This window comes from Halorientalis litorea (assembly GCF_023028225.1).
GTDB lineage: Archaea > Halobacteriota > Halobacteria > Halobacteriales > Haloarculaceae > Halorientalis > Halorientalis litorea.
In genome coordinates this window covers 2,198,005-2,307,810 of the sequence record NZ_CP095482.1, presented here as the reverse complement: position 1 = coordinate 2,307,810, position 109,806 = coordinate 2,198,005, and the positions used below count along the sequence as shown (strand labels likewise).

Below are 109,806 nucleotides of genomic sequence, written 5' to 3'. Positions count from 1 at the left end.
CGACCCGGCCGAAGACCCCCTCTACGGGGAGTTTCGACGTGACCCCGACGTCATCTGCTTCGAGTACGAGGACCAGATACCCGAAGAGTTCGAGGTGGACTGGGACAAGATGCTCGAAAAGACACTGAAGGGGCCAATCGAGCGGATTCTGGAGGCACTGGACGTGTCGTGGGACGAGGTCAAAAGCGGGCAGGAGCAGACGGGGCTGGGCAACTTCATGTGACCGGCGGGGTCGCTATCCGCCGTCGCGTGGTGTCCCGCCGTCGCTGACAGTCTCTGCGGGGTCGGTTTCACCCGCGTCGTCGTCCTCGACCTGAGACGGGTCGGCCGCGACGCCGACGAACTCGAAGCGCGCACCGCCGTCCGTTCCCTCGGTGATGGTGACCTCCCAGTCGTGGGCCTCGGCGGCCGTTTGGATGATGGTCAGCCCCATGCCGGTCCCGTCGGCGTCCGTCGTGTAGCCCTTGTCGAGGACCTTGTCGCGTTCGTTCTCGGGGATACCGGGGCCGTCGTCTTCGACGTAGAACCCTTTGGGGAGGTCACCGACGGAGACGGTAACCGCGTCACCGCCGTGTTGGATTGCGTTGCGAAAGAGGTTCTCGAACAGTTGTGTCAACTGCGACTCGTCGGCGGCCACGTCATCGTCGGCTAGCACTTGCAGCGTCGCCTGTCTCGTGTCGACGTTCTCCCACGCCGTCTCGGCGACGGTTCCGAGGTCGAGGCGTTCGGGGTCGGTGACGGCCTGCCCTTGGCGCGCGAGTGCCAGAACGTCGTCGATGAGTTCGTCGATGCGGGCGTGGGCGTCGGCGACCTTTTCGAGGCGTTCGTCGTCCTCACGGTCGATACGGGCGAGTTCGAGTTGTCCGCGCGCGATGGAGAGTGGGTTCCGCAGGTCGTGAGAGAGCATGTGTGCGAAGTCTTCGAGGCGTTCGTTCTGCTCTTCGAGTTCCGCCGTCCGGTCCCGGAGCTTCGCGCGAGCGCGCGCGAGTCTGGTAACGTCTTGGAAGAGGACGATAGAGCCACGGCCCTCGCCGGCTTGGTCGGTGACTTGTGAGACATCGACCTGGTAGTGTCTCGTATCGTCGTCGCGTTCGACGGTGAACGTCCCGTGTTCTCCCCTGTCGTGGGCGTCGCCGATTACCGGGTACGCCATCGAGAGTTCGCGCAGACTCTTGCCGAGCAGTGTCTCGGTATCTACACCGAGGATGTCACAGACCCGGTCGTTCAGGTCGACGACGGTCCCGTTGTAGTCGAGGACGAGAAATCCGGTCTGCATCTGGTCGACGACGGCGGTTCGGGCGACGGGAACGATGTCGAGAATACGGTACCGGAATATCATCAGCGACGCGAGCGGCAGCGAGAGAGCGAACCCGGCACCGGTGTAGTTGACCTGTGTTAGTCCCAGCAAGTACGCGGCGTTGAGTCCCCACGGGACCGCCGCGGCACCGATAATCGAGGCGACCTGTCCGCGGTAGTGACGGTTCGTCCGCTCGTAGGAGAGGAACAGGAACGCGGCGACAGCGATAGCGACGTACGCGGCCAAGTGGGCGACGTAGAACATCGGCCCCCAGTCGACGACGAGGACGGACAGGCCGTTCACCGTCGCCGTTCGGAGGTTACGGAAGGTGAGGTTCCCGATGTCGAGGATAGCCAGCAGGCCGGCGATAGTAAACGGTGCGAGCAGTGGGACGAACCGACGTGGGTGCCGCCACTCCTTGCGGTCGCTGTAGTCGACGGCGAACGCGAACAGCGAGACGATGACGACGAACGCACTGAGGAAGTAGGCAGTGTAGAGCCACCGTTTCAGGACGGCGTCCGTGACTGCGAGGCGAACCGCGTCGGAGAGGCTCCAGAAGACCGCAGCGGTCGCCAACAGCATAACCGTCTCGACAGATAGTCGAGGATGGTCCCGATTCTGGTAGAGAACCCAGAGAATCGGCGGCAGAAGGACGATAGGTGCGACGAACGGAGCCAACACCCAACTAAATTGTAACACTGTCTGTCAGTGTGTCGTGAACATTTATGAATATTGCGGGCCTTTCGGGCAGGAGAGCAATGCTACGGCACGCCCGTACCGGCCCGGGGTTGATGTCGTCCCAAACGCCGGTTGTACCAGTCAGTGGAGACAGGGCGACCGCAGGTTTGCGCTGCGGGCGGTGGTTTTAGACTCTACAAAATCGAGTTTCACAGACCCAAACCAATACGGGAAAATCCGAAAGTATTATGCGTGCCACAGCCCGATGTGCAGATGACTTAGGTGACCCTAAATTATGGCAACACTCGAAATATCGAACCTTCATGCGGAAGTCGCCGAAGAGGGCGGCGAAACCATTCTGCGCGGCGTCGACCTCGAAGTACAGTCCGGTGAGATTCACGCGTTGATGGGGCCGAACGGAAGCGGGAAGTCGACGACTGCGAAGGTCATCGCCGGCCACCCGGCCTACGAGGTGACCGACGGCGAGGTTCTGCTCCACCTCGACGCCGACGAGTTCGGAGACATGGACGAGGAAATTCCCGAGGACCTGCAGACGTGGAATCTACTGGAACTGGAGCCGAACGAGCGCGCCGCGCTCGGCATCTTCCTCGGCTTCCAGTACCCCGCCGAAATCGAAGGCGTCACGATGGTCAACTTCCTCCGGACCGCGCTGAACGCCAAACTCGAAGAGCGCGAGGAACTGTTCGAAGACGAGGACGAAGTCGAGGCCGAGAGCGAAGAGGAGACGAACGAGGACGCCGCCGGCTACGACACGTCCCCGATGGAAGGCCCCGCCGACGAGGGTGACATCGGCGTCGCCGAGTTCCAGGAAATTCTCCAGGAGAAGATGGAACAGTTGGACATGGACGAGCGGTTCGCCCAGCGATACCTCAACGCCGGCTTCTCCGGCGGCGAGAAGAAGCAAAACGAGGTGCTGCAGGCCGCCATCCTCGAACCGTCCGTCGCCGTGCTCGACGAAATCGACTCGGGGCTCGACATCGACCGCCTGCAGGACGTCTCCAACGGCATCAACGCACTCCGTGACGAGGAGGGCGCGGGCATCCTCCAGATTACCCACTATCAGCGCATTCTCGACTACGTCGAACCGGACCACGTCCACGTCATGATAGACGGCGAAATCGCCAAGTCCGGCGACGCGTCGCTGGCAGAGAAACTGGAGGACAAGGGGTACGACTGGGTGCGCGAGGAAGTCTACGAGGCCGCGTAATCGTAAACGGCTAGCACAGACTAATACGTAAGCAGAAATAAACAATATACACCAACAATGAGTTCAGATCAAGACCATCTCAAGGATACGGACACCGAGAAGCGGTTCGAATTCAAGAAAGAAGAGAACTCCGCGTTCCAGGCCGAGAAAGGCCTCGACGAGGAGACGATCAGGGTCATCTCGGACGACAAGGACGAGCCAGAGTGGATGCTCGAGCGGCGTCTCCGCGCACTCCAGCAATTCAAGCAGATGCCGATGCCCGACGGCTGGCCGGGCGCACCCGACCTGAGCGAAGTCGATGTCGACGAAATCGTTCCCTACATTCGCCCGGACATCGAGACGCGCGGCGGAGCCGAGAACTGGGATGACCTCCCCGAGGAGATTCAGGACACGTTCGACAAACTGGGCATCCCGGAAGCCGAGAAGAACGCCCTCTCTGGCGTCGGTGCCCAGTACGAGTCCGAAATCGTCTACCAGAACATGCAGGAGCAGTGGGAGGAGCAAGGCGTCATCTTCTGTGACATGGACAAGGCGGTCCAGGAGCACGAAGACATCGTCAAGGAGTACTTCATGACCAAGGCCGTGCCGCCCAGCGACAACAAGTTCGCGGCACTGCACGGTGCCATCTGGTCGGGCGGTTCGTTCGTCTACGTCCCCGAGGACACGAGCGTCGACATGCCCGTCCAGGCGTACTTCCGAATGAACTCCGACGGGATGGGCCAGTTCGAGCACACGCTCATCGTCGCCGAGGAGAACTCCGAAGTTCACTACATCGAGGGCTGTTCCGCGCCGAAGTACTCGGCGTTCAACCTCCACAGCGGTGGCGTCGAGGTGTTCGTCAAGGAGAACGCTCACGTTCAGTACTCGACAGTGCAGAACTGGTCGAAGAACACCTACAACCTCAACACCAAACGCGCCATCGCCGAGGAGGACGCCACGATGGAGTGGGTGTCCGGGTCCATGGGCTCGAAGGCGACGATGCTGTACCCCTCGACCATCCTCAAGGGGCCCGGCGCGACGGACAACCACATCACCATCGCCATGGCTGGCGAAGGACAGAACATCGACACCGGTGCGAAGGTGTACCACAACGCGCCCGACACGAAGTCGACCATCGAGTCCAAGTCCATCTCCAAGGACGGCGGCCGCACGAACTACCGCGGCCTCGTCCACATCGCCGACGGCGCGGAGGACGCCTCCACGTCCGTCGAGTGTGACGCGCTGATGTTCGACAACGAGTCCACTTCCGACACCATGCCGTACATGGAGATTCAGGAGAATCAGGTGGACGTGGCCCACGAGGCTACCGTCGGCAAAATCGGCGACGAGGACGTGTTCTACCTCCAGAGCCGCGGCCTGGACGACGACGACGCAAAGCAGATGATCGTCGCTGGCTTCATCGAGCCGCTCACGGAGGAACTGCCCATCGAGTACGCGGTCGAGATGAACCGACTCATCGAACTCGAGATGGAGGGCTCGCTCGGGTAACCCCCGGAGGCTACCATGAGTACGCAGGTACACGCGAACCTCACGGAGGAGCAGGTAACCCAAATCAGCGAGGACCTCGGCGAACCCGAGTGGCTGTTGGAGACGCGACTCGACGCCCTCGACGCCCTCGATACGGCGGCGATGCCCGACGTCATCAGGACGCCGGGCCGCGAGTGGACGAACCTCGACGCACTCGAGTACGAGTCGTTCGTCGACCCGCTGGACCGCGCACAGGAGAAAGACCGAATCGAGGCCGAGGGCGTCGATGTCCTCGGCTGGGCCGACGCGCTCGACGAGCACGGCGACCTGATAGAGGACTACTTCGGGAGCGTCGTCGACCCACAGCGGGACTACCTCACCGCGCTCTCGACGGCCCTGTTCTCGGCCGGAACAGTCGTCTACGTCCCCGAGGGCGTCGACGCCGAGGACGTGAAGATTCGGACGCGGATGAACAGCCAGTCGCTGTTCAACTACACCCTCGTCGTCGCCGAGGAGTCGGCGTCGGTGACCATCCTCGAACGGCAGGGGACCGGCGAGGATATCGACGGGAAGCGATACTACAGCGGCGTCGTCGAGGCAGTCGCCGGGGAGAACGCACACATCCAGTACGGCGCGCTCCAGACACTCGACGAGGAGACGTACAACTTCTCGGTCAAGCGCGGCCACGCGAAGCAGTACGGCACCGTCAACTGGATAGAGGGGAACATCGGTTCCCGACTCACGAAGACGAGCGTCGAGACGCGACTGCTCGGTGACTCCTCGGAGTCGAAAATCGTCGGCGCGTTCTTCGGCCACGAGGACCAGCACTTCGACATCGCCTCCCGCGTCTGGCACGAGGCCGAACACACGACGGCCGACCTCGTGACCCGGGGCGTGCTGGACGACAGTGCCCGGTCGGTCTACGAGGGCGTCCAAGACGTGGGCCGCGAAGCGTGGGACACGAGTTCCTACCAGCGCGAGAACACGCTGATGTTGAGCGACGAGAGCGAGGCCGACGCCTCGCCGAAACTCATCATCAACAACCACGACACCGAGGCGAGCCACTCCGCAACCGTCGGACAGGTCGACGAGGAGGACATGTTCTACATGACCTCGCGGAGCATCCCCACGGAAACCGCTCGCAACATGCTGGTCGAGGGCTTCTTCGTGCCCGTCCTCGAAGAGGTCGAAGTCGCGGAACTCCGCGAGGACCTCCAAGAGCGTATCGCGGTTCGGTTGCGGAACTGACCCGCGCCGGTACTCCCGTTTTGCCCGTGACAGTCCGGAGGGCCACAGGACACGGGACTTAAGTTTCCGCCTCTCGGACTGTAGGTATGGTAGACGGACAGGAGTCGGGGTGGTCGCCGTGAGCATCCAGCAGTCGGTGTCGGGGGACCACCAACTCGCGCGCCTGCTCCAGATCGGCGTCGTCCTTGAAGAGGTGGTCGAAGCACGTGCCGGCGAACACGCCAAATCGCTGGAGACGACCGACCCGGACGTGGAGGCACTGTTGGACGAGGCCGCCGCGGAGTCGGCCGCCCACCGCGAGCGACTGGAAGGCGTCATCGACCAACTCGACGCCGACACGATTCCGTTCGAGGAAATAAAGGGGTTAGTCGCACAGCAGTACGAGGCCGAGGCGGACTTCGACGGCGTCCTCTACGACCAACTCTGTAACGAGGAGACCGCCTACAAGTTCTACGACGACCTCATCGGAGCCGTCGAGGACTCCGACGCCGAGTTCAGCATCGACCGCGGGGAACTACTCGACACGCTCGAAGCCATCCGCGAGGACGAGGCCGACGGCGTCGAACAGGTCACGGAACTCATGGAGACGGGAGCATGACACGAAACAAGCGAGACACCGCCGCGAACTGGTGTGACCGACGGGAGGGGAACCGATGAACACCGCCGACCAGTACCTCAAGGCCATCTACCTCGTACAGGAACAGGAGGACGGGCCAGCGTCGACGGGTCGCGTCGCGGACATGCTGGAGGTCAGTCCCGCGAGTGCCAACGAGATGATCGGCAAACTCGAAGAGCGCGAGCTGCTCGACCACGAGAAGTACAAGGGCGTCACGCTCACCGACGAGGGCATCGTCGCGGCCCGCGAGGCACTCCAGACGTACTGTATCATCGAGCGGTTTCTGCTCGAAGTGCTCGACGTCGAGGAGTTTCGTACCGAGGCCAAGCAACTCGAACCGGTCATCGACGAGACAGTGGCCGAACGCCTCGACACGATTATCGACCGCGCCCCGCAGTGCCCGGACTGCTTCGCCCCTGAAGAGGACGTATGCGGCCTGCTAGATGTCGAAGCCGACCCCGACCCGGCGGACTGACAGATATTATTTCACCCCGTCAGACGGAGATATTTGTCGGATGGAGGTGCAGTTCCAGCTATGGAGTGTCCCACCTGTGGAAAGAGACTCTCGACGGAGCGTGGAATGCGACAGCATCACACCAAAGTCCACGATGATCCGTTGCCGAACCGAGAGTGCTCAGGGTGCGGGACTGGTTTTTATGACCCAAAGGCGCGCCTCGAATATTGCGACGACTGTAACCCGAATGGGGGAGAGAACAACGGCAACTGGAAAGGCGCGAAAGAGGCGACAGAGTGCGGACGGTGCGGTGACGAGTTCGATTTTTATCCCTCAAATAAGAAAGGGGTATACTGTTCGGAATGTGTCGAAGAAGCCGACGAGTTTCTGGGGACACCGTACGCTGAAACCGTCGACGCCGACAGAGTAACTAGGAACTGTGACTACTGCAGTACGGAGATAACGGTTCTCGAGTGCAATCGTCGGTACGGTATGGGCCGTTTTTGTTCTCGTGAGTGTCTGTCCGAATGGATGTCCGAGAACCGGCGCGGTAAGAAGCATCAGCAGTGGCAAGGTGGAGACGAGGGGTACTACGGTCGTTGGTGCTCGATCCGCCGCAAGGTCCTCGCGCGTGACGGATACCGTTGCCAGGTTTGTGGAGTCGAAGCCGAAGAGCTCGGGCAGAATCCAGACGTACATCATATCACTCCGATGCGGGCGTTCGAGAACGCGCAGGATGCACACACGATGGAGAACCTCGTCGCACTCTGTCGGTCGTGTCACCACGAAGTGGAAGATGGGCGTATCGATATTTCAGTCACCCTGCCGGATGGCGTTCAAGAGTAACACTCTTACCCATTCAGCCAGTGCCACTAATTGCAGTCCCGTGGTGTAGTGGCCAATCATAGCGGCCTTTGGAGCAGTTCAATCCGAGCAACCGCTCGCTGGGTTGTGCTGTGAGGTCAGCCGTTGACGGCGGTTCGAATCCGCCCGGGACTACTTTTGCGACGAACGGACGTGAGGAGCAAATAGCCGACGGTGGATTCGAAGCAGACGGCGCGAGGATTCGTGCCGTCAAGGTTCGAATCCGCCCGGGAGTATATATCACTCCTACAGCCCAAGTTACCGCTCGGGATACTTTTCAGGTTCCCGCCCCGAACACGACTATGAGCGACGAGCGTAACGTCCTCGGAACGGCCCTCGAACGCTGTAGCGGGGACCCGGAGACGGGCTATCTCCGGGACGGGTACTGTCGACACCTGCAACGAGACCCCGGCCGACACGAGGTGTGTGCGGTGGTGACCGAGGAGTTCCTCCAGTTCAGCAGGGCACAGGGGAACGACCTCGTGACGCCCCGGCCGGATTTGGGGTTTCCGGGCCTCGAACCGGGCGACCGGTGGTGTCTCTGTGTGCCGCGGTGGGTCGAGGCCCACGAGGCGGGCGTCGCGCCGCCCGTCGTGCTGGAGGCGACGGCGGAGGCCGTCCTCGACGACGTGGCTGTCGAGACACTCAAAGAGTACGACGCCGCGACACAGTAACGAATCAGAGGGTGTCGGTCGGTATCGGCACGATTCAAGAGTGTGGCGACCCGATGGGGAATCGAGTAGCAACCGACTATGTTCGGCGTCGTCGCACACGCAGGTCCGACCGACCCGGGCCACGTCCTCGTGGACGCGGCAGTAGGCGTCGGTTTCGGGGTGGTCCTCGTGGGACTGTACCTGCTGGCGTTGCGGTACTACGTCGGTGGGGGGCGGCAGGGAGCCGACTGACTCAGGCCACGTCGTCCATCCGGTCCGAGAAGTCCCACGTCGAGACGCGGGTGGGGTCGATACGGATGACGACTTCCTCGCGGTCCTCGGCGAGGAGACGGGTCGCCAGCGAGTTGTCGGTCCCCCCGAGGTAGCGGTCGATGAGTGCTTCGAGCGTCACCTTGTCGTCGTCGGGTTCGACGGTCGCCGTTCCCTGTCCGCGGACGCCCATGTACGGCGGGTCGTTCACTGACACCTCGAACGCCAGTTCCGGGTCCGCACGGAGGAAGTCGACGACGTCGGCCTCGTTCGCGGTCGCACAGCACAACTGGTCGTCGCGGTAGAGGTACCACAGCGAGAGCATCCAGAGGCCACCGCTGGGCGTGTGACAGGCGAGGCGGATGGGGACGAGCGCGTCGGTGAGGAATTCGGTCGTGCGGTCGCCGTCCCACGGCCCGGTCGTGGGGAACGGGAGCGTCCCGGTCGCCGTGCGGTCGTCCCCGTCGGCCGCCACGCGGTCGGCGGCGTCGTCGGTCATACACCCGGTACGGGCGCGAGCAACAAAGTGGTTCGTGGTCGACCCGGACGCTACGCTTTTGTCCGCGGCCCGACAGGGGAAGAGCATGCGTCTCTGGTCGACACTGCGGAGCAGTTTCGTCGCGGGCGTCGCGCTCGTCGCACCGCTCGCGGTGACGCTGTTCGCGCTCCAGTTGCTCGTTGGATGGGTCACGTCGGCGATAAACCCCCTCGTCCAAGGGACGCGGCTGGCGCAGTACACGGCTAACTACGAGGTGGTGGCACAGCTACTCGCCATCGTCCTCATCGCAATCGCCGTCGCGCTCCTCGGCTACTTCGCACAGCGGAGTTCCGGCGAACGACTGTTCGCCCTCCTCGACCGTGGTATCGGTGTCGTCCCGCTGGTCAGGGTCATCTATTCGAGTGTCCGGCAGGTGTCGACCGCACTGCTGGAGCAGTCCGACCGGTTCGAGAGCGTCGTTCTCGTGGAGTACCCGCGCGACGGCGTGTACGCGCTCGGGTTCATCACCGGCGACAGCCCGGAGCCGGTGGGTGACATCACGGGCGAGCAGACGTACAACGTGTACATGCCCAACAGTCCGAACCCGACCGGCGGGCGACTCATCATGGTTCCCGAGAGCCGGGTTCACGACGTGGACATCAGCGTCCGCCGGGGCGTCCGCCTCATCGTGACGACGGGCATCGAGGAACGGCAGGAGGAGATAGCGACACTCGCGGCCGAGAGTGAGACATCCGCGGCGTGACTACATGTAGGCGGCGTCCCAGCGCGTCGGTTTTCGGCTGTTACCACACGTGTCACACTCGATGCGACCCATGGCGTCCATCGCGTTCGCCAGCGACTCACACTTCGCGCAGTAGTACCCGTACTGTTCCGTGCGGGCCTCGTCGTTGTAGACGACGTGGAACACGTCGATGGAGCCTTGATCCACGTCGTCGTGGTCGACGTACACCGTCTTTCCCTCCGGCGTCGTAATCGGCTGGAGGCCGGTCGGCTCGGCCTCGACGTACAGTGCCTCGGTGTAGGTCCGCCCGTCGATTTCGACTTCTCCCTCGCCGACCTTCTCGAAGCCGTGGTCGTCGTAGAAGGCGTTACCGATTTCGTTCATCGAGAGCACGCGACCCCGCAACTGTGGGATACCGCGGTCCTGTAGCCGAGAGCGAACCGCCTCGAACAGGTCCGATCCGATACCGCCGCCGCGGTGGTCCGGGTGGACGTGGAGCCAGAGCAAGTCCGCTCCGGCCTCGTCGTCGTGGATGACGACTTCGCTGAAGCCGACGGCGTCGCCGCCCTCTTCGGCGACGAGGATGAGCATGTCCTCGCGGTCCAGTTTCTCGGTGAATTTGTCGTTGTCGTACCACTGATGCACCGTCCCCTCGATAGTCTGCGGGCTGAGTGTGTAGGACGCCTGCAACGACCGTTCGGCTATCTCCTGTATCGCCGACTGATCGTCCAGAGTCGCTTCTCGGACTTCCATGTGGGACAGTATGGTAGTAACTGGCATAAATGTACGTCAATCGGTCGTCACCGAAACCGGATTCACCGCCGTCGGGCAGTCGTGTGTCCGGGGTGGATGGCACGGCACCGCTGGGACCGAACGCCACCGACGGGGCCGCCTCAGCGTGCCAAGCCGTGGTCGACGACGGGAGTGGACGATAGTTTTCCGGTTGTCGTAACGCTAAAGGCCTGTTGACGCTTTTATATCCGTAAGATGAACAACGAACGATTCGTTTGGGGGTGGTTCCGTGGGTGTTGAGATACGGGAATCACCCGTCTCGGACGCGGATTTCGAGGAGATGCAGACCTTCGTTCACGACTATCTCGCGGCGTCTGTCGAGGCAGAGGACGAGGGTGGACGGATGCGGTGGTACCCGTGGCACTCCGCGGAGTACCGGTTCAACCACATCATGAACGTGGTCGAACTGTCCGCCGACATCGCCCGCGAGGAGGGCGCGAACGCCGACGTGACTCGGGTCGCGGCCCTGTTCCACGACATCGCCAAACTCGAAGCCGACCAGGACGTCCACGCCGAGGAGGGTGCCCGCATCGCGCGCGAATACTTGACGACCCGGTGTGACTACCCGCAGTCGTTCGTCGACGAGGTGTGTGCGGCCGTCCGGGACCACTCGTACCAGGGTGACCTCTCGAACTTGCCGCTGGAGACGCAGTGTCTCATCGAGGCGGACCTCCTCGACAAGGTGGGTGCCAACGGCACGGCACTGATGCTGTTGCGGATGGGCTACGAGTCCCGGACGCACATGGACGCCTCGGAGATGGTCGGCCGCGTCCTCGAACGCGGCCACGACGCCGCAGAGCGCGTCGAGAGCGACACCGCCGAGAGCATCGTCCACCAGCGACTCAAGCGTGTTCGGTGGTTCCGCGAGTGGCTGGAGATGGAAGTCGCCGAGATGGGCGAAACGGAGGGCGACGTGGTCCCCGACGTGCCCGCCGAGATGGACGCCGACGACTAACGCAGCGTCGTCAGCCCGTCGGCGAGGAAGAAGAGTCCGAACCCAGCGAGTACCACCGCGCTCCCGAGCGCGACGGCCGGGCCGAGTCTGTCGACGCGTCGCCCGGCCGCCACCAGCACCGCCGGGAACCCCGTTATCCAGACGACGATACCGCCGAACAGCCCCGCGATGAGGAGCGGGCTGCCCGTCCTGACGACGAGGAGGTCGGCCAGCGACGCGCCCACGTACGGCGTCTGTGCGAGGACGTCCACGGTGCCCGGTTCGAGCAGGCCGACGCCGACGGTCAGCCAGAAGGCGACCTGATACGGGTTCGTGATGGCGAGCAGGAACGCCCGTCGGAAGCCACGGGCCGCGTCCCACGGCCCCGCCCCCGTGTCGGACTGCTGGGTGTCCGTCCCATCCGCCGCCGCCACGCCGAACGCTCGGCGGGCGTCGCCGACTGTGGCGTACGCGAAATACAACATGAGACAGCCACCGGCGAGAACCATCACACCCCGAACGGTCGGTTGCCGCTGGACGACGGCGACGACGCCGACCAGCGCGAGGAGGAGGAAGCACGCGTCGGCGACCATCGCACCGACACCGGCGACGAAGCCCGCGAGCCACCCTTGGACGACGCTCTCCTCGGCGATGACGGCGTTCATCGGCCCCGGCGGTGCGGCGAGTGCCAGTCCGAACACCGCCCCCGCCAGTGCCGTCGCGAGCGGGTCACCCGCTGTCATGCTCAGATGCCCTTGCTCATCAGGTGACTGCGGAGGAGGTCGGCCTCGACACCGCCGGCGAGCGTGTTCACGAGGACGACGGTGTCGTCGGCGTCGAACGCCCCCGACTCGCTCAGTTCCCACGCACCGCTGGCGGCGGGTCCGGCACTGGCCGCCATCTCGACGCCCTCGGCCTGTGCCACGGTGACGGCACTGTCGAGGATATCCGGGTCGTCGGTGGCGACGGCACCCCCGTCTGTCGCCCGGACCGCCTCCAGCACCGTGGCCCCACCGGCTGGGTCGGCTACCTCGACACCGCCACAGATGGTGTCCGGCCGCTCCCACGCCTCGGTGTCGTCCTCGCCCGCCTCGAACGCCTCGGCGACGGGGGCACAGTCCGCGGCCTGTGCGGCGTAGAGAGCGGGCACGTCTTCGACCAGGCCGAGTTCCCGCAGGTCGGCCATCCCACGGCGGACGCCGGTGAGGCCGACGCCCTCGCCGGTCGGGTAGACCACCGCGTCCGGGGGTGACCAGTCGAGTTGCTCGGCGAGTTCGTACGCGAGGGTCTTGGCACCCTCCCGCCGATACGGTTGGTCGAAGGCGGCGAGTGAGTGCCACGGTTCGTCGGCGACGGCGTCCGCGAACGCGTCGACGGCGTCGCCGTAGCGGCCGCCGACGACGTTCATCTCGCCGCCGTGAACGTTTATCATCGCCTTGTGGTCGAACGGCGTGCGCGACGGGACGAACGAGTGAGAGTCGAGGTCAGCGCGGGCGGCGTAGGCGGCGGCCGACTGGCCGGCCGGACCCGGCGTCGGGAGGGCGACGGCGTCGGCCCCTGCCTCGTGTGCGGCCGTCACGGCCAGCGCGAGGCCGCGGTCGGTGACGCTCCCCGTGGGGTTCGCCCCCTCGTCTTTGATGTACACTTCGGCCACGCCGAGTTCGTCGGCGAGTCGCGGCGACCCGACCAGCGGCGTCGCGCCCTCGTCCATCGTCACGAGGGCGTCCCGGTCGAACGGCAGGAGGTCGGCGTAGCGGGCGACGCCATCGAACCGCTCGTCGGCGAGCGTCTCGCGGGAGACGGACATCACGCCGTGGTCGTACTCGACGGCGAGCGAACCGCCACAGTCGGGACAGCGGCCCGTCGCCTCGGCGGGGTCGAACGTCGCATCGCAGTCGTCACAGGTCACGCCGCGGACTGCCGGAGACGTGTGCATGAGCGTCCCTCCGGGCGCGACGGACTAATCCCTGTCCGTTCGCGTCCTCACGGGTTGGCGTCGTCCCCACCCGTACCGTCGTCCTCGCGTTCGACCATCGTCGCCAGCGACGACGCGATGGATTCGAGCGCGTCCGTCCGTCGGCGGTACGTCGTCGCGAACCAGCGCAAGAACCGCACGCCGTAGTACACCACCAACACCATCGTCACGGCGAGGAGGCCGACGAGTATCTGCTGGACGATGAGCAGACTGTACAGGAGGACGAGGCCACAGAACAGGAACACGGCGGCGTCCGCGAATCTGGACGGGTGGAAAAAGCGAATCGGCTGGCTATCCGTCGGCGGAGCACCAGTTTCGGAGGGCATGGCGGCGAGTTCGGACGGGCGGCGGATAATCGTTGTGTGACAGGAGTTTTTTGACCGGCCGCGACCTCTGTCCGGGCATGACAGACGTGGTAGTCGTCGGTGGAGGCCTCGCCGGACTGGTCGCGGCCCGCCACCTCGCCGCCGACGGTGCCGACGTGACGCTGTACGAAGCCCGCGAGGCAGTCGGCGGGCGGGTCCGGTCGGTCCGTGAGGACGGGTTCGTCTTCGACCGCGGGTTTCAGGTCCTCTTCACCGCCTACCCCGCCGCCCGCCGGGAACTCGACTACGACGAACTCGACCTCCGCTCGTTCACCGGCGGCGCGACCATCGCCCACCCAAACCGCCGGACGGTCCTCGCCGACCCGCTCGACAGCCCCGGCGACATCACCGAGACGCTGTTCAACACCGACGTGACGCTGGGCGACAAGGTTCGACTCTTCCGCCTCCAGCGCGCGCTGTCGGGCGTCGACGACGAGGCACTGTTCGACCGTGGACCTCGGGAGTCCGTCGAGTCCTATCTCGTCGGTCGGGGTTTCTCGCGGGACTTTCTCGACAACTTCGCCGCGCCGTTCTACGGCGGTATCACGCTCGACCGCTCGCTCTCGACGGACGCCGGCGTCTTCCGGTACACGTTCAAGATGCTCGGCGAGGGACAGACAGCGGTGCCCGCCCGCGGGATGGGTGCGATATCGGACCAACTCGCGGACCGCGCCCGCCGAGCCGGTGCCGATATCCGACTCGGAACGGCGGTCACGGCCCTCGACACGGACGAGGACGGCGTGACCGTCGAGACGGCCGACGGAACGGTGGCCGCCGACGCCGCCGTGGTCGCCACGGACCCGCCGACGGCGGCGGACCTGACCGGCGTCGACGGGATTCCGACTGAGACGCGGGGCTGTGTCACCCAGTACTACGGCCTGCCCGGCCACGTCGAGTTGGACACCGGCAAGAAGATACTGCTCAACGCCGACGGGACCGACCCCAACCAGGTCGCGCCGCTGTCGGCCGTCGCGCCGTCCTACGCGCCCGACGACCGGACGCTCCTCTCCGCGACGTGGCTCGGGACCCCCGAAGCCGACGACGGGACGCTGTTCGAGCGTGGGCGGTCGACACTCGAAAGCTGGTACCCCGAGCGACGATTCGACGCGATGGAACTGCTGCGGACCGACCGCGTCGACGTGGCACAGTTCGACCAACTGCCGGGGTTCCGGGCCGACCTGCCGGCCCCCGACACGCCCGACGGCCCCGTGGTCCTCGCGGGCGATTACACCCGCTGGTCCTCGATTCAGGGAGCCCTGGAGAGCGGCCGCGTCGCCGCGGCCCTGTTAGAGTAGGTGCCGAAACTCGCCGAGGGCTGGGAACGTGCGGGTCTCGCCGGCAGTCTCGTCCCGGACGACCGGCCGGAACCGGTCGAGGTCGGAAACTAGCGGGGACATGAGCGAGGGGGGGCCGTACCGCCCGTCGACCGGGACGCCCTCGACGAGGTGGCTGAACGCCGGCAGGACGAGAACGTCCGCGCCGCGATAGACGCCGGGGCCGTAGAGGTAGCAGTGCCACTTCTGGCCCTCGATGGTAATCGTCGGGTGGTCGTGACCGACGACGTACAACTCGGCCTCGGTCGTCGGTTCGTGGTGTCCGTGACAGACCACGGCCGTTCCCGCGCCGTCGGCCCCGACGCCCGGGACGGCGTCGAGGACGTACTCGTCGTGGACCGTCCCGTTCCAGAGCGTCTCCAGCATCGTGTCGTGGTTCCCGCGGATGACGACGAGTTCGGCCCCGGCGTCACCGACCGTCCGTATCAGTGCCGTCAGCGTCCCCTCGGCGTCGGCGGGCACGCGGTCGAACGAGTGGAGTACGTCCCCGGCGAACACCACCCGCTCGATGTCGTGAGCCGCCAGAAGTGCCTCGAGACGGTCCACGATATTCTCGCGTTCGCCGAGCGGCAGGTCGACGTTCGCGGTCCGCCCTTTTCCGATGTGGAGGTCAGCACAGACGAGTGTCTCGTCGAGGACGAGGGCACGGTCACGGAAGGTGGCCTCCATCGGGCCTGAATCGGGACCCCGCGAGTAAATGCCTGCCGTCCGACCCGTCCGGCCCGGGCGAAACTCACCCCGCGTGCTGTTTCGCGGTGGTGTACGCTTCCCGGACGCGCTTGAACTCGTCTTCGTCGCCGCCGTGGTCGGGGTGGACCTCTTTGACTTTCCGGCGGTACGCGGTCTTTATTTCGTCCAGTCCGGCCCCGCTGGGGAGGCCGAGGACGGCGAAGGCGGCCCGGCGCGGGTCGAGGTCCGACTCCGTCTCGTCTTCGAGGTCGATGTCGGGCGTCTCGAACGGCAGTCGCGGCCCGAGCGCGACGCCGGGCAGTTCGTGTTCCACCAACACCGGACTCGTCGCCGACCGCTCGATGCGGTAGAACGCACGGGCGTCGAACGTGATGGCGACGTCACGCTTCGGGAGGTAGAACGCGACGTGCTGTCCCTCGACGAAGTGCCGTTCCGCGTACTGCTCGTCGATGGCGTCGAGGTAGTTGCGGATTTCGGCTCTGCGGCGCGTGTCGCCACTGTCCGTCTGCCGCTCCGGTTCCCGGCTCGGAAACCGACGGACGGCGACGTAGAACAGGCCCGCGACGAGGACGCTAGCGGCGACACCGAGCAGGAGGCCCTCCACGAACCACGCCGGAAACGACTGTAACACCGCGCCGTACACGCCCCACTGTATGGGTCAGATGCTAAAGAATGTCTCGGAGTCCGTCGCTCTCAGCCGATGTATCGCAGGTCCTCGTCGGACGGCGTCGGCGTGCCCTGTTCCATCTCCTGTATCTTGCGCACGACTTCCTCCATCTCCTCGGCGCGGTCCTCCAGCGACCCGAAGTCCACCTCGAAGCCGACGAGGTCCTCCAACACCGTGAGCACTGCCTGCGCGCTCTTGGGGTCGACGAGATAGCCGCTCGTCTCGCCCATCAGGCAGGCCGTCTCGATGTCTCGGCGTTCGCCCAGTCCGAGCATGAGACCGGAGACGCCGACGATGCCGCCCGCCGGTTCGTCGTCGCGGAACTCCACGCCGACATCTTCGAGGTCCGCGACCACGTCGTCGGTCGTCCCGGCACCGAGTACGTCGTACTCCTCGATGAGTTCGCCGGTGGGGACGCCGCCGAGGGCGAACGCCCGGTCGACGCCGAATTCCGCCGCCACGTCGAGGATGCGGTCGGTCAGCAGGTAGTGACCGCGGTTGCTCTGTGCCTGATGGTCACCGGTGAGAACCAGCAGGTCCTGTCCCTGCTCGGTCTGGACGGCGTGAAACTCGGCGTTTGCCAGTTCCGAGCGGCCGTCCTCGATGGCGACCTGTGGCGGGAAGTGCTGTGAGTAGATGCGGCGCACGGCGTCACCGTCTAACTCCTCGACGAGATGTTCGGCGGCGAGTTTCCCGACGTGCCCCACACCCGGCAGTCCCTCGACCAGTACCGGGTCCGACAGGTCGGGGTCGGCGAGTGTCTCGACTTCGAATTCGTCCATACCCCCTATTCGGACCTGCGTCGCTTAATAGCGCGTCGATATTTTCCGTAGGGGTCCTCAGGGTCGAACGGTGCCGGCGCGCTGTTGCCGGCGGCACCGCCACAGTCGGGACAGGTGTCAGACAGCGTGTAGACTGGCCGCTCGTGTTCGGTCTCCCACTGCAGACAGACGCGGATGTCGGATTTCATCGCCGAGCGTTACTCGTCGTCCTGTCGACGCTCGCGGTGGTACTCGCCGGAGCCACCGTGGTCGGCGACGACGGCACTCGCACGCTCTGCACTCTCTTCGAGGTGGGACTCGGCGGTGCTGTAGTCGGGTGCCCTGACTTCGATGCGGTACTCGGGCGACCCGACGTACGTCACGTCGAGTTCGACTTCGTCGGGAATCTCGCCGTTACCCTCCGCGGCCTGCAGTGCCTCCTTGATGACGTCCACGCCGTCGGGGCTCGGACAGGAGAGGTCCACGTAGCCGGTGACGTTGACGTAGGGAACGGAGACGTTCTCGCGGGCGGCCTCGACGATAGCCTCGATTTCGTCCTCGGAGAGGTCGGTGTCTTCGAGTGTTTCCGCCCCGTGGATGGCGGCCTGCTCGAAACCGTCGTACATCGACCCGAACTCGGCGAGGAGTTCGTTCGCGATGGCGGCGTACGTCTCGTCGGCGATGTCCTCGCCGAAGGCGATTTCCATCCAGTTGTCGGCCTTCTGCTCGTTTTTCCACTCCTGTATCTTGTCCTTGCGCTGGTGGTCGTTGACGTCCTTGATGGAGAGGTCTATCTGCTGGCTCTCCTTGTCCACGTCGAGTACCTTGGCGACGACGGTCTGGCCCTCGCTGACGTGGTCGCGGACGTTCTTTATCCACCCGGACGCGACTTCGCTGACGTGACAGAGGCCCCGTTTGTCCTGATACTCCTGCAGGTCGAGGAACACGCCGAAGTCCTCTATCTCGTCGATGCGGCCGACGACGAGTTCGCCGGGGTCCGGCCAGCCACTGTATTTCATTATCGTGCCTCGACGGTCTCGGTCACCTCGCCTTCGATGGCCGCGTTGCCGCCAGTCGGGCGGGCGAGCGTGTGCCCACAGACGGCACACGAGACTTCGGTCGCGACCTTCCCGAAGACGACCTGTTCGTTCTCACAATCCGGACACTGAACGCGGTAGAAGCTTCCTGCCATTGTTACTCCTGGAACTCCAGTCGACCGGCGCGCCATCCCTCGCGGAGGTGAGCCTTGCCGCAGTCGCTGCAACGGTACTTCAGGTCGGTCTTCTTCGTCGGCTTGTCGCCACCGGGGACCTTGGAGAACTTCCCCTTGTTCCCGATGCCGGAGCCGCGCCGGGCGGCCTGCCGGTCGTTGACCTTCTTCATTCCCGAGGACCGGCCCGTTCGGACCTTCTCGACCTCGTGTTCGTGATGTTCGTTACAGTGTGGACAGTACGTATTGAAGCGGCGTGGCATCTGCATAGATATCGACCTTGCGGACCGTAGGAGAGGGGCCACTAAAACCCGTTTGGTTTCCCGCGGACGAGCCTTCGAAGCGCTTAATGCCCGATTGTCCGAAGCGGGGTGCATGAAGAAACTCATCGTCCACGGGGACCCCGGCATCCGCAAGGAGTCGGTCATCGAACTCGACGGCGAGGAGTACGTCTGCTTCGGCGTCGCCCGGCAGGGCGACTGGCACGGCCCCGAAGAGGTCCAACTGTGGTGTACCATCGGCGACGAGGACGAACGCGAGACGTACCAACGCCGCGAGTACATCCCGAACCACCTCGACACCGTAGCCGTCGACGCCGAGGCCATCGAAGTCGTCGGAAAGGCGTCCGCCTGAACCGCTCGCCGTCCCGCTTTCTCTTACTCGCGCGGAAGCGCGTCCCGCTCGACGCCGTATATCACCACGTCACCCCGCGCCAGTTCGACGGTCACGCCCGGCACGTTCCTGACAGTGATGTCCGCGTACGTGGCACGCTCGGCCGGCCCGACGTAGATGTAACTCACGTTGTACGCCCGGAGCAGTTCGGCCTGCCGCTCGGGCGACCCGACGTAGATGCGGCGCACGTCCGCCGTGCGGTTGGTGTATGCGTCCTCGCCCCGGTACCCGATTTCGTGGTGCCAGCCGACCACCGTCGGAAGGCCGGTGAGACTGGCGGCCGCGCTCGCGCCGTCGCCCTCGGCCCCGTTCCAGTTGTACCCGCCGGGCGCGGAGACGATGGTCGGCCGTCCCGTTCGGTTGTCCAGCCAGCGAATCGCCGGTGCCTCGCCGGGGTGGGCCGTCGCCACGAACGCCGTCGCGTCGAGCGTCGGGTCGTCCGTCCGGGCGATGGCACCGTCGTCGTCGAAGTGGTTCGCCAGCGCGAAGGCACCGTACACCGACGCGGAGACGAGGAGCACCACCGCGAACGCGCGCATGGCTTGCCCCCATCGCTCGCCGGAGAGCGCGAGCGTCGGGCGGTGCCGGTAACAGAGGTGGGCGAGTGCCGCGCCCGCCGCGACGGCCCACAGCACCCATATCTGCATGTACGTCTTGAACACCGTGTTGAACCGACCCGGTGCGGCCTGTTCCTCGATGTAGACGAACTCCACGAGAAGGAGCAACCCCGCACCCGCGACGAGCAACACGAGTTCGAATCCCGGCCGGTCGAGGGGCGGGCCGCCGTCGTCTGCTGGCTCCGTTCCGCGTGCAGTCGACGCCTCGGCACCGCCGTCGGTGCTGGCGACGCCAGCGTCGGCCCCGGCGGCGACTGTCGCCCGCTCGGTCAGTCGGAGCAGGAGCCATCCCACGACGAGGAGCGGCGCGAACACTGCCACCGCCGCCGCGTCGACGGCGACGCCGACGGCCACGACGACTGCGACGGACGCGGCGGCGGCGAGTCGCCACCGGCCGGTCAGCCGCGGCACAGCGTGCCGGAGAACATAGGGGACGAACACGAGCAGGAACGTCCCGTGAACCAGCACGAGCGGGCCGAGCGGACTCCGGTCGGGGAGGACGGCGACCGACCGGGTGCTGGCCGTCCCCAGCCAGAAGGGGAGCGACCAGAGGACACCGACGGCGACGACGAGCGCGCCGCCACCGACCGCGACGAGCGTCCGGAGGCTCTCGTCGGCCCGCCAGTCGTCGGCGGTGAGACGGGTCCGGAGTGTGCCGGGTAGGAGCGTCCGCGGGTCGCTCGGCGCGAACAGGAGGGTCAGCGCGGTGAGGCCGCCGGCCGTCGGGAACGACCACGTGTTGACGACGGCGAGGAGGCCGGCGAGTGGCGGAAGGAGGCCGGCGACGAGCAGCCGCCGCCGTCGCAGTGCCGACTCGGGCGTCAGGTAGTAACTGAAACAGAGCGCGCCGACTAGCAACAGGAACGGTGTACTCATCATGTGGGCGTGGAGGTCACCGTTCAGGAAAGCGAACAACGGGAACTCGTTGATTGTCCCCTCGATGACGCGGCTGGCGTCCCAGTAGTTGAACTCCGCGGGCGGGTTCACCACCGTCGGGTCCACCGACAACAGCCCGGCGACAGCGGCAACCACGCCGTCTGGGAGCAGCCACGCGAGCAGTTCCACCGGCGTCGAGAGGTTGCTTGCGATGCCGACGAAGAGCGCGCCCAGAACCGCACCGGACCGGCGGGGCGTCCCGCGGTGGGCGGCGAGCGACCCGGCGAGGCCGTACGCGGCTGTCACGAGCATGGCGTAGAAGCCCGCGAGCGCGAGGTTGTAGGCGAACCGCGGGGCGGTGCCGGTCAGTCGCGTGAGGAGACTCGCGAGCAGGTGGCCCCCGTAGTAGTAACTGACCGGCTCACCGGCGAACCACATGTCCTCGGGCGGGAGCGTCTCGGCCCGCAGCAGCGACCGAAGCAGGCCGAAATCGAGGAACTTCTCCCCGCCGATGGGATGGACCGCCGGGTCGACGGCGCGGATAGCGACCAGAAACAGGAACGCGACGGCGAAGACGGCGGCCGTCTCGCCGACGACGGCGGTGTCGATGGCCGGGCGTCGGCGGTAGAACGCCGCCGCCGCGAGGGCGAGGAGGACGACGACGCCGGCGGGAACTGCGAGCGAGAGGGAAACGTGGCCGAGGAGGTAGCCGACGAACCAGAGGATGGTGGCGGCGAGTGGAATCGCGACGCCGACGCCACGGTCCGCGAGTCGCGGGAACAGCACCGCGGCGAGCGGCAGCCCTGCGAGCAAGAGCGCGAGGTACACGCCCATCCAGAGCGCGACGAGACCGTACTCCATTCACCCGACAGAGACGCGGCCGGAACTATACGTCTTCCGTCTCCGGGGGAGACGAATGGTTTTTACTCGCGCCCACGGTTCCACGAAACGATGAGGTCTCTGGGTGTCGTCGTTCCGGCGTACCGGCCGGACACCGACAGGTTGGTCGCCTACACCGCTGCCCTCCACGACACGCTCGCTCCCGAGACGATTCGCGTCGAACTCGACGCGCCGAGCGACGGGACCACCGCGGCGGTAGAGGCCGCACTGGCCGATACCCCGACCACGGTGAACGTGTCCCCGTACCGCCGCGGGAAGGGTGCGGCCGTCACGGCCGGGTTCGAGGCACTCGACACGGATATTCTCGCGTTCGTCGACGCCGATGGAAGTACGACCGCCGACTCCTTCACCGACGTGGTGGCACAGGTCCGGAACGGGGACGCTGACCTCGCCGTCGGGTCGCGTCGCCATCCCGATGCGACCGTCGCCGGCCACCAGACCGTCGCCCGTCGACTGCTGGGGGACGGGTTCGTCCGCGTCGCCCGCCGCTTGCTCAACACCGACCTGCACGACTACCAGTGCGGGGCGAAAGCCATCACGAGGGAGGGGTGGACGCAGGTCCGGGAACACCTCTACGAACCGGGGTTCGCGTGGGACATCGAACTCGTGGCGATGGCGGCGGCGTTCGACCTGCGAATCGCGGAGGTGCCGATTACGTGGGAGGACCGCCCGGGCTCCACCGTCGACCCGATACGGACGGCCCTGCGGATGGGGCGTGCCGTGCTGGCCGCCCGCCACCGTGCGAAGCAGGTCCGTGACAGTCGACTCCACAGCGCGATTGCCGCACAGCGCGACGACCCATCCGCACTCGTGGAACAAGAATGAGCGACCGGACACGACACCTCGACTCGTTGCTGTCGCGGGTCCGGTTCGGCAAGTTCGTCTCCGTCGGAGCCATCGGTGCTGTGTGTGACACCATCGTCCTGCTCGCCCTCGTCGAGCAGGCTGGTCTCGCGCCGGAGATAGCGAACGTCCTGAGCATCGAGACGGCGATTCTCGTGATGTTCGCCATCAACGAGAACTGGACGTTCGCGGCCGAGGACGACGGCCGCGGGTTGGGGAGTCGACTCCTGAAGTCCCACGCGGTCCGGGCCAGTGGGTCACTCGTGCAGTACGTCATCTTCGTCGCGCTCATCAACTTCGTGACGCTCTCGCTCGCCGTCCGCGGCGTCGACGTGTGGTTGGTCGGCGCGAAGTGGATCGGTATCGGCGTCGGGATGGTGGTGAACTACGTGTTCGAGAGCCTGTTCACGTGGAAAGTTCACACGGGTGAATCCGGGTAGAAATTCACAGACGGCCCGTGAATCACAACCCTTAATTGGCGGTCGGGATTACCCAGATGTAGCGGGATGGGATAGCCAGGAGATTCCGGCGGGCTCATAACCCGCAGATCGGTAGTTCAAATCTACCTCCCGCTACTTCTGACGCGAACAACACGCCGCGGAGTCCCGTCTCCGCGGCACCGTGAGCGAAGGGTTTTGAGGCGTGAACTCTTGCAGTCTACCCATGACAAGCGGGACGGTTGAGAACGCGGAGATTTCGAACCCGGTGACGGGAGTCCGCATCCGTGAACCGCCAGCGGATGCACCGGAAGGGGCGGCGGACGTGCATCTCGACCCGGGGGCATCCGGGCCGCCCGAACACGTCCATCCCGACACCGAGGAGCGGTTCGAGGTTCTCGACGGTCACGTGGCGTTCCGCGTGGGCGGGCGCGAGCGGACGCTCGAACCGGGGACAGCGATTCGGGTCGCGCCGGGGACGGCGCACACGTTCCGAAACGACGGGGACGGTGACGCGGCATTCCGGGTGCGGACGCTCCCGGCGAACGAGCGACTCGGGAAGGTGGTGGCCACCCTGTTCGGCCTCGCACAGGAGGGGGACACGGACGAACGAGGTCGGCCCGGAGTGTTACAGGGGGCGGTGATGGCCGCGGAGACGATCGACGACGTGTACTTCACCGACGTTCCGTATCCGGTCCAGCGAGCGGTCGGGACGGCACTCGGACCGGTCGGACGGGCGTTGGGCTACAGCGCGACGTACGAGCGGTTCCTCGACGAGGCGTACTGGCAGGACCGCTAGCCGTCGCCGTCCTCGTCCACGACGACCACCTCGCCGTCGACGACGTCGACGTTGACGAGCGTCTTGATGTCGTGGTCGGTGTCGTCGAGGGCGTCGCCGCCGCCGACTTTCTTGATGACGGCGACGGTATCCGTCACCTCGGCACCGATGTCCTCCAGCGCGCCGATGAGGGCCGAGAGGGTGCCGCCCGTCGAGAGTACGTCGTCGAGGAGGAGGACGCGGTCACCGGCGGACACGTCGTTGACGTACATCTCGCTCTCGGAGTAGCCGGTGACCTGCGAGAGGGAGACTTCGCCGTCGAGGCCGTACTGCCGTTTGCGGACGACGACGAGGGGGAGGTCGGTGGCGAGCGAGAGGGCGGTGCTGATGTGGATGCCCATCGCGGCGGGGGTGACGATTTTGTCCACGTCCGCCAGATTGGCCTTGCGGAGGATGCGGACGGTTATCTCCCGGAGGAGTCCCGGGTCGAGCGCGGGCACGCCGTCGCTGACGGGATGCACGAAGTAGTGGTACCCGTCCTTCTCGACGACGGGCGCGTCACGGAGCGAGCGTGGCAGTCGGTCCATACCGCGCGATTCAGCACCGACGGTCAAAAAGTACTCGTCACGCGCACGGGAGATGGGACACCGCCCCACGGAAAGCACAGGCCGAAAAACACTTACAGCATCTAATTATATCTCATTACACCATGGCAGACTTCCCAGAGTATCTCGACGTCGATTACGAGGACGGCAAAGGCGAAGACCCGGACGACTACCCGACCATCGAGGACAAGATAGAGAAGGCAATCGAGGTCACCCGCGAAGGCCTCGAACAGTACGAGAATCCCGTCGTGATGTGGACCGGTGGGAAGGACTCGACGCTGACGCTGTACTTCATCAAGGAAGTCGCCGAGAAGTACGACCTCGAAGTCCCCCCGGCGGTCTTCATCGACCACTACCAGCACTTCGACGAACTGTTCGACTTCGTCGAGAAGTGGGCCGACGAGTGGGACCTCGAACTCATCTACGCCCGCAACGAGGACGTGGGCGAGTACGTCGACGAGAACGACCTGACGCCGGGTGACGACATCCCCGTCGACGAACTCAGCGAACACAACCAGCACCACATCCGGAACATTCTGGAGTACGAGGAGGACACCTTCCCGTTCCTACTCGACACCTACGTCGGGAACCACCTGCTGAAGACGGTCGCGCTCAACGACACCATCGAGGAGTACGACGTCGACGGCATCCTCTCGGGTGTGCGCTGGGACGAACAGGAAGCGCGCGCCGACGAGACGTTCTTCTCGCCGCGTCACGACCCGGACATCTACCCGCCCCACGACCGGATTCAGACGATTCTGCAGTTCTCCGAACCCGACGTGTGGGACGCCTACTGGCACTTCGTCGTCCCGGACACTGTCGAGGAGTACCCCGACGACGGGTACGTCCCGCAGGGACAGGACGACATCCCCGGCGACCTCACCAAGGACGACCTCCCCGTCAGTCCGAAGTACTTCGCCGGGTTCCGCTCGCTCGGCAGTGAAGTCTCGACCGACAAGTCCGCCGAAGAGCCTGCCTGGCTGCAGGACATGGCCAACACGACCGAGCGCGCCGGCCGCGCCCAGGACAAGGAGGACCTGATGGAGCGTCTGCGCGACCTCGGTTACATGTAGGACTAAATTTTCACTTCGAGGGGTCGCCACTGGCGACCCCTACTCGCAAAAATTTAGTATAAAAACTGCTCGGCGCGACCGCTGGTCGTGCCGAGTGAACCGCCTCGCGCTTCGCGCTCGGCGGATGCTGGTGGTCAACCGCCCGCCCGTTCCGGTTCTTCGGGTGCCGTCTCGGTGTTGCGCGCTCGCACGTACGTCCCGACAGCGGCGGCGGTGCCGACGACGACGGCGACAGCCATCGCCGTCAAGATGCCACTCCCGACGAGGAACGCGATGGCGACCAGTGAGAGAGGAAACGCCACGCCGAACGCGGCGGCGGCGAGTGCGAACCGACGGCTGGCCGGCGACCGACCGAGTCCGACCGCGACGAGGGCAGTGGTGACCGCACCGGCGACGAGGCCGGCAGGGAGGCCGAGGAACAGTGAGAACTCGATGCGGGAAGACGCGAGTTCGGTCACGGCGACGGCGACGAGGACGAACGCGGAGACTCCCGCCGCGAGCGCGAGAGCGAGCGTGCGGAGGCGCATGCGAAGATGTCCCACGGCAGTCCGCATAAGTACCGTGGCGGTCGGCTACGGTTCGAGAATCTCCACGAGGTTGCCCTCGGGGTCGCGGAGAAAGAGGATGGTCGTGCCGCTCTCGGTAGTCTGTGGCTCGCTGACCGTCGACACGTCGTCCGAGAGGTCCCGGTGGAACGCGTCGATATCGGTGACCTCGAACCCGAGGTGTTTCGCGCCGGGGCGGTTCACGCCGCCGCCGGTCTGGTCGCTCCCCGCGGGGTCGTAGGAGACGAGTTCGAGACGGGTGCCGTCGGCGTCGAGGTGGGCGAACTCGGCGGCTGCACCCTCGATGCCGACGCCGGTGGCGAAGGCGTTGCCGCCGACGGAGAACCGGTCGAGTACGTCGAGTCCGAGCGTGTCGCGGTAGAACGCGACGGCCCGGTCGAGGTCCGAGACGGTCACGCCGTAGTGGTGGGCACTGAGGTCCATGAGATGAGGGAGCGCGGGACGTTCAAAACGACTTCGGCTCCCGTGTCACTCCCGCGCTCTGAGCGTCCCGCCGCTCAACCCCTCCCACTCGACGCGGTACCCGAGCCGGGCGAGCGTCGCGCTCGCGTCGTCGATACCGTGCGCGTCGAGGCGTTCCTCGGCGGCGTCGAGCGACAGTCCGGCGGTCAGGTCGTCGGCGAGTGCGTCGAGTACGGCAGGCCGAATCAACGTCCGCCCGACCAGTTCGTGCTCCGGAAATTCCTTTCCTTCGAGGGCATCTTCGCTGACGCCGTGGCGGTCGGCCAGTGCCGCGAGGGGAACCACGTCGTCGTCGGGCACGAGTTCGGCGGGGAGTGCCGTCGCGGCCTCGGCCACCAGTTCCGTCTCGTACTGCCGGAGGGCGTCCCGAACGTCCTTGATGCGGACCGTCCCGGCGTACGGAATCGCGCGGTGGTCGCGGGCTTCGATGTCCTCGCCAACCCCGAGGCTCTCGTCGACGGCGACCAGCATGTCGACGTCCTCCAACTCGGCCAACCGGGAGAGTTTCTTCTCGACGTACTCGGGCGTCCAAAAGCCCATTATCTCGAAGAACACGCGGAAGTCGGCGTGCCGATAGTCGAACGCGAAGTCGGGGATGACGACGTGCGCGCCCGCTTCGAGCGGTTCCGGTTCACGCACGAGCGTCCAGTCGAGGTCCAGCGACTGGAAGCGGGCGGCGAAGTCGGCCTCGACGCCGCTGTCGAACGTCATCTCGGTGACCGGGTCGGTGTCGGGCACGGTCAGGTCGTCGTCGGTGAGCGTCATCTCGCGGTCGGTACCTCTGTCGTCGATAGTGGCGGTGAGTCGCCAGTCCGCCGTCTTCGCCACCGTGCGGAGGAGGCGAGCGAACGCCGTCCCGTACCGCCGGGTCCGCCGGAACAGGGCGTCCGGCCCTGTCACGACCACCTCGCGGCCCGCGTCCGTCTTCCGAATCTCGTAGAGCAGGCGCAGACGCTTGACGGCCGAGACGACAGCTTTCGGGTCCGAGGCACGGACGCGGACCGCCGTGGCGTCGAACAGCGCGGTCTGTGCCAGCGAGAGGTTGTACTGGGCGAGGAGGGCCGCCGGGTCCCAGCGAACGGACACGTCCGCGAGGACCTGCCGCGTCTCGCGGTCGGCGTAGAGCGACTCCGCGACGGCGTCGGGCGTGCAGTCGAGGCGGTCGGCCGCCCGCACCAGTGCCCTCTCGCGTTCGCGCTCCGTGACGACACCGACCGTCTCGGCGGCGGTGTACGCGGCGCGCCGGGCGCGTTCGGGGTCGACCGGTGCCCGGGTCTCGAACGTCGCCTCGCGGTCCAAGAGCTTGGCGAACCCGCGCACGAGTTTGAAGTCGTCGGCCTCGCGTTCGAGAGCCGTCAGTGCCGCGTCGAGGTCGGCGCGGGGTTCGCCGACGTGGCCCTGCACGGTGCCGATGACGCGGGCCGCGAGGTCACGGTCACCCCCGTCCGCGAAGCGTGGCTGGTAGCCGCCACCGGCACGGGACACCCGGAGCAGGTCCTTCGTCAGCACGCCCGGACCGTGGTCCCCGAGGGTCAAAAGCCGCCCGAACACGGGAAGATTCATGCTGGCCCCGCGTCCACCGGGTGGTATGCGCCGCCGACAGGTCGTCGCCGCGCTGGGCCTCCTCGCTGCCGGCAGTGCTGGCTGTTCGAACACGCGGAGGCCGACGCCGTCGCCGCCAACCGGGACGCCGCCGCCGGAGACCGAAACCGTCGGCCTCACCGCGTTCCCGGAGCTAGAGGTCGCCGAGTTCTCGGCGCGCGCGGGAGACGAGGGGAATCTGGTCGTGGACGTGACCGTCTCGAACCCGGCGCGACGCGTTCGGGAGGGGTCGGTTCGCGTGACGGCAGCGGTCGGGGACGGTCAGCGGTCGGCGACACAGACGTTCGAACTCGGCCCGGGCGAAGAGCGCGAGGTCGCGGTGACGGTACCGCTGTCCTACACCGAGTGGGACGGGGGCGACGGGCAGTTGGATTTCACGTTCGAGTACGACTAGCACTCCGACGCTCACCGCCGCCGCTGTGCGACACGCTCCTCGGCCGTCTCCTCGCTGACGAGTTCGTAGAGGAGAGCGCGGCCACCGTCGGCCTTCGGGCGCAGGACCCGCCCGAGTCGCTGTGTGAACTCGCGTTCGCTCCCGCTCCCCGCGAGGACGACAGCCACGTTCGCGTCTGGCACGTCCACACCCTCGTCGAGGACGTTCGCCGTCACGACTCGGGAGTAGTCACCGCGGCGGAACCGTTCCAGTATCTCGCGGCGTTCGCTCGCGGCCGTCTCGTGCGTAATCGCCGGGAGCAGGAACCGCTCGGAGAGTCGGTACACCATGTCGGTGTGGGCGGTGAACACGATGAGACGGTCGTCGCGGTGTCTGTCGAGGATGGCCGCCAGTTCCTCGACCTTCCGGTCGGCGTTGAGCATCACGTCGCGGGCGCGCTGTTTCGCCAGCAGAGCCTCCCGGGCACGCGGGTCGGTGCCCGACCGCTTGACGAGTTCCTGATAGTCGCTCCCGCTTCGCATCTCGATGTTCGACGCCGCGAGGTAGTCGGTGAACACCGACTGGTGGCGCTCGTACTCCTCGCGCTCGGCGGGGGTGAGCGACACCTCGATTCGCTTGATGTCGTAGGCCGCCAGATGGTCACCGGCCAGTTCGTCGACGGTGACGCTGTGGACCAGCGGGCCGACGAGGTCCGCGACGACTTCGTGCGCGCCGTCGGGCCGCTCGAAGGTGGCCGTCAAGCCGAGGCGGGCGGGCGCGGCGAGCAGTCGCGCGATGTCGCGGTAACCCTCGCCGCCGAGGTGATGCACCTCGTCGAAGACGACGAAACCGAACTCGCCGCCCACGTCGTCGGCCTTCAGATACGCCGAGTCGTACGTCGAGACGGTTATCGCCTCCCGTCGCTGTTCCCCGCCGCCGAACTGGCCGACGGGCACGTCGAACTCGGTTTCGAGTTCGCGCCGCCACTGTTCGAGCAGGTCGATGGTCGGAACGACGACGAGTGTCGGCAGGCCCAGTGCCGCCACAGCCGCGATGCCGATGACGGTCTTGCCGCTCCCCGTCGGGAGTTCCAGCACGCCGCGCGGGGCGGCAGGGCTGTCGTCACCCGTGGTCCCGCCGCGGTCGTCGGTGTCGAACCACGCGTCGAGAGCCGTCCGCTGGTACTCGCGGAGTTCGTACGCGGAGGTGAGGGTCAGCGTCGCCCAGTCGCCCACGTCGTCGCTGTAGTCGACGCCACGCTCGGCGAGGGCACGGCACAACTCGCGGTAGCGGATGGCTGGCGCGCGAGCGGTCTTCGTACGGGCGTCGAACTCGACGCCCGGGAGGTCGGTGACGGGGTCGGGCACGCCGTCGCTGTCGACCCGAATCGTCCCGTCCTCGAAGGTGAGCGTGACGCCGGACACGTGCGCCACTCCGTCCGTCCGGGGTTTAACCGCTACGGGCCGGGTCAGTCGATATCCAGCGGCCCGGTCTGTGTCTCGTCGCCAGCATCGGGTGCGTCGCCGTTAATCGTCACTTTCGTGTTGTAGTTCCCACTGGACCCCGGGTTCTGTGCGTTGCTGTAAGCGACGACGATAGTGTCGCGTTCTTCGATGTCGTAGTTGCCCGTGAGCGTGATTGTAATCTTCGTGCCGCCGCCGCTGGACGAGACGCCACTAACGTCGTCCGTCGCGTTCACCTCGATAGTGGCATCGTCGTCTTTGTTTAGATATACTAGAACGTCCGAAGCACTGACACCGGACACGTCGGCCGACCCGCTGTAGATTACGTTGAGCTTGTTGAGTGAGTTGCCGATTTCGGCGGTCCCGTCGCCCGTTCCGACGTCCCAGTTGACTTCGTGCGTCGTCGTCGCCCCGGGCGTCTCGTCGTGTGCGAAGACGAGTTCGCCCCGAAGTCTCGCCCCCTCGGGGTCGACGACCCTGTCGTCGCCGGACAGTTCCTCCTCGACCTGTCCGACCGCTTCTTTCGCGTCCTGTCGTTCCCCGTCGGTGAGGCTGATGAAGTTCGTGGCGAACACGGAGGCGAGTAGGATGGTCACGACGACCATCAGCACGACCCCGATGACGGGACTGACGCCACGGTCGCCCATACTCAAAGGAGGGTCTACAGCCATTTCAACGGCAGTAACAGGTCGAGAACTGATTCGAAAGACAGCGGAACGGTAGTGGATTTCTGAACCCTTATACGCGTCCCGCGGTTCCGTATTGACATGAGCGAGCAGGACGCCTCTGAACCGGACGGCACGGAGACAGCCGACGAAGACGTCGAGAGAACCCCGGAGTCGTCCGCCGGGGCGGACGACTCGCTGGCGGACATCGCCGAGGGTGGTGAGGACGGAGAGATAGACGACGACCTCGTGGAACGAGTCGCCGACGCCGACCCCGAGCAGATGGCTCGGGAAGTCGCGTCGCTGCGAATGCGCGTCGACTCGCTGGAGTCACAACTCGAAACGCGGGAGGAGGAAGTCGAGGAACTGGAGTCACAGCTCGCACGGACGAAAGCGGACTTCCAGAACTACAAAAAGCGGATGGACAAACGCCGCGAGGAGGAGAAACAGCGGGCGACGGAGGACCTCGTGACACGACTGCTCGACGTGCGCGACAACCTCGTCCGGGCACTCGAACAGGACGAAGGTGCCGACATCCGCGACGGTATCGAGACGACGCTCCGGCAGTTCGACGAGGAACTCGACCACGAGAACGTCGAGACGGTCGACCCACAACCGGGCGATGAGGTCGACCCACAACGCCACGAAGTGTTGCTCCGAGTCGAGAGTGACCAACCGGACGGAACCGTCGCAGAGGTCCACCGTCCTGGCTACGAGATGGCTGGGAAGGTCATTCGGACGGCACAGGTGACCGTCAGCGAGGGTGGAGCGGGCGACGCGGACGGGTCGTGACACTCCGGCATCGTGTGGCGGGGTCTCGGCCGGCCGCGGTCTAGTTGCGGTCCGGATATAGTTCGTGTTGACGTGTCGGCGTGGTTCGCAGAAACCGACGTACGGCATCGGGGCGGCCGGAGGGCGTGTGTCCCGGTATCTAGCAACTTTTAACCGGCCGAGACGGGTAGAGTAGGGTAACATGACGAGCAACAAGATTCTCGGTATCGACCTCGGCACCACCAACAGTGCCTTCGCTGTGATGGAGGGGAGCGACCCCGAAATCATCGTCAACGGTGAGGGCGAGCGGACCACACCGTCGGTAGTCGCGTTCACCGAGGACGGCGAGCGTCTCGTCGGGAAACCGGCCAAAAACCAGGCCATCCAGAACCCCGAGAACACCGTCGAGTCCATCAAGCGGCACATGGGCGAGGACGGGTACACCGTCGAGATGGACGGCGAGGACTACACGCCGGAACAGGTCTCGGCGATGATTCTCCAGAAAATAAAGCGGGACGCCGAGGAGTACCTCGGCGACGACATCGAGAAGGCCGTCATCACGGTCCCCGCGTACTTCTCGGACCGCCAGCGACAGGCGACCAAGGACGCCGGCGAAATCGCCGGGTTCGAGGTCGAACGCATCATCAACGAACCGACCGCGGCGTCGATGGCCTACGGCCTCGACGACGAGTCGGACCAGACGGTGCTGGTCTACGACCTCGGTGGAGGGACGTTCGACGTGTCTATTCTGGATTTGGGCGGCGGCGTCTACGAAGTGGTCGCCACGAACGGGGACAACGACCTCGGGGGCGACGACTGGGACCACGCCATCATCGACTACCTCGCCGACGAGTTCGAGGCCGAACACGGCATCGACCTGCGCGACGACCGGCAGGCCCTCCAGCGGCTGAAAGACGCCGCCGAGGAAGCCAAGGTCGAACTCTCCTCGCGCAAGGAGACGACCGTCACGCTCCCGTTCATCGCGGCCGACGACAGCGGCCCCAAGGACCTCGAACAGAAGATTACGCGTGCCAAGTTCGAGTCCCTGACCGAGGACCTCGTCGAGCGGACCGTCGGTCCGACCGAGCAGGCACTCGCCGACGCGGGCTACGACGAGAGCGACATCGACGAAGTGCTGTTGGTCGGCGGGTCGACCCGGATGCCGATGATTCAGGAGCGCGTCGAGGACCTCGCCGGACAGGAACCGAAAAAGAACGTCAACCCCGACGAGGCAGTCGCGCTGGGTGCGGCCATTCAGGGCGGCGTCCTCTCCGGCGACGTGGACGACATCGTGCTGTTGGACGTGACGCCCCTCTCGCTCGGTATCGAGGTCAAGGGCGGCCTGTTCGAGCGGCTCATCGAGAAGAACACGACCATCCCGACCGAGGAGTCGAAAATCTTCACCACCGCCGCGGACAACCAGACCTCCGTGCAGGTCCGGGTGTTCCAAGGTGAACGCGAGATGGCCGAGGAGAACGAACTGCTCGGCGAGTTCCAGTTGACCGGTATCCCGCCCGCGCCGGCCGGAACGCCGCAAATCGAGGTCGGATTCAGCATCGACGAGGACGGCATCGTCAACGTCGAAGCCGAGGACAAGGGGTCGGGCAACGCCGAGTCCATCACCATCGAGGGCGGTGCCGGTCTCTCCGACGACCAGATAGACCAGATGCAGGAGGAGGCCGAGGAACACGCCGAGGAAGACCAGAAACGTCGCGCGTTCGTCGAGGCCCGCAACGACGCCGAGGCCGCGGTCCAGCGCGCCGAGAAACTGCTGGACGAGAACGAGGACGAGGTGGACGACGACCTGCGGAGCGACATCGAGGCCGAGATCGAACGCGTCGAGGAAGCCCTCGCCGAGTACGAGAGCGTCGACAGCGCGGACCTCGACACCGCCGCCGACGCCCTCGAATCGGCCACCGAGAGCCTCTCGACGGAACTGCAGGAAATCGGGAAGCAGATGTACCAGCAGGAGGCCCAACAGGCCGCAGGCGGTGCCGGACCCGGCGCGGGCGCGGCGGGCGCAGGTCCCGGCGGTGCCGGCCCCGGTGCTGGTCCCGAAGGTGACGGCGAGGAGTACGTGGACGCAGACTTCGAGGACGTTCAGGAGGACGACGAGGAGTCGTCCTCCTGAGCCCGCCAGACGTAGTCTGGCGACGTGGACGAAGACGAGGACTGAAAGGACGAGTAACGCGAGTCCGAGTCGTCCGCCCGATAGACGACCGGGCGAACGGACGGTGTGTCAGTAAAGCATGGCTTCAGTGGTGTTCGCTCGGATCGTAATCCTCACCGGGTTCGATGGGCGTCTCTGACTGAACCGTGTACTCTCGGGCCTTTTCGTGGCGTTTGTAGAAGTACACGAGTGGAAACGGGAGGAGAAGCACGGTGAGCAGGTACTGCTGTCTGGCGAACGTATAGCCGACGAGCGCGGTCGCAACCAAGATTGAAATGTGGCCGTACATCCAAAGACCGTGGGAGACAGACTCCCAGTCACCGTACATGTGCTTGTAAAAGAAGTCTTCAATCATTCTCCGCAGTTGGCACATGTCATCGTAATGAGACAGCGCGAAGTAAAGTGTGTTGACCGGTCGAACACAGTACGTTTGTCACGCCCCCGGACAGCCGAATTCGTGTTGGTCGGTCCGGGTGGAGTCTGGAATCGAGATGCTGGCCGGTTCGTTCCAGTCGCGGAACCGCGTCTCGATCTCGGCGACACCCGAGGCGTCCGACGACGAGACTTCGATGCGGAGTTCGGTCCGCACCGGGCGGTCAGTCTGTGGGTCGACCCACAACTCGAACGTCGCGTTGTCGACGTTCGCGTCCGAGAAGTCCACGGACGACCGACTACCGGTGTCGGGGAGTGACTGGAGGGTCTGCTGTGAGGGGTGGGCGACGACGAGGATGGTCCGGTTGCCGTCGAGCGTCCGGTTGCCGTCGAGCGTCCGGTTGCCCTGATAGTAGACGTTGGTCCGTTCGAGCAGGGACAGTTGCCGGCCGAGTGGACTCAACTCGGCCCACGCTATCTCTTCGGACGCGTTCTCGACGCCCCAGCCGTCCCACGGAGACGGACACTCGGTGTAGACGGTGTCGCCGTCGACGTACACCGACCGCGTCTCGCCGGCCGTGGTGGCGTTCGCGACAGCCTGTTCTGCTCGGTAGTCGACGACGCCGTGCCCGTCGATACCGACGGCCCGTGAGTCGGTGCCGTCGGTAGCAGAGACGTGCACGTCGATGGTGTAGCGGTACGTCGAGACGTTCTCGGCGGCGGTGAGAGTCCGGTTCTGTACGTCGAGGGCGCGCTGGTCGCTCGGTGGTTGGCTCTCCGAGAGCGCGCTACACCCGGCGGTGACGACGAGGAGGGCGAGGAGGGCAGCGGGGAGTCACATCGTGTGTCTACTCGGCGTGTGAACAGCCCATCACTTCAAACTGTGAGTTCGCGGCTACTCGTCGTGTCGCTCGGTTCCGTCGATGGACAGAATCAGGTCCGGGCCGTACGCGCCGGCGGGCGTCTGGAACCCCTCGGGGGCGTCGCCGTCGAGGACGCGCCCGGCGATTTCGAGGGCCGTCTCGACCGTCAGGGCGTACGTCTCAGGTGTCTCCAACCGCGAGACGGCGCGCTCGCCCTCGGCGGTACTCGCCTCACCCCAGACGAAACTGCGGCCCGTCTCGCGCTCGCGTTCGCTCGGCCCGGAGACGGTGGTGTCGACGAGGAGTTCGAGGCCGGATTTGAGCGGCGGGAGCGACAACAGCGGCGTGAACGGACGGCTGGCGCGCATCGCCCAGATGGCTGGCTCCGGGAGGGCGGTGTAGACTTCCACGTTCTCGATGCCGGTGGTGTGGTAGGCAGTCACGAGGTCGCCCCACGGGATGGTCGCGGCGGACTTCTCACCGCGACCGAAGTCGATGCGGCGGGTGTTGTGGGCGGCCGGGACGGATTCGAGTAGCCCGCCTTCGCGGACGTACCCCGGTTCGTCCAGCGAGTCGATGACCGTCTTGGCCGTCCCGGGGGAGATTCCGGCCATCGCGTCGAATCCCAGTGCGAGGTGGGTTGCCTCGGGTAGACGCTCGTGGAGGTGGGCGGCGAGACAGTCGGTCGGCACCACGTCGAAACCGACGCCCGGCATCAGCATCACGCCCGCCTCGCTGGCCGCGTCGTCGTACTCGGCGATGGCTTGGAACACCACTATCTCACCGGTGATGTCGAGGTAGTGCGTGCCCGTCTCGATGCAGGCTTCGACCAGCGGTTCGTACGTCTGGACGAACGGGCCAGCACAGTTCAGGACGGCGTCGTGGGCGTCGAGCGCGTCGTGGACGGCCCCGGTGTCGTCGAGGTCGAAGACGCGGTGGTCGAACCCCAGTTCGGCCGCTTGGTCGGCCACTTTCCGCTCGTTGCGACCGGCGAGGGTCGGGTCGTGGCCGCGGTCGGCGGCCGTGTCCGCGATGAGGTCCCCCGTGTAGCCGTACGACCCGTAGATGAGCAGGTCCATGCCTCGTCCACACGCGGCACCGTCCTTAACCTGACGCGTCAGAATAGGGGTTCGTAGCCAGACAGAGGGATAACCGAGAGCAGTGGACCGTGTGATTAAGGTCGGAGACGGCCCAGCGTCCGATATGGACGAGGGAAGTCGCGTCGTGTCGGTCAACGAGGTTCCCGAGGACTCGACGTTTCTGTTCCGGGTGCAGGAGAACGGAATCGACGAACAACAGGAGGCCATCCTCGTGTCACTCGCCGACGGCGTCGCCTGCTGGCTCAACTACTGCCAGCACTTCACGCACATCAAACTCGACAAGGGGTCCGGCGCGGAGATGCGGGACGGCGAACTCATCTGTACCAACCACGGTGCGTACTTCGAGGAGGAGAGCGGTCGCTGTACGTACGGCCCCTGTGAGGGGGCGTACCTCCAAGAGGTGGCCGTGACCGTCAGCGACGGCGCGGTGTATCTGACCGACGACGAGTACACGTTCGCCGGCGTGGGTCCTATCGAAACCGACGACGTGGACCTCGGTTCGAAGTCCAACTACGAGTTCTGAACAAGGAGGGGCGCGCCGCCAATCGGTCGTTGTGTCGGACATCGAACGACGCGGGTGGGCACTGAATCACGCCCGGGCCGAACCTCGGGCGAGTGCCGTGTCAGTACTCCGGGCGTTGTGCTTGAATCACCGACGCGAACTACTGCTGTTCGTCGGCGAGCAACTCCATCAGGTCGTCCGACGTGATGATACCCACGAGGGTCTCATTCTCACAGACCGGGAGTCGTCGGACGCCGTGTTCGGCCATCGAACTGGTCGCCGCGTAGAACCCGGCGTCGCGTTCGGCCGTACAGAGGTCGCTGGACATCACGTCGCTGGCGGTCTGTGCGGTCGGGTCGGCACCGTCGGCGAGCGTCCGAACGGTCAGGTCACGGTCGGTCACGATACCGACTGGTGTGTCCCCGTTCGTGATGACGACGCTCCCGACGTTTTCCTCGGCCATCGTTACTGCGAGGTCGGTGACTGGCGTCTCAGGGCTGGCGGTGACAACATCACTCCGGGCGAGGTCATCGATTGGCATTGGTTCGTTTCCCCCGTCGAGTCGTTCGCCTTATTTCACAATCAATTATGAGAGTTCCTGTCGTGTTTAGATATGCGTTCGAAGAAAGGGTCTGTCCGTCGCTACGGTGTTCCCCGGCAGGGTGTAACTGCGTTTCTCACCAGGGGCGACGACGACGGCGACGCACCGCTAGTCGATGCGGAACGCCGGTTCCTCGACGGATTCGCTCTTGCACTCGGGACAGCGACCCGGGCGGTTGAGCAAATCGTCGAAGTCGTCGAAGCCACAATCCCGGCACGTCGGCGGCGCGACCAGCAACTCCTCGTCGGTGTGTTCGAGCGACCGGGCGATGTGTTCGACGTGGCTGACGGCGGTGCTCGTTTCGACCTCGAACTCGCGGGCGATGGCTCCGGCGGCCATCGCCTCGGTTCGGAGGCGGTCGGCGACGCGCTGGCGGGTCGTCTGGCTCGACTTCGCCTCGCGCATACGACCGATTCGTGGTGGAGTGGCAAACCCTTTCTGGACAGGTCGAGCATCGAACCCGACCGAGGTGTGGTCCAAAAAGAACTTTAGGTCGTGCCGTGACCGAGGCATATGGACGCCGTGGTTCTTGCCGGGGGATACGCAACGCGGTTGTGGCCAGTGACGAAGCACCGGCCGAAGATGTTGCTCCCGGTAGGAGAGACGACGGTCATCGACAGGATTCTAACGGCCCTCGAAACCGACGAGCGCGTCGAGGACGTGTACGTCAGCACGAACGAGCGGTTCGGGCCGGACTTCGAGGCCCACGTCGCCGAACAGGGGTACGAGAAGCCACAACTCTCGGTCGAGGAGACGACCGAGGAAGACGAGAAGTTCGGCGTCGTCGGGGCACTCGCACAACTCGTCGAGCGCGAGGATATCACGGACGACCTGCTCGTCGTCGCCGGGGACAACCTGATGGGCTTTTCCATCGGCGAGTTCCTCGACGACTTCGAGGAACAGGGGGCACCGATGCTCGCCGCCTACGATGTCGGGTCGCTGGAGAAAGCGAGTTCGTACGGTCTCCTCGAACTGGACGGTGACCGGGTCGTGGACTTCCAAGAGAAACCCGACGACCCGAACAGCACCCTCGTCTCCATCGCCTGCTACGCGTTCCCCGCCGAGAGCATCCGGTTCTCCGAGTATCTGGAGGGCGGCAACAACCCCGACGAACCGGGGTGGTTCATCCAGTGGCTCCAAGAACGCGAGGCAGTCCACGCGTTCACCTTCGAGGACGCGTGGTACGACATCGGGACGCCGGAGAGCTACCTCGAAGCGGTCGCGTGGGAACTCGACGGCGGGCGACTCGTCGCCGAGAGCGCGACTGTCGAGGGGTCAGACATCGGCGAGAACGTCCACATCCTCCCCGGCGCGACGGTGGTCGACTCCACCGTCGAGCAGTCGGTCATCTTCTCGGACACGACCATCGAGGACTGTGAAATCCGCGAGTCGATTATCGACAACGACACCCACATCGAGAGTCTCGACCTCGCGGGCGCGCTCATCGGAGCCCACACCCAGATTACCAACGGGCAGTGACGGTTACGCCCCGGCCGATTCGACCCACGACGTGAGGTCCTCGGCACCGACGTACCCCTCGGCGCGCCGGGCGACCGGTTCGCCGTCGACGAAGACAACGAACAGCGGGACGCTCTGGACGCGAAAGCGGTCGACCAACGGCGGGTCGTCGCGCGGATTGACCGTCGCCACCGCGGCGTCGGTCTTTTTCGCGACCACGTCCAACACCGGTTCCATCTGGGCACAGATGCCACAGCCGTCGGTGTAGAACTCCACGAGCGCGACCGACGTCTCCGAGACGAAGGCGTCGAGGGTCGCCTCGTCTTCGAGGTCGGTGACGCGTCGGGTGTCGGGTCGGTCGGTATCAGTCACAGCGAGAATACGCCCTGCATGGCTAAAAGCACACGGCAGCACTGCTCGCGCGCCGACGGGCTAGTCGAGCCACGCGTCCGTGATGTCGAGGTGTCCGCGGTCGCCCTCCACCTTTTTGCGTCCGGGTTCGCGTAACGCGCGAACCGCTCCCGCAAAAACGTGGGCGAAAAGGCCGCACTCGCTTCGCTCGTGCGGTGAACCGACTCACTCCGTTCCTCGGATGCTACGCCAACCACGCGTCCGTGATGTCGAGATGGCCGCAGTTGCCCTCCACCTTTTTGCGTCCGGGTTCGCGTAACGCGCGAACCGCTCCCGCAAAAACGTGGGCGAAAAGGCCGCACTCGCTTCGCTCGTGCGGTGAACCGACTCACTCCGTTCCTCGGATGCTACGCCAACCACGCGTCCGTGATGTCGAGATGGCCGCGGTCGCCCTCCCACACCGGTTCGGCGTCCAGCCGAATCGGGCGGTCCATGTGCGGGGCGTCGGTCACCAGCGTCTCGAACTCGCCACCTTCTCCGAGGATGTGGACGCCGTACTCCTCGTGTACGGCTTCGAGGTCGGCCAGCGCGTCGGCGTCGAGCGTGCGTCCGAGCCAGGACTCGTCGAGACCGTAGGCCGCGACTTGGACGATGCGAATCTCGAACCCGGCGTCGAGCATCGCGTCGGCGAGTTCGCGGGGGTCTTCCTGCCAAAGCGGGGCGAACAACTCGGCGTCGAGACGGTCGGCCATCCCCTCGATGCGGGAAGTCTGGTACTCGCTCTCTACGGCCCCGGCGACGAGGCCCGCGATACCGCCATCGGCCCCGTTCGCCCCGTCGCCCAACTCCGTCGCGAGGTCACTGAGCGCGATTTCGAGCGGTTCGAGTTCGTCGTCGCCCTGCGCGCCGGCGTCGGCCACGTCGTCGGCTCCGAAGTCGTCGGGGTTGACATCCACGAGCGGAATGCCGATGCTCTCGGCGGCTAGCGACGCGAGGTCGGTCGCCGGGACGTGGTACATGTAGGAGTCACCCTCGGGGTGGACCGTCACCAGCCGCTCGACGGACAGTCCTGTTTCGAGTGCCCGGTAGAGTGCCCACGAGGAGTCTTTGCCGCCGGAGAAGAGACTGACCCACGCGCCCGTATCCATACCGCTCCGTAGCCGACCCGGGGCTAAATCCGCGTCGGTTACTGCTCGACGAGGTCCTCGGTGACGCCGTCCCCGTTGAAGTACGCGGCGAAGCGGACGCCGACGAGACTAACGAAGATACCGGCGAGGATGAACAGGGCGAGTCTGACGCGCGGTTCGAGCGAGAACGACTCGACGGTGACCAGTCCGAGGTCCATCCGGGACATGGTGAAGGGTGCGAACACGTCGGCGCGTTCGAGGAAGTACGCCGAGAACCCGCGGACGACGAGGCCGACGGCCACCGCACCGAACGGGAGGTTGACGTAGGCACTCCGAACGCCCTCGTCGCGAATGAGTTCGTCGATGAGGCGGCCAGTCGCGGCCGCGAGTGCCGCCACCGTCAGCCACGGGATGCTGTCGAAGGCGAAACGCATCGCCACGATGAGCGTCGCCTGGTCGTTCATCCCCGAGATGCCGATAGCTCCCACGAACACACCGATGAGCGTCAGTCCGATGGCGGCGACGTAGGTGACGAGCGACACCTGCCCGGAGTACAGACCGTCCCGAACCTGCGTCGAGAGCGTGGCGAGCGAGGAGTCGACGCCGAGCCCCTTGTAGAGGAAGAACGTCCCGATGACGGTGGCGATGGCACCGACGGCGGTTGCGAGACTGTCCGCGACGAACAGTAACACCGGGAAGGCGAGGAGAGCGATACCGACGGGGACCAGCACCGTCTTGCGCAGTTCCTCGTCGGCGAGGAACTGCTTGAGCAGGTAGTAGGTCGACTCGATGTCGCGGGCCTGCCGGACGACGACACGGTCCACCGCGTCCACGCGGACACGGCTCTCCACGATGGGGACCAGTCGCTCGTCCTCGGCACTGTCGACGACGACGACGGCCGAGTCGGGGTCGTACTCGGCCACCAAGTCCTCGGTCTGTCGGGCCACCGCCCGGTCCGCCGAGACGGAGTCGCCGGCCGCCGAGATGACTGCGACCACCACGTCCTCGTCGTCGTCGCGGAGCGACCGCGTGATGCGGAGGCCTTCGAGGACGCAGTTGACGCGACTGTCCTCCGGGTCGGCGACGCCCATCTCGGTGACGAGCGACCGGACTGCCTCCCAGCCGACGACCGGAGCCGTGACATCCACGTCGTCGCTCCGGTCGATACACGCCACCAGCGTTGTCACACCGAAAGATTCGCGCGCCGACAAATAAAAACCCGCCGCTCGTTACAGCCTGAAGTCGAACCCGTCCGCGTCGTCGAAGACGCTGGCGACACCGGCACCGAAGGCGTAGGCCACCCGTTCGGCACCGCCGCGAAGCCGCCCGCGCAACCCGACGGCGGGTTGGAACTCTCGGACGCTAACCGGTTCGTCCAGTCGCTGCGCGATGCGGTCCTCCACGTCGGCCCGCGTCCCGAGTTCGTCGACCAGTCCGAGGTCCGCCGCCGTCTCGCCGAGGTAGATGCGAGCCTCGGTGTCACGCACCGCCTCGGGGTCCATGTCCCGACCCTCGGCGACTGTCTCCACGAAGTCGTCGTAGTAGTCGTCAACGATGCCTTGCAAGTACTCGCGTTCGTCCTCGGAGATGTCCTTCAGCGGGACGCCGGCGTCCTTGAACTCTCCGGCGGTGAACTGCTCGTAACTGACGCCCACCTCGTCGGCGAGGTCGGCGACGTTCACCCGGGACCCGACGACGCCGATGGAGCCGACGATGCTCCCCGACCGCGCCCAGAGTTCGTCACAGCCGCTGGCGATGTCGTACCCGCCGCTGGCACACACGTCGGTCGTGTAGGCGACGGTCGGGCCGTCGAACCGCTCGGCCGCCAGCCGGATGTCCTCGCTCGGGACGATTTCACCGCCCGGCGTGTTCAGTTTCACGAGCAACGCGTCGGCGGCACTCTCGTCGGCTTGCTCTATCTGGTCGACGACATCGTCGGCGTCAGTCCCGACTGGGGGAGAGATGACGCCGCCGCCCGACGAGCGGGTTATCGGTCCTTCGACGGCCACTTCCGCGACGTTGTACGACGGGAACGCGCTCTCGGCGACGTTGGTTCCGAGTTTGACGGCGGCCGGAAGCAGGGCAACCACGAGGAGGACGCCGAACAGGTCCGTCAGGTCGCCGGGATACGCGACGAACAGCACCCACGCGAGGGCCGCGACGACCACGGCACTCACGAGGGCGACGATACTCCGACCGACCGACTGGGTGAGACTCTGCCCTGCTGGAGGCATGCCTGTGGCTGGGTGTGCGAGAACCGTAAAAGTATCAGCTACAGCAGTTTAGAGCAGCCCCGTCTTCTGGAGCTTCATCAGGTCCTCGGTGTCGAGGGTCTCGCCGTCCTTGAACTTCTGGTAGATTTCCTCGGCCTCCTCGCGGGCGGCCTCCTGCTCTTCCTCGCGCTTGTTGCGCTCCTGCTCTTCTTCCTTCTTGTCGAGTTCGCGCAGGCGCTTCTGGACGGTCACGAAGTCCTCGTGGTGCTGGTCGGCGGCCTCCTGAGCGTCCACGAACTGCTCGTGCATCTCGTCGGCCTCGTCGCGAATCTCGTCCGCCTCGCGGTAGGCCTCTATCATCTGGTTGTGGTGTTTCTGGGCCTCGTCCGCGAGTTCGGTGACCTTCTGGTGGTGCTTGGAGGCTTCGGAGCGAATCTCCTCGGCTTCCTCCTTGATGCCTTCCACGTCATCGGTCTGGTCGAGTTTCTCCTTGCGCTCCTGGTACTCCTCGCGCTTTGCCTCGATTTTCTCGATGAGTTCCCGCTCTTCCTCGGGGTTGAGAACCTCAGTCTGCTGTTTGAACTCCAAATCCTCGATTTCCTCTTCGAGGTTGTCGAGGCTCTTGCCCTCGTCGAGTTCGAGGTCCGATTTCATCTCCTCGACTTTGTCGAAGAGTTCGTTGGCCTCGGCGTTGAGTTCGTTGCGCTTCTCCTTGTGCTCCTGTACCTGGGAGTTCAGTTCGTCGCGCTTCTCGCGGTGTTCTTGGGCCTCGTCGACCTTCTCGCGAGTCTTGGCGTTCAGGTCGTCGCGGTCCGAGGCGCGCTCGGAGGCGAGTTGGTTCAGCTCGTTCCGTCGGTCACGGAGCTGTCCGGCGAGTTTGATGAGTTCGCCTTTGGATTTGTTTTCGATGTCGTCGTCTGTCACTTCGATGTTCTTTGATTCGTCTATTGATTCTGCCATGGGTTGTACCTCGATGCCATTACCGCTCCGGCGGACGGCAGGTGGGACTCTCGGGCTACAGCCAGCACCTGATAAGGAAAGTTCCCTGTCATTCTACGGGCGTCGCACGATACTGCCTGAACGCCGGAGGCGTTCTGGTACCAAACAATAGCGGGGATACGTGTTTAAATATTCCGGTCGCACTGACCCGTGGAAGGTACTACCAAACGCGGCACAGCAGTACGCTACAGCCTCACACGGGACCGGCAGTGTGTCGGAGGGTGTTATAAATAGTATCGGTTCTCGACGGTGCGGTCACCGACAGACAACGAGAGCGACGCTCGGTCCGCATCCGCCGGAACGGCGACGGATTCGACGGGTTCGGTCGAGTGTGGGGCCACCTCGGCCGTCGCGCCGCCGTTCGTCTCACCTGCCGTCCACTCGACGCGGCACGCGACGGCCTCGTCGGTGTCGTTCACCGCGACGATGGCCGAGTTCGCGCCAGCCTCGGGGGTGACGAGCGTCGCCTGCACCGGTTCGTAGGACTGCGCGAGCGCGTTCGCGCTCGTCTTCTCGGTGCCGTCGCGCTCGAAGACGCCGAACCCCGCGGCCCCGATGTCCCGGAGCGCGAACGCGACGGGCACGGCCACGTCACGGCGGCGGAGCGTCTCGGCCACGCGTTTGAGGACGCGGGCCTGATACCGCTGTGAGGCGTCGGTCCCGCCGTCGACGTGTGCGTCGTGTTTCGCCCGGTCGAAACCCGGCACCTCCCCGGGGTCGAGCGCGCCGAGCGCGCCCGCACCGAACTCCGCCACGACGGCGGGGTCGTAGCGGTCCAGCAACCCCCCGATGTCGGCCGCCTCGCCGTAGTCCCAGCCGGGATACAGGGTCGTGGCGTCGCCACCGACGCCGAGGGGGCCGACCACGGGGAACACGGGCCGGTCCGTCGGGAGCGCGTCGGCCACCGCTTCGGCGTCGGTCCGGTCGTACCCCGCACGCCACGCCCGCCAGCGCAGTCGTAGTCGGTCGATGACCCCGGTACCGAGGCCGTCTTCGAACGGCGTCGCCGGGTCGTCGTGGACGCTAAAGGCCGCGAGGCTCGGGTGGGCGTGGCGGGCACGGGCGAGGTTCCGGGCGACGGTCCGGCCCCGCTCCACGTCGAAGGTCCCCGGGCCGGTCAGCGGGAGGTCCTGCCAGACGAGGACGCCCGCCTCGTCACAGGCCTCGTTCACCTCCCGCGGGGGGACGTGGGCGTGCATCCGGGCGAGCGTCGCGTTCGCGTCGACTGCCCGGGACACGTCGTCGGGCGTCGCCGACAGGACGTTCACGCCGCGGACGGGCACGCGCTCGCCGTTGACCGAGAGGCCGTCGGCGTCGCAGGTGACCGAGCAGATGCCGGTGGTGACGCTCCGCGTCTCGTCGCCGAGTTTCGCACGAACGGTGTAGCGGTGCTGTGGACCCATTCCGCGGGGCCACCACAGTTCTGGGTCGTGGATGTCGATGGTGTGGTCGACGATGACCGTCTCCCCGGCCGCCGCCTCGACGCTCGCGCGGTCCATCATCCCGCGACTCTGGAACTCGCCCTCGGGACGGAGCGAGAAGGTGATACGGTCGTCGAGGTCCGTGCCGGCCTCGACCACGGCCTCGACGTCGATTTCGGCCCCGTCGTCGGTCCGCCGGGGGTGTGCACTGAGGGCGGAGAAGAACGTCTCCGGGTGCGTCTCCACGTCGGCCCCCCACCAGATGCCGGGGGCCGCGTCCGCCGACACGGGCGTGTCGTGGATGCCGCCGAACCGGTCCTCGGGTACACGGCACTCGACGACGAGTTCGTTCGTCGGGTCGGGTTCGAAGGCGTGGCGGAAGGGGACGAAGTAGGCGTCGTGTTCGCCGACCAGTTCGTCGTTCAGCCAGACGCGGGCGTGAGCGTACAGACCGCGGAGGACCAGTAGCGCGCGCTCGTCGCCGTCGTCGCGCGGGTCGTCGAACTCGACGCGGTAGGCGGCGGCGTCGGCCTCCGAGAGTGCCGACGACCGGCCCGGAACGGCCACCGGCGTCCACACGCCCGGGTCCGGCTTTCCCTCGCCGGGGTCGACGGACGCCCCGCTCCACTCACCCAACATACCTGTGAGGGCGGCCGCCGGGGTCATATCCTTTACGTGAGACACGACGCCCGAGGGCGACCACTTTCACTTTCACTCCGCGGATGGCTCGCCTTGATACCCCGTCCGGCCCGAGTGTGTGGTATGTTCGAGGACCTGACCGCGACCTGCCGGGGCTGTGAGCGTTCCCTCGCCGACCCACACCTCGTGTACCGCGACGAAGGCGGGGAACGCCGCGCGTACGAGTGTGCCTGCGGGACGGTGACGGTCACCGTGGCCGAGTGTGAAACGACCCCCTGAAGTACCGCCGTCGGCGACGCCACGCCATGGAGGAAGTCGTTCACGCCAGCGGCCACGAGAACGTCGCCGCCGAACACGCGAGCACCTTCGAGGTCACCACTGACGACTACCTGACGCCCGCGGGCGACTGCATCCTCGGTATCGACGCCGACCGTGCCCCGGCGGACTTCGACCCGGCGTTCGTCAGGGCCTGCCAGTCGGCCGACGCGACGATTACCGTCACGCTCGACGCCGACGGCCACACGGCGACGGTCACTGGCCGCGGCGATCCGGCGTTGACCTTCGAGAGCGACCGGAGTGCGGTCGGGCGGACCAGCGACTACGTGGACGACCGCACGGTACTGGTCGATGCGGACGCCGCGGCGGCCGACCTGAACCGCGAATTGGCCGCGGCACTCGCGGCCGGTGCCGACCTGACGGTGACGCTGCGAGTCGACCCGGCGTGAGGTCGAGGCACGCATCGTTTTGTCGTTCAGTCCCTAGGCACGGACATGGCAGAGGACCCCGAGCCAGCGGTGAACATCAGCGGTGGCGATTCGGGCGGCGGGTACGAAACGGCGTTCGACGGCGACGACCCTGAGAGTCGGGCCGAGGCCGTCGTGGACCGCCTCGGTGACCTGTACTGGACCAAGACCTACGGCGGCCGGGACGCCTTCGAGTGTCTCGTCCGCACCATCCTGAGCCAGAACACCAGCGACACGGCGAGCCAACCGGCCCACGAGGAACTGCTCGCTCGCTACGACTCGGCGGACGGTGACCTCGCTCGAACGCTCGCCGACGCCGACCAGCAGACGCTCGCCGAGACCATCAGTTCCGCGGGCCTGTACAACCAGAAGTCCGAGCGAATCATCGCCATCGCCGAGCGCGTCGTCGCGGAGTACGGGGGCGAGGCGGGGTTCGACGACTTCGTGAAGGACGAAGACCCGGCGACGGTCCGGGAGACGTTGCTGGACATGGGTGGCGTCGGGCCGAAAACCGCCGACTGCGTCCTGCTGTTCTCGGGCGGCCGCGGCGGCGTCTTCCCCGTCGACACGCACGTCCACCGCATCGCCCGCCGGATGGGGGTGGCCCCGGCCGACGCCGACCACGAGGGGGTGCGCGAGGCGTTGGAGGCGGCGGTTCCCGCCGAGAAATGTGGGTTCGGCCACACGGCGATGATTCAGTTCGGCCGCGAGTACTGCACCGCGCGCGAACCCGCGTGTCTCGACGACCCGGAGGCCTGTCCGCTCGCGGACGCCTGCGACAGAGTGGGGGTCGACACCGTAGCGGGCGACGTAGTTGACCCGGCAGAGGCGGGGCCTACCCATGACTGACCCGACGGCGGGCGGCGCGAGTCGGTACGTCGACACGGAGGGCGTCTACGCCCGCGTCGCCGAACAGCTCGGCCGGGCGGAGCAGTGGGCACTCAGTCCCCACGACGCCGGCCTCGGCAACGAGACGCTCTTTCTGCTGTGGGACGGGCGACGGTTCGTCCTCCGGCGGCCGCCGCTCTCGGCGGCGACCCGCGACAGCCACGACGTGCTCCGGGAGTACCGGGTTCTCTCGGCACTCGATTACACCGGCGTGCCGACGCCGCGTCCGGTGTTGGTCTGTCGGGACGAGTCGGTGGCCGGCGCGCCGTTCACCGTCCAGGAGCGCGTGGGCGGACACGTCCTCAGACACGGCGAGCCGGTCGAGTACGCGGCACCCGACCACCGGCGGCGGGTCGGTGCGGAGATGGTCGACGCGCTGGCGACACTACACGACGCCGACCACGACGAACTCGACGTCGAGGCGTCCCACGCCGGCCTCGGGGCACGCGTCGGGGCGTGGCGCGAGCGGTTCGACCGCTACCGCGAGGCCACCGACCGCGCGGTGGCGGGCGTCGACGACGTGGGCGACTGGCTGGCGGCGAACGCGCCGGACGGCGAGCGCACGCTCGTCCACGGGGACTTCCACCTCGGCAACGTCACCTTCTCCGAGAGCGCGCCGCCCTCCCTCGTGAGCGTGCTGGACTGGGAGCGGGCTGGCGTCGGTGACCCGCTGACCGACTTCGGGTCCCTGCTCGCGTTCTGGTTCGAGGACGACGCGGAGCGTGCCGGCCTCCCACCGTCGGTAGTGCCCGACTTCACGGTTCGGTCGGGGTACCACGACAGGGCGGCACTGGTCGACCGCTACGAGGACGCGACCGGCCGGGCGTTCGAACACGACCGGTTCTACCGCGCGCTGGCAGTGTTCGAGATGGCGGCAGTCTGTGAGGGGTACTACCTGCGCCACCTGCGCGGGGACGACCGCGAGGCGTTCGCGACGGTGGAGACGGCGGTGCCGGAACTGGTCGCGCGAGCGCGGCGGATTATCGACGGCGCGGAACCACTGTGAGGCACAGTCGCGCCGGCGTGTCGGCCGCTCGATAGAGAACAGTTCGAGAGACGGAAGGTCAGGCAGGTCCCGGTCAGTGACCGGCCATCACGACGGTGGCCGGGAGTGCGTGCCCGCGCAGTGCGCGGGCCGCACGACTCGGGGGAGGGCAGGCCTGCCGCACTGTCTCACCGACGCGCGGCGCGCTCGTGCGCCGCGCCACCGACCGCGTGTCGCGTGCCACGCGACGCGCGGAACCCCCTTGCGGGGTCACCTGGTTAGGAATACTAAGGGCGAGGCCCGCCTGCCAAGGCGGGCCGAGGGCTTAGTTTCAGAGGAAGCGGAACGTTTCGAGGTTCTTCGGCGCGAACGTCCGCATGTTGTACTCGTGGTACAGTGCCGACGAGAGGTCCTGTGTCGAGGACTCGTCGCCGTGGACACAGAGGACCTTCTCGGGCCGGGGGTTCATCGTCTTCACGAAGTTCTCCAACCCCTGCCGGTCGGCGTGGCCGGAGAAGCCGTCGACCGTCTCGACGTTGCAGTTCAGCGTGAGTGTGTCGCCACGGCCCCGGCCGCCGTTGCCGACGGGAATCTCGTCCCAGCCGTTCTGGATGCGGCGGCCGAGCGTCCCCTGTGCCTGGTAGCCGACGAACACCATCGACGTGTCCGGGTCCGTCCCGAGGTGTTCGAGCCACGACATGATGGGGCCGCCGGTGACCATCCCCGACGTCGAGAGGATGATTGCGGGACCACCGTCGGCGACCTCCTGCCGTTCCTCCTCGCCGCCGTCGATGTGGTTGAACTGGTCGGCGAGGAAGGGGTTCTCGTCCTCGTGGAAGATGCGGTCCCGGAGGTCGTCCCGGAGATACTCGGGGTAGGTCGTGTGGATGGCCGTCGCCTCCCATATCATCCCGTCGAGGTGGACCGGCATCTCCGGGATGTCGCCGCTCCGCATCGCCTCTTCGAGGACGAGCATGATTTCCTGTGACCGCCCGACTGCGAACGCGGGGATGAGGACCTTTCCGTCCCTGTCGTAGGCCTCGTTGATGACCCGCTTGAGGTCGCGCTCCGAGTCGGCCTGGTCGGTCTGGTAGTCGTTGCGGCCCCCGTAGGTCGATTCGAGGACCAGCGTCTCGACGCGCGGGAACTCGTTGACCGCACCGTTGAACAGGCGCGTGTCCGTGTAGTGGATGTCCCCGGAGAAGGCGACGTTGTAGAGGCCGTCGCCGATGTGGAAGTGTGCGATGGACGAGCCGAGGATGTGCCCCGCGTTGTGGAGGGTGAGTTTGATGTCCGGCGAGATGTCGGTCACGTCGCCGTACTCGATGGGGATGCAGTGTTTGATTGCTTCCCGGACCATCTCGGACTCGTACGGCGGCGCGCGTCCCTCTTTGGCGGCCACGTCGAGGTAGTCCAGCGTCAGCAAGCCCATCAGGTCACGCGTCGGCTCCGTGCAGTAGATAGGACCGTCGTAGCCGTACTTGAACAACAGGGGGATGAGTGCCGAGTGGTCGAGGTGGGCGTGTGTGAGGACGACAGCGTCGATGGAGTTCGCCCCGGAGCCGAGGGCCTCGGGCACCTGTAGATAGGGCACCTCGTCCTCCGCACCGGGCTTGTCGCCGCAGTCCACGAGGACGCGCGTCTCGGGCGTCGAGACGATGAAGGAAGCGCGACCGACTTCACGGCAACAGCCCAGCGTCGTGATGCGAACCCACTCGTCGTCGGACATCTCCTCGCGGTGGATTTGCCGCCCGATGCGTTCGAGAATGTCCCGACGCTCGTCGCGTTCCTGCTTGAGGAAGTTCCGAACGTTCGAAACCGTCGAGGACTCGATGGGCGGGGTCCGCACGACTTCGGGCGTCCAGCCGACCTGCTGGGTTATCTCCCGCAGCGTCGACCCGTGGCGACCGATGACCATCCCGGGCTTTTGGGCCTCGATGACCACCTCGCCGGTGTCGGCGTGGAAGTCGAGGTCAGTGATGCCGGCGTCCTCGGGCACGACGTCCATAATCTGCTCCCGGGCGCGGTCCGGCACCGAGAGGACGTCCGGGTCCGGCCGGACGGTGATTCGCTTGCGGAGTTTGCTCGCAAGCCGCCGGATGAGGTCGCCGTCCCCGGCGAACTTCTTCGGGTCGCGCGTGTAGACGACCAGTTCCGGCCCCTCGTAGGTGACGTCCGAGATGGAAATCTCGTTTGGAACTTCGCTAACTATCTCCGATTTCAACTCCTCTAATTGCGTGTCTACCGTACTCATAGGTCAAACGTGGCGAAAAAGTCGGTCCTCGCGGGGAACTCGTCGCTGACGGGTCGGCGAGTCCGCTCGACACGACCCACAGCAGTAGCACACAGGCTGTATTCTCTGGATGACATGATAGCCCCGGCGGGTCCGGTGTACTGACGAGCCGAACTCTCAATGACGAGTTCGGAAAACCGGCCTGTATTCGCGTCTTTTGCCTCTCCATTATAAAAGCCTTCGCAAAAGAGTAGGTCGTCGGCGTCCAGAGGGCTGTATGCACGTTACGCCCGCTACCGTCGCCGCCGAACACGAGTGGACCCGTGACCGGGCACCCGAAGTCGTCGCGCTCGTGAACACCGTCCGTGCGGAACTCGGGACGCACTTCGACACCCACGTCGACGAGGTGTCGGCCGCCCAGTACCGACAGGCCGTCGATACCGTGTTCGCCAACGGTGACCTCGCCGTCAACGTGGCCGCGCTCGTCGGCTTGCTCCGTGACGTGGACGTGGACGGCGACTACCCCGGGTTCGTCGTCGACGAACTACTCGGGCGTGAACTCGCGGGGATGCTCGCCGGGAACCAGCCCCTCCGCCTGCTCGGGGAGGCGACGTTCCACTTCGCGGACGTGCTGCACCACGGCGGCCCGGAGGACGCGGCCGGGGCCGACGACTTGGACGCCGCGCTGGCGGCGGGCCTCCAGACCCGGCTCCCGGGGTGGGAGTGGACCGAGACTGCGGGCCCCTTCGCCAGCGAGCGGTGAGATTCCACAACGCGTTTGCCCCGCCACCCCGTCGGTCCCGCCGATGGAACGGCCAGTCGTCCGCGTCGTGGTCGTCTGCCTCCTGTTAGCGTTCGTCGGGTGGACGCTCGCCGACTACGCGGCCGTCGAAGGCGAGCAGTCGCGCTATCCGACGAACGAGGCACTCGGCAGCGACTTTTCCGCCCACCACGGCGAGGCAGTCGAAGTGTGGGTGACCGTCGAGGCGACGACACCCGACGGCTTCCGAGCGACGAACGGGTGGGCCGTCACCGGCGACATCCCCGCGGCACTCGCGCCCGGCGACGCCGTGCAGGTGTACGGCGTCGCCCGTCCGGGACCACGAATCGCGGCCGAACAGACGGCCGTCAGTGCCCCCGCGAACCGCCGATACATGTTCGGCGTCTCGGCACTCGCCGTCGTGCTGACCGTCGCTCTCGGCCTCCGGCACTGGCGACCGACCCGTGCGGGTTACTTCGTCCCGCGGGAGGGCGACGGTGACTGACCTGCTGACCCACGTCCTCGCGGCCTACGTCCTCGCGACGCTCGCCGTCTGGCGTCTCGACGGAGTCCGCCCCCGACACGTCCCGCTAGCGATGGTCGGGGCGGGCGTCCCCGACGTAGCGAAGGTGTACTTCGTCCTCGGCGGTATCAGACACACCGTCGCCGGCGTCGAAATCTCACTGCTCGCACTCCAGACACTCGGCGTCGCGGTGGCGTTTGCCCTCGTGGGAGGCGTCCTCGTCACACCCGAAGAGCGGCGCGTCGCCCTCCCCGCACTGCTCGGTGGTGTCGGCCTGCACGTCGTCCTCGATTACTTCGTCGTCAGGACGGGTGGGTACGTGCCGCCGTACCTCTATCCGGTGACGTGGGCGGAGCTACCGGCCGTGAACGTCTATCTCAGTTCGGACGTGTGGCCGTCTGTCCTCGCTGGGACGGCCGCTGTCGCGGTGTGGGGGTACGGCCGGTGGCGGTCGAGTGTTCACTCGCCGTAGGTCTCGGTCAGGTAGTCGGTCAGGTCGCGGACCCACTCGGGGTCGTACGTCCAGTATCCGACGTAGGACCCCGGCTGGTGTTCCTCGGCCAGCAGGGCACACGCCTGTGAGGTGTCGTCGGGCCGGTCTCCGTCGTCGAAGGCGACGAACCAGTAGCGGCCCAGTTCGCCGTCGGTCGTCGTCGTGACCGAAGCTCCCTCGACTCCGGGGGCATCCCACGCCCCGTCGGCGTAGAGGTGAACGTCGAGGCCGCGGTCGGCGAGGCGGGCGTAGGCGTCGCACTGGGTGCGGAACGCCGCAGGTCGCTGGAATCCGGCGTGGAGGTGTCCGTCGCCGACACGCCACGCGCGGTCTTCGAACTCGCGGCTGACCGCAAGTAGGTGGTCGCGGTCGTCGGTGCGGAACGTCGTGCCGTCGAGCAGTCTGAGGAACGCGTCGGTCGGCGGTAGCGGTTCGTCGTCCCACGCCCGGTCCCCGCCCGGTTCGAGGAGCGGTGTCAGGACCTCGATGTCGACGCTCCCGAGGAACTCGCCGCCCGCACGAACCGTCACGAACGCCTCGTCCGTGTCGCCGGGGAGGCGGTCGAAACGGAGTTCGACGTTCCAGTCCGTAAAGTACGCGTCCAACTCCGGGACGGGGTCGGCATTGTAGACGGTGACGGTCCGCCGTCGCGCACCCATCCCGGCGAAGATGTCGCAGAGTGTCATCGGCCGTCAGGCGTCCTCCGACTCGGACCACGGTCGGACCACCCTGTCGTCCGTCCCCGTGTCGGCGTCGAGAACTGCATCGAGACACGTCTCGACCCACGGTGCCGTCGCTTCGAGGGCCACGGTGTCGGTTTCTTCCTCGACGGCCACCAACCCCGCGTCGTCGAGTTTCGGGAGGGCGACGTGTGAGAGCGAGATGGCTATCCGGGCGTGGTCTTCGGCGTCCGCCCGCCCGGACGCCCGGTCCGTCGCCAGCCACCCGGTCAACACGTCGGCGAGTTCTTCCCGGGTGGCGTCACCGTGTTCGCGGAGGTAGGCGAGAACACGACGCCGACGCTGGCTAGCGAGAGCGTCCAGCACCTCGTCCGTGCGTGGCGGTTCGTTGTCCATATTTTACACTTGACCTTCTTGATGTAAATGTATTTTCGCGCTGTAGTGACAGTGTGACCCACCCCTTCTGAGGCCCGACACGGCGGGTTTATTAGCACGCTGGCGGACAACCGGATATGAGCGACGAGCAGGACCTCGGCATCACCGAGAGCAAGGAACACGCCACCGGCGAGTGGTACGCCGAAGTCGTCCAGAAGGCAGGCTTGGCGGACTACGCGCCGATGGGGGGGTTCATCGTCACCCGACCGCGCGGCTACGCGCTCTGGGAGAACCTCCAGTCGCATCTGGACTCGTGGTTCAAAGACACGGGCGTCACCAACGCCTACTTCCCGATGTTCATCCCCGAGTCGTATCTGGAGAAGGAGAAAGACATCGTAGAGGGGTTCGACCCCGAAGTCGCGTGGGTCACTCACGGCGGCTACGAGGAACTGGAAGAGCGCCTCGCGGTGCGGCCCACCAGCGAGAGCATCATCACGCCCTTCCTCGCACAGTGGACCCGGAGCCACCGTGACCTGCCCCACCGCGTGAACCAGTGGTGTTCAGTCGTCCGCTGGGAGGCCACCGAGACCAAGCCCTTCTTCCGGACCAAGGAGTTCCTCTGGCAGGAGGGTCACACCGCCCACGAGGACGAGGACGGCGCGTGGGACGAGGCGATGACTCGTCTCGACCAATACGAGCGACTCTACGAGGACGTACTGGGTATCCCGGTTCTCCGGGGCCGCAAGCCCGAACACGACAAGTTCCCCGGCGCGCACACGACGACGACCGTCGAGGCCCTGATGCCCGACGGCAAGAGCGTGCAGGGAGCGACCTCCCACTACCTCGGCACCTCCTTCGCGGAGGCCTACGACGTGACGTACGTCGACGAGGACGAGGACGAGCAGACGGCCCACACCACCTCGTGGGGCCTCTCGTGGCGCGCGCTGGGCGCGCTCGTGATGACACACTCCGACGACCAAGGCCTCGTCGTTCCGCCCGCGCTCGCGCCCAAACAGGTCGTCGTCGTCCCCATCTGGCAGGAGGACACGAAAGACGAGGTTCTCGACTACGCGGCGGCGTTGGCCGCGGACCTCGACGACGAGTTCCGCGTCCACCTCGACGACAGGGACGAGCGCAACCCCGGCTTCAAGTTCAACGAGTGGGAGCTCAACGGCGTCCCGCTCCGCATCGAAGTCGGCCCCAACGAAGTCGAAAACGGGGAGATTACGCTCAACCACCGTCCCGACGGCGAGTCGGAAACCGTCGCCCGCGACGGCCTCGTCGAAACCGTCGAGGACCACCTCGACACCGTGTTCGCCAAACTGAAAGCCGGTGCCGAGGAGACACTCGAAAACAACGTCCGCGAGGCCCACAGCCGCGAGGACATCCTCGGGACCATCGGCCAACACGGGGGCTACGTCAAGGCCCCGTGGTGTGGTGACGAGGACTGTGAGAACCCCATCAAGAAGGCCATCGCCGCCGAAATCGTGATGGTCCCCCTCGACAGGGACGCCGAACCCATCGGCGACGAGTGCGCCATCTGTGGGGACGGCGCAGAAGAGACCGCCTACTTCGCCAAGAGCTACTGACGGAGGAGGGTTCGGCCGTTTTTCTCGGTGCTGTCGTCGTCAGGACAGCCGTGTCCGGCCGCGCGCCGCCCCGGGCCACATCCTCGGGACACCCGCCCTGTTCTGCCCGCAGAAACGCGTCGTCCAGTCGGTCTGCCGTCGCGCAGTGACTGTGAACGCGAAACGTGTTGCGTTTCGTATTCGGGTAGCGACACGCGTGCGACGCGGAAAACGACACCACAGGGGCGTGTAGGTGGCTCGTACCGTCACGGAGTGTCAGTATTATGTGGTGGGTGATTATATTACCTTATTTGAGTTTAACAGACCCTTAGCCCTTCAGGGACAGGCTCTTTGTTCGCCAGTCAAAGTACTGCGTATGGTTGGACAACGGACTACTGATGAGTCTGCGGGCGACGCCGGGCTCGCGGACCCGACCGACGCACGGTCGAACTGTGGCGTCGGCGTCGTAATGGACCTCGAGGGGGGTCGCGCGAACGACGTCGTCGCCGACGGTTTGGAACTGCTCGAGAACCTCGAACACCGCGGGACCACGGGCGCGGAGGAGAACACCGGCGACGGGTCCGGTATCCTCCTCCAGATGCCCCACGAGTTCTTCGCGGACGAACTCGACGTGGACCTCCCGCCGCAGGGCGAGTACGCCGTCGGGTCGTTCTTCCTCCCGAAAGACGACACGGAGGCCACCGCGGGGCTGAAGGACATCGTGGAAACGGAACTCGCAAGCGAAGGGCTGGACGTGTTCCACTGGCGGACTGTCGAGACGGACAACAGCACGCTCGGCGACACCGCCGTCGAGTCCGAGCCACGAGTCGAACAGGCGTTCGTCCGCCCCGAAGGCGACGTTTCGGCCGAGACGTTCGACAAGCGGCTCTACGTCGGCCGTCGGGTCGTCGAGAACCGCATCGAGGACGAACAGCCGGACGGACACCACCGCTTCTACGTCGTCTCCCTCGACCGCGACACTATCGTCTACAAGGGCCTCCTGCTCGCCGAGCAACTCCCCGAGTACTACCCCGAACTCACCGACGAGCGGATGACCTCGACGTTCGCGATGGTCCACGCCCGCTTCTCCACGAACACGCTCGGCGCGTGGCACCTCGCCCATCCGTACCGCAACATCATCCACAACGGCGAGTTCAACACGATTCAGGGCAACATCAACTGGATGCGCGCCCGCGAGACGGACCTCACCGCCGAGGGCTTCGCCGACCACTACACCGACGAGGAGATGGCGAAGCTCAGGCCCATCATCGACGACCCCGAGCAGTCCGACACGGCGAGCGTCGACAACGCGCTCGAACTCCTGATGGAGACGGGTCGTGACCTCCCGCACGCGCTCCGGATGCTCATCCCCGAGGCGTGGCGCGGCGAGATGAACATGGTCAGTGAGGAACGCCAAGACTGGTACGACTACCACGCCTCGCTGGTCGAACCGTGGGACGGTCCCGCGCTCGTTGCAGCGACCGACGGCGAACGCGTCGGTGCGGTACTCGACCGTAACGGCCTGCGACCATGCCGGTACGACGTGCTCCAGAACGGCCGACTGGTCATGTCGAGCGAGGCCGGCGCGCTGGACCACGACCCCGCCGACATCGAGGAGCGCGGGCGTCTCCAGCCCGGACAGCTGTTCCTCGCGGACCCCAACGAGGGGCGGGTCATCCCCGACGAGGAAGTGTTCGAGGGCCTCGTGGACGAGAAGTACGCCCAGTGGGTCGGCGAAGAGCAGGTGCAGTTGCACCGACTCACGGACCGCGACCCCGAACCGAGAGGGCCCGTCGACGCCCTACGCTCCCAGCAGGCACTGTACGGCTACACCTACGACGAGGTGGACCACCTCATCCAGCCGATGGCCGAACAGGGGAAAGACCCCATCGGGTCGATGGGCGACGACACGCCGCTGTCGGTGCTGTCGGACTTCAATCGCCCGCTGTTCACCTACTTCAAGCAACTGTTCGCACAGGTGACGAACCCGCCGCTCGACTACATCCGCGAGGAGATGGTCACCTCGCTGGAGTCACGGCTGGGGTACCAGCGGAACCTGCTGGACGAGACGCAGACCCACGCCCGGCAACTCGTTCTCGACTCGCCCATCCTGACCGACGAGGAGACGGCGGCCATCAAAGACATCGACGAGAACGACCTCTCCTCGAAGGTCATCGACATCACCTACGACCCCGAGGACGACCTGCGCGAAGCCGTCGAACAGGTCCGTGCCGCCGCGGACGAGGCGGCGACCGAACACGACATCCTCGTCCTCTCGGACCGCAACGCGGGGGAAGACGCCATCCCGATTCCGAGTCTGCTCGCGGTGGGCGGCGTCCACCATCACCTCGTTCGCAACGGCCTGCGCAACCACGTCGGTATCGTCCTCGAATCGGGCGACCCGCGTGCAGTCCACCACTTCGCCACCCTCATCGGCTACGGTGCGGGCGCGGTCAACCCCTACCTCGCCTATCAGACTATCGAGGACCTCGTGGCCGGTCCGGACGGCGCGAACCTCGACACGGCCATCGACGGCTACGTCAAGGCCGTCGAGGACGGTCTGCTGAAGACGATGGCCAAGATGGGTATCTCGACGGTCGAGAGTTATCAGGGTGCCCAGATTTTCGAGGCGGTCGGCCTCGATTCGGACTTCGTCGCCGAGTACTTCGAGGGCACGACCTGCCGGACGGAAGGTATCGACATCGAGGATGTCGAGTCCGACCTCCGCCAACGGTACACCGTCGCCTTCGGCGATGACGAACCCGAGATGGAGCGGCAGGGCGAGTACGAACACCGCTCGGACGGTATCCACCACCAGTGGAACCCACAGACCGTCGGCACGCTCCAACAGGCGGTCCGCACCGGCGACTACGAGAAGTACAAGGAGTTCGCGGAGATGATAAACGACCAGAACGAGACACTCCAGACGCTCCGCGGCCTCCTCACCTTCGACGGCGAAGAACGGGAGTCCGTCCCCATCGAGGACGTCGAACCCGTCACCGACATCGTCGAGCGGTTCGAGACGGCGGCGATGAGTCTCGGGAGTCTCTCGCCGGAGATGCACGAGAACAACGCTATCGCCATGAACCGCCTCGGCGGACGGGCGAACACCGGCGAAGGTGGCGAACCGCCCGAGCGGTTCGACACCGAAAAGGAGTGCAAGACCAAACAGGTCGCCTCCGGTCGCTTCGGCGTCACCTCCGACTACCTCTCCTCGGCCGACCAGATTCAAATCAAGATGGCACAGGGGTCGAAGCCCGGGGAGGGCGGCCACCTGCCGGGCAAGAAGGTCAACGAGATGATTGCACACGTCCGGTACGCGACACCGGGCGTCGGCCTCATCTCGCCGCCGCCGCTGCACGACATCTACTCCATCGAGGACCTCAAGCAGCTCATCCACGACCTGAAGGCGGCGAACCCCGACGCGGACATCAACGTGAAGCTCGTCGCCGAGGACGGTATCGGTACCATCGCGGCGGGCGTCGCCAAGGCCAACGCCGACGTGGTCCACATCTCGGGTCACTCCGGCGGGACCGGCGCGTCGCCGAAGACGAGCATCAAGAACGCGGGCCTGCCGTGGGAACTGGGCATCGCCGAAGCCAACCAGATGCTCCGGGCGACGGACCTGCGCTCGCGCATCAAGGTCACCACCGACGGCGGCATGAAGACGGGCCGCGACGTGGCCGTGGGCACTCTGTTGGGTGCGGAAGGGTTCGCCTTCGGTACGGCGTCGATGGTCACCTCCGGCTGTGTGATGGCCCGGCAGTGTCACGAGAACACCTGCCCCGTCGGCGTCGCCACGCAGAACGAGGACCTGCGTGACCGCTTCCCCGGACAACCCCAACACGTCGTCAACTACATGACCTTCATCGCGCAGGAACTGCGCGAAATCATGGCCGAACTCGGCTTCGAGACGGTCGACGAGATGGTCGGCCGCGTCGACGTGCTCCGCCAGCGTGAGGACCTGACTCACCCCAAGGCGAAGAAACTCGACCTCTCGTCCATCCTCGCGGAACCCGCGGGCGACGACGACCGCTACAAGACCCGCGAGCAGACCCACGAAGTCGACGAGCAACTCGACTGGGACATCATCGACGAGGCCGAGGACGCCATCGAGCGCGGCGACCCCATCTCGCTCGACATGGACATCTCGAACGTCCACCGTGCCGTCGGCGCGACGCTCTCGAACCGCATCTCCACCGAACACGGCACGGACGGCCTGCCCGACGACACCATCCGGGTCGACTTCGAGGGGACCGCCGGACAGTCCTACGGTGCCTTCCTACAGGACGGCGTGACCTTCGAGTTGACCGGGACCGCCAACGACTACGTCGGCAAAGGGCTCTCCGGCGGCCGCCTCGTCGTCAACACGCCCGCCGACGCGCCCTACGAACCGGAGGACAACACCCTCATCGGCAACGTCGCACTCTACGGCGCGACCCAAGGCGAGGCCTACGTCAACGGACAGGCCGGCGAACGCTTCGCCGTCCGCAACTCCGGCGTGAAAGCCGTCGTCGAATCGGTCGGCGACCACGGCTGTGAGTACATGACCGGTGGGGCCGTCGCGGTGCTGGGCGACACGGGCAAGAACTTCGCGGCCGGGATGTCCGGCGGCGTCGCCTACGTGCTGGACCGCGAAGGCGACTTCGAGGCGAAGGTCAACCGCGGCATGGTCTCGACGTTCGACACGCTGGACGACCGGGACCGCCGGATGCTCCGCCGCCTCGTCGAGAACCACGTCGCCTACACCGGCAGCGACCGTGGCCAGTACGTGCTGGACAACTGGGAGGACGAACTCGAGAACTTCGTGAAGGTCCTGCCCGACGCCTACGCGGACATCATCGCGGAGGACGACGAGGCCGACGTGCGCACCGAACCGCCCGCCGCCGCCACGCCGACTGCGGGCGGGAGCGACGACGCCGTGCCCGGACAGGCCGACGACTAGCCACCGTCTCCCCCGCTTGGGGACGTGGCCCTCCTCGTTCTACTCGCCCCGCGTCAGTGCCACCATCGCCACGCCGACGCTCAGCACCACGGCCACCAGTCCGACCACCGGGCCGAACCCGGGGCCGGTCCCGGCGGCCACGTTGTCGACAGTGGCCGTCGCGGGCGGTGCGTCCGTCTCGGTGCCCGGTGTCAGCGTGTCCGGCGTCGGTTCTGCCGTCACAGCGACGGTGCCGGCTGTGCTGTTCCCGAGGGCGAGGCGGTACGCGCCAGCCTCGGCGAACGTGTGTTCGGCAGCGACGGTCCGGTTCTCGCCGGCCGGGACGGTGACGGTTGCCGCCCCGACGCGGGACCCGTCGGCACGGAGTCCCAGTGTGGCCGTGCCGTCGGCGAGGCCGTCGTTCGTGACCGTCCCGGTGACGGTCACCGCCTCGCCAGCGGTGACCTCGGTTGACCCGACGGTGGCACCGTCCACGGTCACGTCGGGGACACGCTCGGTGACGGCGAACGTGCTGAATTCGGAGACGGTGACCCAGAGCGACCCGTTCACGCGGGTGACGGTGGGCGTGGTCCACGTGCTCTCGTTTCCGTCGTACTGCCGGACCGTCAGGTTCGACGCATCGAGACGCCCGTCCACCGCGAGGTCCATCGTCGCGGTGTCGGCGATGTCGGCGGCGTTCTCGACGGCGACGTACTCGACCAGCCGGTGGCCGTCACGCTCGGCGAGTGCCGTGCCGTTGGGCGGCCCGGCGGCGTGGTCCACGGTCAGTTCGGCGTGGTCGACTTCGGTCCCGACAGTCAGTTCGAGCGCGCCGACGCGGGCTGAGACGGACTCGTTCGGTGCCGGGAGGGCCGTGGCGAGCGTGGTTCCGGGGTCGGCGTGCGTCACGGCCACCTCGACGGTGCTGTTCTCGGCGGTGGCGTTGGCGGCCGGTTCGGGCGGCGGCGTCACGACGATATCTCCGAGGTAGTCGGACTCGTCGCGTATCTGGTAGGTGCCCGTCTCCTCGAAGGCCACGACGTGGGTGACGGTGCGAGTCGACTCGCCGGGGATGGGTACCGTCGTGCTGTTCAGTAGTTCCATGTCGGCCCGGAGCAGACTCCGGTACTCGCGGTCGACCCCGGCGTAGTTCTCGACGGCGACCGACACCGCGACCGGTTCGCCAACGGGGACCGTCGTTCGGTTCATCGCGGCGGACTCGATGCCGAACACGGGGAACACCGGGCCACCGTCCGCCGCAGTCGCCACGTTGGTGTCGGCTCCGCTCCCACACGGCCCCTCACGGATGCGGATGGGGTCGGTCATCGAGAGCGTGTGGCGGGTCGGGTTCGAGCGGTTCCCCGAGAGGAGGTGCCAGCGGTTCACCTCGCCGGGTGCGTACCCGGGGCCGAGGACGGCATCGTCGTTGAACCCCGGCACGATGCGGAGGTCCAGTCCCGCTCCGACGGGACCGAACACCCCGCCGTCGGTCCAGCGAGGGTTCCAGTTCCAGTAGACGGTCTGGTTCTCGCCGCCCACGTCCCAGATATCGGGGCTGGGACCGACATCGACGCCGTCGGTGTCGTCTTGGACGCGCCACGTACCGGTGGTGGGCATCCCCTCGAAGGTGAACGACACCGCACCGCCGGTCGCGTCGGCCTCGACCTCGTCGTGGACGACGACGAGACTCACGGTGCCGTCGGGGGCCTCGTGCAACAGCAGGATGCTAGTGTCGGGCCGCTGGAGGGCTTGGGTCCCCAGCGAACGGTACCCGTCGTAGCCGTAGAAAGAGGTTGCGTCCCCGTCGCCCGCTATCGGCGTGAACTCGATACAGCGGTCGCCCTGCTGGACGTGGTAGGTCTGCCCGTCGTCGGCCGCGGCGGGTCCGACGGCGACGACCGACAGGGCCAGCACACATGCCAGTCCGAGCGCGAGTCGTCGGTTCCGGGTGTGGCTGGGAGGACTCACCGCGAACCCCTTCCAGCGGTCGACTGACGGTCGGCGGAGACTGTAGTCGGTGACAGTGCCATACCGAAGTACCCCAACAGTGACGTAGGTAGTTAGTTGCCAGATACCAGTGAGTAGCCAACCGTTGCCGATTTGAATCCAGTCGTGTAGAGTCCGCAACCAATGTGGAGGAATAATGAGAACAGGTGACATAGACGAGGGTCACGTCCGGCGATGCACGCAGGGACAAGCACTTAATCCGTGGCCCGAGACGGGAGTGTATGTTCGAGAAGTCGACGTGGATTCGCCTGCCACGGAACGTCGTGGTTGGCCACGGCGTCCTCGACCAAACGGTCGAGGCCATCGACGAACTCCACCTGACGGGGCGGCCGCTGGTCGTCACGAGTCCGACCCCCCGGGAGGTGGCCGGTGACCGCGTCGCCGAGGGGTTCGCCGCGGCGGGGACCGACCCGGCGGTGACCACCGTCGAGACGGCCAGTTTCGGGGCCGTCGAGGGCGTCGTGGCGACGGCCGAGGAGATGGACGCGGGGTTCCTCGTCGGCGTCGGCGGCGGGAAGGCCATCGACATCACGAAGATGGCGGCCGACGAACTCGGCCTCGGGTTCGTCTCCGTGCCGACGGCGGCCAGTCACGACGGCATCGTCAGCGGGCGTGGGTCGGTGCCCGAGGGCGACACGCGCCACAGCGTCGCCGCCGAACCGCCGCTGGCCGTCGTCGCAGACACGGAGGTTCTGGCGGAGGCTCCGTGGCGGTTGACGACGGCGGGGTGTGCCGACATCATCAGCAACTACACCGCCGTCAAGGACTGGCAGTTGGCCAACCGGCTGAAAAACGTCGAGTACTCCGAGTACGCGGGCGCGCTCTCCCAGATGACCGCCGAGATGCTGGTCGAGAACAGTGCCTCGATAAAACAAGGACTCGAAGAGTCGGCGTGGATTGTCGTGAAGGCACTCGTCTCCTCGGGCGTGGCGATGTCCATCGCGGGGTCGTCTCGGCCCGCCAGCGGCGCGGAACACCTCTTCTCTCACCAGTTAGACCGCCTCGCCGAGGACCCGGGCCTGCACGGCCATCAGGTCGGCGTCGGGTCCATCCTGACGGAGTACCTCCACAGCGGCCAGCGCGGGGAGTGGGTCGACATCCGGGACGCGCTGGCGAGCATCGACGCGCCGACGACGGCCGCGGACCTGGGCATCGACCCGGAGACGGTCATCGAAGCCCTGACCACCGCACACCGCATCCGGGACCGCTACACGATTCTCGGGGACGGCGTGAGCGAGGCCGCCGCCCGCGAGGTGGCGCGGGCCACCGGCGTCATCTGAGAAGGTCCGTCGACGGGAGGTCGCTGGCCCAGTACCCCCGCGTCGGCGTTCCCGCGACGTGGTCACAGGTCAGCGTCGTGACCAGCCAGTACAGCGCGTCACGGTCCGGGCTGTCCTCGTCGTGGACACCGACGATGGTCACCGCATCGAGGCCTCGGGACTGGCACGCGACACCGACCGTATCCTCGACGACAGTCCGTGCCGCCGTCGCCACGTCGTCACGGACGGCGATGCGAGTACTCGGCGGTGCGGGGTCCGAACTGTCCTCGACCAGCAACACCTCGTCCGCGTCGTTGTGGAGGTGAACCTCGAGTCGGCCGACGCTCCCGAGACACTGCTCGCGCACCCGGTCGTAGTAGTCCGTCGGTACCGATACCGTCGTCTGCTGGACCGGCACCCGACCGTAGACTGCCTCCAGTCCCTCGATGAAGTCCTCGACGTGGTCCCGCGACCGCTCGACGACTGTCATGCAACCAACCGGGGACCGAACGGGAATAAAGCCGACAGACGTTTTCGACCGTTACAGAAGGACACAATAACCGGTTGACGCCGGAGGGCTGGCGGGTTCTATCGAGCCTCGATTCCACCGAAACCGGGAGTCAGACGTGCGTGTCGAGGAACTCGACGACGGCCGTGTACGCCTCGATTTTGTTCGCCAGTTTCGAGAGCCCGTGTCCCTCGTCCTCGAATATCAGCTTTTCGACAGGGACGCCCTGTTCGGCGACTTCCTCGGCTATCTGTTCGGCTTCGCCGACGGGGACGCGTGGGTCGTTCGCTCCGTGGAGGACGAACAGCGGCGCGGCGATGCTGTCGGCACTGTTGATGGGGCTGATAGATTCGAGGAACGCGCGGTCCTCTTCGAGCGACCCGTATTCGGCCTCCCGGTGTTCCCGCCGCCACGACCCGGTGTTTTCGAGGAAGGTGACGAAGTTCGCGATGCCCACCACGTCCACGCCCGCGGCCCAGAGGTCTGGGTACTCGGTCAGTGCCGAAAGCACCATGAACCCGCCGTAGGACCCGCCCCACGCGACCAGTCGGCCCGGGTCGACGGCAGGGTGGGCGGTCAGCCACTCGGCCCCGGCCCGCACGTCCCGCACGGAGTCCATCCGCTTCTCCACGTCGTCGAGGTGTGTGTAGGCCCGTCCGTAGCCCGTCGACCCCCGGACGTTCGGTTCGAAGACGGCGTAGCCCCGCGAGAGGAGGTACTGGGTCAGTCCAGAGAAGGAGGGGCGACGCTGGCTCTCGGGGCCGCCGTGGATGTCCACGACGACGGGCGTCTCCCCCTCGGGGGCGTCGGCGGGGAGCGTGAAGTACGCCGGTATCTCCCGGCCGTCGAAGGACTCGTAGTGGACGAGTTCGGGGGCGCGGAACGTCTCGGGCGGGATGCCCGCGGTGGAGGCGCGCGTCCACTGCTCGGCGTCGCTGTCCCCGAACTCGGTCACGTAGACGTTGGTGTTCGTCGTCCGCCCGGACGCCGAGACGGCGAAGGCGTCGGCGTCCGGCTCGAAACTGACGCCGCCCGCGACACCGTCTGGGAGGGCCGGGGCGGGGACCGTCTCGTACGCCGTCGGACCGGTCAACTCGCCCACGGTCAGTTCGGTGTAGCCGTCGACGTTGCGCGAGTAGGCGAACCGCCCCGTCTCGTCGTCCAGTGCGATGCCGTCGAGGTTCCACTGCCCGCCCGACTCGACCGTCGCCGTTTCGAGCGTGTCACAGTCGATGCGGACGAGTTCGAGGGTGTCCGACTCGCGGTCCGTACAGCAGTACACCGCCTCGCCGTCGGGACCCCACGAGGGACTCGCGTACCGCGCCGCGTCCTCGCCCGGCGTGAGGTGGGTGCGGTCGCCCGTCTCGATATCCAGCACGGAGAGGTCCTGGTCGAACGACGACCGGGACTCGCTGAGGAGGAGTCTCGTGTCGTCGGGACTCCACCCGACGGCCGAGAGCCACGCGTCGCCCTCGTAGACGAGCCGAGCGTCGTCACCCTGCTCGTCCCGGCCCTGCACGTACACGTCGAAGACGGACTCGTCGCGACGGTTCGCGGCGAAGGCGATGCGGTCGCCGTCGTGTGACCACCCGCCCCAGTAGTGGATGGCGTCGGGCGTCGCGGTCAGCGGGTGGACCTCGCCGGTACCGGCGTCGAGGCGGAACAGTTGGGTGAACTCGTCGCCGCCCTCGTCCATCCCGAAGGCGAGTTCGCGGCGTTCGGGCGACCACGTACAGAACGTGACGCGCTCGTCGTAGAACGTGCGCTGTTCGGGCCACGCACCCGGTTCGTCGAGCGTCCAGAGCTGTGGCGTCCCGGTCGTGTTCATCAGAAAGGCGACTGTGCCTTCGGGTCCGATAGACGCGCCGTACGCGCTTCGGACGTTGAGGTACCGTTCCAAATCGTGCATGGCGAGCCGAGGGCCGGGCGGGGCATATGCGTTGTGCGAACCGGGACTACCGCGGGCCTCGAAAGGTGTTCGTAGGAGTATGTACGGTATATATGCGACCGTAGGCGTCATATAAACCGTATTTCCGGGCAGGGTTCTGCCCTGCACCAGATGGAGCAGTCCGCGCATCGTCAACCGCAGGACGGTCCCGACCCGTCACTCACGTTCGGGCCGGGTGTCACAGACCACCACCGCCGCCTCGACGCCGACGCGTGGGCGGACATCTACATCGTCGGTGACGTACACGGCTGTCGAGCGACACTCGACCGCCTCCTCGACCGTCTCGACCCGAGTGCCGACGACTTGCTCGTGTTCGTCGGCGACCTCGTTCGGAAAGGCCCCGACAGCGCGGGGGTGCTCGACTTCGTGCGCGCCCACGAGAACGCGGTCAGCGTCCGGGGCAACAACGAACAGGGCGTCATCGACGGGAGTAAGTCAGCACCGGCACTCGACGCGGCGGACGTAGCCGACCTCGAATCGTTCCCCCTCGCCGTGTCGTGGGACGACTGCCTCGTCGTCCACGGCGGCGTCGACCACCGGAAGCCGTTGGTCGAACACAGCCCGACGGACCTGCTCGAGATGCGGTCGCTGACCGGAAGCGGATACGAGCGGCCGTTCTGGTTCGAGCGGCGACGCGACCCGCCACGCGTGTTCTTCGGCCACACTGTCCTCGACGCCCCCTTCGAGACGGAGTGGGCCGTCGGCCTCGACACCGGCTGCGTGTACGGCGGGTCGCTCACCGCCTACGACTACCGGGCGAGCGAGTTCGTGAGCGTGCCAGCGGCGGAGACACACCAGACACGGAGCGACGACAGCATCGTCGACGCACGTGCGACCCCGGACGTGGGTGAGTGAGATGGGCACGGACGGAGAGTCAGATGGGCCAGATGTCGACCTCTCGGACCCGTCGTACTACCTGAACCGGGAACTCAGTGAACTCGCCTTCCAGCGACGTGTCCTCCACGAGGCACTGGACTCGCGGAACCCGCTTCTCGAGCGGGTGCGCTTTCTCGCCATCGTCACGCGCAACATGGACGAGTTCTTCATGAAACGGGTCGGTGGCCTCAAACAGCAGATAGAGGCGGGCGTCACCGAACGAACCGTCGACGGCCGCACGCCACGGGAGCAGTGGGAGGACGTGCTCGAAGCGGCCCGGCCGATGTTCGAGACACAGGCACAGTGTTACCACGAAATCGTCCGTCCCGCGTTGGCCGACGCCGGCATCGACGTGCTCGGCTACGACGACCTCTCGGCGGCCGAACGCGACGAGATGCGGGCCTACTTCGAGGACGCCATCCTCCCGACGCTGACGCCGCTGTCGTTCGACCCGGCCCACCCGTTCCCGTTCATCTCGAACCGGAGCCTCTCGCTCGCGGTCCTCACCCGGAACGAGGGTGCCGAATCCCCGACGTTCACCCGCGTCAAGATACCGCCGAACCGGGACCGTCTCACGCCCGTCGGCGACGGCGACCGGTACGTCCGCATCGAGGAGGTCATTCGCGCCAACCTCGACCTGCTCTTCCCGAACGTCACCGTCGTCGACACGGCACTGTTCCGCCTGACCCGCAACGCCGAGGTCCGCCGGAATCAGGAGGTCGCCGAGGACCTCATCGACATGATAGAGGAGGTCATCGAGCAACGCCGTTTCGCCACGGTCGTTCGCCTCGAACTGGAGGCGGGCGCGCCCGAGCAGATCAGAGAGACGTTAGTCGAGCAGTTGGAACTCAGCGAGCGGGAGGTGTTCGAACTCGAACCGCCGCTGGATTTCCGTGACTTCGAGACGCTGACCGACTTGCCACGGCCCGACCGCAAAGTCGACCCGTGGGAGCCGAAACCGCACCCCCGACTCGACGGAACCCGAAGCCAGAGTGGCTACGGGGGGCGGCTGACCGACGGCGAGGCGCGGGACATCTTCGCCGAAATCGACCGCGGCGACATCCTCCTCCACCACCCGTACCACTCCTTCACCGCGACCGTCCAGCGGTTCCTCGACGAGGCGGCCACCGACCCGGACGTCCTGGCCATCAAGGCGGCCATCTACCGCACCGCGAGTGACTCTCAGGTCATCCAGTCACTCATCGACGCCGCGGAGAACGGCAAGCAAGTCGCCGTGATGGTCGAACTCAAGGCCCGCTTCGACGAGCAGAACAACCTCGAATGGGTCCGCAAACTCGAAGAACACGGCATCCACGTCGCCTACGGCACTATCGGGCTGAAGACACACACCAAGACGGCACTGGTCGTCCGCGAGGAAGACGACGGCGTGGAGATGTACTCACACATCGGCACCGGCAACTACCACTCCGAAACGGCCAAGGGGTACGTCGACCTCGGCCTCCTGACCGCGAATCAGGACATCGGGCGAGACCTGACGAAGGTGTTCAACTTCTTCACCGGCCCGTCGCTGGACGAGGAGTTCCGGGAACTGCTCATCGCGCCGGTGACGATGCGCGAGCGGTTCACGCAGTTCATCCGCCGGGAGGCGGACCACGCTCGGGCGGGCCGGGACGCCCGAATCGTCGCCAAGGTCAACGGACTCGAAGACCCCGACATCGTGCGGGAACTGTACAAAGCGTCGATGGCTGGCGTCGACATCGACCTCATCGTGCGCGACATCTGCCGGCTTCGGCCCGGGCTAGCGGGCGTCAGCGAGAACGTCACCGTCCACAGCGTCGTCGGCCGCTTTCTCGAACACTCCAGAGTCTTCTACTTCGAGAACGGAGCGGGGTCGGACGACGCCGGCGGACCGCCCGAGTACTACATCGGGTCAGCGGACTGGATGACGCGCAACCTCGACAACCGCGTCGAAGCCGTGGCCCCCGTCGAGGATTCACACCTCCAGCGACAGCTCCGCTTCGTCCTCGAACTCGTGTTGGCGGACAACAGGCGGCGGTGGGAGATGGCCGCGAGCGGTGACTACACCCAACATCACCCCCGAGACGACGAGCGCGTCATCGACACGCAGGCGGTGTTGATGGCGGAGGCACGCCTCGCCCACGAACGCCCGGACGTAACCGACGGGATACCCTGCGAGTTCGACCTCCCCGACGCGGGACTGCTGGTCAGCGGCGAGACGGCCGACCCGGACACCCCTGCAACAGACACGGACGGTGGCAGGGAAACACAGTCGGGCACCAGCGGCGACGTGGTCGCGGAGTTGCCGCAGACGCTCGTCGCCCACCGCGAGAAGTGGTACGTCCCCGACAGTGCGACGTACGCCTACGCGGTTCACACGCCGGACGGCGACCGTGCGTACCGGAAGACGGCACGCGGGGCGGCGAACGTCATCGACCGGTACTACGGTGAGGACTGACGCGGAAGGTGGGGATTTTTGCCCGGGCCGCTCGTCGCCCGGCGTATGCGGGTCGTCTTCGTGACGGAGCAGACGGCGTTCCAGACGCCCACCGAGGGCCGCGAGCGCCTCCGTCGCGTCGCCACGAACCTCGCCGACGTCGGCCACGACGTGACGGTCTACTGCACCAGATTCTGGGACAGCGACGACGAGTTCTTCGTCCACGAGGGTGTCACCTACCGCGCGGTGACGGTCGACCCGGCCCACTCCTCGTTCCTGACGCGGGTGCCCGGCCTGCTCGCACTGGACCGGCCCGACGTGGTCCACGCCACGCCCGAACCGCCCGCACAGGTCGCCGCCGCCCGGACCGGTGCGACGCTCGCCCGCGCGCCGCTCGTCGTCGAGTGGTTCGGCGACGAAAACCTGCCCGACAGCCGCCTCACCCGTCGGGCGGCCAGTTCGCCCGAGATGGTCGTCACCCCCTCCGAACTCGTTCGCACAGTCGTCCGTGAACTCGGGGCCAGCGAGGCGACGACGACGGTCATCCCCGAGAGCATCGACGTGTCGCTGGTCGAGTCGACCGACGCCGCCGAGGGTGCGGACGCCGCGGACGTGGTGTACGCTCGCGAACTTGACGGGGACGCAAACCTCGACTCGCTGTTCCTCGCGCTCGCGGAACTCCGTGACCGCGACTGGGCGGCCACGGTGGTCGGCGACGGCCCCGAGCGGGCGACCTACGAGCGACAAGCGAGCGACCTCCGCATCGACGACCGGGTGACCTTCGCAGGGGACATCGACCGCGAGGAGCGGGTCGCCCTCTACAAGAGCGCGCACACCTTCGTCCAGACGGCCTACCGGGAGAACTTCGCCACCGAACTGCTCTGGGCACTCGCCTGTGGCTGTGTCGGCATCGTCGAGTACCAAGCCGAGTCCAGTGCCCACGAACTCATCGAGACGTACGAGCGGAGTTTCCGCGTCACCGACGACGAGGGCGTCGCCGAGGCCATCGCCGAGGCCGGCCAGTACGACCGCCGGGAGATGGACGAGTCGCTTGCCGAGTACGACCACGAGGCGATACTGGACCAGTATCTCGACGTGTATCGGGACCTGCAGGACGAAGCGGGGCTACTGTAGTTACTCGCCGGTGTCGTCGGCTGCCGCTACGATCCTGACGGCCGCGGCGTTCTCCTTCACGTCGTGGACCCGAACGATGTCGGCACCGCGCTCGGCGGCGAGTGCCGTAGCGGCGACCGTCGCCTGTAGCCGCTCGTCGGGTCCCCGGTCGATTTCGCCGAACATCGACTTGTGGGAGTGGCCGACCAGCACCGGACAGCCGAAGGTGTCGAACTCGCCGACGCGGCCGAGCAACTCGAAGTCCTCGGCGGGGGACTTGCCGAAGCCTAGTCCCGGGTCGACGATTATTTGCTCGCGGTCCAGCCCCGCCTTCTCCGCCAGCAGGACGCGCTCGGTCAGGTCCGCGATGACGTCCTCGACTACGTCGTCGTAGTCGATATCCGTGCCGGGGTCGACGGGCGTCTCGATGCTGTGCATCACCACGACGGGCACGTCGCGTTCGGCGGCGAGCAGTCGCATCTCGGGGTCTTCGAGACCGGACACGTCGTTGAGCACGTCGGCCCCGGCGTCGAGTGCGGCACGAGCGACATCGGCCTTCCGCGTGTCGATGGAAACCGTGGCGTCGAGGTCCGCGATGCGTTCGACGACCGGTACGACGCGGTCGATTTCCTCCTCGACAGACACCGGGTCCGCGCCGGGCCGGGTCGACTCCCCGCCCACGTCGACGATGTCTGCGCCGTCCGCGACCATCTCCATCGCGCGTTCGACGGCGGCCTCGGTAGCGTCGTACTCGCCGCCGTCGTGGAAGCTGTCGGGCGTGACGTTCAAGATGCCCATGACGGCAGTACCATCCTCCCATGGGTAGCCGCGCTCGTCGGACCCGCCCCCTTCGATTCCGAGGGCGTCGCGCACCTCGTCGGCGAACGGCGCGAGGCCGTAGTGTTGGCCCTCCAACTTCCCGGCGAGGCGTTTGAACTGGGCGAGCGTCCCCATCAGCACGGCGTCGACGTTCTCCCGGTCCTGCTGGTTCAACGCCGAGAGGGCACACTCCCCGCCCAGCGACAGCATCTCCTCTTTGAGGTACTGGGCCTGCCGTGGCTGCACGCGGGTCCGGAGCACGCGGTGGACGCCCTTCCCGCGCATCCGCCACGTCCCGGGGTCACCGACGTTGGCGGCTTTCAGCGTCTCGCGACTCTCTTCGAGGGACTCGACGCGCTTGGGGACCATCGGCCGCGTCCACGCCGTTCGGACCTCGGCGACGCAGTATAGCGACCCGGTGACCAGCACGCAGTCGTCCGGCCCGGCGGCGGCCACCGCCGTCTCGTGGGCGTCGGCCACGTCCCCACCAGTTTCCACCGTCGCGTCCGGGTGGACCTCCTCGAACGTCCGGGCGAGGACGCCGGCGGATTCTGCACGGTCCAGTGCCGGGCGAGCGGTCACGACGTGGTCCGGTGTCGGGAGTGCCTCGGCGATGCCGCGGTGGTCCTTGTCACTCATCGTTCCGACGACGAGGTGCAACTGGTCGTACTCGAACGTCGAGAGGGTGTCGGCGAGGGCGCGACAGCCCCCCGGGTTGTGTGCCCCATCGAGGACGACCAGCGGGTCCTGCCCCATCACCTCGAACCGCCCCGGCCAGTGGGCGTTCCGCAGGCCGCGCTCGATGTCGGCGGTGTCGGCGTCCGTGACCTGTCGCGCGAGCGTCGCCGCGACGCCCGCGTTGCGGGCCTGATGCTCGCCGAGCAATGGGAGGTGCGTGTCGACGGCCCACTCGTCGGCCTCGATAGCCACGATTCCTTCGAGGGCTTCGCGGCCGCCGTAGGTGATGGACACGTCGCTGTCGCCGTCGCCGACGGTGAGAACGTCCCCGGCCACTTCCCGAACGGCGTCGAGTGCGTCCCCGGTCGCGCCGGTCACGAGCGGCGTGTCCTCGGGGGCGACGTGGGCCTTGTCGCGGGCGATTTCGGCGACCGAGTCCCCGAGCAGGTCGGTGTGTTCGAGTGCGACGGCCGTGACGGCACTCGCGGCAGGGTCGACGACGCTGGTCGCGTCGTGGCGGCCGCCGATACCCACTTCCAGTACCGCCACGTCCACGTCGGCCCGCCGGAACGCCCACAGCGCGAGGCCGGTCAGCGTCTCGAAGAACGTCGGTGCCTCGCTCGCCGCGGCCCGGTCGGTGACGTACGGCCGGACCGTCTCGACGTACTCGGTCAGTGCCCCTTCGGTGAGCGTCCGGCCGTTGATGCGGACGCGTTCGCGCACGTCGTCGAGGTGTGGCGAGGTGTACAGCCCCACGTCGAGGCCGGCCTCCCGGAGCACGCGTTCGGTCATGCGGGCCGTGCTGCCCTTGCCGTTCGAGCCGGCAATCTGCACGCAGCGGTACGTCTCCTGTGGGTCGTCGAGGTGGGCGAGGAGGTCCTGCGTCGCCTCGACGCCCGGTCGTGGCGGGTACCGTCGTAAATCGAAGAGGAAGTTCGCCGCCTCGTGGAACTCCATACTGCCCACGAGCGGAGGGGCGCGCTTTAGAGTGTCGGACTCCGGTATCTCGGCCGGTGAGAAAACGCAGGGGGCCGCGACAGCGACCTACGGCGTGCCCAGTTCCGAGACGATACGGGACTCTATCTTGCGGAGGTGTTCGCCGACGGTGCTGGTCGAGCAGTCCAGTTCGGCCGCGATGTCCTCGTTGGTCGCCTGCCGGGGAATCTCGTAGTACCCTTTCTCGACGGCGACACTGAGAACCTCCTGCTGTCGGTCGGTCAACAGGGAGTTCACGTCGACTCTGCCGACGTTCCGTCCTTCGGCCTCTTCGAGCGACACCTCGATGCTCTCCGGGCGGTCCATCGCCGCCTCGCGGATGTTGTCGACGTTCCCGGCGACACTCATGTGGAGGCCGCCGTCGTCGTCGATTTCGATGGGCGGGTCGATGATGAGGTCGTACTCCGCCATGAGGTGGATGAGGGCCGCGATGACGGTGTCACGGGCGAGGTGGACGTGCGCACGGAGGCCGTCGCCCTCGATTCGGAACACGTCGTACGAGAGCGCGCTCGGTTCGTCGTCGAGGAGGGCTTCGAGGTCGGCCGCGTCGCCGGTAATGTGGTACAGCAGGACACAGGTGCCATCGGCCATCAGGTCGAAGTGCTGGGCTGCGTGGCGTTCGAGCGTCGGATGTTCGACGATGGCTTGGTCGATCGGATTGTATGTGCCGTCCTCGGCCCGAAGGACGACATCGAACTCCTGCATACCCGTTCGTTCTCCGTGAGCCGTGAAAAATTAACCGGCACGATGTGGAAAGACGCGGGTGAACTGTCGCGCGCGGCAGTTCGCCGACGTCCAGAATGAGGACGGAATCACTCGTTTTGAGGTATCTGAAGCCGGAAATGTACACTCTCAGGTCGAGCGGGAGTGCGAATGCGGTTCCGTTCTCGGAGTAAAACGGCCGGAATACTGGGGGACGATGACATAAACCCCCTCACATGGTGGGAGATATTTGTATTGAGAAACCGTACGTTCGGAAGTACGTCTATGTGCGCCAGTGCTAATCCAGTTCCGACGGGGCGAATCGACAGCGATAGCATATACTACGAGTTGTACCAGAAGTCCATCGAACTCGGGACGTGGGACGCGAACAAACTCGTGGAGAAAGTCGGGTTCGAGGAGGACAAGGAAGTGTGGGACTCGCTCGAAGAAGACGAGAAAGAGCAGTGGGCGCGGCTCATCTCGTACTTCATCGACGGCGAGCAGGCGGTGGCCGCGGACGCCCGCCGTATCATGAAGTCGGTGTCCTCGCCGCACTTCGACCGCTCGCTCGAAAAGGAGATGTTCGCGTCGGCCTTGGCAGTCGAAGAGGCAAAGCACACGCAGTTTTTCGACCTGTACATCACGAACGTGATGGAGGACAAGTTCCCACAGTACAAAATCGACAACCGTCGGGGCGGCATCCAGATTCCCCGGACGGAAGCCTGTGGGGCAGGCGAGATGTTCGAGCGGCAGGGAACGCTCCAAGCACAGGCCGCCCACGGCGGGAACCCCGCCGACATCGCCCGAGCGGCGACGAACTACCACATCGGCGTCGAAGGCATCCTCGCACGCGGTGGGTACTACCTGAAGAACAACATGATGCAGGAGTCGCCGCTGCCGCTCCTCAACAAGGGCTTCCAGTTCATCAGCACCGACGAGGGCCGACACATCACCTTCGGCCTCGAAGTCCTGCAGGAACTCATCGAGAAGGAACGCGAAGGGGTTCCGGAGTATCAGGGCGTCCAGAAGGCCATCTGGGACCAAGCCGTCGAGGACATCGGCTACATCGTCGACACGGCGTACTTCGTCACCAACGACGTCGGTGACCCGCTGAACGCGGATTTCGACGGCGTCATCAACCGGGGCTCGAACCTCGCCGGAGATATGCTGTTCAACACGCTCGAACTCGAAGGCGCGAGTGCCCGGGACTTCGCGATGGCCGCGTCCGACGCGGTGAACGAGGCAGAGGGCAGCACCTACGACGACGTCATCGACGAGTACGAACACATCTACTCCCAGCGGATGGCAGGTGACTGACGATGTCACGGCTCACCGAGATGGACGGCGACGGTTTCGAGGCCTCCGAAGAGGAGATAGAGCAAGCAGTCGAGGAGACGGCCGACGACCTCGGCATGGACCCGGAGAAGGTTCACGAGGAAGTCGCGTACATCCTCGACTCCGGGTCGGGCACGGTCAACAACGAAGGGGTCGGCGGGGCGGCCGCCGGCGCGAACGAAGACACGGAAGACGACCCGCGTCTCGAAGCCCTCGAAGTGTACAAGTTCAGACAAGAGATATGAGCGGGGCGGCGGAGGCAGGCGACGACGAGGAAGACGTCCACGACGTCGAACTCCTCCACGACGGCGAAACAGTATCACTGTCCGTCCCCGAGGACGAGTACATCCTCGACGCCGCCGAAGAGGCGGGGTACGACCTCCCGTACTCCTGTCGGCAGGGGCAATGCACCTCCTGTGTCGGGACGATAGTCGATGGCGACGTCGACCAGAGCGAAGGAACAGCACTGGACCCGATGCAGCAAGACGACGGGTTCGCGCTCCTGTGCATCGCCTATCCGAAGTCGGACTGCCGTATCGAGACGGACACGCAGAACGACATGTTCGGCATGGACGACGACATCTTGTAACTCGTCTATCACGTCCTCGACGCTGTTTCTCCGCTCGCAGCGGTTGTACTGCTCGGTCTGTATCGGGTTGCCGTCTGGTGATTTTACCGACTAGTCGAACGAATCAGCGTGACTTTTCGGCACGTGTCGCACGGCTGTATATAAATCCACCCGCATATGTGGGAGAACAACTATCATACGAGGGCGTCATCACACGGTGTCCATCAGCGAGTGGGTGTGTGACAGATCACGCATCCGCTCACTCGATGAGGGATTCACTATGAGCGCGACACAGGAACAACACGACATCGACGAGTATTTCCCGACGACAGCATGGCTCCAACGGTATCAGGTAGCACTCGACGAGGACGAGGAACTCAGCGACGTCGCCGAAGGGTGGGGCGTCGGCTGGAACGGCGACTTCGTCTTCGAGATTACTGACCTGCCGCTCGAAGAGACGACGGTCGGTGACCTCCCCGAGGAACTCTGGTCGGCACTCGAAGAGGCGATTACGCAACTGCCGGACGACACCCTCGAAACGATTATCGAAGACGCACCCGAGGAGGTGCAGGACAACATCGACGAGCGTGACGGCTCCTTGCAGGAGCGTGCCGTCGCGGAACTGAAAGAGACCAGCGTCGCCGAGGCTCCCGAGAAGGTCTGGTCCGGGATGCGGAACATCATGCCCGAGGTCATGGACGACCTGCTGGACGAACTCGAAGAGAACATCACCGACGACGGGACCGTCTACGCGTGGATCGGTCTCGAAGACGGCGGCTGTTACGAAGTCGCCACGCTCGACAGTCTCGACGAACGGGACGCCGGGTTCGTCCTCACCGGCAGTTACGACCAGTGGGAGAAACTGGTGAGCGGTGACCTCGGCCCCGTCGACGGCATCATGTCCGGCGAACTCGAACTTGACGGCGACATGCAGAAAATCCTCCAGTACACGGACTCGGCCATCCGGATGACCGACGTGTCGAGCGAACTCGACAAGCAGTTCCTTCTCTGAGCGGCCACCGACTTCGAGCCACACCGTTTCTTTTGGAGCGAACCCACAGAGCGGTGCGACCAGCGAGCAGGGCCATGCCGACCGTGCCCCGGGTCGTTCGACCGACCGTATAAATTAGGGTTGTTTATACTAGCGTTGATAAACAACCGCAAATGAGAGGGGGACCACAAATGTGAGAGGAGAAATAGATATGCGTAGCCCGTGGGACGGGCGTGGGGGTGGCTGGCCGCGGCCCATCCGAGATGGTCCGTCCGATGGGGTGATACCAATGAGTACCCAGCAACAGACGCAGTTCGAACTGAACGAGTACTTCCCGACGACAGCGTGGCTCGACCGGTACCAGGACGCACTCAACGAGGACGAGGAGTTCATCGAGATGAGTACCGGGTGGGCGTCGAGTTGGAACGGCGACTTCGTGTTCGAGATTCTCGACCTCCCCGTCGCGAACCACCAAGTGCAGGACTTGCCCGAGGAGTTGTGGACCGCGTTCGAGGACGGCATCACGCAGCTTCCGGAAGATACCCTCCGTTCGATTATCGACCAAGCACCCGAGGACATTCAGGAGAACATCGAGGCCCGGAGTGGGACGCTTCACGAGCGTGCGGTGGCCGAGATGCTCGAAACCGAAGTCGTCGAGGCTCCCGAGAAGGTCTGGCCGGGGCTGATGAACGTCATGCCGGACGTGCTGAAGGAACTGATGGACCAACTCGAGGAGAACGTGACCGACGACGCGAACGTGTACGCGTGGATCGGCCTCGAAGACGGCGGCTGTTACGAGACGGACACCCTCCTGAGTCTCGACGAGCGTGACAAGGGCTTCATCCTCAGTGCCGACTACGAGCAGTGGGTCGCACTCGTCACCGGCGAACTCGACGTGGTGGAGGGCATCATGTCCGGCGAGCTCGAACTCAAAGGCGACATGCAGAAAATCCTCCAGTACTCCGACGCGGCCATCAAGATGACCGACGTGGCGGCCGACCTAGACAAGCGGTTCCTCTTCTGAGAGGGACCCCTGTTTTTCCGGGAGAGGGCGTTTACCGCTGAATATCGACACCCAGCCGAAATAGTACATAAACCCACCTCACATCCGACGGGACACCCTCACGGAGGTACCGAGGGTACAGATGGGTACCCATCGGCCCGTGCGATAGTGTGCCGATGGACACGAGTTACCCATGTCCGACGACATCATTCAGCGCATCGAAGAATCGGTCAACAAGGACGAAGAACAGCTGAAGGCGGACCTGCCGGGTCTCCTCGACGACATCGAGGGCAAGGAGCAGGAACTCATCGAGGAGAACCCCGACACGTTCGCGGAAGTCATCGGCCGGATGTCCGACATCGACATCGCCGACTTCTACGCCGACGAGCCCGAGGCAGCCGACCAGTTCCAGGACCTGCTCTGGGCGGGCGTCAACTCCCTCGTCGAGAACAACCCCGAGATTCAGGACGCCATCGGCGCGAACATCACGGCCAACTTCGAGGCCAACGACTGCGCGATGGAGGGCCACCTCGACGTGAACGCCGACGACCAGACGGTCGAAGGCGGTGCGGGGCAGGTTTCGGACGCCGACCTGACACTGAGCGGGCCGGCCGGCGTGCTGACGAGCCTCATCACCGGCGGCACCGACCCCGTGCAGGGATTCATGCAGCAGGAGTACGAACTCGACGGCTCCGTGCAGAAGGGGACCCAGCTCGCCTCCGTCATGGGCGAGATTACGGACAACGTCCCGAACTAACGCTTCGAGTCACGTGCCACGCGGCGAGCGTGTGGGGTCACTACGCGTCGCCGGTCGCCGCTCTTTCGTCCCGAACCCGTTCGACCACCAGTCGCATCAGGGCCAGTACCGTCATTCCGACCAGCGGTGCGATTCGTGGGCCGTCGTACTCCCACGTCCGCGGGCGTGCGGCGGCGGACACTTCGTCGCTGTCCGAGTCAGTTCCACGCCCGAGGAGATAGCGGGCGAACAGTCCGAGTCCAGTCAGCACTGTCCCGGCGACAGTCAGCCCCGTCGCGACGCGCCGGAGCGTCACCCTGTCGGGGACAGTCGGTGTCGGAGCCGACGGCACGTCGGGTGTGTCGGGAAGTCGCTCACCGACCTGTTCGCGAACGTCGTCCGGACGCGGGAGTGGCGGGCGTCGCATACTCGCCCCTACGACGGCCCCCGTCATATCCGTTGATACTTAAATAGTAAAAACGTCCCTCGGATGTGATGGGATAGGGATTCGGAGAGCGTGTCCCTGTGTATGTATAACGTCCGTGGAGTATTGCGGACGGGTGGCTATCACATGGAATTCAACGACATGCACGAGATGTTCCGGGACTCGCTCCGGGACTACCTCGAGGACGAAATCGCACCGGACGTCGACGAACTCGACCAGCAGGAGATGACCAAAGACGAGGCACTCGGCTACCTGCGTGACCTCCGAGAGCTCGGTATCGGGTTCGACCCGGAGACGGCACAGGACTACTTCGGTGACCTCCGCTTCTACGCCATCGGCTCGGAGGAAATCAGCCGTGTCTGGCCCAGCCTCAACGTCATGCTGAACATGTCCTTCCCGGCGATGTTCGCCAACTGGGCCTCCGATGCGACGCAGGACGCGCTGGGTGACCGTCTAGACAAGGGCGAAGCCATCGGCGCGCTCGGCGTGACCGAACCCGGCTCCGGCAGTCACTCCTCCAAGCCCAACACCGTCGCCAAGAAGGACGGCGACGAGTACGTCATCAACGGGGAGAAGACGTGGGTGTCCAACGCCCAAATCTGTGACCTCGCGATGGTCGTCGCGTGGGACGAGGAAAACGAGATGTCGGACATGTTCATCATCGACCAGGAGAACTCCCCGTTCGACACGCGCAAACTCGACAAGCTCGGGTGGAAAGGGTCGCCCACGGGCCAGATGTTCTTCGACGACGTGCGCGTGCCCGAGGACAACAAGCTCTCGAACGCCATCCGCAACCTCATCCTCGAACACGGCGACATCGGCGAGGCACTGCCGTTCCCGAACGAGATGGTGGACCTGTTCCTCGAACACAAGCCGCTCAACGCCATCTTCTCGTTCATGCGGACCGGCATGGCCGCGATGGCAGTCGGCATCCAGCAGGCCGCCTACGAGGACGCACTGGAGTACACCACCGACCGCGAGACGTTCGGCCAGCCTATCGGTCAGCACCAGATGATTCAGGACCGCCTCTACCAGATGAAGGCCAACGTCGAGACTTCGCGCCTCCTGACCCACCACGCCGTCGACAAACTGGCCGAGGCAAGCGACGAGTCCCGGATGTACTCCTCGCTCGCCAAGGGCTACGCCTGCGACAAGTCCGTCGAAGTCGCGCGTGACGCCCTCGAAATCTACGGCGGGAACGGGCTCTCGACCGACTACCCGCTGGAGCGGTACTACCGCGACGCCCAGACCATGACCATCCCCGACGGCACCGAGGAGATCCAGAAACTCATCGTCGGCTACGAACTCACCGACCTGCCGGCGTACTGACGACGAACGCTTTTTCGGTTTCTGCCCGACGCCACAGCGTCGGATACAATCAGCAACGGGCGACGACCGGTCAGTCGTGGCGGAACGCGCGACTGCCGGTGAACACCATCGCCATGTCGTGGTCGTCGGCGGCGGCGATGACGTCCTCGTCGTTGACCGACCCGCCGGGCTGGACGACTGCCTCGATGCCCGCGTCGGCGGCCTCCTCGATGCCGTCCGGGAACGGGAAAAAGGCGTCCGAGGCCATCACGGCACCCTCGGCACTCTTGCCCTCGGCGTCCCGGTCGGCTTTCATCTTCGCGATTTCGACGGCGTCGACCCGGGACACTTGTCCGGCACCGACGCCGACCGTCTCGGTTCCGTCGGCGAACAGGATGGCGTTGGACTTGACGTGTTTGATGGTCTGCCACGCGAACAGCATCGACTCGATTTGCTCGTCGGTCGGTTCGCGTTCTGTGACGACTTCCAACTCCTCACGCGTCGGGGCCTGGTCGTCACGTTCCTGCACGAGTGTTCCGCCGACGAGGTCTTTCTCGGTGAGGGGTTCGGTCGGGTCGTACTTGTCGGCCACGTCCAGCACGCGGAGGTTCTCCTTCTCGAACAGCGTCTCCAGCGCGTCGTCGGTGTAGCCGGGCGCGACGACGACTTCCTTGAAGGAGTCGATAATCTGTTCGGCGGTGGCGGCGTCACACTCGCGGTTGAGCGCGACGATGCCCCCGAAGGCACTTTTCGCGTCCGTCGAGAGCGCGTCGGCGTAGGCGTCGGCGAGCGTCTCGGCGGTCGCACAGCCTGCGGGGTTGGTGTGCTTGATGACCGCGGCGGCGGGGCGGTCGAACTCCTTGACGAGGTTCAACGCCGCGTCGGTGTCGTTGTAGTTGTTGTAAGACATCCCCTTCGCGCCCTCGTTCAACTGATCGGCGTGGACGACGCTCGCCTCCTCGCAGGTGGTGTCGGCGTAGAGCGCGGCGTCCTGATGGGGGTTCTCCCCGTATCGCAGGTCGGCGTGGCGTTCCTCGCTCGTGAGGCGACGCTCGGGGAACTGCCCGCCGTCGTCGTCGGCGACGGAGACGCGGTTGGCGTCCCAGTCGATGTCGACCCTTCCCTCGGCGAACCACCGGACTGCCCGCGGGTAGGCTTTCATCTCCCCCTGCTGGCGGACGCGGTCCGTGAGGTCCTCGCGGGTGTCGCCCTCGTAGACGGGGATGGGTTCCTGCGTGACGACGGGGCCGCCGTCGATTTCGTCCTCGACGAGCGACCCGTCCTCGGCGACGGCGTTGGTGACCGCGTGGACGGTACAGCCGACGACATCGACGCCGTAGTCGAGAGCGTCACCCCACGCGTCGGTTCCGGGGAACGCCGGGAGAAGCGACGGGTGGACGTTCAGCGTCGTGGGCATCGGGTCGAGGAACGTCTCCGAGAGGACGCGCATGTAGCCGTCGAGACAGACCAACTCGAAGTCGTAGTCTTCGAGTACCGCGACGACGCGTGCCTCGTGGTCGCGGCGGCTCTCGCCCTCCTCTCTGACGACGGTTTCGGTCGGGATGCCACGCTTTGCTGCTTTCTCGACGACCGGCGCGTCCGCCGAGTTCGTGAGGACGACGGACAACTCCGCACCGCCCGGTGCGAGGTCGTGGATGTTCATCAGGTTGCGGCCGCGGTTGCTGGCCATGCCCGCTACGTTCATATCCGAACGGGGGCGGGCCGCGCGCAAAGTCGTTGCGGAACCCGTCGCTCCGCGGGTAAAAACGGGAGAGAGGTGGGGGGTGGGGTGGGGAGGGGTGACATCGCTTGGGGTTGTAGCGTCACCCCCGTTTTTCGAAAGCGATCCAATTGTTATCACTGTTTTCAAATCGCGACAACAGATTTACATTGTTTCGTTTCCGTCGGGGCGGAACGAAGCGGGCGTGGTAGGCGTCAGGAGTACGCTGCGCGTACGGTGCTGTGACGCGCCGCCGTTCGAGCGGTGCGGTGTGAGTCGCCTGCCCCTTCGACACCCCTTTTACTCGCCTGTGCCCACGGACGGGTATGACCGAGCGCACTCCACTCACCGCGGTGTCGCCCCTCGACGGGCGGTACGCGCGGTACACCGAACCGCTCGTCCCGTACGCGAGCGAGCAGGCACTGATGCGTGCCCGCGTCCGCGTCGAGGTCGAGTACCTCGTCGCGCTGGCAGACCTCGACGCGACGCCGCTCGAACTCGGGGCCGACCACCGCGCCCACCTCCGGCGTCTCTACGAGGAGTTCGACGCCGCGGACGCCGACATCGTCAAACAGCTCGAAACCACGGGCTGGCAGGGCTACGCGGCGACCAACCACGACGTGAAGGCCGTCGAGTACTTCGTCCGCGAACACTTGCCCGACGGCGTCGACGCGAGCCAGTGGATTCACTTCGGCCTGACCAGCGAGGACGTGAACAACCTCGCCCACCGTCTTCTCGTCGAACCTGCCGTCCGCGAGGTACTGGTGCCCGCGCTCCGGGACGTGCGCGACGCGCTGGTCGAGATGGCCCACGAGTACCGGGACCGCTCGATGCTGGCGCGGACCCACGGCCAGCCGGCGACGCCGACGACGTTCGGCAAGGAGATGGCCGTCTACGCGTCCCGTCTCGGGCGGGCACTGGGTCGCATCGAGGACGCCGCCGACGGCCTCGCCGGCAAACTCGCCGGAGCCTCCGGCACCTACGCCGCCCACCACGCCGCCTACCCGGAGGTCGATTGGCCGGCCTTCGCCGAGGCGTTCGTCACCGACCTCGGTCTCGACCACGAACCGCTGACCACGCAGGTCAACCACTGTGACGACCTCGAAGCACTGTTCGACGCGCTCCGCGGCGCGAACAACGTCCTCCTCGATTTGGACCGCGACGCGTGGCTGTACGTCTCGGACCGCTACCTCGGCCAGGAGGCCGCGGCCGGCGAAACCGGGTCCTCGACGATGCCACACAAAGTCAACCCGATAGACTTCGAGAACAGCGAGGGGAACCTCTCGAAGGCGAACGCCGATTTGGTCTTCCTCGGGGACTACGTGACCACCTCGCGCCTCCAACGTGACCTCTCGGACTCGACGGTCAAACGCAACATCGGGGCGGCACTCGCCCACTGTCTCATCGGCTACCGGAAGTGTGAGACGGGGCTCGGCAAGGTAGTTCCAAACGAGCAGGTGATGGCCGAGGAGTTGGCGGCGACACCGGCAGTCATCGGCGAGGCAGTCCAGACGATTCTGCGGCGTGAAGGGCACGACGACGCCTACGAGCGGGTCAAGGACCTGACGCGAGGACAGGAGGTGACGCTCGCCGACTTCCGTGACCTGTTCGCCGACTTGGAGGTGTCCGAGGCGGTGCGCGAAGAGTTAAACTCACTGACACCAGCCGCATACGTCGGCGTCGCGGCCGACCTGAGCGACCGACAGTAGGCGTCCAAACGGCTTATAGCCCTCCGGGGCGATTGGTGAGAGCATGCGATACGTAGAGGGACTGCTGACACCGGAACGTGGGTGGTTTCACCCCATCGAGCGGCGCATCCAACAGGCTCCCGGTATCAAAAACGAGCGGATTCTGCAGATGGAACTGCTGGAGGACGGAACAGTCACGACGATGTACGAGATGAGCGGCGACCGCGACATCATCGAGTTCGCCGCCGAGCACATCCCCGAACTTATCACCTACCAGATTTCGTCGATGGACGACCGCATCCTCACGTTCGCGCACGTCGAGTCCAACGAGATGCTCACCGGACTGCTCGAGCTCCCCCACCAGTATCAAATCGTCCCCGACTTCCCCATCGAGTTCGCCGGGAACGGTTCGATTCGCATGACTATCGTGGGCGACGAGGAGCAAATCCGGGAGTCGATGTCGGCCGTCCCGGAGGGCATCTCTGTCGAGTTGGAGAAACTCGGCGACTACGCGCCCGAGAACGAACGTCTCCTCTCCCGGTTGACCGACCGACAGCGCGAAGTCGCGGAAATCGCCGTCGATATGGGGTACTACGACACGCCGCGGAAGGTCACCTACGACGACATCGCCGAGGAAGTCGACGTGGCACCCGGCACCGTCGGTGAGATACTCAGAAAAGTCGAATCGCGGCTGTTGAACGCTCTGTTCCGGTAGTTACCGCCGCAGTCCCGACCCCGGTCCCACGTCCTCGACCAGTTCCTGCCAGTGGTTGATGCCCCAGTAGCCGAGGCCAGTCCCGATGAGGCCCGCGGCGAGGAAGTACAGCAAGAACTGTGAGGCGACCACTTGCTGTGGGTTCCGCACCGCGTAGACGATGCCCTCACTGCCGAGCGTGATGGCGACGAACGTCCCGAGCGCGGTCACACCCGCGAGGACGATGATGGTCGGCCCGTCGTAGCCCTGTGCCTCCAACAGGAGGATGGTCCCGACGAACGCCGCCGCCATCGCCAGCACGTATCCCGGGAGCCGGACGCTGATATCCGCGACCTGTCCCGAGACGATGGCGACGACACCGACGAAACTCGCAGTCAGGACGAGCGTACAGATGGCGACGAGCGCGCCCGCGCGACCCACCGCCTCCACGTCGAACTGGTTCCGGTTTGCAGTTGCCATACTTCTCGTTGCGGAACCCGCCGACTAAAGCGTTATCGCGGCGTCTGACGGAGGTCTGACGGATTCCGTCGGTTAGCCAACCAGTGCCGTCCCCCCGTTCCAAACGAGCGTCCCGCCGATGACGGCGAGCAGGAGGTACACCACGAGTTCCTGCACGCGCCGAGGGACAGCCGAACGGAGACGACGACCGAGCGCGACACCCACGAGGCCCGGGAGGGCGGCGGCAACCGACAGCGCGAGGACTGCAGGCGAAGCGTAGAGTCCGAACACCCACGCCGCGCCGACCCGGACGATACCGATACCCAAGAACACCATGGCGACGACGCCGACGAACGTCGACCGGTCGAGCGAGAGCGTCCGCAGGTAGGCGACCACCTGCACGCCGACGTTCGAGGCACCGAACACGATACCCGAGAGGAAACCGAGCAGCCCCTTTCTCGCGTGCGTCTCGACGACGCAGAACTCGTCGACCCGCGACGTACCGGGGAGGGCGAACCACGGCTGTGTCGCGGCGACGTACCCGAGCGTGAACACGCCGAGTGCGACGGTCAGCGGCGCGGTCTGTACCTGTGCGAGGGCGGCCATCCCGAGGACGGTGCCGACGGCCCCCGCCGCGACGTACGCCCAGAACCGACGCGCGCAGGCGGTGAATCCTGCCCGGTCGAGTTCGAACACGAGCGAGACATTGGCGGCGAGAATCGGGACGATGACCACGACGATGGCCGTCCGCGGGTCGAGCAGAGAGGCGAGCGTCGCCGTCGCGACGATGGCGTAGCCGAACCCGGTGACGCCGGTGACCAGTCCCCCGGCGAACACGGCACCGAAGACGACCAAGAGTGTCGAACCGTCAGGGACCACGGGCTGTCTGGGGGTTGACTCGTACATAAGTGTACCCCGGGCGTGCGCCGGGTGAGGGAGAGGGTGTTACGAGAGCAGGGACTCGACGGCACCGGTCACGATGTCGCCCGCACGCTCGATTTGTGACCGGCGGACGTACTCGCGTTCGGCGTGGGCGACGGCCCCAGCCTCGTCGGCGAGGACACCCGGCCCGAACACGACTGTCGGGGCGTCGGCCGCGAAGTACGACGCCTCTGTCGCGGCCCCGAACGGGCGAACATTCCCCGCACCCGCCCCCAGCAGTGCCTGCACCACGTCGCTGTCGGCGGGCGTGGCGAACGCCTCCAGAAACGGCGTCTCGCGCTCGGTGTAGGCGAAGGAGAGCGACATCGAGTCGGGAAGCCAGCCGTCGAGGTGGGCCTCGAACTGCTCGGCGAACCCCTGTTGTGTCTCCGGCGGGACGCTCCGGCGGTCGACTGTAATCCGACACGCTGCGGGTATCTGGTTGGTCGCCTCGCCGCCCTCGATGACCGTGGGTTCCAGCGTCGGCCGCCCCAACGCGTCGTGTTCCGGCGGGCCGACCGTCTCGTCGTAGGACTCGATGGCCTGCAGGACGGGCGCGGCCGCCCGAATCGCGTTCGCGCCGCTCCCGGGTTCGGCGGCGTGGGCCGCGACGCCCTCGATGGTGACCGTCCCCTCGAAGCGACCCTTGGCGGCGGTACAGGCATCGAGGCCGGTCGGTTCGCCCACGATGTAGCCGTCCGCGGCGAGCGAGAGGGCGGCCGCCCCCGTCGAGTACACCTCCTCGTCGGGTGTGACGGCCAGCGTCAACCGCCCGCGGTCGACGTCCGCGTCGAAGAACGCGGCCAGCAGTGCGGCCAGCGGTCCCTTCGCGTCGCAGGCTCCCCGGCCACACACCACGTCACCGCCGTCCTGTCCGGCGGTGTCACTCGGTCCAGCCTCGACGCCGGGCGGGGACGCCCTGCGCTCGTGGGGGACGTGCGGTGGGACGGTGTCGATGTGTGTGTTCAACACGAGATGCGGCCCGTCGCCGTCGCCCTCGCGGACGGCGAGGGTGTTGCCCGCGTCGTCCACGCGCGGGTCGGCCCCGTGGTCGGCGAGCGTCTCGACGAGTAGCTCGCGCATCGCAGTCACGTCCTCGTGGGAGGGCGTCCGAACGGCGCGCTCGTGAAAGGAGAGCGTCTCGAACATTACTGGCTGGTGCCGTCGAGGACGACCTCGAACGTCTCGGGGCCGGTGACGGTCACCTCGCCGGTGTACTCCTTCTCGACGGGACCCTGCAACAGGGCGTCGCCGTCGGTCAGTTCCACGACGAGGCGACCGCCCGGCGGGTGGACCGGGACGCGCTCGCCGCGTTCGACCGTCCCGAGGCGTTCGGCGGCGGCGACGATGGCGACGGCACCAGTGCCACAGGAGTCGGTTTCGGCCTCGACACCGCGCTCGAAGGTCCGTTGGTCGAACCCGGTCCGGGCCGGGTCTGCGTCGGGGTCGTCCGGCGACCCGTCGCCGCGGAGTGCGGCGACGTTGACGTTCGCCCCCTCCGGGAACACGTCGGCGTCCCGGACGGGTGGCGCGACGGTCTCCATGTCGATGTCGGTCACGTCGTCGACGAACGCGACAGCGTGGGGGACGCCCGTGTTGACCGCCGTCACCGTCAGGCCCTCGACCTCCTGTTCGACGAGCGGGTCTTCGGTGGCGACGGGGACGCCCGCCGGGTCGAAGACCGGTTCACCCATCTCGATTGTCACGCCCTGCTCGCCGATGGTCGCACGGCGCGTGCCGGACTGGGTGTCTATCATCACCTCGTCGGTCCCCGTGCGGGCGGCGACCCACGCGGCCGCACACCGCGCGCCGTTCCCGCACATCGCCGCGACGCTCCCGTCCGGTTGGACGAGCGTCATCACGACACGCGGGGGTGAGTACTCGGTCTCCAGTGCCAGAAAGAGGACGCCGTCGGCCCCCCGCTTTCGGGCGTTCGGGTGCGAGAGGCCCGTCTCGCGGTCACAGAGGTCGGCGGCGAACGCCCGGCGGTTGGGAACGCGTTCGCTCGCATCGACGATGATGAAGTCGTTGCCGGTGCCGTGGTACTTCTCTACGTTTACCATCGTTCTAGCTCCGTGATGTCGTCGAGTCGCTCGCGTCGGACCGCCACGCTGTCGTTCTCTCCTTCGAGGGCAACGACGGCGGGCCGCGGTCGTGAGTTGTACTGGCTCGCCATCTCGTAGCCGTACGCACCGGCGTTGCCGACCGCGAGCAGGTCGTCCCGTTCGGGTGCCGGTAGCGAGCGGCCCGTCCCGAATACGTCCGCCGTCTCGCAGACGGGGCCGGCGACCGTGGCAGTGACTGCCTCCCGGTCGTCGCCGTCCGGCGCGAGCGACCGTATCTCGTGGTAGGAGTCGTACAGGGCCGGACGGATAAGTGTCGTCATGCCGGCGTCGACGCCCACGACGGTCGTCTCGGGTGTCGGCTTGACCGTGTTGACCCGTGTCAGGAGGACGCCCGCGTCGGCTACGAAGTACCGACCCGGTTCGAGCCCGAGCGTCGCGTCGGCGTCGCCGAAGGCCTCACGCGTCGTCGCCGCGACCGCCCGCAGGTCGAGGGGGGCCTCGTCCTCCCGGTAGGGGACGCCGAGGCCGCCGCCGACGTTGACGAAGTCGAGGGGGGTCGTGTCGGCAATCACGTCTCGGGCGAGGTCCCCCATCCGGGCGACGAGTTCGCGGTGGGCGGCGAGGTCGTCGCCGGAGATGCCGCTCCCGGCGTGGGCGTGGAGGCCCACGAGTTCGAAACCGCGGCCGACGGCCTCGCGGGCGAGGTCCGGCGCGCGGTCGTAGGGCACACCGAACTTCGGGTCCGCGCCGGTCGCGACCTTCTCGTGATGGCCCGCACCGACACCGGGGTTGACCCGGATGCAGAGACGGCCGTCGTAGCCACGGTCCGCGAGTCGGTCGAGCGTGTCGGTCGCGCCGACGGTCACCACGAGGTCGGCGTCGGCCTCGTCCACCACGAAATCGAGGTCCCGGTCGGGCGGGTTGACTGCCGTGTACCGTACGTCCGCCCCGTCGAATCCGGCGTCGAGCGCGCGCTTGACTTCCCCGGCCGAGGCACACTCCGCACCGACGCCAGCGTCACGGAGCGTCTCCAAGACGGAGCGGGTCGTGTTGGCCTTGACCGCGTAGGACAGGTCCTCGAACTCGAAGGCAGACTGGAGGCGCGCGGCGTTCTCGCGGACGCGGTCGAGGTCGACGAGATACAGCGGCGTCCCGTACTCGCTCGCCAGTCCGCGCAGTCGCTCGGCGTCCCACTCGGACAGCCGACGGACTGCGGGCGAAGTCATTCTCTGAGCGCGTCTTCGCGCTCCGTGGCTTCGAGGGTTTCGGTCTCGATGTCGGTCGCCACGACGGCGGGCTTGTACGCGCCGCCGTCGATGAGGTCGTGGTCGCTCACCGAGGACTCGACGTAGCGAGCGAACGCCCGCCGCTCGGCGGGCAGTTCGCCGTACAGGATTTCCTCCTCGACGAGGTCGTAGACCGGAATGCGCGGCGTCAGCAGCGTGTTCTCGCCGACGACGGAGTTCTCGCCGACGACGAACCCGGAGGTGACGCGACAGCCGGCACCGAGCGACACGCCGTCCTCGACGATGACCGGGTTGTCCTCGACCGGTTCGAGGACGCCACCGATTAGCGTGTTCGCGCCGAGTTTGACGTTCGCGCCGATTTGGGCACAGGACCCCACGGTGTCACAGGAGTCGACCAAGGTGCCGTCGCCGACGTACGCACCGATGTTCACGAACGAGGGACTCATCATGATGGCGTCGCTACCCACGTAGGCACCGCGTCGAATGACGGTGCCGTCGGGCGTGTTCCGGGACCCGCGCTCGCCGATGTCGGCCGTCTCGCGCAGGGGGAGTACGTCGTGGTAGGCCACGCCGCCGTGTTCGCGGGCCTCGATGCCTCGGAGGCCGAAGTTGAGCAGGATGCCCTGCTTGACCCACTCGTTGACCGTCCAGCGGTCCCGAACGGTATCGCCGGAGCCGTCGGGTTCGGCCGCGCGAGCGTCGCCGGCTTCGAGGGCGGAGAGGAACGCGTCGAGCGTCTCGGCGTCGTCGCTGGTCGCCTCTTCGGCAGTCAGGCCGTCGTCGTAGCGGTGCCAGAGGTCGGTAACGTCGGATTGCAGGCTCATGGATTTACGTGCTCACGCGTCCCCGATAACGTCCCCGAATTCGTAGCGGCCGGCCTCACGGTCGGCGAGCCACGCCGCCGCGTCGAGCGCGCCAGCGGCGAAGACACCGCGGTCCTCGGCGCGGTGGGACAGCGACAGCACCTCGTCGTTGCCCGCGGCGACGAGTTCGTGTTCGCCCCGGATATCGCCCGCTCGGCGTGCGAACACGGCGATTTCGTCGTCTTCGCGGGGCGCGTGTCCCTCGCGGCCGTAGACCGGTTCCACGTCGCGGTGGTCCTGCACCGTTTCGAGGATGGTCTTGGCCGTGCCGGAGGGCGCGTCGACCTTGCCGTTGTGGTGTGTCTCCAGCAGTTCGAGGTCGTAGTCGGGGACGGCCGCCAGTGCTTCCTCGATGGCTCCGAGCAGGGCGTGGACGCCTCGGGCGAAGTTGCTGGCCCGCAATAGCGGGATAGATTCGCTGGCGGCGTCGAGCGTCGTCGACTGGTCGTCGGTCAGCCCGGTCGTGCCGGTGACGAACGCGACGCCAGCCTCGGCGCAGGCCTCGGCGTACCGGACGGTAGCGTCGGGGCCGGTGAAGTCGACGACTGCGTCGGGGTCGTACTCCCCGAGCAGGGCCTCGAAGTCGGCGGCCGGCCGGAGCGGGACGCCGTGGTCGTCGTCGGCGTCGAGGCCACGGTTGACCGCGAAGGCCACCGCCACGTCCGCGCGCTCGGCGGCCGTCTCCAGCACCGCTTGGCCCATCCGACCGGTCGCGCCAGTTACGCCCACCGTCGTCATCGTTCGGCCTCGGCGGGTTCGGGCCGGGGCTGTTCGTTGAGGGCGGCGAGGACCGCACGGAGGCGGTCGAGGTTCTTCTCGCCCATCCGGGAGAGCGGCGACCGCATCCGCGCGGAGTCGTAGTGGCCGCGGATGGCCATCGCCTCCTTGATGGGAATTGGGTTGGTAACCATGAACAGCGCGCGGAACAGCGGCCCGAGTTCGTGATGGAGGGCGCGGGCGCGCTCGTAGTCGCCCGAGAGGGCGGCACCGACCATCGCGCAGGTCCGCTCGGGTTCGACGTTGGCCGAGACGCTGATACAGCCACTCCCGCCCGTCGAGATGATTGGCAGGGTCATCCCGTCGTCGCCCGAGAGAACGGCGAAGTTTTCCTCGCGTGTGCGCTCGATGACCTCGCTAATGCGGTTCATGTCGCCGCTTGCGGCCTTGTAGCCGACGACGTTCTCGTGGTCGGCGAGGTTGACGGCCGTCTCGACGGCGATGTTCCGGCCCGTGCGCGAGGGGACGTTGTAGATAATCTGCGGGAGGTCAACCGCGTCGGCGACCTGCCGGAAGTGGTGTTCCATGCCGGCCGGTTCGGGCTTGTTGTAGTACGGCGAGATGAGCAACAAACCGTCCGCGCCCGCGTCGGCGGACCGGCGGGAGAGGTCCAGTGCCTCGCGGGTGTTGTTGGACCCGGACCCGGCGATGACGGGCACGTCGTCGACGGCGTCGGCGACGGCTTCGATGACCTCGATGTGTTCGTCGTGGGTGAGCGTCGCGCTCTCGCCGGTGGTGCCCATCGGCACGAGACCGTCGACGCCCGCGCGTTCGAGGTACTGGGCGTGGTCGCGGAGTGTCTCGAAGTCGATGCTCTCGTCCTCGTGGAACGGCGTGGTCATCGCGGGGAACACGCCGGTGAAGGTGTCGTGTGTCATGCTGGTGTGAGTGTTGTGGGGTTGGTGGACGCGCGAACCGACGACAGCGGCCCGCGACGGGATGCTACGCCCGCCGTGAGCCTACTGTGCGCGTTTCGGTTTCGCAACTGCACCCCGAAAACGGACCGTGCCACACCGGCGGCTGACGGGTCGCCCAGCGCGCTCGGCCGTGGCCGGTAACATACCTCCTACCCCGACACGAGACGACTTAGAAGTTTCGAGACGGCCGCCGGCGTGCGAGCGTCCCGCAGAGGCGGCTTCGACGGCGCGCGTGGCTCCCATCGTTTATAAACCACCACTCGTAACAGAGTGGCATGACGGACGTACATCCGGGACAGCGCGTGGCGATGCTCGCCGACGCGCAGAACCTCTATCACACCGCCCGGAGTCTCTACACGCGCAATATCGACTACGCGTCGCTACTCGAAGAAGGGGTCCGCGGCCGACAGTTGACCCGAGCCATCGCCTACGTCATCAGAGCCAACGCCGAGGACGAGGAGAGTTTCTTCGAGGCACTGGTCGACATCGGTTTCGAGGCGAAGACGAAAGACATCAAGACGTTCGGTGACGGGTCGAAGAAGGCCGACTGGGACGTGGGGATGAGTTTGGACGCCGTGTCGCTCGCCCCCCACGTCGACACCGTCGTCCTGTGTACCGGCGACGGCGACTTCTCACGGCTCTGTCGCCACCTGAAACACGAGGGTTGTAAGGTCGAGGTAATGGCCTTCCGGGAGTCGACTGCCGAAGAACTCGTGGCCGCGGCTGACGAGTTCCTGGACCTGAGCGAACGAGAGGATACGTTCCTCCTCTAGACGGGCCGGCGGTCTTCGGAGGTACCGACCAGCAACGCGCCAGCCGCCAGCCCCAGTGCTGCGAGCGTCGCGGCGAACACCGGAACGCCCGCGCCGAGTTGCCCCGCTGCGAGGATGAGCGCGCTACTCACCACGAGAAGGACCGCACCGAGCATCACCTTTCGCTTGTCTGTTGCCATGTAGTGACGCTATCAGCTAATACGGCATAAATCCCGCTAAACGACTTCAGTACGCCATTATAGTTTATGTAGAATGTGAGACGCCCTCTCTCCCGAGTCACCGGCCGGCCGCGCCAGTTCGTGGTGCGGGCAAGCCCTCCCGTTGGTCGGTACTGTCGCGTCTGCGCCCGTGTGAAGACAGGTGTTTAGTCGCTGGGCCGGTTACACCAGGGTAATGGACCGAAACGAGCGGCGGACCCTCCAGCGCGTGGCCGACTACCAGTTCGGCGCGGGTGCCGGTGGGGCACTGTTTCCCGCCGACGGGGAGTTAGCGGTGTACCGGACGAGTTCCGGTCGCCCACAGCAGGTGGTCGCCGACGACGGGCGACTGGTCACCTACGGCGTCGACGGACGGTTTACCCTCGGCGTGGCCGGTGCCAGACGGCTCCGGACGGCACTCGACTCCTCGGCGTACCGGGTGGTGGTTGGCGACGAGAGCGAACCGTACGTCCGCGAGGGCCGCAACACCTTCGCGAAGTTCGTCCAGCAGGCCGACCCGGCGGTGCGGCCCGGCGACGAGGTTCTCGTGGAACACGCCGGTGGCGACCTCCTCGCCGTCGGCCGCGCCGAACTCGCCGGGGCGGACATGGCCGACTTCGACACCGGGATGGCCGTGTTCGTCCGGCACGGTGTCACTGGCTGAGATGTGGGAACTGCTCGTCTTCGTCGCGCTGGTCGTGGTGCCCGTCCTCGCCAGCATCAAGCAGGTCCCGGCCCGACTCCGTGACCTGCGGGCGGGCATCCGGGGCGTCGTCTACGTCCCCGTCGTCCTCACGGTGCTGTTCACCGTGGCGGCGGCCGCACTCGTCCTCGCGGAGTACGTCCCACCGCTCCAGTGGGGGTGGCTCGGGACGAACGTCGTCGTCGCCCCGCTGGCTGACCTCGCGCCCGCCCCGGAGGGCGCGCCCGGCGGGACGGGGGCCGGGAGCGGCGGCACGTTCCTCGGTCCGACGCTGACGCTCGCGCTCTTTCTCCCCTTCATCCTGCTCGCCTTCCTCGTGTTCAACTGGTACGAGGAGGCGTACTACCGCGGGTCGCTCCGGGACGTTGGAATTTGGGCCGTCCTCCACCTCGTCATGGGCATCCCGATATTCGCCGTCATCCCCATCTTCGCGGCCGGACTGGTCTACAAGTGGATATACGACCGCCGCGGCCTGCGGGCGGCCTACACGGCACACCTCGGGACGAACGTCGCCCTGCTCTCGGTACTCGTGTTGACCATCGTCCTCGCGCCGACGGGAACCGGCGCGGTTTAGTAGCGCGACGGCGAGGCATCCGACGATGAACGGACCCGCAGTCGTCCGGTCGCTCGACCGGGGGCAGGTCGGGCTCGTGGTCGCGGCCGCCGCGCTCCTCGGCGTCACCGTGGTGTTCGGTGTCAGCGCGGCGACGGCCCCGGCCGACCGCCTCGGCAACGACACCGCGAACGGGACGCTCGTGGGCATCCACGGCGGCGGCGTCGGCCTCCACGAGGACGGGAGCGTCCGCCTGCTCGACGGCGAGGGGCGGACGGTGTACGACATCGCGAACGCCGACAGTTACTTCGAGGTGTACCGGATGGACGACGGGCGCGTTCTCGCCTCGTTCATGAACGGCGACGCCGAGAACTGCGGGCCGTACCCGGCACCGTGTGCGCGGACGGGCTTTCGCATACTCGACCCGGAGGCCGAGGACCCGATAGCCTTCGAGTACACCTACCCCGTGCGGACCGAGAAGAACAGCGAGACGCACGACGCCGAGTTGCTCCCGTCCGGGGAGTTTCTGGTGACCGACATGGAACACGAGCGGGTGTTCACCGTGTGGCGCAACGGCACCGTCTCGTGGATGTGGAACGCAAGCGAGATGTACGACGCGCCGCCGGACCCCACGCGAACCGACTGGCTCCACATCAACGACGTGGACCGTCTCGCCGAGGACCGGTATCTGGTGAGTGTCCGTAACGCCAACCAACTCGTCGTCGTCGAACGCGGCGAAGGCGTCGTCGACGTCGTCAACGAGGACGGGGACCCGAACCTGTTCCGCCACCAGCACAATCCCCAGTGGCTCGGCCCGAACGCCATCCTCGTGGCCGACAGCGGCAACAACCGCATCGTAGAACTCCACCGGGACGGCCCCGACGCCGACTGGGAAATCGTGTGGGAACTCGGCGGCGCGAACGACCGCGGGTTCGCGTGGCCGCGCGACGCCGACCGTCTCGCGAACGGGAACACGCTGATTACCGACTCCGGGAACGGCCGCCTCGTCGAGGTGAACGCGTCCGGAGCCGTCGTCTGGAGTTACACGCTCTCGCTGAACCCCTACGAGGCCAAGCGGCTACCCGAGGGGGAGACGGTCGGCGGACCACGGTACGGTGACACAGCCAACGTGACACAGAGTGCGGCGGCCGACGGCGGCGACGGCGTCCCCGTCCTCTCGGCGACGTTCACCGCACTCAGAAGCGGGTACCCACTCCCGCTCTGGGTGACTCAGTGGCACCTGCTCGCCGCAGTCCTCGGCTGCCTGCTGGCCGTCGGCGGCGGCGCGGTGTGGGGCGTCGAGCGGGTCCGTGACGCCCGTGGACGGCGCGCCGACAGCCTGTGAGCGCGCCCGCGGGCGGTCGTCAGTGTTTTTTGTACGGCCCGCGACCGGACGAGTATGTTCGGAGGAGGCGGTGGTTTCGACCCGCGGAAGATGCAACAGATGATGGACCAGTTCGGTATCGACATCGACGAACTCGACGTCGAGGAAGTCGTCATCCGAACCACGGAGGAGGACCTCGTGTTCCACGAGGCCGAGGCCCAGCGCATGAACGCGCAGGGGCAGGAGACCTACATGGTGATGGGGTCCCCCGAGAGCGTGCCCCACGGCGAGGGCGGTTCGGGCGACGTGGCCGACAGTGGTGGCGACAGCGGCGACGACGGCGCGAGCGCGATTCCCGACGCCGACGTGGAAATCGTCGCCAACCGCGCCGGCGTCTCCGAGGACGACGCCCGCAACGCACTCGACGCGACGGACGGTGACCTCGCGGCCGCCGTCGAGCGGTTGGAGTAACGTGGCCGTTCTGCTGGTCCGGGACGACCGCGAGTACCTCCTCGAACGCGGCGAGCGACTGGAGACCGACCTCGGCATCCTCACCGTGCCAGAGGACGCACAGGCAGGCGAGACAGTCACCACGCACCTCGACGAGGCGTTCACCGTCCGCGAGTTGCGCGGCCCGGACTGTTTCGCCCACTTCGAGCGCACCGGCGCGCCGATGATGCCCCGCGACATCGGCCTCGTGATGGGTCACACCGGCATCACCGGCGGTGACCGTGTCCTCGATGCCGGGACCGGGACGGGCGTCCTCGCGGCGTACATGGGCCGGGCCGGTGCCGATGTGGTCACCTACGAACGGGACGCCGAGTTCGCGGAGGTAGCCCGCGAGAACATGGCACTCGGGGGCGTCGCCGACAGCGTGGACGTGCGGACCGGCGACGTGACCGACCACCTCGACGACCTCGGTTCGTTCGACGCCCTGACGCTCGACACCGAGGACGCGGCGTCGGTGGTCGAGCACGCGAGCGACCTCCTCGTTCCGGGCGGCTTCCTCGCCGTCTACTCGCCGTTCGTCGAGAGCGCGCGTGACGTGGTCGGGGCGGCCCGCGAGGCCGGACTGGCCGACATCGAGTCCTTGGAGACCATCCAGCGCGAGATGGACTTCGACGAACGCGGGTCCCGGCCGTCGACGGCAGGTGTCGGACACACGGGGTACCTCATCTTCGGTCGCAATCCCGGGAACCCGCCGACGGAGGACTGAATACAGTGACCGACGGCACCACTCTCGTCGACCTGCTCGACGACGTGTTCACGCTGACGACGAAAGAACCGATAGAGGCCGTCGCGAACGTCGCGATTCCGCTGGAGGGGGCAGACATTCATGTCCCGTCGGTCACCGGCCCGGTTCACGTCGAACTGGAGACGCTTCGGGACGCCATCGACCTCGTGCGGAATCAGCAGGCACTCCTCCACCGTCTCGACGAAGCGTTGACTGCGGGCGGGTACACCGCGGAGGTGTACGTCGTCGAGACGCAGGTCGGACTACTCGGTGCGGATGCCGACCCCGGCCGAGTTAGTCGGGTCGTCGGTGACGGGAAGACGGAGATTCTCGGCCGCGGCGTGGCCAGGGCGGCCGTACGGTCGCCGTGAGGCGTGCGTAGGTATAAGTCGGTTCCACACGACACTTGTTAGCACGATGAGCGACGCTGACTCAGGCGAGCATATGGAAGAGACGACGAACTGGCCAGACCTCGCTATCGGCCTCTACGAGCGGTTGACTGGGCGGGGCGCGGAGATAACGTACGTGTTCGATGACCTCGAGGTTGCCGTCCCGAGCAAGACAGGTGACGACGCGGAACACGCACACTGGCAAATAGACGGGACCGTCAGTATCACTACAGAAGAGCGTGACTGAACGTGCCGTTGACGCGGTGCTGGCAGCCGCCACTGACCACCCCGACCTGACGGTAACGGCCGACCTCACGGTGCAACGTGGCGGCGTCGAAATCACGGTGACGTCCTACACCGACCTCGTCCGTGTAGAGTTCGAGTCGCTGACCGACGCCGTGCGTTTTGTCCGAGTAAACGAGGGAGCGTTGGAGACGCTCCTCGCCGGGACAGTCGCAACTGGGCTGACCGTGGCGGTCCACATCGGCCGGTCGCGTGTCGCGTTGCTAGGGACTGACGCGGCTCCCGGGCCTCTCACTCGGCGACTCGTCGGCGAGCGGACACAGGTGTCCGTCCCCGGACTCGTGCAGGCCGCTCTCCCCGTCTAGCGGACGCTCCGAATGAGGTCGAGCAGTTCGTCGTGAAACGCGTCCGGGTCGATGTCGATGCCCGGCACCTCCATGCCGACGATGTCCGCGAGCGACCGCGCCGGGTAGGCACCGCCAGCGAGGCGGAACTCGCCGCTGGTCGTCCAGACGGCGACGTGGCCCTCCACGTCCACGTCGATTATCGACGTATCGACCGTCGCGTCGTAGGAGGTGAGGAAGGCACTCCCGCCGGTACCGGCACTGATGCGTCGCCGGTTCGTCTCGGTGACGTTCCGGAACCCGCGCTCGCGGAGGGTATCGACGAACTCCGAGTTGGCCTCGGCCTCGACAGTGGAGAAGACGGCGGCGGGACCGACCGCCGGGGGGAGCGTCGGCGTGAACTCCAGTCTGGTGGCGAAGAAAAACCGCCACATACGGTCGACGGAACCACCGGAGAGGTCACGAATCGTCGTCCGCAAGTCGTCGTCGTCGTAGACGGCGGTGTGGCCGACGATTTCGGCCACCGGCAACTGGAACACCGTCTCGCTGGTCCGGTCGGTACAGGTCCACCTGTCGAGGTGGTCGCCGGACACCCGTGGCATCCCGTCCCCGCCGTCAGCCATCAGTGGTCGTCCTCACGCCACTTGTGTTCACACTCTGTACAGGTGAAGAATCGCGTCTCGCTCTCGTCGGCCGCGCGTATCTGCTTCATCTCGTAGAACGCCCGGTCGTTACCACATTCGGGACAGTGGACTTCCGTCGTCGGCCCGATGTCCTCGGCGTCCACGTCGGAGGTGTCGATGACCTCGCTCTCCTCCTGTGCGGACGTGGTCGTCATCGCCGCTTCTTCCTGGGCGTCGCGCGCTTTCTCGTACCCGCAACTCCCGCAAACCCACACACCGTCTTCGGTTTTCATCATCGAACCGCACTCGTCACAGAACTCCATGGTGGCCACAGTTAACGCGGTGGGTAATAAAATCCCGTCGGATGCGCGGGCCGCCGGGAGACACCGACACCCACAACCGTCCGACACGACGGAATGAAAACCGTCATCCCGCCGGCACCGTACCTACGGACAGATGGTACTCGGTACGGACAGGCGCGTCCTCGTGTTGGCACTCGCGCGGATGGCCGACGCAATCGCGAACTCGTTTCTCATCATCGTCCTGCCGCTGTACGTCGCGAGCGGTGCCGTCTCCATCGAGGCACTGGTCGGGACGCGCGTGCTCGGCCTCGTCGTGACGGAGGAGTTACTCATCGGCGTCGTCCTCTCGCTGTTCGGGTTCCTCAACAGCCTCTCACAGCCGTTGACCGGCCGCCTCTCGGACCGAACCGGGCGGCGGCGGGTGTACATCCTGTTCGGCCTCGGGTTGCTCGCGGTGGCGAGTGCCGGGTACCTCGTCGTCGAGTCCTACTACGCGGTGGTCCTCGTCCGGGCACTGCAGGGTATCGGCGCGGCCTTCACCATCCCCTGTACCATCGCGCTGGTGAACGAACTGGCGACTACCGAAAGCCGTGGCGGCAACTTCGGCCTGTTCAACACCTTCCGGCTGCTCGGGTTCGGGTTCGGTCCCATCGTCGCGGGAACCGTCGTCGCCGCTGGGCCGTACGAGTTCGCCGTCGCCGGCGGGGGGACGCTCTCGGGGTTCGACGCCGCGTTCCTCGTGGCCGTGTTCGGCGCAGTCGTCAGTTTCGGCCTCGTGACGCTGTTCGTCTCCGACACCGAGGGGACGACGGCGAGCGCGGGGGACGACATCAGCCTCGCCGTGCGTGACCCGGACGGCACCCATCTGCTCGACCCGGTGTTCACCCTCGCCGTCGCGACGCTGTGTATGGCTATCGGCATCGCGCTGTTCGCCACGCTCCAAGAGACCATCAACACACGGCTCGACCAACCCCCGTTCCTGTTCGGCGCGCAGTTCGCCGCCGTCGTGCTGGCGAACGTCGTCTTTCAGATACCTGTCGGCCGCGCCAGCGACCGGTTCGGGCGGCGGCCCTTCCTCGTCGTCGGGTTCGCGTTGCTGGTCCCGTCGGTTCTCGCACAGGGCATCGTCACCACAACGGGCGGGATGCTCGTCGCCCGTATCCTCCACGGCGTCGCCGTGGCGATGGTGTTCGCACCGGGACTCGCGCTGGCGGGTGACCTCGCCACGGAGGGCCAGTCGGGGACGCAACTCTCGCTGTTGACGATGGCGTTCGGTCTCGGGACGGCACTCGGACCGCTCGCCTCGGGCTATCTGGTACGGTTTGGCTTCGTCGTCCCCTTCGCCTTCGGGGCCGGACTGGGCGTCCTCGGACTCCTCCTCGTCGTCACACAGGTCGAGGAGACGCTGCCGGGCGCGGCGGAACCGGACGAGAGCGCGGTCCCGCAGGACTGACCGGGGCAACCACTATGCCGTCGCCGCCACAGCCACGAGACATGTCCGCCGCACAAATCATCACAGACACGATAAACGAGTTCGTCGCCAGCATTCTCGGTGCGATTCCGAAACTACTCAGCGGACTCCTCTTCCTGCTCCTCGCGTACGTGGTCATCAAACTCGTGACGCGCGTCCTGCGTGCCACGTTGGTACGCGCGTATCCGGGCGACCAGTCGCTAGTCGCGGACCTCGGCGTTCTGGTCGCCACCGTCTTCCTCTGGTTCGGTGCCGGGTTGACCCTCCTCGGCATCGTCGGCCTCGGCGGCCTAGCGGCGAGTCTCGGCACCGCCGTCGGGTTCGTCGCACTGGGCATCTCCTACGCGCTCTCGGAGATGATAGAGGACACCGTCGCCGGCGTCTACCTCCTCAAGGACCCCGATTTCAACCCCGGCGACACCGTGACGGCGGGGTCGACGACGGGAGTGGTCACGGCCATCGGCCTCAGAAAGAGTCGGTTCGAACTCGACAGCGGCGACACGGCCGTCGTGGCGAACCGTGACGTGGAGTCGAAGTGGATCAAGAAAGCGGACGGCGACGAACCGTCGGCGAACGCGTCCTGACTCAGTTGTTCGCCTGCCACTCCTCGCAGGACTCCATGTCGTTCATGACCTCCTTGTGGAGCGTACAGGCCGGGCGAATCTCTCCGTCGACGCGCACGTACTGGAAGTGCTCGCAGTTCCCACAGTAGGGGTCGGGTTGGCCGCGGGGCGTCGAGACGCTATCAATTGGGTCGGGACTGGGCGTGTCGCCGCCACCGGTGTCTGCCGTGGCCGCCCCGCCGTCGCTCGCGGCCCGCACCTCAGCACCGGTCGCGCTCTCTGCCTCGTAGAGCGGTTCCTCGCGGTTGGTCTGGGTCGCCACGTCGCCCTCGGGGTCCCGGCCGAACAGGCCGACGCCGCTGAAGCCGGGGACGGAGCCGGTGATTTCGAGGACGCGTGTCGTCCCCGCGTCGGTGACCTCCATCCGCACCGTGCCGCCGGGGTCGGTGCGCGTCTTGAAGTTCGCCACCGCGAGGAACAGACACCAGAACGTCGTGATGGCACCGACGAAGTAGACGACGACGACGGGGAGCGTCAGGTCGAGCGGTGCCGGTGACCCGACCCAGTGACGCGGGTACGCCGCCCGGAACAGCGTCACGCCCAGCACCGTGAGACTCCCGCCGATGAGTGCCGCGGCGCGGGTCCGACGGCTGGCCGGGAGGAGTGCGAAACTCCCGAGGAAAGCCGCGGGCACGCCCAGCCCGGCGAGAATGCCGGCGAGTTCGCGAGCCTCGAACGTCCCGAGGCCGAAGGTGTCGGCGATACTCGTCGTGGCGATGGCGATGCCGGCCACGACGAAGAGCGCGCCGACGGCGAACAGTCCCAGCCCGAAGTACACCCGTCGACGGCTGGCGACGATGCCGACGCCGCGTTCGTACACGTCGGTCAGGTCAGTCATGCGGGCGACTACGCGGCCAGTCCACAAAACAACCCGTCAGACGCCCGTCAGACCGAGCGTATGTCCGGGAAAGACTGGTTCAGGACGTGAGCAGACTCGACCCGTCGAACTCCGTGCGGTCGTAGTCGAGGTCGAGGAGTTCGAGCATGGTCGGCGCGATGTCGTAGAGGTCGGCATCCTCGATGCGAGCGTCGTCGTCGTCGACGAACAGGCAGGCGTTGTCGAAACTGTGCATCCCGTTGCGCGGACCGGTAGTGAACACCTCCTTTTTGCCCTTGAACCCGGACTTGAGGTCGAAACCGTGGTTCGGGACGACGGTGAGGTCGGGCGCGATGTCCGAGTGGTCGCCGCGGTAGGCCTCTTCTCTCGTGACCACGCGGTCGGCGACGGGCGTCCCGTCGGGGCCTTCGAGTGCCTCCAGTTCGGCCTGTAGTTCGTCACGCACCGCTTCGTACTCGTCTTCGGGGACGCCGCCCTTGGGTTCGCGGCCCTCCACGTTGATGTAGAAGCGACCGGGGATGAGCGAGTAGGCACGGGCGTCCTCGCTGATGTCACCGAGTTCGTCGTGGTCCTCGTTCTCGAAGGAGAGCCAGCCCTCACGCTGGAGCCACGCGTTGCAGTTGACCTCGTGGTGGAGCGTGGTGAATCCGTGGTCGGAGGCGACGACCATCGTCACGTCGTCGGGGAGCATCTCGCGGAGTTCACCGAGATACTGGTCGACCTTCCGGTAGAACTCGAGGAACTCCTCTTTGTACTCGCCGTCGTGTTCGTAGTCTTTGAACAGGAAGTGGTTGACCCGGTCGGTGGTCATGAACACGCCGAAAAACAGGTCCCAGTCGTCCTGTTCGACGTAGTGCTTGAACGCCTCGTGGCGCCGGTCGAGCGTCTCGTGAGCGTCCTCGATGAACTCCGCCTTGTCGTCCTGGTGGCCGAGCTTGGCGTTCACGTCGATGCGGTAGTCCGACTCCTCCAGCACCTCGCGGAGTTCGTCGGGGTAGGCGGCCTTGTCGATGCCCGGCGAGAGAAACCCCGAGACCATCCGTTGAACGTCACGCTGTGGCGGGAACGTGACGGGGACGTTCATCACCGTCGCGCGTCGCTCGGCGTCGTGAACGCGGTCCCAGAGGCGCGTCGCCTGTACGTCCCGCCCCATCGGGACGTACGTCTCGTAGGAACCGATTTCTCGGTCTTGGAAGCCGTAGACCCCGGTCTGGCCGGGATTGACGCCGGTCGTGAGAGCCGGCCAACAGGCACTCGACTCGGGCGGGACGATGCTGTCGATGGCACCACCAGCCCCGGACTCCGCGATGGCAGCGAGGTTCTCGAACTCGTCGAAGTGCTCCGCGAGCATACTGTACGGCACCCCGTCGATACCGAAGAAGGCGACGCGGGGACCGTCGTCACCGCGAAGCCGGTCGAACAGACCCATGGAGGGCGTTACCGGAGACGGGCACAAGAAACTTCGTTTCGCGGCCGGAAGCGGTGGGACTCGCCAACACCGGCAAGGTCTGCCGCTCTAGGCACCCGTGAGCGAGCGAGCAGGGCCGTCGTCGGACTCCTCGGTGTCCTCGTCCGGGTCGAAGTTCTCGGGGACGACAGTGGGGTGATACATCCCGCCGGAGTGGTTCGTCGCCATGTTCGAAGGGAGGCTCTCCACGGGCTAAAGATTACCCATAAGCATAACACATTCGGCGGTCGTCGGTGATTACCGGCAGGTATTGTCGGCGTGGCGTCGGCGACGGGAGCGGGCCGGGCGGCGGCAACCCGGTCGTCAGGCGAACTCGTCTTCGTAGAGGTCCATCGCGTGTTCGATGGCGTCTTTCGCGGCCGCGCGGTCCTCCCACCCGAGCGTCTCGACTTCCTTGCCCGCTTCGAGGTTCTTGTACGTCGCGAAGAACTCGTCTATCTCGTCGAGCAGTTGCTGGGGGATGTCCTCGAGGTCCTCGATGTGGTCGTAGCGGGGGTCCTCAGTTGGAACGGCGATGACCTTGTCGTCCTGTTCGCCGTCGTCGTCCATCTTCATCAGCGCGACCGGACGTGCCTCGACGACACAACCGGGGAAAGTGGCGTCCTCGACCAGCACGAGCACGTCGAAGGGGTCCTCGTCGTCGTAGTACGACTGCGGGATGAACCCGTAGTCGCTGGGGTAGTGGACGTTCGAGTGGAGCACGCGGTCCAGCACGACGCCGGGCACGTCCTTGTCGTACTCGTACTTGTTGCGCTCGCCCTTCAGACACTCCACGACTGCGTATATCTCCTCGGGCGGGTTCGGGCCGGTTTCGAGGTCTTCCCAAAGGTTCGTCATCGGCCGGGACTGCGTGAGGTGGTCAAAAAGTCCTTTCGTAATCGACTTCAACTGGGGCCAGCCAGCGACACACAGGCGGCGGAACGCGTTTCGTTGCGGGGCACAACCAGCGTAATCATTCGGATATATTCGCCGGTGGTTTAGTGCCGTCGTGTGGGTAGTCGCAGTTTCGAACCGACCTGTGTTAAACAGAATACGGGGTTGAAGTGTGCGAAAATAGGCGTATTTCCGTGTTGTTTAACAAGCGTTAAATGCCTAGGTGACATTCGTCTAAGTATGTCAGAGTCACAAACAGTCGTTGACGACGATGACGTAGTGCGAGAACTGACAGCGTTCCAACAGAACATCCTCGTCATTCTCAGCGAAGAACCGCGATACGGTCTCGCGGTCAAACGTGAACTCGAAGACTACTACGGCTCCGAGGTCAATCACGGCCGTCTCTACCCGAACCTCGACGACCTCGTGGAGGTGGGACTCGTCGAGAAGAGCGAACTCGACAAGCGGACCAACCAGTACGCGCTGACCGAGACGGGGCACGATGCCCTCCTCGACCAGTTCGGTTGGGTGTTCGACCGGTTCGTCACCGACGACGAGCGTGCCGAGGAACTCGCCGCGCTCATCGAGCAGGCCCAGTAACCGACTCCCCGACATCGAGCGCGAGCCGGACCGATTTTTCTACGGCGTCGCGCTCCCGGTCACTCGGCCACGCGTTCCGTGGGTAGTACTCCGTCAGGAACTCCGCTATCTCGTCGTCCGTCGCCGACTCCAGCGGTCGCGCGTAGTGGTTCCCCATGAAATCGGCGAACGCTGCGGCGTTGGCCCCGTGAACGTCGCCGTGTTCGGCCTCGACTCGTTCGACTATCGCGCGATTGTGCGCGTCGATTTCGTCCCAGTCGTCGGCCTCGCCCGGGCCGTCGAGCGGTCGCTCGACACCGCGGTCAGTGTCCTCGATTTCCTCGACTTGTACGAGTCCGTCTTCGACCCACTCCTCGGGGTAGAGGACGAGGACGTTCCGCGTGTCGTCTTCGCGGATGCGAGCCGTGTACTCGTGGTCGGCGAGCAGTACCGCCCGCTCCTCGCGGTACGCGGTCGCCGCGGCGTCGTCGACCGCCTCGCGGGCGAGGTGTGTGAGTCGCTCCGCTTCCGCGACCACGTCCGGGGGGAGGTCGCCGGTGTCGTCACTCGCGTACTGGTCGCCGGTCCCCGCGTCGTCTGTCTCCTCAGTCATGGTCGAGTGCGTCGTTTGCGAGGTCGTCGGCGCGTTCGTTTATCTCCCGCGGTACGTGGGTCAACGACCAGTCCTCGAACTCCCGGAGGAGTTCGTGGACGCGAACCCGTCGCTCGCGCAGGTCCGGGTCGTTGGTGTCGTACTCGCCACGAACTTGCTTGACGACGAGTTCCGAGTCCCCGCGCAGTTCCACGGTGTCGAACCCGTAGTCCCGAGCGACTTCGAGGGCGGCGATGAGAGCCTCGTACTCGGCACGGTTGTTCGTCGTCTCGCCGATACGGCGGTTCCCCTCCGTCACGATGCCGTCGCTCGTGACGACGACCCAGCCGATTGCCGCTGGTCCCGGGTTCCCGCGGGCGGCACCGTCGAAGTAGACGTGCGCCCGTCCGCCGCCGTCCCGGAGCAGTGCCTCGATTTCTTCGGGCGATTCTCCCTGTATCACTACCTTTCCCTCGTAGGCAACAGCAGTCGCGCCGCCGTGTTCGGCGCGCCACCGCTCGTGGTCGGTGTTCCCCTCTTCGACTGTGACGCCCGCGTCCGTCAGTCGCTCGCGGGCACCTCTCACGTCGCACTCGACGACGGGCATTGGCTGTCACTCACCAGTGCCCGGCCTTACCGCTTCTGGTCCGTATAGACGGTGTTACATCACCGAAATAACGTGTTCAACGGCCCGGAGAGGGTCCGTGACGGCCATCCAGCGAAGTCTGACGCCTGTCGAGCAAATCATAAAATAATTGTCCAAGTTTTTAAGTTGCCGCGAAAAGCTACTATAAAAATGCGATGACACGGTCCACCCGCCAGCGGGAGCGCGAGCGAGAACCGGAGACCGAACGAGCGGACGACCAAGAGGGGGTGCGTACTTGTCCGGAGTGTGACGCGGAGAGTATCGTCAAGGATGCGGACCGTGGCGAGTTGATCTGTGACGACTGTGGGCTGGTAATCGAGGAGGAGAACATCGACCCGGGACCGGAGTGGCGCGCGTTCAACCACAGCGAGCGCCAGAACAAGTCCCGCGTGGGCGCGCCCACCACCCAGACGATGCACGACAAGGGGCTGACCACCCAAATCGACTGGAAAGACAAGGACGCCTACGGCCGCTCTATCTCCTCGGAGAAGCGGAGTCAGATGCACCGGCTCAGGAAGTGGCAGGAGCGCATCCGCACGAAAGACGCCGGCGAGCGCAACCTCCAGTTCGCGCTCAGCGAAATCGACCGCATGGCCTCCGCGCTGGGCGTCCCGCGCTCCGTCCGTGAAGTCGCGTCGGTCATCTACCGCCGCGCGCTGAACGAGGACCTCATCCGTGGCCGCTCCATCGAGGGCGTCGCCACCTCCTGTCTCTACGCCGCCTGTCGGAAAGAGGGGATTCCGCGGAGTCTCGAAGAGATTTCGGACGTGTCCCGGGTCGAGCGCAAGGAAATCGGCCGGACCTACCGGTACGTCTCACAGGAACTCGGGCTGGAGATGGAGCCGGTCGACCCCAAACAGTACGTCCCGCGGTTCTGTTCGGAGTTGGACCTCAGCGAGGAGGTGCAGTCGAAGGCGAACGAAATCATCGACGAGACGGCCGAGAAGGGACTCCTCTCCGGGAAGTCGCCCACCGGCTACGCCGCCGCCGCCATCTACGCCGCCTCTCTCCTCTGCAACGAGAAGAAAACCCAGCGCGAAGTCGCCGACGTCGCCCAAGTCACCGAAGTCACCATCCGCAACCGCTATCAGGAACAAATCGAGGCGATGGGCATCCACAGCTAGCCGGTCACACAGGCTCCGCCGTCGGAGTCGACTCGTCGGCCGTCTCCTCCGACTTCGGTAACCGGACCGAGACAGTCGAGCCGGCGTCGGCCACCTCGAACGTCACGTCGCCGCCAAGCATCGTCACGCCCCAGTGAATCAGCCACAACCCGATGCCACTCGCGTGTTGGAGTGCCGACTCACGGCCGTTCTCGATGACCGCACGCTCGTGGCTCGGTATCCCGGGGCCGTCGTCACGGACGTTGAATCTGACCCACGCATCGGACTCGGTGGCGGAGATGGCGACCTGTGGGTTCGCGCTGTCGTTGTGCGTGATTGCGTTCTCGACGATGCTCGTGAACACCACGCTGAACAGTTCCGGGTCGACTTCGAGTCGGAGTGACTCGGGCACGTCGATGTCGACGGTGGCGTTCGTGTCTGCCCGCACGTCGTCGACGACAGTTTCGAGGAGTGGGCGCACCGAGACGAGTTGCGGAGCCACGTCGTCGAGGGCGCGCGTCGCCCAGCGGGCCTTTTGACTGAGCGTGACGAGTCGCTCCGACGTGGACCGGATGACCTCGGCGTGGTCTCGGTTCGAGGGGTCGGAGGTGTCCGCCGCCAACCGCTTCGCCCGCAACTGGACCACGTTGAGGTCGTTGCGGAGGTTGTGCCGCAGGATACGGTTCAGGACTTCGAGTCGCTGTTTGCGCTGGATTTCGGTCGTCACGTCCTGTACCGCGATGGTGTAGCCGCTGTGGGTGCCGCCCTCACTCTCGAACGGAGACAAGGAGAGTTTGTACGTCCGGATTTCACCGTTGACCGCCATCTCGAACTGTTGGTCGCCCTTGGAGAGGTCGATATCCGTGTCGAGGAGGTCGGAGACGGCTGACGCGTACGCCGTCTCGGTGTCGGTGTCGAGCAACCGTTCGCCGGCGGCGTTCAGGTCGATGACGCGGCCGTCCGCCGCGATGGTGATGACGGGCATCCCCAAGTCGTCGATGGCCGCCCGCTTGCCGGTCCGCTGTAAGCCGGCCGGGAGTTCCATTACGTCCCGGACGAACAGCGCGTACACGTCGAGGGCGAGGTGTGGGAAGAACGAAATCGGAATCAGATTCAACTGCGGGTACGGGCCGAGTTTGAACAGCCATGCGAGTCCGGCGACTAACGGAACCACCGGGGTGAGGGCCACGATGACGGCCTGTCGGAGCGACGAGGACGTGTAGTTGGTCGCGGTTTCGACGAGATTGAGCGACCCGATTCCGACGACGGTGTAGACGCCAGCCGTCACCAGAAACAGGAACGGCTGTATCTCGTAGCGAACCGTCGCCATCCCGGCCAGCGGGTCCATTCGGAACGACTCCCAGAGCAGGTGGTGGAACGGATTCGTCACCCCGACGAGAGTGACGAAGACGGCGAGCGTAGCGATTGCCAGAACCGGCCACCTGCGTATGAGGTGTTCACGACCAGTGTACGCGAGCGTGAACGACAGGAACGTGACTCCCGCCCACATGATGCACCCGAGCGTCGCCAGTTCCAGCAGCATCCGGGCCGTTTCGTCGAAGACGACCAACCCGGCCCCGTAGCACGCTTGGGCACCCGCCATGAACAGCAATGCGACGACCCAGTGCCCTGCACCCGGTCTGTCCGGCAACGTCCGGACGTACGCCGCGAGGCCGAGGGTCCCGGCACTCGCCACGAGGTGCGCCCACACCACCCAGTGTGCCACCATCAGTATCCGATTGGGTCAAACAGAGACGTTCGCTTAAACAATCCGGCCGACTCGCAGTTCGTAACCGGTTGGCAAACGAAGTATTGTCACGGTACAGGCGACACCGCCGACCACAGGATACATTCATAGGCACGAGCGACCAACCCCGAGTGAATGCGGCTCGACGAGTTCATCGAGGACTTCGAGCGCGACGAGGCGGCGGACCTGCGCCGCCTCGCCGAGGAGAAGTCCTACCGAGTGACCGAGTACCTCGACGACGTCGAGCAGCAACTGGACGAGCGCGTGCAGGGCGACGCGCTGTTCGGGTCGACCGCTCCCGAAATCTTCGTCGGTCGCTCGAACTACCCACGAGTCTCCACGGGCCTCCTCTCGCCCGTCGGCGGACCGGACACGGACCCAACGGACTTCGTGACGACCGGCGACTGGTACCGGCAGGGGTACGGCATCGAAGACGTGTTCCAGCGTCGGACCGGCCTGCTCAACTCCACACGGTCGGCGAGCGTGGACGTCGAGGACGTGTGGGACGGCTTCGTCGGCGTCCAGCGGGAGGTGGCCATCGCCGAGGACCCCGTGGACGTGGAAATCGGGCTGGACGGCCGCCCAGACCTCGACGTGGACCTCGACGACATCGGCGCGCCGCGCGGCCCGCGCGCTCGTGCACAGACCGCCGATCTCGCGGAGAACCCGTCGGTCCCGCGCGCCGTCGAGAAGACGCTCGAAGACGACGACTGGCAGGCCGAGGGTGCGATGACGTACCTCTATCGCCGTGGCTTCGACGTGTACGACATCAACACCATCCTCTCGGCCGGGGCGTTGGGCCGCGGGGAGAACCGCCGGCTCGTCCCGACCCGGTGGTCCATCACCGCGGCCGACGACACGGTGGGGAAGTATCTCCGGGGCACCGTCCACAACGCGCCGAGTATCGACCGGACCGAGGTGCGCGTCAACGAGTACATGGGCAACACCTACTGGGTCATCATGGCTCCGGGCGACTGGGAGTTCGAGTTGGTCGAACTGAAGGCTCCGGGGAGCATCTGGAACCCCGACCCCGAGGCCGGGATGTACATGGCCGCCGACAGCGAGGGCTACGAGGGTCGTACGGAGTACGTCGACGAAACCTCCGGCGCGTACTACGCCTCGCGGTTGGGGGTCCTCGAACACCTCCACGACCGTGGCCGACAGGCCAAGGTACTGGTCGTCCGCCACGCCTCGCCCGAGTACTGGGCACCCGTCGGCGTCTGGCAGATACGCGAGGGCGTCCGGCACGCCTTCGACGAGAGCGAGGTGGGCGAGGCGGAGAGCTTCCACGACGCCATCCGGGAACTCGCGCCGCGCTTCCCCGTCTCGCTGGCGCAACTCCGGCGCAAGTCCGAGATGGTGTCCGGCCTACAGGCGCGGTTAGGCGATTTCGGGCGGTAACACGGCGAGCCTCCTTCAGAGGTTCTCGAAGGCCTCGTCGACCAGTTCGCCGGTTTCGGCGACGATGTCGGCCCACTCGTCGTCGTCGGGTGCCATCCCGGTCAGCCGCGCGATGCGCATAATCGAGACGTGGTAAACCTGCTGGCGGCCGGGTTCCTCCTCCCACACGACGACGTTACAGGGCATCAACCCGCCGAGTTCCATCGCGGAGTCGAGTGCCCGGTCGGCCACGTCGGGGTTGCACGCCCCCAGCACGTAGTAGGGGTCGCGGTCGGCACCGATTTTCTCCGCGAGCATGTCGGAGACGGAGAACTCGACTGCGACACCGAACCCGGCGTCCGCGAACGTCTCGCGGACGTGTTCGATTGCCGCCTCGTGGTCCATCTCCAGGACCGCACGCTGTTCACCGATGTCTTCCGGGTCGACGACAGCCGGGTCTATAGGGAGCGTCATCGACTGGTGTACGACCGGTGCGGACAAAAGGCTCCCGTCGTGGGTCGTCCGTCCCCGCTCACTCGTTCCGAGGACCCGCCGTCTCGCAGTGAACTCGCTCGCTGTCCGCGGACTCGCTCCGCTCGTCCGCGCTACTCGTCTGCGGTCGGAACCGGGCCGGTTCCGACGACATCGCGGACGGCGTCCTCGAACTCTTGGCGTTTCTCGAAGTACGGCAGGTCCACGTCGTCGAGTACGTCCCCGAGTTCCTGCGGCCCGTCGGGGGTCCGGATGGTCGTCTCGCCCTCGCGGCGGCGGACCTCACTCTTCTCGATGCCCCACATCAGGCGCGCCGAGACGCGCGCCAGCGGCGCGCCCTCGACGGCCGCACCGTCGCCGAGTTCGACGGCGGGTTCTTCTGTCTCGGAGTCGTCGTCAGCCATACCCGAGCGTTCTCCGGGCCGCTGATTAGTCCTTTCGAAGGGAATTGCGGGGCAAGGGGTAGCGGTGTGGGGCGGTGGCGGTAGTGGTGCGGTACGGGGCGGTTACGAGTATCCGCGCGCCGCTGGCGCGCGGTTCACCGAACTCGCGGCATCGCCGCGAGTTCGGCGGTTTTTCCCCACGTTTTTGGGATGGGGGGTCGCCGGCGGCGACCCCCCGACGTAAAAAGTGGGTTCTAAAAGAGGTTGTCCAGTTCCTCGTTCTCGAAGTCGTCCACGGTGTCTTCGGGTTCTTGCTCGCGCCGCTTTGCGGCCTCGCTGGCGCGGTCCATGAACTCTTGGACGCGCTGGGACCCTTGCAGGCCGCCGAGCAAGACGAGGGTGGCGATGTTCTCGCTGTTGAGCGGGAAGTCACCGCCCCGGACTTCGAGGCT

119 protein-coding genes and 2 tRNA genes (2 of these 121 cut by a window edge) are annotated in these 109,806 nt (G+C 66.2%); 60 read left to right on the top strand and 61 right to left on the bottom strand.

The genetic code is table 11. The features are described from left to right. On the top strand, positions 1-223 hold the 3' end of the coding sequence (locus MUG95_RS12400; RefSeq protein WP_247008188.1) for a DNA polymerase domain-containing protein. Its footprint begins 5,063 nt before the window's first position; only the last 223 of its 5,286 coding nucleotides appear in the window; its start codon lies beyond the left edge, outside the window; its stop codon occupies positions 221-223. 12 nt (positions 224-235) lie between these two features. On the opposite strand, the gene MUG95_RS12395 is transcribed toward MUG95_RS12400, so the two are convergent. Further along, positions 236-1,996: a histidine kinase N-terminal 7TM domain-containing protein gene (locus tag MUG95_RS12395; protein WP_247008186.1), complete on the bottom strand. Its 1,761-nt coding sequence runs from the start codon at positions 1,994-1,996 to the stop codon at positions 236-238. Positions 1,997-2,270: 274 nt separating this feature from the next. On the opposite strand from MUG95_RS12395, the gene MUG95_RS12390 reads away from it, so the two are divergent. The 9 genes from MUG95_RS12390 (at position 2,271) to MUG95_RS12350 (ending at position 8,757) form a co-directional block, all read left to right on the top strand. Beyond that, the gene (locus tag MUG95_RS12390; protein WP_247008184.1) at positions 2,271-3,203 is read left to right on the top strand and encodes an ABC transporter ATP-binding protein; all 933 of its coding nucleotides are present in this window, start codon (positions 2,271-2,273) and stop codon (positions 3,201-3,203) included. Positions 3,204-3,260: 57 nt separating this feature from the next. Continuing rightward, entirely contained in the window at positions 3,261-4,691 is a 1,431-nt protein-coding gene (gene sufB / locus MUG95_RS12385; protein ID WP_247008182.1) for a Fe-S cluster assembly protein SufB, read from the top strand. Positions 4,692-4,706: 15 nt separating this feature from the next. Further along, entirely contained in the window at positions 4,707-5,918 is a 1,212-nt protein-coding gene (gene sufD / locus MUG95_RS12380; RefSeq protein WP_247008174.1) for a Fe-S cluster assembly protein SufD, read from the top strand. A gap of 118 nt (positions 5,919-6,036) precedes the next feature. After that, the gene (locus MUG95_RS12375; RefSeq protein ID WP_247008172.1) at positions 6,037-6,516 is read left to right on the top strand and encodes a ferritin-like domain-containing protein; all 480 of its coding nucleotides are present in this window, start codon (positions 6,037-6,039) and stop codon (positions 6,514-6,516) included. Positions 6,517-6,571: 55 nt separating this feature from the next. After that, complete coding sequence (locus tag MUG95_RS12370; RefSeq protein WP_247008170.1) at positions 6,572-7,009, top strand: metal-dependent transcriptional regulator; 438 nt, start codon at positions 6,572-6,574, stop codon at positions 7,007-7,009. 60 nt (positions 7,010-7,069) lie between these two features. After that, a complete protein-coding gene (locus MUG95_RS12365) occupies positions 7,070-7,834 on the top strand; it encodes an HNH endonuclease (RefSeq protein ID WP_247008168.1) in 765 nt (254 codons plus the stop codon). Between the two features lie 34 nt (positions 7,835-7,868). After that, positions 7,869-7,987, top strand: a tRNA-Gln gene (locus MUG95_RS12360). Positions 7,988-8,154: 167 nt separating this feature from the next. Continuing rightward, the gene (locus MUG95_RS12355) at positions 8,155-8,526 is read left to right on the top strand and encodes a DUF2237 family protein (RefSeq protein ID WP_247008166.1); all 372 of its coding nucleotides are present in this window, start codon (positions 8,155-8,157) and stop codon (positions 8,524-8,526) included. Positions 8,527-8,604: 78 nt separating this feature from the next. Next, positions 8,605-8,757, top strand: a complete 153-nt coding sequence (locus tag MUG95_RS12350) for a hypothetical protein (RefSeq protein ID WP_247008164.1) — start codon at positions 8,605-8,607, stop codon at positions 8,755-8,757. 1 nt (position 8,758) lies between these two features. Here the strand turns inward: MUG95_RS12350 and MUG95_RS12345 are convergent, their stop codons facing one another. Further along, positions 8,759-9,274: a pyridoxamine 5'-phosphate oxidase family protein gene (locus MUG95_RS12345; protein WP_247008163.1), complete on the bottom strand. Its 516-nt coding sequence runs from the start codon at positions 9,272-9,274 to the stop codon at positions 8,759-8,761. Between the two features lie 85 nt (positions 9,275-9,359). Here MUG95_RS12345 and MUG95_RS12340 point away from each other — a divergent pair, with 85 nt between their 5' ends. Then, positions 9,360-10,016, top strand: a complete 657-nt coding sequence (locus MUG95_RS12340) for a DUF502 domain-containing protein (protein ID WP_247008161.1) — start codon at positions 9,360-9,362, stop codon at positions 10,014-10,016. On the opposite strand, the gene MUG95_RS12335 is transcribed toward MUG95_RS12340, so the two are convergent. After that, on the bottom strand, positions 10,017-10,748 hold the full coding sequence (locus tag MUG95_RS12335) for a GNAT family N-acetyltransferase (protein ID WP_247008159.1): 732 nt from the start codon (positions 10,746-10,748) through the stop codon (positions 10,017-10,019). A 268-nt stretch (positions 10,749-11,016) separates the two neighbouring features. Here MUG95_RS12335 and MUG95_RS12330 point away from each other — a divergent pair, with 268 nt between their 5' ends. Continuing rightward, positions 11,017-11,742: an HD domain-containing protein gene (locus MUG95_RS12330; RefSeq protein WP_247008157.1), complete on the top strand. Its 726-nt coding sequence runs from the start codon at positions 11,017-11,019 to the stop codon at positions 11,740-11,742. Here the strand turns inward: MUG95_RS12330 and MUG95_RS12325 are convergent. Genes MUG95_RS12325 through MUG95_RS12315 form a run of 3 tightly spaced genes read right to left on the bottom strand, consistent with a single transcriptional unit; the run spans position 11,739 to position 14,022 of the window. After that, positions 11,739-12,464 carry a LysE family translocator gene (locus MUG95_RS12325; protein ID WP_247008155.1) on the bottom strand — a complete coding sequence of 242 codons (726 nt, stop codon included), beginning with the start codon at positions 12,462-12,464 and terminating at the stop codon, positions 11,739-11,741. The genes MUG95_RS12330 and MUG95_RS12325 overlap by 4 nt on opposite strands. 2 nt (positions 12,465-12,466) lie before the next feature. Continuing rightward, positions 12,467-13,657: a threonine synthase gene (locus MUG95_RS12320; RefSeq protein ID WP_247008153.1), complete on the bottom strand. Its 1,191-nt coding sequence runs from the start codon at positions 13,655-13,657 to the stop codon at positions 12,467-12,469. A 47-nt stretch (positions 13,658-13,704) separates the two neighbouring features. Next, complete coding sequence (locus tag MUG95_RS12315) at positions 13,705-14,022, bottom strand: DUF8066 domain-containing protein (protein ID WP_247008151.1); 318 nt, start codon at positions 14,020-14,022, stop codon at positions 13,705-13,707. A gap of 77 nt (positions 14,023-14,099) precedes the next feature. Here MUG95_RS12315 and MUG95_RS12310 point away from each other — a divergent pair, with 77 nt between their 5' ends. Further along, entirely contained in the window at positions 14,100-15,356 is a 1,257-nt protein-coding gene (locus tag MUG95_RS12310) for an NAD(P)/FAD-dependent oxidoreductase (RefSeq protein WP_247008149.1), read from the top strand. Here MUG95_RS12310 and MUG95_RS12305 read toward each other — a convergent pair. From MUG95_RS12305 to MUG95_RS12275, 7 genes are all read right to left on the bottom strand, one after another. Further along, positions 15,348-16,064, bottom strand: a complete 717-nt coding sequence (locus tag MUG95_RS12305) for a metallophosphoesterase (protein ID WP_247008147.1) — start codon at positions 16,062-16,064, stop codon at positions 15,348-15,350. The genes MUG95_RS12310 and MUG95_RS12305 overlap by 9 nt on opposite strands. 64 nt (positions 16,065-16,128) lie before the next feature. Further along, positions 16,129-16,728, bottom strand: coding sequence for a J domain-containing protein (locus MUG95_RS12300; RefSeq protein WP_247008145.1), 600 nt, complete (start codon positions 16,726-16,728; stop codon positions 16,129-16,131). 50 nt (positions 16,729-16,778) lie between these two features. Continuing rightward, positions 16,779-17,534, bottom strand: a complete 756-nt coding sequence (locus tag MUG95_RS12295) for a proteasome assembly chaperone family protein (RefSeq protein ID WP_247008143.1) — start codon at positions 17,532-17,534, stop codon at positions 16,779-16,781. Positions 17,535-17,539: 5 nt separating this feature from the next. Beyond that, positions 17,540-17,722: an RNA-protein complex protein Nop10 gene (locus MUG95_RS12290; RefSeq protein ID WP_247008141.1), complete on the bottom strand. Its 183-nt coding sequence runs from the start codon at positions 17,720-17,722 to the stop codon at positions 17,540-17,542. A gap of 9 nt (positions 17,723-17,731) precedes the next feature. Then, entirely contained in the window at positions 17,732-18,532 is an 801-nt protein-coding gene (locus MUG95_RS12285) for a translation initiation factor IF-2 subunit alpha (protein WP_247008139.1), read from the bottom strand. Further along, positions 18,532-18,705 carry a 30S ribosomal protein S27e gene (locus tag MUG95_RS12280; RefSeq protein ID WP_247008137.1) on the bottom strand — a complete coding sequence of 58 codons (174 nt, stop codon included), beginning with the start codon at positions 18,703-18,705 and terminating at the stop codon, positions 18,532-18,534. The genes MUG95_RS12285 and MUG95_RS12280 overlap by 1 nt, the downstream gene beginning before the upstream one ends. Positions 18,706-18,707: 2 nt before the next feature. Beyond that, on the bottom strand, positions 18,708-18,992 hold the full coding sequence (locus MUG95_RS12275; protein WP_247008136.1) for a 50S ribosomal protein L44e: 285 nt from the start codon (positions 18,990-18,992) through the stop codon (positions 18,708-18,710). Between the two features lie 106 nt (positions 18,993-19,098). Between MUG95_RS12275 and MUG95_RS12270 the strand changes: the two genes are divergently transcribed. Beyond that, a complete protein-coding gene (locus MUG95_RS12270; protein WP_247008134.1) occupies positions 19,099-19,356 on the top strand; it encodes an HAH_0734 family protein in 258 nt (85 codons plus the stop codon). Positions 19,357-19,379: 23 nt separating this feature from the next. Here MUG95_RS12270 and MUG95_RS12265 read toward each other — a convergent pair whose 3' ends face one another. After that, complete coding sequence (locus MUG95_RS12265; RefSeq protein ID WP_247008132.1) at positions 19,380-21,749, bottom strand: DUF2298 domain-containing protein; 2,370 nt, start codon at positions 21,747-21,749, stop codon at positions 19,380-19,382. 90 nt (positions 21,750-21,839) lie between these two features. On the opposite strand from MUG95_RS12265, the gene MUG95_RS12260 reads away from it, so the two are divergent. From MUG95_RS12260 to MUG95_RS12245, 4 genes are all read left to right on the top strand, one after another. After that, positions 21,840-22,613: a glycosyltransferase gene (locus MUG95_RS12260; RefSeq protein WP_247008130.1), complete on the top strand. Its 774-nt coding sequence runs from the start codon at positions 21,840-21,842 to the stop codon at positions 22,611-22,613. After that, positions 22,610-23,071, top strand: a complete 462-nt coding sequence (locus tag MUG95_RS12255) for a GtrA family protein (RefSeq protein ID WP_247008128.1) — start codon at positions 22,610-22,612, stop codon at positions 23,069-23,071. The genes MUG95_RS12260 and MUG95_RS12255 overlap by 4 nt, the downstream gene beginning before the upstream one ends. A 60-nt stretch (positions 23,072-23,131) precedes the next feature. After that, a tRNA-Met gene (locus MUG95_RS12250) sits at positions 23,132-23,206 on the top strand. Positions 23,207-23,294: 88 nt separating this feature from the next. Continuing rightward, complete coding sequence (locus tag MUG95_RS12245) at positions 23,295-23,867, top strand: cupin domain-containing protein (protein ID WP_247008126.1); 573 nt, start codon at positions 23,295-23,297, stop codon at positions 23,865-23,867. On the opposite strand, the gene hpt is transcribed toward MUG95_RS12245, so the two are convergent. Further along, positions 23,864-24,433: a hypoxanthine/guanine phosphoribosyltransferase gene (hpt, locus tag MUG95_RS12240; RefSeq protein WP_247008124.1), complete on the bottom strand. Its 570-nt coding sequence runs from the start codon at positions 24,431-24,433 to the stop codon at positions 23,864-23,866. The genes MUG95_RS12245 and hpt overlap by 4 nt on opposite strands. 122 nt (positions 24,434-24,555) lie before the next feature. Here hpt and MUG95_RS12235 point away from each other — a divergent pair, with 122 nt between their 5' ends. After that, complete coding sequence (locus MUG95_RS12235; RefSeq protein WP_247008122.1) at positions 24,556-25,524, top strand: phosphoadenosine phosphosulfate reductase family protein; 969 nt, start codon at positions 24,556-24,558, stop codon at positions 25,522-25,524. A gap of 134 nt (positions 25,525-25,658) precedes the next feature. On the opposite strand, the gene MUG95_RS12230 is transcribed toward MUG95_RS12235, so the two are convergent. The 3 genes from MUG95_RS12230 to MUG95_RS12220 are packed head-to-tail and all read right to left on the bottom strand — an operon-like array spanning position 25,659 to position 28,061. Continuing rightward, positions 25,659-26,051, bottom strand: coding sequence for a DUF8147 domain-containing protein (locus MUG95_RS12230; RefSeq protein WP_247008120.1), 393 nt, complete (start codon positions 26,049-26,051; stop codon positions 25,659-25,661). Positions 26,052-26,096: 45 nt separating this feature from the next. After that, positions 26,097-26,513: a VOC family protein gene (locus MUG95_RS12225; protein WP_247008118.1), complete on the bottom strand. Its 417-nt coding sequence runs from the start codon at positions 26,511-26,513 to the stop codon at positions 26,097-26,099. 45 nt (positions 26,514-26,558) lie between these two features. Continuing rightward, complete coding sequence (locus MUG95_RS12220) at positions 26,559-28,061, bottom strand: DUF790 family protein (RefSeq protein ID WP_247010487.1); 1,503 nt, start codon at positions 28,059-28,061, stop codon at positions 26,559-26,561. Positions 28,062-28,140: 79 nt separating this feature from the next. Here MUG95_RS12220 and MUG95_RS12215 point away from each other — a divergent pair, with 79 nt between their 5' ends. Next, a complete protein-coding gene (locus MUG95_RS12215) occupies positions 28,141-28,548 on the top strand; it encodes a hypothetical protein (RefSeq protein ID WP_247008116.1) in 408 nt (135 codons plus the stop codon). A gap of 11 nt (positions 28,549-28,559) precedes the next feature. On the opposite strand, the gene MUG95_RS12210 is transcribed toward MUG95_RS12215, so the two are convergent. Both MUG95_RS12210 and MUG95_RS12205 read right to left on the bottom strand, forming a co-directional pair. Beyond that, positions 28,560-29,951, bottom strand: a complete 1,392-nt coding sequence (locus tag MUG95_RS12210; RefSeq protein ID WP_247008114.1) for a DEAD/DEAH box helicase family protein — start codon at positions 29,949-29,951, stop codon at positions 28,560-28,562. 44 nt (positions 29,952-29,995) lie between these two features. Further along, positions 29,996-30,637, bottom strand: coding sequence for a type IV pilin domain-containing protein (locus MUG95_RS12205; protein WP_247008112.1), 642 nt, complete (start codon positions 30,635-30,637; stop codon positions 29,996-29,998). Between the two features lie 120 nt (positions 30,638-30,757). Between MUG95_RS12205 and MUG95_RS12200 the strand changes: the two genes are divergently transcribed. Then, on the top strand, positions 30,758-31,447 hold the full coding sequence (locus MUG95_RS12200; protein WP_247008110.1) for a nucleotide exchange factor GrpE: 690 nt from the start codon (positions 30,758-30,760) through the stop codon (positions 31,445-31,447). Between the two features lie 181 nt (positions 31,448-31,628). Then, positions 31,629-33,557, top strand: coding sequence for a molecular chaperone DnaK (dnaK, locus tag MUG95_RS12195; protein ID WP_247008108.1), 1,929 nt, complete (start codon positions 31,629-31,631; stop codon positions 33,555-33,557). Between the two features lie 124 nt (positions 33,558-33,681). Here dnaK and MUG95_RS12190 read toward each other — a convergent pair whose 3' ends face one another. The 3 genes from MUG95_RS12190 to MUG95_RS12180 all read right to left on the bottom strand — a co-directional run bounded on the left by MUG95_RS12190 (position 33,682) and on the right by MUG95_RS12180 (position 35,910). Next, positions 33,682-33,951, bottom strand: coding sequence for a hypothetical protein (locus tag MUG95_RS12190; protein WP_247008106.1), 270 nt, complete (start codon positions 33,949-33,951; stop codon positions 33,682-33,684). A gap of 78 nt (positions 33,952-34,029) precedes the next feature. Beyond that, on the bottom strand, positions 34,030-34,650 hold the full coding sequence (locus MUG95_RS12185) for a hypothetical protein (protein WP_247008104.1): 621 nt from the start codon (positions 34,648-34,650) through the stop codon (positions 34,030-34,032). A gap of 213 nt (positions 34,651-34,863) precedes the next feature. Next, positions 34,864-35,910, bottom strand: coding sequence for a saccharopine dehydrogenase family protein (locus MUG95_RS12180; protein ID WP_247008101.1), 1,047 nt, complete (start codon positions 35,908-35,910; stop codon positions 34,864-34,866). 124 nt (positions 35,911-36,034) lie between these two features. Here MUG95_RS12180 and MUG95_RS12175 point away from each other — a divergent pair, with 124 nt between their 5' ends. Then, complete coding sequence (locus MUG95_RS12175) at positions 36,035-36,454, top strand: Rieske (2Fe-2S) protein (protein WP_247008099.1); 420 nt, start codon at positions 36,035-36,037, stop codon at positions 36,452-36,454. 139 nt (positions 36,455-36,593) lie between these two features. Here MUG95_RS12175 and MUG95_RS12170 read toward each other — a convergent pair whose 3' ends face one another. Continuing rightward, the gene (locus MUG95_RS12170; RefSeq protein ID WP_247008098.1) at positions 36,594-36,974 is read right to left on the bottom strand and encodes a CBS domain-containing protein; all 381 of its coding nucleotides are present in this window, start codon (positions 36,972-36,974) and stop codon (positions 36,594-36,596) included. A 168-nt stretch (positions 36,975-37,142) separates the two neighbouring features. Beyond that, entirely contained in the window at positions 37,143-37,439 is a 297-nt protein-coding gene (locus tag MUG95_RS12165; protein WP_247008096.1) for a transcriptional regulator, read from the bottom strand. Positions 37,440-37,547: 108 nt separating this feature from the next. Between MUG95_RS12165 and MUG95_RS12160 the strand changes: the two genes are divergently transcribed. Next, positions 37,548-38,513 carry a nucleotidyltransferase family protein gene (locus tag MUG95_RS12160; protein WP_247008095.1) on the top strand — a complete coding sequence of 322 codons (966 nt, stop codon included), beginning with the start codon at positions 37,548-37,550 and terminating at the stop codon, positions 38,511-38,513. A 3-nt stretch (positions 38,514-38,516) separates the two neighbouring features. Here MUG95_RS12160 and MUG95_RS12155 read toward each other — a convergent pair whose 3' ends face one another. The 6 genes from MUG95_RS12155 to MUG95_RS12130 form a co-directional block, all read right to left on the bottom strand. Continuing rightward, the gene (locus tag MUG95_RS12155; protein ID WP_247008093.1) at positions 38,517-38,864 is read right to left on the bottom strand and encodes a thioredoxin family protein; all 348 of its coding nucleotides are present in this window, start codon (positions 38,862-38,864) and stop codon (positions 38,517-38,519) included. A gap of 386 nt (positions 38,865-39,250) precedes the next feature. Then, positions 39,251-39,991 carry a diphthine--ammonia ligase gene (locus tag MUG95_RS12150; protein WP_247008091.1) on the bottom strand — a complete coding sequence of 247 codons (741 nt, stop codon included), beginning with the start codon at positions 39,989-39,991 and terminating at the stop codon, positions 39,251-39,253. 38 nt (positions 39,992-40,029) lie between these two features. Further along, positions 40,030-41,157 (bottom strand): DUF373 family protein, encoded by a 1,128-nt coding sequence (locus MUG95_RS12145; RefSeq protein ID WP_247008090.1) that lies wholly within the window; start codon positions 41,155-41,157, stop codon positions 40,030-40,032. A gap of 42 nt (positions 41,158-41,199) precedes the next feature. After that, on the bottom strand, positions 41,200-42,204 hold the full coding sequence (sppA, locus tag MUG95_RS12140; protein ID WP_247008088.1) for a signal peptide peptidase SppA: 1,005 nt from the start codon (positions 42,202-42,204) through the stop codon (positions 41,200-41,202). A gap of 48 nt (positions 42,205-42,252) precedes the next feature. Beyond that, positions 42,253-43,143 carry a coiled-coil protein gene (locus MUG95_RS12135; RefSeq protein ID WP_247008086.1) on the bottom strand — a complete coding sequence of 297 codons (891 nt, stop codon included), beginning with the start codon at positions 43,141-43,143 and terminating at the stop codon, positions 42,253-42,255. Between the two features lie 263 nt (positions 43,144-43,406). After that, a complete protein-coding gene (locus MUG95_RS12130; protein ID WP_247008084.1) occupies positions 43,407-45,242 on the bottom strand; it encodes a glycoside hydrolase family 2 protein in 1,836 nt (611 codons plus the stop codon). A gap of 123 nt (positions 45,243-45,365) precedes the next feature. Between MUG95_RS12130 and MUG95_RS12125 the strand changes: the two genes are divergently transcribed. Genes MUG95_RS12125 through MUG95_RS12110 form a run of 4 tightly spaced genes read left to right on the top strand, consistent with a single transcriptional unit; the run spans position 45,366 to position 47,879 of the window. After that, positions 45,366-45,521: a hypothetical protein gene (locus tag MUG95_RS12125; protein ID WP_247008083.1), complete on the top strand. Its 156-nt coding sequence runs from the start codon at positions 45,366-45,368 to the stop codon at positions 45,519-45,521. A gap of 26 nt (positions 45,522-45,547) precedes the next feature. Continuing rightward, the gene (locus MUG95_RS12120; RefSeq protein WP_247008081.1) at positions 45,548-45,967 is read left to right on the top strand and encodes a DUF371 domain-containing protein; all 420 of its coding nucleotides are present in this window, start codon (positions 45,548-45,550) and stop codon (positions 45,965-45,967) included. 45 nt (positions 45,968-46,012) lie between these two features. After that, entirely contained in the window at positions 46,013-46,834 is an 822-nt protein-coding gene (locus MUG95_RS12115) for an endonuclease III domain-containing protein (protein ID WP_247008079.1), read from the top strand. Beyond that, the gene (locus MUG95_RS12110) at positions 46,827-47,879 is read left to right on the top strand and encodes a phosphotransferase family protein (protein ID WP_247008077.1); all 1,053 of its coding nucleotides are present in this window, start codon (positions 46,827-46,829) and stop codon (positions 47,877-47,879) included. Before MUG95_RS12115 ends, MUG95_RS12110 begins: the two co-directional genes overlap by 8 nt. Before the next feature lie 310 nt (positions 47,880-48,189). Here the strand turns inward: MUG95_RS12110 and MUG95_RS12105 are convergent, their stop codons facing one another. Then, the gene (locus MUG95_RS12105; RefSeq protein ID WP_247008075.1) at positions 48,190-50,112 is read right to left on the bottom strand and encodes a beta-CASP ribonuclease aCPSF1; all 1,923 of its coding nucleotides are present in this window, start codon (positions 50,110-50,112) and stop codon (positions 48,190-48,192) included. 256 nt (positions 50,113-50,368) lie between these two features. Between MUG95_RS12105 and MUG95_RS12100 the strand changes: the two genes are divergently transcribed. From MUG95_RS12100 to MUG95_RS12090, 3 genes are read left to right on the top strand one after another with little or no spacing between them, the layout of a single operon-like run. After that, a complete protein-coding gene (locus tag MUG95_RS12100; protein WP_247008070.1) occupies positions 50,369-50,854 on the top strand; it encodes a DUF7984 family protein in 486 nt (161 codons plus the stop codon). Between the two features lie 43 nt (positions 50,855-50,897). Next, positions 50,898-51,356: an OB-like fold-containing membrane protein gene (locus MUG95_RS12095; RefSeq protein ID WP_247008068.1), complete on the top strand. Its 459-nt coding sequence runs from the start codon at positions 50,898-50,900 to the stop codon at positions 51,354-51,356. Then, entirely contained in the window at positions 51,349-51,846 is a 498-nt protein-coding gene (locus MUG95_RS12090) for a hypothetical protein (protein WP_247008066.1), read from the top strand. The genes MUG95_RS12095 and MUG95_RS12090 overlap by 8 nt, the downstream gene beginning before the upstream one ends. Here the strand turns inward: MUG95_RS12090 and MUG95_RS12085 are convergent. Both MUG95_RS12085 and MUG95_RS12080 read right to left on the bottom strand, forming a co-directional pair. Beyond that, the gene (locus MUG95_RS12085; RefSeq protein ID WP_247008064.1) at positions 51,834-52,553 is read right to left on the bottom strand and encodes a DICT sensory domain-containing protein; all 720 of its coding nucleotides are present in this window, start codon (positions 52,551-52,553) and stop codon (positions 51,834-51,836) included. The two genes, MUG95_RS12090 and MUG95_RS12085, sit on opposite strands and share 13 nt — an antisense overlap. A gap of 6 nt (positions 52,554-52,559) precedes the next feature. Further along, positions 52,560-52,943, bottom strand: coding sequence for a DUF7344 domain-containing protein (locus MUG95_RS12080; protein WP_247008062.1), 384 nt, complete (start codon positions 52,941-52,943; stop codon positions 52,560-52,562). A gap of 116 nt (positions 52,944-53,059) precedes the next feature. Here MUG95_RS12080 and proS point away from each other — a divergent pair, with 116 nt between their 5' ends. Next, positions 53,060-54,511, top strand: coding sequence for a proline--tRNA ligase (gene proS, locus MUG95_RS12075; protein ID WP_247008060.1), 1,452 nt, complete (start codon positions 53,060-53,062; stop codon positions 54,509-54,511). 355 nt (positions 54,512-54,866) lie between these two features. Then, entirely contained in the window at positions 54,867-59,435 is a 4,569-nt protein-coding gene (gene gltB / locus MUG95_RS12070; RefSeq protein WP_247008050.1) for a glutamate synthase large subunit, read from the top strand. Positions 59,436-59,474: 39 nt separating this feature from the next. Here the strand turns inward: gltB and MUG95_RS12065 are convergent, their stop codons facing one another. Beyond that, positions 59,475-61,328 carry a CARDB domain-containing protein gene (locus MUG95_RS12065; protein ID WP_247008042.1) on the bottom strand — a complete coding sequence of 618 codons (1,854 nt, stop codon included), beginning with the start codon at positions 61,326-61,328 and terminating at the stop codon, positions 59,475-59,477. Between the two features lie 314 nt (positions 61,329-61,642). Between MUG95_RS12065 and MUG95_RS12060 the strand changes: the two genes are divergently transcribed. Continuing rightward, the gene (locus tag MUG95_RS12060; RefSeq protein ID WP_247008040.1) at positions 61,643-62,701 is read left to right on the top strand and encodes an NAD(P)-dependent glycerol-1-phosphate dehydrogenase; all 1,059 of its coding nucleotides are present in this window, start codon (positions 61,643-61,645) and stop codon (positions 62,699-62,701) included. On the opposite strand, the gene MUG95_RS12055 is transcribed toward MUG95_RS12060, so the two are convergent. After that, positions 62,694-63,170, bottom strand: a complete 477-nt coding sequence (locus tag MUG95_RS12055; RefSeq protein WP_247008034.1) for a hypothetical protein — start codon at positions 63,168-63,170, stop codon at positions 62,694-62,696. The two genes, MUG95_RS12060 and MUG95_RS12055, sit on opposite strands and share 8 nt — an antisense overlap. 130 nt (positions 63,171-63,300) lie before the next feature. Next, on the bottom strand, positions 63,301-65,097 hold the full coding sequence (locus tag MUG95_RS12050) for a S9 family peptidase (RefSeq protein WP_247008032.1): 1,797 nt from the start codon (positions 65,095-65,097) through the stop codon (positions 63,301-63,303). Between the two features lie 150 nt (positions 65,098-65,247). Between MUG95_RS12050 and MUG95_RS12045 the strand changes: the two genes are divergently transcribed. The 3 genes from MUG95_RS12045 to MUG95_RS12035 are packed head-to-tail and all read left to right on the top strand — an operon-like array spanning position 65,248 to position 69,562. Further along, complete coding sequence (locus tag MUG95_RS12045) at positions 65,248-65,991, top strand: metallophosphoesterase family protein (RefSeq protein WP_247008024.1); 744 nt, start codon at positions 65,248-65,250, stop codon at positions 65,989-65,991. 1 nt (position 65,992) lies between these two features. Continuing rightward, complete coding sequence (gene ppk1, locus MUG95_RS12040) at positions 65,993-68,449, top strand: polyphosphate kinase 1 (RefSeq protein ID WP_247008023.1); 2,457 nt, start codon at positions 65,993-65,995, stop codon at positions 68,447-68,449. Positions 68,450-68,494: 45 nt separating this feature from the next. After that, positions 68,495-69,562 carry a glycosyltransferase gene (locus tag MUG95_RS12035; protein WP_247008014.1) on the top strand — a complete coding sequence of 356 codons (1,068 nt, stop codon included), beginning with the start codon at positions 68,495-68,497 and terminating at the stop codon, positions 69,560-69,562. Here the strand turns inward: MUG95_RS12035 and folP are convergent, their stop codons facing one another. Beyond that, on the bottom strand, positions 69,563-71,995 hold the full coding sequence (gene folP, locus MUG95_RS12030) for a dihydropteroate synthase (protein WP_247008012.1): 2,433 nt from the start codon (positions 71,993-71,995) through the stop codon (positions 69,563-69,565). It lies immediately after the preceding gene. An 87-nt stretch (positions 71,996-72,082) separates the two neighbouring features. Continuing rightward, entirely contained in the window at positions 72,083-72,739 is a 657-nt protein-coding gene (locus MUG95_RS12025) for a helix-turn-helix domain-containing protein (RefSeq protein WP_247008002.1), read from the bottom strand. 282 nt (positions 72,740-73,021) lie between these two features. On the opposite strand from MUG95_RS12025, the gene MUG95_RS12020 reads away from it, so the two are divergent. From MUG95_RS12020 to MUG95_RS11995, 6 genes are all read left to right on the top strand, one after another. Continuing rightward, the gene (locus MUG95_RS12020; RefSeq protein WP_247008000.1) at positions 73,022-74,053 is read left to right on the top strand and encodes a ribonucleotide-diphosphate reductase subunit beta; all 1,032 of its coding nucleotides are present in this window, start codon (positions 73,022-73,024) and stop codon (positions 74,051-74,053) included. A 2-nt stretch (positions 74,054-74,055) separates the two neighbouring features. Further along, the gene (locus tag MUG95_RS12015) at positions 74,056-74,316 is read left to right on the top strand and encodes a hypothetical protein (RefSeq protein ID WP_247007992.1); all 261 of its coding nucleotides are present in this window, start codon (positions 74,056-74,058) and stop codon (positions 74,314-74,316) included. Next, positions 74,313-74,660, top strand: a complete 348-nt coding sequence (locus MUG95_RS12010) for a 2Fe-2S iron-sulfur cluster-binding protein (protein WP_247007990.1) — start codon at positions 74,313-74,315, stop codon at positions 74,658-74,660. Before MUG95_RS12015 ends, MUG95_RS12010 begins: the two co-directional genes overlap by 4 nt. A gap of 259 nt (positions 74,661-74,919) precedes the next feature. Then, positions 74,920-75,651, top strand: a complete 732-nt coding sequence (locus tag MUG95_RS12005; RefSeq protein ID WP_247007988.1) for an SCP2 sterol-binding domain-containing protein — start codon at positions 74,920-74,922, stop codon at positions 75,649-75,651. 268 nt (positions 75,652-75,919) lie between these two features. Beyond that, a complete protein-coding gene (locus MUG95_RS12000) occupies positions 75,920-76,654 on the top strand; it encodes an SCP2 sterol-binding domain-containing protein (RefSeq protein WP_247007981.1) in 735 nt (244 codons plus the stop codon). A gap of 172 nt (positions 76,655-76,826) precedes the next feature. Beyond that, entirely contained in the window at positions 76,827-77,390 is a 564-nt protein-coding gene (locus MUG95_RS11995; RefSeq protein ID WP_247007975.1) for an SCP2 sterol-binding domain-containing protein, read from the top strand. Between the two features lie 40 nt (positions 77,391-77,430). Here MUG95_RS11995 and MUG95_RS11990 read toward each other — a convergent pair whose 3' ends face one another. Next, positions 77,431-77,796 carry a hypothetical protein gene (locus tag MUG95_RS11990; protein WP_247007973.1) on the bottom strand — a complete coding sequence of 122 codons (366 nt, stop codon included), beginning with the start codon at positions 77,794-77,796 and terminating at the stop codon, positions 77,431-77,433. Positions 77,797-77,940: 144 nt separating this feature from the next. Here MUG95_RS11990 and MUG95_RS11985 point away from each other — a divergent pair, with 144 nt between their 5' ends. Further along, positions 77,941-79,143: an acyl-CoA dehydrogenase family protein gene (locus MUG95_RS11985; protein WP_247007972.1), complete on the top strand. Its 1,203-nt coding sequence runs from the start codon at positions 77,941-77,943 to the stop codon at positions 79,141-79,143. Positions 79,144-79,213: 70 nt separating this feature from the next. Here the strand turns inward: MUG95_RS11985 and purH are convergent, their stop codons facing one another. Next, positions 79,214-80,827, bottom strand: a complete 1,614-nt coding sequence (gene purH / locus MUG95_RS11980) for a bifunctional phosphoribosylaminoimidazolecarboxamide formyltransferase/IMP cyclohydrolase (RefSeq protein ID WP_247007970.1) — start codon at positions 80,825-80,827, stop codon at positions 79,214-79,216. A 341-nt stretch (positions 80,828-81,168) separates the two neighbouring features. Here purH and purB point away from each other — a divergent pair, with 341 nt between their 5' ends. Beyond that, positions 81,169-82,551, top strand: a complete 1,383-nt coding sequence (gene purB / locus MUG95_RS11975; protein WP_247007963.1) for an adenylosuccinate lyase — start codon at positions 81,169-81,171, stop codon at positions 82,549-82,551. Between the two features lie 43 nt (positions 82,552-82,594). Then, positions 82,595-83,245 carry a helix-turn-helix domain-containing protein gene (locus MUG95_RS11970; protein WP_247007960.1) on the top strand — a complete coding sequence of 217 codons (651 nt, stop codon included), beginning with the start codon at positions 82,595-82,597 and terminating at the stop codon, positions 83,243-83,245. Here the strand turns inward: MUG95_RS11970 and MUG95_RS11965 are convergent, their stop codons facing one another. From MUG95_RS11965 to dapA, 8 genes are all read right to left on the bottom strand, one after another. Beyond that, on the bottom strand, positions 83,246-83,704 hold the full coding sequence (locus MUG95_RS11965) for a hypothetical protein (protein WP_247007951.1): 459 nt from the start codon (positions 83,702-83,704) through the stop codon (positions 83,246-83,248). A gap of 72 nt (positions 83,705-83,776) precedes the next feature. Then, the gene (locus tag MUG95_RS11960; RefSeq protein WP_247007942.1) at positions 83,777-84,562 is read right to left on the bottom strand and encodes a sulfite exporter TauE/SafE family protein; all 786 of its coding nucleotides are present in this window, start codon (positions 84,560-84,562) and stop codon (positions 83,777-83,779) included. Positions 84,563-84,628: 66 nt separating this feature from the next. After that, positions 84,629-85,753: a M20 family metallopeptidase gene (locus MUG95_RS11955; protein WP_247007940.1), complete on the bottom strand. Its 1,125-nt coding sequence runs from the start codon at positions 85,751-85,753 to the stop codon at positions 84,629-84,631. Continuing rightward, positions 85,753-86,667, bottom strand: coding sequence for a diaminopimelate epimerase (gene dapF, locus MUG95_RS11950; protein WP_247007937.1), 915 nt, complete (start codon positions 86,665-86,667; stop codon positions 85,753-85,755). The genes MUG95_RS11955 and dapF overlap by 1 nt, the downstream gene beginning before the upstream one ends. Then, complete coding sequence (gene lysA, locus MUG95_RS11945) at positions 86,661-87,896, bottom strand: diaminopimelate decarboxylase (protein WP_247007930.1); 1,236 nt, start codon at positions 87,894-87,896, stop codon at positions 86,661-86,663. The genes dapF and lysA overlap by 7 nt, the downstream gene beginning before the upstream one ends. Beyond that, entirely contained in the window at positions 87,893-88,741 is an 849-nt protein-coding gene (locus tag MUG95_RS11940) for a 2,3,4,5-tetrahydropyridine-2,6-dicarboxylate N-succinyltransferase (RefSeq protein WP_247007920.1), read from the bottom strand. The genes lysA and MUG95_RS11940 overlap by 4 nt, the downstream gene beginning before the upstream one ends. A 12-nt stretch (positions 88,742-88,753) precedes the next feature. Beyond that, entirely contained in the window at positions 88,754-89,518 is a 765-nt protein-coding gene (dapB, locus tag MUG95_RS11935) for a 4-hydroxy-tetrahydrodipicolinate reductase (protein WP_247007918.1), read from the bottom strand. Then, positions 89,515-90,435 (bottom strand): 4-hydroxy-tetrahydrodipicolinate synthase, encoded by a 921-nt coding sequence (gene dapA / locus MUG95_RS11930; protein ID WP_247007911.1) that lies wholly within the window; start codon positions 90,433-90,435, stop codon positions 89,515-89,517. Before dapA ends, dapB begins: the two co-directional genes overlap by 4 nt. 314 nt (positions 90,436-90,749) lie before the next feature. Here dapA and MUG95_RS11925 point away from each other — a divergent pair, with 314 nt between their 5' ends. Continuing rightward, positions 90,750-91,247: a LabA-like NYN domain-containing protein gene (locus MUG95_RS11925; protein ID WP_247007902.1), complete on the top strand. Its 498-nt coding sequence runs from the start codon at positions 90,750-90,752 to the stop codon at positions 91,245-91,247. On the opposite strand, the gene MUG95_RS11920 is transcribed toward MUG95_RS11925, so the two are convergent. Next, complete coding sequence (locus tag MUG95_RS11920) at positions 91,244-91,426, bottom strand: DUF8178 family membrane protein (protein ID WP_247007900.1); 183 nt, start codon at positions 91,424-91,426, stop codon at positions 91,244-91,246. The genes MUG95_RS11925 and MUG95_RS11920 overlap by 4 nt on opposite strands. Positions 91,427-91,640: 214 nt before the next feature. On the opposite strand from MUG95_RS11920, the gene MUG95_RS11915 reads away from it, so the two are divergent. From MUG95_RS11915 to MUG95_RS11880, 8 genes are read left to right on the top strand one after another with little or no spacing between them, the layout of a single operon-like run. Next, entirely contained in the window at positions 91,641-92,108 is a 468-nt protein-coding gene (locus MUG95_RS11915) for a PUA domain-containing protein (RefSeq protein WP_247007898.1), read from the top strand. After that, positions 92,095-92,721, top strand: a complete 627-nt coding sequence (locus MUG95_RS11910; RefSeq protein ID WP_247007891.1) for a CPBP family glutamic-type intramembrane protease — start codon at positions 92,095-92,097, stop codon at positions 92,719-92,721. The genes MUG95_RS11915 and MUG95_RS11910 overlap by 14 nt, the downstream gene beginning before the upstream one ends. A gap of 25 nt (positions 92,722-92,746) precedes the next feature. Beyond that, positions 92,747-94,045, top strand: coding sequence for a hypothetical protein (locus tag MUG95_RS11905; RefSeq protein WP_247007888.1), 1,299 nt, complete (start codon positions 92,747-92,749; stop codon positions 94,043-94,045). A gap of 54 nt (positions 94,046-94,099) precedes the next feature. Next, a complete protein-coding gene (locus MUG95_RS11900) occupies positions 94,100-94,495 on the top strand; it encodes a nascent polypeptide-associated complex protein (protein ID WP_247007886.1) in 396 nt (131 codons plus the stop codon). Between the two features lies 1 nt (position 94,496). Next, on the top strand, positions 94,497-95,240 hold the full coding sequence (locus MUG95_RS11895; protein WP_247007877.1) for a tRNA (adenine-N1)-methyltransferase: 744 nt from the start codon (positions 94,497-94,499) through the stop codon (positions 95,238-95,240). Positions 95,241-95,245: 5 nt separating this feature from the next. Continuing rightward, entirely contained in the window at positions 95,246-95,629 is a 384-nt protein-coding gene (locus MUG95_RS11890; protein ID WP_247007875.1) for a hypothetical protein, read from the top strand. Between the two features lie 46 nt (positions 95,630-95,675). Then, positions 95,676-95,894, top strand: coding sequence for a hypothetical protein (locus tag MUG95_RS11885; protein WP_247007873.1), 219 nt, complete (start codon positions 95,676-95,678; stop codon positions 95,892-95,894). Further along, positions 95,887-96,255 carry a hypothetical protein gene (locus tag MUG95_RS11880; RefSeq protein WP_247007871.1) on the top strand — a complete coding sequence of 123 codons (369 nt, stop codon included), beginning with the start codon at positions 95,887-95,889 and terminating at the stop codon, positions 96,253-96,255. The genes MUG95_RS11885 and MUG95_RS11880 overlap by 8 nt, the downstream gene beginning before the upstream one ends. On the opposite strand, the gene MUG95_RS11875 is transcribed toward MUG95_RS11880, so the two are convergent. Together MUG95_RS11875 and MUG95_RS11870 are read right to left on the bottom strand one after the other, a co-directional pair. Then, complete coding sequence (locus MUG95_RS11875; RefSeq protein WP_247007869.1) at positions 96,252-96,857, bottom strand: DUF6517 family protein; 606 nt, start codon at positions 96,855-96,857, stop codon at positions 96,252-96,254. The two genes, MUG95_RS11880 and MUG95_RS11875, sit on opposite strands and share 4 nt — an antisense overlap. Beyond that, complete coding sequence (locus tag MUG95_RS11870; RefSeq protein ID WP_247007867.1) at positions 96,857-97,180, bottom strand: transcription factor S; 324 nt, start codon at positions 97,178-97,180, stop codon at positions 96,857-96,859. Before MUG95_RS11870 ends, MUG95_RS11875 begins: the two co-directional genes overlap by 1 nt. Positions 97,181-97,313: 133 nt before the next feature. Between MUG95_RS11870 and MUG95_RS11865 the strand changes: the two genes are divergently transcribed. Together MUG95_RS11865 and MUG95_RS11860 are read left to right on the top strand one after the other, a co-directional pair. Beyond that, the gene (locus tag MUG95_RS11865; protein ID WP_247007859.1) at positions 97,314-98,612 is read left to right on the top strand and encodes an MFS transporter; all 1,299 of its coding nucleotides are present in this window, start codon (positions 97,314-97,316) and stop codon (positions 98,610-98,612) included. Positions 98,613-98,653: 41 nt separating this feature from the next. Next, positions 98,654-99,214: a mechanosensitive ion channel family protein gene (locus MUG95_RS11860; protein ID WP_247007857.1), complete on the top strand. Its 561-nt coding sequence runs from the start codon at positions 98,654-98,656 to the stop codon at positions 99,212-99,214. Position 99,215: 1 nt separating this feature from the next. Here the strand turns inward: MUG95_RS11860 and MUG95_RS11855 are convergent, their stop codons facing one another. The 3 genes from MUG95_RS11855 to MUG95_RS11845 all read right to left on the bottom strand — a co-directional run bounded on the left by MUG95_RS11855 (position 99,216) and on the right by MUG95_RS11845 (position 102,396). Continuing rightward, the gene (locus MUG95_RS11855) at positions 99,216-100,091 is read right to left on the bottom strand and encodes a Yip1 family protein (RefSeq protein ID WP_247007850.1); all 876 of its coding nucleotides are present in this window, start codon (positions 100,089-100,091) and stop codon (positions 99,216-99,218) included. Positions 100,092-100,170: 79 nt separating this feature from the next. Continuing rightward, positions 100,171-101,520, bottom strand: a complete 1,350-nt coding sequence (locus MUG95_RS11850; RefSeq protein ID WP_247007848.1) for an alkaline phosphatase family protein — start codon at positions 101,518-101,520, stop codon at positions 100,171-100,173. Between the two features lie 342 nt (positions 101,521-101,862). Then, entirely contained in the window at positions 101,863-102,396 is a 534-nt protein-coding gene (locus tag MUG95_RS11845; RefSeq protein WP_247007840.1) for an inorganic diphosphatase, read from the bottom strand. A gap of 276 nt (positions 102,397-102,672) precedes the next feature. On the opposite strand from MUG95_RS11845, the gene MUG95_RS11840 reads away from it, so the two are divergent. Beyond that, on the top strand, positions 102,673-103,032 hold the full coding sequence (locus tag MUG95_RS11840; protein ID WP_247007838.1) for a PadR family transcriptional regulator: 360 nt from the start codon (positions 102,673-102,675) through the stop codon (positions 103,030-103,032). Here MUG95_RS11840 and MUG95_RS11835 read toward each other — a convergent pair. Further along, positions 103,013-103,624 carry a DUF7108 family protein gene (locus MUG95_RS11835; RefSeq protein WP_247007836.1) on the bottom strand — a complete coding sequence of 204 codons (612 nt, stop codon included), beginning with the start codon at positions 103,622-103,624 and terminating at the stop codon, positions 103,013-103,015. The genes MUG95_RS11840 and MUG95_RS11835 overlap by 20 nt on opposite strands. Beyond that, a complete protein-coding gene (gene rnhA / locus MUG95_RS11830) occupies positions 103,617-104,210 on the bottom strand; it encodes a ribonuclease HI (protein WP_247007834.1) in 594 nt (197 codons plus the stop codon). Before rnhA ends, MUG95_RS11835 begins: the two co-directional genes overlap by 8 nt. Before the next feature lie 194 nt (positions 104,211-104,404). Here rnhA and MUG95_RS11825 point away from each other — a divergent pair, with 194 nt between their 5' ends. After that, positions 104,405-105,373 carry a transcription initiation factor IIB gene (locus MUG95_RS11825; RefSeq protein ID WP_247007826.1) on the top strand — a complete coding sequence of 323 codons (969 nt, stop codon included), beginning with the start codon at positions 104,405-104,407 and terminating at the stop codon, positions 105,371-105,373. Positions 105,374-105,377: 4 nt separating this feature from the next. Here MUG95_RS11825 and MUG95_RS11820 read toward each other — a convergent pair whose 3' ends face one another. Next, a complete protein-coding gene (locus tag MUG95_RS11820) occupies positions 105,378-107,081 on the bottom strand; it encodes a sensor histidine kinase (protein ID WP_247007817.1) in 1,704 nt (567 codons plus the stop codon). A gap of 153 nt (positions 107,082-107,234) precedes the next feature. On the opposite strand from MUG95_RS11820, the gene nreA reads away from it, so the two are divergent. Next, positions 107,235-108,500: a DNA repair protein NreA gene (nreA, locus tag MUG95_RS11815; RefSeq protein ID WP_247007809.1), complete on the top strand. Its 1,266-nt coding sequence runs from the start codon at positions 107,235-107,237 to the stop codon at positions 108,498-108,500. A gap of 15 nt (positions 108,501-108,515) precedes the next feature. Here the strand turns inward: nreA and MUG95_RS11810 are convergent, their stop codons facing one another. From MUG95_RS11810 to MUG95_RS11800, 3 genes are all read right to left on the bottom strand, one after another. Then, positions 108,516-108,953, bottom strand: coding sequence for a DUF302 domain-containing protein (locus MUG95_RS11810; RefSeq protein WP_247007807.1), 438 nt, complete (start codon positions 108,951-108,953; stop codon positions 108,516-108,518). A gap of 131 nt (positions 108,954-109,084) precedes the next feature. Continuing rightward, positions 109,085-109,375: a DUF5789 family protein gene (locus MUG95_RS11805; RefSeq protein WP_247007795.1), complete on the bottom strand. Its 291-nt coding sequence runs from the start codon at positions 109,373-109,375 to the stop codon at positions 109,085-109,087. 233 nt (positions 109,376-109,608) lie between these two features. After that, a protein-coding gene (locus MUG95_RS11800; RefSeq protein WP_247007792.1) for a tubulin/FtsZ family protein crosses the window boundary here: on the bottom strand, positions 109,609-109,806 show its final stretch. Its footprint extends 882 nt past the window's final position; 198 of the gene's 1,080 nt are visible here — the last part of the coding sequence; the start codon falls outside the window, past its right edge; its stop codon occupies positions 109,609-109,611.

What these genes read in the sequence shown, in the direction of transcription:
- MUG95_RS12355 (WP_247008166.1), top strand. Translation starts at nt 8,155, where the DNA reads ATGAGCGACGAGCGTAACGTCCTCGGAACGGCCCTCGAACGCTGTAGC.
- MUG95_RS12170 (WP_247008098.1), bottom strand. Translation starts at nt 36,974, where the DNA reads ATGCCAATCGATGACCTCGCCCGGAGTGATGTTGTCACCGCCAGCCCT.
- MUG95_RS12290 (WP_247008141.1), bottom strand. Translation starts at nt 17,722, where the DNA reads ATGAAATCCGACATCCGCGTCTGTCTGCAGTGGGAGACCGAACACGAG.
- MUG95_RS12325 (WP_247008155.1), bottom strand. Translation starts at nt 12,464, where the DNA reads ATGACAGCGGGTGACCCGCTCGCGACGGCACTGGCGGGGGCGGTGTTC.
- MUG95_RS12130 (WP_247008084.1), bottom strand. Translation starts at nt 45,242, where the DNA reads ATGTTGGGTGAGTGGAGCGGGGCGTCCGTCGACCCCGGCGAGGGAAAG.
- MUG95_RS11825 (WP_247007826.1), top strand. Translation starts at nt 104,405, where the DNA reads ATGACACGGTCCACCCGCCAGCGGGAGCGCGAGCGAGAACCGGAGACC.
- sufB (WP_247008182.1), top strand. Translation starts at nt 3,261, where the DNA reads ATGAGTTCAGATCAAGACCATCTCAAGGATACGGACACCGAGAAGCGG.
- MUG95_RS11900 (WP_247007886.1), top strand. Translation starts at nt 94,100, where the DNA reads ATGTTCGGAGGAGGCGGTGGTTTCGACCCGCGGAAGATGCAACAGATG.
- rnhA (WP_247007834.1), bottom strand. Translation starts at nt 104,210, where the DNA reads ATGCCCGTCGTCGAGTGCGACGTGAGAGGTGCCCGCGAGCGACTGACG.
- MUG95_RS12045 (WP_247008024.1), top strand. Translation starts at nt 65,248, where the DNA reads ATGGAGCAGTCCGCGCATCGTCAACCGCAGGACGGTCCCGACCCGTCA.
- MUG95_RS12390 (WP_247008184.1), top strand. Translation starts at nt 2,271, where the DNA reads ATGGCAACACTCGAAATATCGAACCTTCATGCGGAAGTCGCCGAAGAG.
- MUG95_RS12260 (WP_247008130.1), top strand. Translation starts at nt 21,840, where the DNA reads ATGAGGTCTCTGGGTGTCGTCGTTCCGGCGTACCGGCCGGACACCGAC.
- dapA (WP_247007911.1), bottom strand. Translation starts at nt 90,435, where the DNA reads ATGACACACGACACCTTCACCGGCGTGTTCCCCGCGATGACCACGCCG.
- MUG95_RS12245 (WP_247008126.1), top strand. Translation starts at nt 23,295, where the DNA reads ATGACAAGCGGGACGGTTGAGAACGCGGAGATTTCGAACCCGGTGACG.
- MUG95_RS12215 (WP_247008116.1), top strand. Translation starts at nt 28,141, where the DNA reads ATGCGCCGCCGACAGGTCGTCGCCGCGCTGGGCCTCCTCGCTGCCGGC.
- MUG95_RS12230 (WP_247008120.1), bottom strand. Translation starts at nt 26,051, where the DNA reads ATGCGCCTCCGCACGCTCGCTCTCGCGCTCGCGGCGGGAGTCTCCGCG.
- MUG95_RS12020 (WP_247008000.1), top strand. Translation starts at nt 73,022, where the DNA reads ATGTGCGCCAGTGCTAATCCAGTTCCGACGGGGCGAATCGACAGCGAT.
- MUG95_RS12175 (WP_247008099.1), top strand. Translation starts at nt 36,035, where the DNA reads ATGGACGAGGGAAGTCGCGTCGTGTCGGTCAACGAGGTTCCCGAGGAC.
- MUG95_RS12025 (WP_247008002.1), bottom strand. Translation starts at nt 72,739, where the DNA reads ATGCAGGAGTTCGATGTCGTCCTTCGGGCCGAGGACGGCACATACAAT.
- MUG95_RS11940 (WP_247007920.1), bottom strand. Translation starts at nt 88,741, where the DNA reads ATGAGCCTGCAATCCGACGTTACCGACCTCTGGCACCGCTACGACGAC.
- MUG95_RS11965 (WP_247007951.1), bottom strand. Translation starts at nt 83,704, where the DNA reads ATGGCAACTGCAAACCGGAACCAGTTCGACGTGGAGGCGGTGGGTCGC.
- MUG95_RS12265 (WP_247008132.1), bottom strand. Translation starts at nt 21,749, where the DNA reads ATGGAGTACGGTCTCGTCGCGCTCTGGATGGGCGTGTACCTCGCGCTC.
- MUG95_RS12200 (WP_247008110.1), top strand. Translation starts at nt 30,758, where the DNA reads ATGAGCGAGCAGGACGCCTCTGAACCGGACGGCACGGAGACAGCCGAC.
- MUG95_RS12150 (WP_247008091.1), bottom strand. Translation starts at nt 39,991, where the DNA reads ATGGATACGGGCGCGTGGGTCAGTCTCTTCTCCGGCGGCAAAGACTCC.
- MUG95_RS12255 (WP_247008128.1), top strand. Translation starts at nt 22,610, where the DNA reads ATGAGCGACCGGACACGACACCTCGACTCGTTGCTGTCGCGGGTCCGG.
- MUG95_RS11865 (WP_247007859.1), top strand. Translation starts at nt 97,314, where the DNA reads ATGGTACTCGGTACGGACAGGCGCGTCCTCGTGTTGGCACTCGCGCGG.
- dnaK (WP_247008108.1), top strand. Translation starts at nt 31,629, where the DNA reads ATGACGAGCAACAAGATTCTCGGTATCGACCTCGGCACCACCAACAGT.
- MUG95_RS12080 (WP_247008062.1), bottom strand. Translation starts at nt 52,943, where the DNA reads ATGGACAACGAACCGCCACGCACGGACGAGGTGCTGGACGCTCTCGCT.
- MUG95_RS11990 (WP_247007973.1), bottom strand. Translation starts at nt 77,796, where the DNA reads ATGCGACGCCCGCCACTCCCGCGTCCGGACGACGTTCGCGAACAGGTC.
- MUG95_RS12010 (WP_247007990.1), top strand. Translation starts at nt 74,313, where the DNA reads ATGAGCGGGGCGGCGGAGGCAGGCGACGACGAGGAAGACGTCCACGAC.
- dapB (WP_247007918.1), bottom strand. Translation starts at nt 89,518, where the DNA reads ATGACGACGGTGGGCGTAACTGGCGCGACCGGTCGGATGGGCCAAGCG.
- MUG95_RS12340 (WP_247008161.1), top strand. Translation starts at nt 9,360, where the DNA reads ATGCGTCTCTGGTCGACACTGCGGAGCAGTTTCGTCGCGGGCGTCGCG.
- MUG95_RS11920 (WP_247007900.1), bottom strand. Translation starts at nt 91,426, where the DNA reads ATGGCAACAGACAAGCGAAAGGTGATGCTCGGTGCGGTCCTTCTCGTG.
- MUG95_RS11875 (WP_247007869.1), bottom strand. Translation starts at nt 96,857, where the DNA reads ATGGCTGACGGCGGGGACGGGATGCCACGGGTGTCCGGCGACCACCTC.
- MUG95_RS12310 (WP_247008149.1), top strand. Translation starts at nt 14,100, where the DNA reads ATGACAGACGTGGTAGTCGTCGGTGGAGGCCTCGCCGGACTGGTCGCG.
- MUG95_RS11850 (WP_247007848.1), bottom strand. Translation starts at nt 101,520, where the DNA reads ATGGGTCTGTTCGACCGGCTTCGCGGTGACGACGGTCCCCGCGTCGCC.
- MUG95_RS12270 (WP_247008134.1), top strand. Translation starts at nt 19,099, where the DNA reads ATGAAGAAACTCATCGTCCACGGGGACCCCGGCATCCGCAAGGAGTCG.
- MUG95_RS12370 (WP_247008170.1), top strand. Translation starts at nt 6,572, where the DNA reads ATGAACACCGCCGACCAGTACCTCAAGGCCATCTACCTCGTACAGGAA.
- MUG95_RS12050 (WP_247008032.1), bottom strand. Translation starts at nt 65,097, where the DNA reads ATGCACGATTTGGAACGGTACCTCAACGTCCGAAGCGCGTACGGCGCG.
- MUG95_RS12015 (WP_247007992.1), top strand. Translation starts at nt 74,056, where the DNA reads ATGTCACGGCTCACCGAGATGGACGGCGACGGTTTCGAGGCCTCCGAA.
- folP (WP_247008012.1), bottom strand. Translation starts at nt 71,995, where the DNA reads ATGGAGTTCCACGAGGCGGCGAACTTCCTCTTCGATTTACGACGGTAC.
- lysA (WP_247007930.1), bottom strand. Translation starts at nt 87,896, where the DNA reads ATGACTTCGCCCGCAGTCCGTCGGCTGTCCGAGTGGGACGCCGAGCGA.
- MUG95_RS12225 (WP_247008118.1), bottom strand. Translation starts at nt 26,513, where the DNA reads ATGGACCTCAGTGCCCACCACTACGGCGTGACCGTCTCGGACCTCGAC.
- MUG95_RS12100 (WP_247008070.1), top strand. Translation starts at nt 50,369, where the DNA reads ATGCACGTTACGCCCGCTACCGTCGCCGCCGAACACGAGTGGACCCGT.
- MUG95_RS12315 (WP_247008151.1), bottom strand. Translation starts at nt 14,022, where the DNA reads ATGCCCTCCGAAACTGGTGCTCCGCCGACGGATAGCCAGCCGATTCGC.
- purH (WP_247007970.1), bottom strand. Translation starts at nt 80,827, where the DNA reads ATGAACGTAGCGGGCATGGCCAGCAACCGCGGCCGCAACCTGATGAAC.
- MUG95_RS12085 (WP_247008064.1), bottom strand. Translation starts at nt 52,553, where the DNA reads ATGACACTCTGCGACATCTTCGCCGGGATGGGTGCGCGACGGCGGACC.
- MUG95_RS12125 (WP_247008083.1), top strand. Translation starts at nt 45,366, where the DNA reads ATGTTCGAGGACCTGACCGCGACCTGCCGGGGCTGTGAGCGTTCCCTC.
- MUG95_RS12120 (WP_247008081.1), top strand. Translation starts at nt 45,548, where the DNA reads ATGGAGGAAGTCGTTCACGCCAGCGGCCACGAGAACGTCGCCGCCGAA.
- MUG95_RS11840 (WP_247007838.1), top strand. Translation starts at nt 102,673, where the DNA reads ATGTCAGAGTCACAAACAGTCGTTGACGACGATGACGTAGTGCGAGAA.
- nreA (WP_247007809.1), top strand. Translation starts at nt 107,235, where the DNA reads ATGCGGCTCGACGAGTTCATCGAGGACTTCGAGCGCGACGAGGCGGCG.
- MUG95_RS11995 (WP_247007975.1), top strand. Translation starts at nt 76,827, where the DNA reads ATGTCCGACGACATCATTCAGCGCATCGAAGAATCGGTCAACAAGGAC.
- MUG95_RS12365 (WP_247008168.1), top strand. Translation starts at nt 7,070, where the DNA reads ATGGAGTGTCCCACCTGTGGAAAGAGACTCTCGACGGAGCGTGGAATG.
- MUG95_RS11905 (WP_247007888.1), top strand. Translation starts at nt 92,747, where the DNA reads ATGAACGGACCCGCAGTCGTCCGGTCGCTCGACCGGGGGCAGGTCGGG.
- ppk1 (WP_247008023.1), top strand. Translation starts at nt 65,993, where the DNA reads ATGGGCACGGACGGAGAGTCAGATGGGCCAGATGTCGACCTCTCGGAC.
- MUG95_RS11925 (WP_247007902.1), top strand. Translation starts at nt 90,750, where the DNA reads ATGACGGACGTACATCCGGGACAGCGCGTGGCGATGCTCGCCGACGCG.
- MUG95_RS11860 (WP_247007857.1), top strand. Translation starts at nt 98,654, where the DNA reads ATGTCCGCCGCACAAATCATCACAGACACGATAAACGAGTTCGTCGCC.
- MUG95_RS12320 (WP_247008153.1), bottom strand. Translation starts at nt 13,657, where the DNA reads ATGCACACGTCTCCGGCAGTCCGCGGCGTGACCTGTGACGACTGCGAT.
- MUG95_RS11835 (WP_247007836.1), bottom strand. Translation starts at nt 103,624, where the DNA reads ATGACTGAGGAGACAGACGACGCGGGGACCGGCGACCAGTACGCGAGT.
- MUG95_RS12350 (WP_247008164.1), top strand. Translation starts at nt 8,605, where the DNA reads ATGTTCGGCGTCGTCGCACACGCAGGTCCGACCGACCCGGGCCACGTC.
- sufD (WP_247008174.1), top strand. Translation starts at nt 4,707, where the DNA reads ATGAGTACGCAGGTACACGCGAACCTCACGGAGGAGCAGGTAACCCAA.
- MUG95_RS12115 (WP_247008079.1), top strand. Translation starts at nt 46,013, where the DNA reads ATGGCAGAGGACCCCGAGCCAGCGGTGAACATCAGCGGTGGCGATTCG.
- MUG95_RS12305 (WP_247008147.1), bottom strand. Translation starts at nt 16,064, where the DNA reads ATGGAGGCCACCTTCCGTGACCGTGCCCTCGTCCTCGACGAGACACTC.
- MUG95_RS12190 (WP_247008106.1), bottom strand. Translation starts at nt 33,951, where the DNA reads ATGATTGAAGACTTCTTTTACAAGCACATGTACGGTGACTGGGAGTCT.
- MUG95_RS11915 (WP_247007898.1), top strand. Translation starts at nt 91,641, where the DNA reads ATGGACCGAAACGAGCGGCGGACCCTCCAGCGCGTGGCCGACTACCAG.
- MUG95_RS11955 (WP_247007940.1), bottom strand. Translation starts at nt 85,753, where the DNA reads ATGTTCGAGACGCTCTCCTTTCACGAGCGCGCCGTTCGGACGCCCTCC.
- purB (WP_247007963.1), top strand. Translation starts at nt 81,169, where the DNA reads ATGACCGAGCGCACTCCACTCACCGCGGTGTCGCCCCTCGACGGGCGG.
- MUG95_RS12035 (WP_247008014.1), top strand. Translation starts at nt 68,495, where the DNA reads ATGCGGGTCGTCTTCGTGACGGAGCAGACGGCGTTCCAGACGCCCACC.
- MUG95_RS11855 (WP_247007850.1), bottom strand. Translation starts at nt 100,091, where the DNA reads ATGACTGACCTGACCGACGTGTACGAACGCGGCGTCGGCATCGTCGCC.
- MUG95_RS11885 (WP_247007873.1), top strand. Translation starts at nt 95,676, where the DNA reads ATGAGCGACGCTGACTCAGGCGAGCATATGGAAGAGACGACGAACTGG.
- MUG95_RS12235 (WP_247008122.1), top strand. Translation starts at nt 24,556, where the DNA reads ATGGCAGACTTCCCAGAGTATCTCGACGTCGATTACGAGGACGGCAAA.
- MUG95_RS11805 (WP_247007795.1), bottom strand. Translation starts at nt 109,375, where the DNA reads ATGGCTGACGACGACTCCGAGACAGAAGAACCCGCCGTCGAACTCGGC.
- MUG95_RS12345 (WP_247008163.1), bottom strand. Translation starts at nt 9,274, where the DNA reads ATGACCGACGACGCCGCCGACCGCGTGGCGGCCGACGGGGACGACCGC.
- MUG95_RS12285 (WP_247008139.1), bottom strand. Translation starts at nt 18,532, where the DNA reads ATGAAATACAGTGGCTGGCCGGACCCCGGCGAACTCGTCGTCGGCCGC.
- MUG95_RS12055 (WP_247008034.1), bottom strand. Translation starts at nt 63,170, where the DNA reads ATGACAGTCGTCGAGCGGTCGCGGGACCACGTCGAGGACTTCATCGAG.
- MUG95_RS12335 (WP_247008159.1), bottom strand. Translation starts at nt 10,748, where the DNA reads ATGGAAGTCCGAGAAGCGACTCTGGACGATCAGTCGGCGATACAGGAG.
- MUG95_RS12005 (WP_247007988.1), top strand. Translation starts at nt 74,920, where the DNA reads ATGAGCGCGACACAGGAACAACACGACATCGACGAGTATTTCCCGACG.
- MUG95_RS11985 (WP_247007972.1), top strand. Translation starts at nt 77,941, where the DNA reads ATGGAATTCAACGACATGCACGAGATGTTCCGGGACTCGCTCCGGGAC.
- MUG95_RS11810 (WP_247007807.1), bottom strand. Translation starts at nt 108,953, where the DNA reads ATGACGCTCCCTATAGACCCGGCTGTCGTCGACCCGGAAGACATCGGT.
- dapF (WP_247007937.1), bottom strand. Translation starts at nt 86,667, where the DNA reads ATGGTAAACGTAGAGAAGTACCACGGCACCGGCAACGACTTCATCATC.
- MUG95_RS11870 (WP_247007867.1), bottom strand. Translation starts at nt 97,180, where the DNA reads ATGGAGTTCTGTGACGAGTGCGGTTCGATGATGAAAACCGAAGACGGT.
- MUG95_RS12280 (WP_247008137.1), bottom strand. Translation starts at nt 18,705, where the DNA reads ATGGCAGGAAGCTTCTACCGCGTTCAGTGTCCGGATTGTGAGAACGAA.
- proS (WP_247008060.1), top strand. Translation starts at nt 53,060, where the DNA reads ATGAGCGACGAGCAGGACCTCGGCATCACCGAGAGCAAGGAACACGCC.
- MUG95_RS12205 (WP_247008112.1), bottom strand. Translation starts at nt 30,637, where the DNA reads ATGGGCGACCGTGGCGTCAGTCCCGTCATCGGGGTCGTGCTGATGGTC.
- MUG95_RS12160 (WP_247008095.1), top strand. Translation starts at nt 37,548, where the DNA reads ATGGACGCCGTGGTTCTTGCCGGGGGATACGCAACGCGGTTGTGGCCA.
- MUG95_RS12060 (WP_247008040.1), top strand. Translation starts at nt 61,643, where the DNA reads ATGTTCGAGAAGTCGACGTGGATTCGCCTGCCACGGAACGTCGTGGTT.
- MUG95_RS12295 (WP_247008143.1), bottom strand. Translation starts at nt 17,534, where the DNA reads ATGGACGAATTCGAAGTCGAGACACTCGCCGACCCCGACCTGTCGGAC.
- MUG95_RS12000 (WP_247007981.1), top strand. Translation starts at nt 75,920, where the DNA reads ATGAGTACCCAGCAACAGACGCAGTTCGAACTGAACGAGTACTTCCCG.
- MUG95_RS11845 (WP_247007840.1), bottom strand. Translation starts at nt 102,396, where the DNA reads ATGACGAACCTTTGGGAAGACCTCGAAACCGGCCCGAACCCGCCCGAG.
- sppA (WP_247008088.1), bottom strand. Translation starts at nt 42,204, where the DNA reads ATGCCTCCAGCAGGGCAGAGTCTCACCCAGTCGGTCGGTCGGAGTATC.
- MUG95_RS12095 (WP_247008068.1), top strand. Translation starts at nt 50,898, where the DNA reads ATGGAACGGCCAGTCGTCCGCGTCGTGGTCGTCTGCCTCCTGTTAGCG.
- hpt (WP_247008124.1), bottom strand. Translation starts at nt 24,433, where the DNA reads ATGGACCGACTGCCACGCTCGCTCCGTGACGCGCCCGTCGTCGAGAAG.
- MUG95_RS12135 (WP_247008086.1), bottom strand. Translation starts at nt 43,143, where the DNA reads ATGGCAGAATCAATAGACGAATCAAAGAACATCGAAGTGACAGACGAC.
- MUG95_RS12180 (WP_247008101.1), bottom strand. Translation starts at nt 35,910, where the DNA reads ATGGACCTGCTCATCTACGGGTCGTACGGCTACACGGGGGACCTCATC.
- MUG95_RS12275 (WP_247008136.1), bottom strand. Translation starts at nt 18,992, where the DNA reads ATGCAGATGCCACGCCGCTTCAATACGTACTGTCCACACTGTAACGAA.
- gltB (WP_247008050.1), top strand. Translation starts at nt 54,867, where the DNA reads ATGGTTGGACAACGGACTACTGATGAGTCTGCGGGCGACGCCGGGCTC.
- MUG95_RS12105 (WP_247008075.1), bottom strand. Translation starts at nt 50,112, where the DNA reads ATGAGTACGGTAGACACGCAATTAGAGGAGTTGAAATCGGAGATAGTT.
- MUG95_RS11970 (WP_247007960.1), top strand. Translation starts at nt 82,595, where the DNA reads ATGCGATACGTAGAGGGACTGCTGACACCGGAACGTGGGTGGTTTCAC.
- MUG95_RS12110 (WP_247008077.1), top strand. Translation starts at nt 46,827, where the DNA reads ATGACTGACCCGACGGCGGGCGGCGCGAGTCGGTACGTCGACACGGAG.
- MUG95_RS12165 (WP_247008096.1), bottom strand. Translation starts at nt 37,439, where the DNA reads ATGCGCGAGGCGAAGTCGAGCCAGACGACCCGCCAGCGCGTCGCCGAC.
- MUG95_RS11820 (WP_247007817.1), bottom strand. Translation starts at nt 107,081, where the DNA reads ATGGTGGCACACTGGGTGGTGTGGGCGCACCTCGTGGCGAGTGCCGGG.